We start from the raw sequence: 92,624 nt of genomic DNA, 5'->3' as shown, positions 1-92,624 counted from the left end.
TTTTCAAAAAGCTGGAAAAAGAATAAAACTAGTGGAAGTGCGAAACTAAGAATAAAGATTGGATCTATGCTGAAATCACTATCAGAAGAAATTGGTTTTACTGAATGATGATAGATAGGTTCATCAAAATTCTTCCAAGTATGTGCTTCCGTATCATGATCAGTAGAATTTTTGAGTGAATCATTTGAATGCTGCAAAGACCAATGACTAGATGCATCATCCTCAACAACAATACTCAACTCATGTTGGTGTTCAATATTCTCAAGTAAGACAGGTGCCCACGCATGAACTCCCGTAATTGTTATCGTAAACAAAAACAGGATAAATGCGAGTATATGCTTAGACAACCTACTTGAACGCATAGCGATGGAAATACTACTGATTTGCTAACAAAATACTAAAAAGTTTTATTAAAGTAAATCTCTCTCCTCAACATTTGAGAATGAATATGTTCGAAACTATTACCAATATCAGCAAAAGGAGTATGAATAAGCTCAAATCCGATCTATCTAATACTTACCCATTTTTTAGGGCAACTATTAAGCTAAATTTGAGCTAAGTTTTCTACATTCGTCAAATCATCCGCTACTGCTAGATAAGTATGTAATTATTAAATTCGGCATTAAGCAAAAAATAAGGGAAAAACTATTCCCTTATTTTTAGATAAAATAAATTTTAGGCAACATCCTCTTTAAAGTACTGATGCTTTCTTTTGGAATTATGCTTCCAGCTTTTAGCTACATTATAGACTGAAGATGGAAGATCATCCCATTCTTCTGGCAAACCAGAACCTCGTGCAACACGAAGTTTTAAAGGATAGTCCTTATATTCGATCAAATGAAAAAAATAGAAACTACGTTCTGGATATGTACTGAACTTTTTAAAATAAGCATTCCTCATATAGGGATATCGTTTTCGGATACCATCTTTAGGATCGATTTTTACAGGGCGCTGGTACTGAAATTTCAGCTTTTGCATATTACCTCCTAGTTTAAATTATCTAGAAGGGATCCTCAGCGTAGTAATTCATGTTTTAAAAACCTCTGGTCAATTATCGTTTTAGCTTTATATATTTAGCCTACCTTAGATCAAGCTATTTAAAATAATAGCCTAGCGTATCGTCTTTTGAATCTCCCCACCCCGTCCATATCTGGGTCAATTTTACATAACGCTGATTAACGCTTTGAACTCTATATAAATAGCTACGTGGTGGAGAAATATTATTCGTTCGTACTTTCTCAATTAAAATAAAAGTCTTGTCATCTAGCCATTTTACTCGAAGTGGTAAAGGATCTTGGCATTGCCCCATTTCGGCATACATTGCTGCATCCTTACTATTTTTGGCAAAAGACAATCCTGCGCATTCAGTATCTGGCAAATCTAAGACCAGACGCTTTCCTACTAGGCTTTCTTTTGCACCAGCACAAGCTAGTGTTGAAAGACTTAAACATAATCCTGCGAATATTAATTTTTTCATTTGATTGGACTCTTTATTTATTTGGAGGTTAAAACACATTGTCAATAAAACCACACTGTAAAATGTGCTGTGAAGAATTGACTGGGTTGTCATAAAGACTGATAAAAGCAATCATGTCATTCAGATAAGAAGTGTCACGTTTATAGGGCTGGCTATAAATATAAATCTGTTTGGGTGTATAGATCTTTTGATTTTGGAAAACTTCTCCATTGAATACTTTTAAATGTGGGTATTTCTGAAAGACCTGTGTGGTCTTGATTCTCTTTCCGTTATCCTTATCCTGATCTAAGGCCTTATCCCACTGCTGTTTAAAGTTTTTAAATTGCTGCCCTGTATAGCGACTGAATTTAATATTTAATCTGTTCTCAATTTTTTGTTGAGTTGTCTTAATGTCATCTGCACGATAGATCGATGTACTTACTCCTGCAACACTGACATGCATTGAGGTCTCAATCCGTTGAATTGGATTGCTTTTGTTTCTAGGCAAATAGACAGTTGTTTCTGGGCAGTCTTCACAGAAACCTTCATCATCTGAATCATCGATAATAGTGGTCTTTTGCTTGCTATATTGCTGTTGAAATTGTTTCTGAAGTTTAATAATAGCTGGCGTTGATATATCTGTCCTTTCACCCAACGCCAGTTGGTTACTAAAAGATTGTTCTTTTTCAGCCCAATCCAGACAGGATAATCCCTGCTCTAAAGTTAAAGATGAAGCAGAAATAGGTTGAGCCGTCGCGGTATGTATCATGAGCAGCGAGATACTCGTAACGAGAATTTTTTGAATCATACATGTCATTTTGTTGTTGTCCTTATTTTCGATTACCGATCATTCACGTTAAACCAGTAGGAATATTCTTTAGGCTGACCATTCACCAGAACATTGCTGAGTTTGACGTCGTAGATCTCGTTCAGTTTTAAATCGTCAAAGTTAAACTGGATATGGTTGGGAACACCATTATTTTCATAGCGGATATTACTGATCTTCTGTTTAGCTCCACTACTTCGTTCTGTGACGACAACAGTGGCTTTGGCGTAGTCCACATTGCGATTGGCAAAGAAGTTTTTTTGATCAGTTAAAACTGAAATCGAGAGAATTGAACCCGCCCTATAATATTTGGCTGGATAGTTGTGGTAGGGATAGGCAATCACACCGAGTGGTGCAGTCGTTGCATCATTAAAGGGATAAACCACTTTGTAAGACGTCCCGACCACATAAGGGAATCGGGTATCCTTAAACGAGGGTGCATTGACTGAACCATATGCTGATTTTTGTAGGAATGGATTGAGCATCCAGAGTCGATGCCCTACATCTCCTGCAAACAGGTTTAATTTGTCATGCACCATATTGGTAATGCTTTCGGCAGGTGAATAGTCATATTTATTCTGCCTTACCCCCATTTCCAGACTACTGGTTTTTGCACCCACCGCACCAATATCTGAATAGCAGTTGGTGTTCGCTTCGGGATAATGGGTAAAGATGTTGTTTGCCGCAAGAATCAGTGCGGTCTGCATCATCTCATCTTCATGGGCATAATCGTATGTAATACTTGGCAGCCCATGCAAGGCACGAACTGTATTGAATTCATTTAAGAATTCATTTCTAAACTTTGCACTGAGCTTACCCGCATAACAGTTGTTGAGATCAGGTGCCTCGCTCATAGGTGAAGCCTTAAACACATCAAAGCTGATGGTTTTACTCTCTGCTGCCAGTGTTTTGGTATCACCATCTTGGGTGAGTTTAAGGGTACATAACCCTGCACCAATCCCCTTGAGTTCACCCTGACTATACGTACAGGTTGCAGTAGACAGGCTGCTGATCGTGACAGGCAATTTGGTACTGGATTCAGCTTCTAGTGAATAAATACTCTCCGTCAGGATGTATTTAATTTTGAGTGGGGTAATGGTTTGTTTGGCCTTAGTTACACAAACATTATTTTCTAGATATTGATCGGCAGCACACGTCACATTGACGGTCATGCTGCTATTCAATGCTAGAACTTTTGCCGTGCCTGCCTGTGTCAGTGCCAGAGTACACTGTCCAACCTTTAGGGCTTTAAGTTCACTATCATTTACACTACAGATGTTGGGGGTATTACTGCTAAAAGTCACTGCCAGACCTTGATCTGTTTGCAGCGATAATGGATAGCTTTGACCTTGAATCAGCGTACTGAATGGTAGTGACTGGATATTCTGCACTGCCTTATTTTTACATGCACCGTCTTCCAGATATTGGCTTTCAGCACAGGTCACGGGCTTGGGATTGCCATTATCTAGATTACCCGTTCCGCCGCCATTGGAAGAACTAGAATCTCCACTTGAACCGCCTCCACATCCGACCATGACTGTGCTGATTGACAACATCAGCACAGATGGCATAAACGATCTTGAAATCATCATGATTGACTGCCTTAAATTTTTATATTGTTGTTATTGATAGTGATCAGCCGAAAGGAGTTGACGGATTTCACTGGCCATCTGAGGGCTACGCCAAGGAAACAGCACTTTAAGACTATAATTCGGTTTAAATTGATCCCGTGTTCCAATATTGACTTGGAACTCACGTTTCATTGGTGTTCGATGTACTTGTTGGTTAACATGGGTTCCCATCATTGGGTTACTGATCACGGTAGTCGTGGTTCTAAAGCGATCTTCAACCAGATTGTAATGTCCAACAGAAGTTATATAGTCAAAAGGATATTTGACTAAGCGTTGGTCAGGCTGATCAAACAGGATGATGGTTTTGTCTTGACTGTTAATCCAGACTCCACGATTTTGATAATTAAAAGTTTCACCTTGGCGTTTCAGTTGTTCGGTCATCCCATCAAAGTAAGTATTTCCGTATTGATAAAGGTAGTAAATGATTACAAACCAGAATAGGTCAAAGCCAAAGAAAAAGTAGCCAAACCATCCAAAGGAAAAGATTTTGCCAATGATCAGAAAGATCACAATCGGTGCCACTACACATTTTAAAAATAGCTTGGATTTTTGTGGACGGTTTTCGATTGGAATGATTTTAGGTTTGGTTAATTCAGTCATGGTTGTTCCCCGCATGTTCAATGCAATTCACAATCACCAGCAGATATAAATATAAAAAGATCTATTTTTTATAGGCGTGTTTTTGCCATCCACCGTTGGATTGTTCTTGTAAAATGTTTTTTTAATACAGACGAATAATAAAAATTAGCCGTCTAGTCCCCGCTGCAAAGCACAACAAGGTTGAACAGGTGGTGAGGCACAAATGAGAAAAGATAGATACAGCATGAGAAGCTCCTAGATGTTTATAGAAGTTCTACCAATTACTGCTAAATAATGGTGGCAGAACGAAAAGGGGTTAGCAGACTGATCATCTAGGAATCAGCACACCCGAAGGTGTCCCCCTTCCGTCCTACCATAGAAAAAAAGGGGGACGAGAGGATTCCCACACTCAATTTATATCCAAAAATATAAATGTCATGTGCTAGATGAATACGGTCTGCTAAAACCGACTGGCAATGTAGGCCAGCGAGCCCATATTAATTTTATCCAGCGCTTTAGTCAATTTTAGCAATACTAAAAACTGGACGATCAGTTTGGACTCAACGAATTTAATCTAAGTGATTGATTTTTCCCATTAGACCAAATTAAACCAATCGATTGGCTTATTTTGATCTCATGGATGAGTCTAAAATGAACTGTTCTTCTTTATTAAAATAAAACAATAAAATGAATCAATAAATCTCCCAACCATACCTTTAAATATTTGGACTAATGAAATGGGATTAGTCATATCAGCTAAGATTCCGATTGGACTTATCCTTGTATGATCTTATTCAATACAGCTATGGGTGATATCCTAATTCAACCTATTCATATTAGAGAAAGCTTAGTGAAAGTCTTCAATATTATTGAGTCCGTGATGAATGGATCATGAATTCAGCTCATGATTACCAACAGTCACTCTAAATTTTATGGATTAAAAATATCTAATACCTATTCCAATGATTCCTTAAAGCACCAAAAAGAATAAACATTGAACAATGACCATCATCCATAAACACTACTAACAAACAGCTTCCTAGCCGTCAGCAATCAAAAATATCTTCAGGTTAATCAATACATTATTTAATGTTAAGATATGTAAAAACATCAAATTGAATTGTTGACAGGTTAAGGTATACCCAGCTAAGCTAATCCTACACAGCAAAATCTGTGTTCAGGCGTAGGAAACCTGATACTATTCACAAGGTGCAAAATACAGTCGCACTAGCGGCTATTTTTTTGCCTACTGTTTTAGCAGTCGTTATGGCGGCTTGACAGGACAGCCTTTTGGCTGGCCGTACCTTGTGAGCGGTATTTCCTACTCCTGTCGAGCTGCCACCATCACCGTAGGAAAGTGATGCTGGTAAGCCTTAAAAACTTACTCACAAGGAAACGACTATGAACGCAATTCTTCATGGTGCAAGCACTTGCACACCTAAAAAACAAGCCTCTCAACTGATTGTTGAACTCGGTAAATCTATTTCAAATCCTCAGCGTCAGACACTCGCTAACCTCTATATCGCTGTTGATACCGCAAATTCCTTACTCAACGAACTTGAACAAGCACATCAGATCATTCGTGAATGTATGAATGAAATGAATGATGAACAAATTCTCAAAGTCGCAAAGCTCAATCAAAATAACAACCTCTCCTCTCTATGGGCATTCCGTACGCATCAACGTCACAAGTTGATTGAACGCGCACAACGTGTGCTGTTTGGAGCTGGTCATGTCCCAGGCTAAGAAGAATAACAATCTCCTGATTTCGGGAGACTATCCTTTAATTGCTTCGCCTACGCTTGCAAAAGCGTATGGCGTTGCGGCCGCCAATTTTCTACAGAAATTGCATTATTGCTTAGAAAATAACGAAGGGAAAATTTTTAATGGAAAAAAGTATTGGTTCCATAGCTACGAGCAATGGCAGATAACACTTGGCGTTTATAGCGTATCAACAATCAAACGAATTGTGGCAAAGTTAAAGCAAGCTGGAATTCTTGTGATTGAAAAGTTGGCACAGAACAAATGGCTACAAACCAATTTCTATACGATTAACTATAAGAAATTAAAACAACTCATCACGCTGAATAATGGACAAAACAATCTGCCTAACGAGATAGTCCCAACTCCTGATCCAGTCATAATCACACCCTCTCTGGAGAAGTCTGCCCAAGCAGTCCAGTCATCCATGTTAATGAATTCAATTCAACAGGCATTTCAAGCCATCAAAGTTAAATCAAATACAGTTGAACCCTCATTAAAAGTGGCAAAAGAATCCCGTCTGCGCCCCAACTTTGTCACGTGTGAATCTTATTCAGTAAAAGGATTGAGCCACCCCCTCCACCCTACTGCATCAAAAGAAACGTTAAAAAATATGGATATGAATTACCGCTGCTTTTATCAAGCACTCAGGCAGCAACGTGTAGATATTGATTATGATGATCAACGTATTCAACAACTCTTAAAGTATCAGAAGCGGATTCTTCAACATATTGCATTTATCAAACAGAATTTTGCAGGACATGAGCGCTATCAGTGGCATCAACTTGAGCAATTGCAAATGGAAAATTATTTAAAGAAGTAGGTCAAATTGTACTAAGACCAATTTCAAATGATCCATCTATTAAAGTGCATAGATGGATCATTTGATTAAATCAAAGGTTGAACAAAGACTGATTAAATCCATTGAACTGGCTCATCAGAGATAACAAACTTTGGTTTTTTCATCTATATATTAAAACTCAAAATCTAGATTTTTCGATTGATCACGCTGATGTGTATTCGCATTTTCCTGTTCATATTTTTTAGCCAACGCTAACTCATACTCTTTTTTATAGAGTTCACACAGGTTATTTTGACGAATTTCCCGAATCTCCTTTCTATAATTTGCCACCTTGTCTTGATCTTCAGGATCGGTGCTATACAGTAACTGTCTAGGAATTTGAGGCACATCCTTTAATTTAGTTCCATATTTTTTATTATAATCTTCATTTGATAAACACGATACTGCACTACTCACTTCTAATTGAACACCATGAATTTCTACAATCTTGGTTGGCGCATATTTTTCTAAAAATTCATTAATTATTTTTTCAGTTTTTGTTCGATAGTGAAATAATATATTACGACCAAACCCAAGCACATCAGCCGTGATTTTTAATGCACCACCTTTATCAGGATTTTTTTGACGATATTGCTTAAAGAACTGCTCAGGGGAACGTTGAATATTATCCAGCATACTTTTTTCTGAAAATAATAAATGTAAATGTGGTTGTTCTGACTGTCCATCCAGTGCTGCAACATGATTATGAATTGCGATTGTACATGGCATTTTATATTGACCACAAAACTCATGCATTAACCTTTCAGACAATTCAATACGGCGATTTTTATCCAATTCTTTTGGCAAAGCAATTGTAATATGCGATGAGGTTCGTCGGGTCAAACTTGTATATTGATCTGCCGCATGCCAAAATTTTTCTGGATGATTATCTACCCATTGAGGCATATGATAAGAAGCACAATATTCAAGCTCTTCAATGTCACTTTTATGCTTAGAAAAATATAAGGTGCGAGTAATATAGTGATAGGCACTTTTTGATAGTCGATACTTTGAATGACCGTCACTCAATTTTATTTGACTATCACCTTTAACGTTGTGACTTAAATGAAAATAATACATTTTTACTTCCGATATTAATTTAATTGGAATATCGGATCCTACAAAATTTTAAAATTTCATGATTCGTTTCGTGAAGAAAAATGAAAAAAACTTGAATTTCGATAAAAAAAACACATTCAATAAAACTACATGAGTAACAAAACCCAAAAATAAGAGTAACAGACTAAAAAATTTAAAAAAACATGAACTTTTATCAATAAAAACAGATATATAAGCTATTCATAAAAAACGTGTAACAGCTTAGCTAAATAAGAGTAACACCTACTAAAAATATGAGTAACGCCGATAGCACATAAGAGTAACACCATATAATCTTTAAAAATCATAAACTTAAAAATTAACAGGGCTGCGCAGCACGAGGGGAAGTGTCTTTTAAATGAGAGCGAAGCGAAATTTAAAAAGACACGGATACGAGCTATAAAAAATCTTTTTTGCATTCGCAAAAAAGATTTTTTATCTGTCCCACTATTAACAGCCATAAATTAACAGCTCAAATTAACAGAAGAGTAGTATTTTTTGAAAACATCAACTTATGACAATTTTTTTTAAGACTCTGTGATATACCAAAATTTTCTCAAATAAAGATGGTTTAAAAATGACTAGAGTAAAATTAACAGTGAATGAGATAATTTTAAGAGTCGAAAAACACTTAAAACAGATAGCTAAACGTACTCATTCAGATGAGTTAATACTACAATTAATTCAATCGAAAACTGCAAATCAATTTACAGAAGAAGACATTAAAAATTTGAGAAACAAATATCATAAAGTTTTAGAATTAAATAGATTAGAAGAAGTAATGGACGCTATCTGCTCAATCAAAAAGAGTGATCGCTCTGATATTGAAAATGATATCGTTGATATGAGTGGATATGAAGATCCTTCTTTTCAAACTGATGAAATAAGAAAAATCGCATTAAAAATGCTAAGAAACTACAATCGAAGAGTTCCTGATTCAATAAAACAAAAAGCACACAATGAAATTAAAAAATCTTTGAATAATTCGTATAAGCAAAGAGATCAGAAGATAAAAGATCGAAAGCAAGAGAATCATGAGAAATTTTTTCTTGGCAGTGTGCTTATATCATTTTTAAAATCTAAAGATGTTGAAATGAATTATCTGGATATTACACTTAAGATGATAGAGCTTTATCAGACTAAAAATTATTTTAGCAGAGAAGTATTTTCAGAATATGAAATAAATGAATTTAAATTCTCAGAAATTGGTAGAAAATTTAACAATAAAAAAAATGCTATTTTATCCGACCCCCAAAATCTTTTTAAAAATAAATCATAAATTAAACGATAATGTAGTATACGTTTAGCTCATTTATTTTAAATGAGCTAAGCTATCAACATTGTTATTACCCACAACTAACAAAAGATTATTTACTGATATAATAAAAAATAAGTCTTTTTTTGATTTTTTAAAAATTTCTCATCTTTTTTTTGGTTTTTTCCATATATCTCATCTTTTTTTTTTATATTTTGATAGCCTTTATTTTAAGAGGTTTTCTCTTAAAACTTTATTGAAGGAGATATTTAATGGCTGTATCTATAGACCTAACTAATACCGAACGTCGAGTATCTACTGCCGAATTCGCTTTGCGCATGAATATTTCAGAAAAGGAGCTATATGATCGAATTAAAACTGGTCGCGTGACAAGACCAATCAAAGATGGACGTAAAAATTACTGGCTTAATAGCTATGTCCTTTCCTGTATTATTCATGAGGAAAACTCCACTCTTACGTTAGAATGAAATAGCTGTTGTTCTAAGTCAAAAACGCCTGATTTTTCTCAGGCGTATTTTTTCAATATTTTCATTCATCCAATAGTTAAATTTTTATCTAATATGATGACTTTAGTTTTTAAGAGATCTAGTAGATCTATAAAATTTAAAAGGTCACAAATAAAATTTGTGACCTTTTTTGTAACAAACTTGAATGTGAGTAACATTATGAGTAAGTTCAACAAATATAGTTTAAATATTATTAAATTACAATAATTTAAACTAAATATGCGCGGCTTACATCATTCCGCCCATACCACCCATACCGCCCATATCTGGAGCAGCTGGTTTGTCTTCAGGGATATCAGTAATCATACATTCAGTTGTCAACATCAAACCTGCAACAGAAGCTGCATGTTCAAGAGCAGAACGCGTTACTTTAGCAGGGTCAAGAATACCCATCTCTAACATATCGCCATATTCGCCAGTTGCAGCGTTATAACCGAAGTTACCTTCACCCGCTTTAACTGCATTGATCACAACTGAAGGCTCATCACCTGCGTTTGAAACGATTTGACGAAGCGGCGCTTCAATCGCACGACGTAAAATGTTGATACCTGCAGTTTGATCTTCGTTCGCACCTTTTAAGCCATCCAATACGTTTACAGCACGTACCAGTGCAACACCACCACCTGCAACAACACCTTCTTCTACTGCTGCACGAGTTGCGTGAAGAGCATCGTCGACACGATCTTTTTTCTCTTTCATTTCAACTTCAGTTGCCGCACCAATTTTGATGACTGCAACACCGCCAGCTAATTTAGCAACGCGTTCTTGAAGTTTTTCTTTGTCGTATTCAGAAGTAGATTCTTCGATTTGCGCACGGATCTGTTGAACACGTTCAGCGATTTGTGCAGCATTACCAGCACCATCAACAATCACAGTGTTTTCTTTAGAAACAGTGATTTTGTGTGCAGTACCTAGATCTTGAAGAGAAGCTTGCTCTAAAGACATGCCGACTTCTTCAGAAATCACAGTCGCGCCAGTCAAGATCGCGATGTCTTGAAGCATTGCTTTACGACGATCACCAAAACCTGGTGCTTTAACCGCACATACTTTGATAATACCGCGCATGTTGTTCACAACAAGTGTTGCAAGCGCTTCACCTTCAACATCTTCAGCAATGATAAGAAGTGGTTTACCAGTTTTAGCAACAGCTTCTAATACAGCGATCAATTCACGGATATTGCCGATTTTTTTATCAACAAGAAGAATGAATGGATTTTCAAGTTCAGCAGTTAAGGTATCTTGCTTGTTCGCGAAGTATGGAGAGATATAACCACGGTCGAACTGCATACCTTCTACAACGTCTAAAGCGTCTTCGAAGCCAGAACCTTCTTCTACAGTGATAACACCTTCTTTACCAACTTTTTCCATCGCTTGAGCGATAAGTTTACCAACAGTCGTATCAGAGTTCGCAGAGATTGAACCTACTTGTTCAATTGCTTTGAAATCATCAGCAGGCTTTGCATTGGTACGGATATTTTCAACTACAGTTTTCACTGCGATGTCGATACCACGTTTTAAATCCATTGGGTTCATACCTGCAGTTACAGATTTGATCCCTTCATTTAAAATTGCTTGAGCAAGTACAGTTGCAGTTGTTGTACCGTCACCCGCGATGTCATTTGTTTTAGAAGAAACTTCGCGAACAAGTTGAGCACCCATGTTTTCAAACTTGTCTTTTAAAGAAATTTCTTTCGCAACGGTTACACCATCTTTTGTGATGTGTGGTGCACCAAAAGAACGGTCGATGACAACGTTACGGCCTTTAGGGCCTAAAGTAACTTTTACTGCATCTGCAAGTGTGTTTACGCCTGCGATCATTTTTGAGCGAGCTGAATCACCAAATTTTACGTCTTTAGCTGACATGTGAAACTCCGAATCTTTTTAAATACTGTATCTGATTAATTTGTGAGTTATGTATCGATTAGCCTTCAAGTACAGCTAAGATATCTGACTCTTTCATGATCAAGAGCTCTTCACCGCTTACTTTTACTGTTGTACCTGCATAAGTACCGAACAATACTTTATCGCCAACTTTAACGTCTAAAGCACGAATGCCATTGTCAGTGATTTGACCATTACCTACTGCAATTACTTCACCTTGAGATGGTTTTTCAGCAGCAGAACCTGGAAGTAAAATACCACCAGCCGTTTTAGTTTCTTCTTCTACGCGACGAATCACAACACGATCATGTAATGGACGAATGTTGCTCATAGTTAACTCCATCAGACTTAGTCTTTTTGATTAATTCGTATCGCCAATTCATGGCAATACATAAAATTTTGATATGCCACTTTTGTGGGGTTAAAAAAAATAGCTTCAAGGGGCGAATTAAAAAAAACTCGACTTTTTTAGTATTTTTTCTTCAAACTGATTTTGATTGAACAAATTGTCTACAGCCAAGAAAAAGAGCTGTCATTGACAGCTCTTAGATTTTCATAAAAAGATGTTTAAATAATAATTTGGTGATTACCCAATAATTCACTCAATGTTGTGTTGACATTGTTAAGCACTACTAATTGAACACCGTTCTCAACAGAGGCTTCACCATCTCGATCTATACTCACGATGGTATTCTCGCCCTCTTGCTTGACATGAATGAATTTTTCCAGAGATGCAGTCGAACCATCCCCAGTGTAATCCGTCAATAATTGACTGAGATCGATCTTATCTGCTTGTAAATCTGCCCAAACGTTACCAACATGAAAATCTTGCCAGCGATCAACAAGTCCATCACTATAGTTCAATATGTTATAAATCACAGTATCCGAACCAGCACCTCCAATATAGGTATCGTGACCACCACGACCATCCAAAATATTGTTCCCAGCGTTCCCTGTAATCACATTATCCAATCCATTACCTGTGGCATTGATATTTGCACTACCAACTAGCTCAAGATCTTCAATATAACGCCCACTTTCTAAATGTCTTTCTATACTTTCTGGGTCATTTACCCAGTCATAATTCCCCATCAGACTATAACTTACAGAACTCAAAACTTTATCATGCCCACCAAAGTCTACATCTCGGTAACCAGATTCGATCAGTTGATTTTCCCAATAACCACTTTCAACCCACGAATACTCCTCATGTCTTTCAATCCAAACATTTTCATAATGACCTTCAACCCACTGATCTTTGTAAGAATCACCAAACCAAATCTGCTCAGAATACAGATTACTGACCCACTCTTGCTCAATCTCAGGTCCATTAAGGGCATAACCGTCCTGCCATAATCCTAATTCGGAGTCAAAATACTGATTTACATAAGCATCATATGAACCATCATCAGTATAGTAACGCTTACCGTCCTGATCACTATAGTAATCACGGTAGCGCCATTCCCCATTGTCAAACCAAATTTCCTCATAATGGCCTTCTATTAAAACTGGTTCATAATGGCCTTCTATCCATTGCTTTTCATAATATCCATCAAACCACTGAGATACATAATGGCTATCATCTACCCACACTTCTTTATAATTTTCATAATGCTCAATACGATATTCTTGGATAAAATCAGAACCATGATCTACTTGATAAATATTATCAGTCTGATCTCCTCTAAATTGATCTACCTTAATCTGGGGAATCTCTGTTGGTTTAATTATTACCGTAGCACTTTGGTTTCCCGCACTATCAATTACAGTCACAGCCAATGAGGTTGCTTTATTATTCATATAGACTTCAAATATTCCCTCCTTTTTCACAATAACTGTATTGGTATAAGACGGCTGACCGTCAAAATTATAAGTTATTTCAACTAAGGCCTTAGGTTCTGCATGACCGATGAGATAACCAGATTGATTGACTGCAAATTGCGTTGCCGCAGCTGGTGCGACAGTATCGACTGGCGTAATAACTTCGGTATAGTTACTTTGATAGCCATTTTGTTCTACAACAACCCGTAGTACCTCACCCGTCGCTTGAGAACGATTTAATTCAATATTAAAATGTCCCCATTTATCGACAACGATATCACCAACAAGAAAACCTTGAGCATTTACAACTTTTAAGTAGCTATCGGGTACAGCATCTCCTGATATAAAGAAACCATTGTCAGACATAACGATATTTTCAGCTGGGCTGGGCGCATTACTATCGGCATTAAAAATAATGTGAACTGGCGTGCTGACATTTTTTGCTAAATCCGTTGCAGTAATAAATAACTGCTCACCGCGTAAAACTGGTGGATAAATACTTAAATTGAAATGCCCCGTTTCATCTGTGTTGAACTCTGCACGAACATCACCATCAGCATCAATGACTTTGATTGTAGCTTTTGGTTCAGATTGTCCACTAATTCCATCACCATTTTCAGTAATAACCACCTCACTGAGCAGTGGCTCAATATTATCCAAAGGTGCAATAACTTCAGTGATTGGACCATATAGACTGTTCGTTGGGTCTAAGGCTCGGACATATAATGTCTGTCCCTGTAAATAGTAGTTATTAAGCTGTATATTAAACGTACCATCTTCATTAACAACTAAATTCCACCAATTACTATCAACACGCTCCCCTATTGCATTACTGACAATAATCTGCAAACCAGCAACTGCCTGACCAGATAAATTATGTCCTTCTGTATCAAGCAATAAATCTGTCACAGCTTGCGGGGTATTGAGTAATACAGGCAAAACTTTTTGTACAACATCACTGCGATTTCCTGCAGGATCTCTCACCACAAAACTTAAGGTTTGTGTTTGATATTGACTATAGTTGATCGAGTGAGAAAAAGAGCCATTGTAGGCCACAGTCGTTGTGATCAAATTTCCATATTGATCAATAATATCAACTCTTGCATTTGATTCAGCCAGACCAGAAATCCATCCTGCTTCATTTATGCTGATATTTTCAGCAGCGAGAGGTGCAACTTCATCTAATGGCGCAACAATCGTTACTTTTTCACTCACATTGCCTGCACGATCAGTGACTGTGACCGTTAACGTCTGCGCGTTTAAATAAAATTGATTCAAATAAACAGTAAATGTGCCATCACTATATGCCGTACTGCTCCATCTACTGACTAGATTATTATTCTGATCATAAACTTGAATGATGCTATTAGGTTCAGCGATACCCGTTAAAATCGAGCTATCGCTGCCCTCCGTTAATTTAAGACTCTTAGCCGCATCTGGTGGAGTTGAGTCGTTTATGGCTTCAAGTGAAAGAGTTTCACTTTGATTTCCAGCTCGATCAAAAACAATAAAACTTAATTGTTGTCCTTTTAAATAGACATTATCAAACCAACCTGAAACCTTACCATCACTCCCCGCAGAACCGCGTCCAACTTCATTGTGGTTTGCATCATAAATTTTAATTGTACTATTGGCTTCTGCTATTGCTGTAAAACGACGTCCATCTTGATCAAACTTAACTGATTGAATGGGGTTAGGATTAATATCATCTATAGGCGCAACAATGCTGGTTTTTTCACTGACATTTCCTGCACGGTCAATCACAGTTACAGTTAATATTTGGCCTTTTAAATAATATTGATTTAGATAGACAGCAAATGTTCCATCCGCATTAACCGTATTATTCCATGAATAAACTAACTGACTATTTTCATCATAGATCAAGATCGTGGCATTTGCTTCTGCCATACCCGTTAGAATCGATCCATTATGACTTTCAGCCAGAAGAAGATTTGTCGCTGCCTCTGGTGGTGTATTATCATTTAGTGCATAAGCAGTAACGGCTTCACTCTGGTTGTCTGCCCGATCAAAAACAATAAAACTTAATTGTTGCCCCTTTAAATAAACATAATTTAATTGACCTGAAACTTTACCTTCACTATCGGCATAACCACGCCCAATTTCGTTATGATTTACATCATAGATTCTAACTATGCTATTGGCTTCTGCTATTGCAGTAAAACGACGACCGTCCTCATTGAACTCAATCGATTGAATGGGTTCAGGCTTAATGTTATCTAAAGGTGCAACAATGGCTACCTTTTCACACACATTTCCCGCGCGGTCAGTTACTGTTACCGTTAAAGTCTGCTCTTTTAAATAATATTGACTAAAATCTATAGCAAATGTGCCATCAGAATTAACTGTCGTGTCCCATGGATAAACCAAACTATTATTTTGATCATACACTTGGATTGTGGCATCAGGTTCTGCGGTGCCTGTTAAGATTGAACCAGATCCTCCCTCTACAAGCTTAAGCTTGGTCGCAACTTCTGGAGCTACTGTATCCACGACAACTTTTTCAATTGCAGTTTCTACAATATTCCCCGCAATGTCTGTTCCAACAACCTTAAATAAATAAGTACCATCAGCTAAATTAACTTGTTTAACAGTCGTTTCTGCCCAGGTTTTCCCACCATCTTTAGAAACTTCATAGCGATTATTAAGCGTGGCTTCTTTATTAATTACAATTGGATTTAATGCCTGTAAATCAAAGCTATTATCTTGGGTAATTCGATCAAAAGGTGAACTCCCAGTGTCATTTAAATTAACTATTTTTAAAGTACCTGCAGCTGGTGCGATCGTATCTATTGTGACGATAGGAGACAATACTTCACTGCTATTCCCCGCTTGATCCGTCACAATGGCTTTAAATTGATAAACTCCATCTGACAAATCTTTTTGTGCGACAACGGTCTCAGTCCACTCACCGCCATTTTTAGACATTTGGTAGGTAACTACTGTTCCCTGTTCCTGTCCGTTAAGATTCAAATTAAAGGTCTGATCGTTGGTGATGTAATCCGTCGCTGAAACACCTGTATCGGTAAAATCTATAAATGATAAAACACCAGTCTGCGGTGGCGTTTTATCAACAGTCACAAGCGGAGACAACACTTCACTGCTATTCCCCGCCGGATCCGTCACAATGGCTTTAAATTGATAAACTCCATCTGACAAATCTTTTTGTGCGACAACGGTCTCAGTCCACTCACCGCCATTTTTAGACACTTGATAGCTAACTACTGTTCCTTGTTCCTGCCCTTTAAGGCTCAAATTAAAGGTCTGATCATTGGTGATGTAATCCGTCGCTGAAACACCTGTATCGGTAAAATCGGTAAAGGATAAAATACCTGCCTGCGGTGGCGTTTTATCAACAGTCACACGCTGAGACAACACTTCACTGCTATTCCCTGCCTGATCCTTCACAATGGCTTTAAATTGATAAACCCCATCTGACAAATCTTTTTGTGTGACAACGGTCTCAGTCCACTCACTACCATTTTTAGACACTTGGTATTTAACTACTGTTCCTTGCTCTTGTCCTATTAAGCGCAGATCAAACGTATTATTTTGTGTAATATAGTCCGTATCCGAATAACCACTATCAACAAAATGTGTAAAAGCCAGATGCCCTGCAACAGGTGCGGTTGTATCAGGGGCTGTGATCAGAGTAGCTGTACTTTCATTGCCAACTTGATCTTTAGCAGTTACATAAAGCTGTTCGCCATTGGTCAAAGCATGAACTAAAGTCAGACTAAATTTACCATCAGCTCCCACTATCGTTTCCGCTAACGCTTTACCAGTTACATCTTTCACAATAACCATACTGCCAATTTCAGCTTGGCCAGTTATGGTTTTTCCATCCTGTTGCTCAGTGAAACTACCTTGAGGTGAAACAGGTGCGGTTGTATCAGGTGCCGTGATCCGAGTAGCCGTACTTTCATTGCCAGCTTGATCTTTAGCAGTCATATCAAGCTGTTCACCATTGGTCAAAGCATGAACCAAAGTCAGACTAAATTTACCATCAGCTCCCACTATCGTTTCCGCCAACACTTTACCAGTTACATCTTTCACAATAACCATACTGCCAATTTCAGCTTGACCTATTATGGTTTTTCCATCCTGTTGTGCAGTAAAACTACCTTGAGGTGATACAGGCGCTGTGGTATCAGGGGCTGGATCATTTTTTTTACTGCCATTACCGCCACCACTGGCAGCAGCGATTGCACCGACACCTGCCACACTTCCAGTAATCCATGCCCAAGTCGGGATGCTCCCTACTGTGCTAGAAGCTGTCGTTGCAATTGCATGGCTAGTCTCAACTGAACGATCAGTTGCAATCGCATTCGGGATCTCAGATATGGAACGAACAACCGAGCTATCAGAGGCTAAAACATCTGGTGACACGCCATCCAAGACCAAATAATCGTAAATCGGTTGCTCTTCAACTTTAGTGTCGACAATTGCAGCCCATAAACTTTCTCCATCCTGTAACGGAAGCTGCAAAATATCCTGTACAAAGAACCCTTCTAGAATAACTTTTGTACCATCAACTAGATGCACAATTGCATCATTACCAATACGTGTAATTGAAGCGATTTGATCAACTTTAACCCCAGATTTTGCAAGCAAAGCTTGATTTAAAAGGATTGGTTTTGTTTGTCCTGCTATTCCGATCTCAGATGTGGCGGCTGTTTTATGATTATTTTTATTCAGTAAAAATACACGTTTCATTTTGACCCCTAACTGCCTACTGAAATCGCAAAAATGTTCAATATTTTATTTGCGATTTGCATATATTATTAAAAAGCAAATCTTAGCAAAACTTAGGCAGTTACAACATATTACAAACTAAAATTTAGAAAGAAAAACTCAGCAGTTTTCAAAGTAATTTATATTTTTTAAGAAAGAATAAGCTCAATTATAAAATGTGTTTTTTATTTTAAAATCCAAACTAACTCATTGATGGATAAAATATTAATCAAAATTTTAGTCGTTAAACACATTTCAATTACCGCCGAACAAAACAAGTAAGGCTAAATTTATATAACCTATAACCATCATCTACTTAAGCACACAAGAATCTTTATAACTGGTTTATTTCAATGTGTGAAAGTTACCCAAGCTCTCATCAAACCAATAATGTTCAATCTTGCCATCATCCGAAATTACATTAAAACTATTGGTTAATCCAAAGCGTAATCGATTTGAAGTCGCTGTTCCGGCATGAATATCAAAGATTGGATGATCAAATCCCAATTGAAAAATTTGATTTAAATCATGCACAGCAACTTTATGCAGATGTCCGTGCAATAAACCAAATAACCCTGTCTCTCCCCAGCGTTCTAAAGCAATTTTTCCAAGCACAGGACAATCTTTATCACCATGCTCATTTGGGAAGGTATAAAAAGGCTGATGGAAAACCACCAGTTTTATTTTATTCGCTGGCGCATGATGTAACTTTTCATAGGTTTCATGAATTTGATCCAGTGAAATATGTCCCCGCGTATGATATCGCCGCCGAATACTGTTCATCCCGACAATATAAAAATGCTCTGTTTCTAAGGTTGTTTCTAAGCGGCCAAAAAAAGCCTGATAACGAACAAAGGGAGAAAAGAAGCGATTCCAAACATGATACAGCGGGATATCATGATTACCTGGAACAACAATATAAGGAAGGTTGAGAGAATCTAGAAATTGGCGACATGCATAAAACTGCTTAAAACGCGCACGCTGTGTGAGATCGCCACTGACTACAATGGCTTCAGGACGATGTTGTTGGCAAAATTGCTTAATTGCTTGAATGCAACCGTCACGTTCCGTTCCAAAATGTAGATCAGACAGGTGTAATAACATTCGGAACCATCACTTTTAACGCGGATTTTTTCACTGAAAATTTTAATGGGGTGTCCATCACCATAAGTTCTCCATCTATTGCCACCGTTAATTTTGGCTTTTTACAATTGACTAGTATATGTTCGGCACAAAATGAATACACATCAGAAGCTTGATCAATTTTACCCTGAACCAATTTCCATAACATTTTCATTAAGCTGAAACGATCACTTTTGGCAACAACAACCCCTGCTAACTTTCCATTAGCAGCACATTCTGCAATTCTTAATTTCATATCACTCAGTTGCAGTTGATTATTACCAAAAAAAACTAAAGGAGTTGCAACGGGATAGCGCTGTTCATCAATGGTCACCGCAAGTTTTAAGGATTTATGTTCACGCAGTAATACATCCAAACCCGATGTATAGGCATTTAGCGGAAAACGTCCAAGTCGCTGATTGTATAATTCACGCTTTTTTATAAATAAAGGATACAACCCTAAACTCGCATTGTTGAGATAAATCTGATCATTAATTGCAGCAACATGGACTTCTTGTATCGCCCCAGTCGCAATCACTTCTGCCGCTTGCGCAACATCAATCGGGATATTCAACGCCCGTGCAACATAATTAAACGTACCCAGCGGTATGATCCCCATCGGAATATCTGTATGGATTAACTGTTTTGCAACCGCATTTAAAGTTCCATCTCCCCCAGCCGCAACCACAACGCCACGTAATTCAGTCTGTTGATGCCTAGCCAAAACAGTTCTCATCATGTCATCAAAATTAACCTGCTGATTTAATTCAAAAACCTGAATTTCAAACCCATATTGTGTCCAATATGTCATAAGACGCTCATATTCATCATCTTGCTGCGCAGCATGGAAACCTGATTTTTGATTATAAATAATAGATAAAGGCTGTAAATTTCGACTCATTCGCATCAACCTTGGGGCTTTTGATAAGCCTATTTTTGTTTACAAAATCAACAAATAAAAGCAAGTTTATGTAAATTTTGAATGAACATTATTCATATAATCAATAACAATTCTCAAAAAATTAAAAATAAATTAAAATACTGATTAAAAAAGAAATTTATAAAAAAAATATTACATATAAAAAAACAAAATAATAAAACATAGAATAATAAAATTATTAAAAAACAATATTATAATCACAAACCAACATTTCCCACCTTACACACCTACCTATTCTTTAGTCTTATATTTTTTATGATTTTATGCTTTAATACAGCCACTTTTTTTACTTCATCTGTCTCACTGCCATCCAGTGGATAGAATTTGTACGTCGTACACACTTTAAAAAGGCATCACCATGACCCAAGTGAACGCACCAGAATTCGTTCGTCACCCTAAGCTGATTGCATGGGTGGAAGAAATTGCAAAATTGACCAAACCAGCAAAAATCGAATGGTGTGACGGTAGCGAAGAAGAATATCAACGTCTCATGGACTTGATGATCGCTAACGGCACCATGCAAAAACTTAACCAAGAAAAACATCCTGGTTCTTATCTTGCAAATTCTGATCCTTCTGACGTTGCTCGTGTTGAAGACCGTACTTATATCTGCTCGCAAAATGAAGAAGATGCTGGCGCAACAAACAACTGGGTTGCTCCTGCAGAAATGCGCGAAAAATTAAATGGATTATTTGACGGTGCAATGGAAGGCCGTACCATGTATGTGGTTCCCTTCTCGATGGGTCCTTTAGGAAGCCACATTGCTCACATTGGTATCGAGTTAACAGATTCACCTTACGTTGCAGTCAGCATGACTAAAATGGCACGTATGGGTAAAGCAGTTTATGACGTGTTAGGTACAGATGGTGAGTTTATCCCATGCGTACACACTGTTGCTGCACCATTAAAAGATGGTCAAAAAGATGTTGCTTGGCCATGTAACAACGAAAAATATATCGTTCACTATCCAGAAACTCGTGAAATCTGGTCTTACGGTTCTGGCTACGGCGGTAATGCATTGCTTGGTAAAAAATGCCTAGCATTACGTATTGCTTCTGCAATGGGTCGTGAGCAAGGCTGGTTAGCTGAACACATGCTGATTTTAGGTGTGACTAACCCACAAGGTGAAAAACACTACATCGCAGCAGCATTCCCTTCTGCATGTGGTAAAACAAACTTTGCGATGTTAATTCCACCAGCAGGTTACGAAGGCTGGAAGATTGAAACTGTAGGTGACGATATTGCTTGGATCAAACCAGGTGAAGATGGTCGCTTATATGCAATCAATCCAGAAGCTGGTTTCTTCGGTGTTGCACCTGGTACAAATACCAAAACTAACCCGAACTGCATTGCAACGATGCATAAAGATGTGATTTACACTAACGTTGCCGTAACTAAAGATGGCGAAGTATGGTGGGAAGGTCTAACTAAAGAAGTTCCAGCTGATCTTATCACTTGGAAAGGTCAACCATACGTTGAAGGCGAAAAAGCAGCACATCCAAACTCACGTTTTACTGTTTCTGCGGGTCAATGCCCTTCGATTGACGCTGACTGGGAAAATCCAGCAGGCGTACCAATCTCTGCATTCATCTTCGGTGGTCGTCGTGCAGACACAGTGCCTTTAGTTTCTGAAGCATTTGACTGGGTTGATGGCGTTTATAAAGCAGCAACGATGGGCTCTGAAACAACTGCGGCAGCGGTTGGTCAACAAGGTATCGTTCGTCGTGACCCATTCGCAATGCTTCCATTTGCGGGTTATAACATGGCTGATTACTTCGGTCACTGGTTACAACTTGGTCAAGAAGTTGGTGCAAAAGCTGAAGCTGCTGGTAATAAACTACCAAAAATCTTCAACGTAAACTGGTTCCGTCGTGATGCTGAAGGCAACTTCGTATGGCCTGGTTTCGGTCAAAACATGCGTGTTCTTGAATGGATCATTGATCGTTGTGAAGGCCGTGCTGAAGCGACTGAAACACCAATCGGTTATGTTCCAACTTACGAACAGTTAAACTGGAATGGTATTGATTTCTCTAAAGAGCAATTCAACACTGTTACAGCTCAAGACAAAGATCAATGGATCAAAGAACTTGAAAGCCACACTGAGTTATTCACTAAACTTGGTGCTCGCTTACCTCAAGCACTTAAAGATCGTCAAAATGAATTATTAGCAGCTGTTAAATCTGCTTAATCATAATTGACATAAAAAGGTCGCTACGGCGGCCTTTTTTGGCATCTTACATTGCAAAACTATAATAAACTAACAGCCTCAAAAGTAATTTCCATCCATCAAAGATGAACAAATCAAAACTTTAATGTGCCAGCAAAAGTCAGTTAAAAAATATAAAGAGATCCATATTTTATCGATTTAAACAGGAAAAGTTATGCAACAAGACATTACAATTGCACAAGATTTTTTAAAATTACTCCCAGACTCAGACACTGTTTTTGCAGCCAAAGACTCTTTTCTCGCAAAGCATTTACTCCCCCTCATTTCGATTGACCTTACCCAGATCAATCCTAAATGGCAAGGTTGGATTCATTTAGTCAATCCAATTGAGCCTTATGAATGCTACATCGGCTCAGAAACTGCTGAGTTTTATAACGAATTTGCGCATGAAAATTGGTTTATTTTACAGTTGGATGAGCAGTCTCAATATCATTGGCTGGCTGATCAACACTATTTTATTTTAGAAAATAAAAGCCATCCTTCATACACTGAGGTTTTGACTCACAGTCAAGAAATGCATGAAGACTTTAAACAGGTTAAACAACGCTTCTTAGAACAAAAAAGAGTGATTAGCACATCTGATGTCAATTATCAAAATGACAAGCCCACCATTTTACTCAATCAACTGGGTGGTGATGCTGAATATGGCAACTGGTGCTACCCGATTGAAGAACAACTTAAATTGGAAAATATGGAACAAGATGACCATTGTTTTGTACACATCTTTGACCAACAGCAACGACGTTATTATTTTATTGCCTCCGCATCTGGTTGGGAGTATTGCAATCATGGTGCCGACAATATCTTGATGTTTTACCAACCCGAAACTCGACGTGTCCTATTTACATTTGACTGGACGTAACCAATCACAGGTCGCTACAGCGGCCTTTTTTAATGCCCGATTTTCGAAAATTCCTATCAATCCTCCACCCCACGCTAGGTATTCCCATTAAGCTTTGGACGAAATAAATTGCAAAGTTAACGAATATTAACAATAATTGTAATAATAATATTTCTCATTTACATGGTTGTAGACATGAGTTCTTCCTTGCTGTTCAAACGCACTCCCCTTTTTTTAGCAATCTCCACATTAGTCAGTATCAGCTCATATAGCCATGCACTTGAGGAAGGATCACAACAACTCCCAACTATCAAAGTTCAAGCCTCGCAAGATAGCAATGCCAGTGAACAAACCAAAGCATATACCATTAAAAATAGTTCAAGCGCCACTAAACTCAATATTGAAGCCAAAGAAATCCCTCAGACAATCAATGTGGTAACACGACAACAAATCGAAGACTTTGGTCTTACCAGCTCTAGAGATGTGTTAAATAACACACCTGGTGTGACCGTAAATTCGCTGGAAACTGAGCGTTCTGTGTATATGGCACGTGGTTTTGAAATTTCAAACATTCTGGTTGATGGAATTGGTTTTCCGTCAAGTGAATGGAATTATAACGATACCAATCCAGACAGCTACTTTTATGATCGCATTGAAGTCATTAAAGGTGCAGATGCACTGACCAATGCTTTTGGTGATCCAAGCGCAACCATTAACTATATCCGTAAACGCCCCACCAAAGAGTTTCAAGCCAATGCTGGCTTAAGTTATGGCTCATGGGATACACAACGTTATGAGGCAGATGCCTCGGGTAGCCTATTACCAAACGGTACTGTTCGCGGCCGTGTTTCTGGTTTTCAACAAACAGGCGATTCAAACTTAGACCGCTATAGTTCTGAGAAAAATGGCATTGCAGGAGTTTTAGAAGCTGATCTTGGAGACAATACATTACTAACTATTGGTGCCAGCCAAGAAAAAAATAAGCCCAATGCCAATAACTGGGGGGCTTTACCACTGATGGATTCTACAGGTAAACAAATCAGCTATGATCGTTCGTATAATCCTAATCCAGATTGGACCTATTGGGACAATACTTCACGTAATGCGTTTTTTGAGTTAAAACAAAAATTATCAGAAACTTGGTCTGCCAACCTAAGCTACAACTACAATGAGAAGGATCGTAAAAGCCAACTGCTCTACTACTATGGCTATCCAAATGCTGATGGCTCAGGTATTTCCCTAACACCAAGCGGCTTTTTAGAAAATAATAAACTACATACAGCCGATTTAAATCTACAAGGCAAATTTGACCTGTTTAATCGTGAGCATGAAGCAATCATCGGCTATACCTTCTCAAATAGCCACCAAAATGACCATGCAAAAAATGGCACTTTGCACGACAGTAACATCAACTATGTGGATAATGTCCCTTATACAACAGATTGGTCAAGTTGGACCCCAAACAATATTACTTGGTCTGATTTTTCTGAAACAGCCGACTATACACAGCGCAATCAATCCATTTATGCTGCGACACGCCTTCATTTAAATGAAGACCTAAAACTCACTTTAGGCGCAAACTACGTCAAAGCCAAAAGTGAAGGTACAAGTTACAATGCACCAATGGTTTACGATGAAAGTAAAGTTTCCCCTTATGCAGGTATCACCTATAACTTCACACCTGAATATACCGGTTATATGAGCTATACCTCAATTTTCCGCCCACAAACTGCAGTCGATGAGAAAACAGGAAAAGTTGCGGATCCAGTTGAGGGTAAAAGCTATGAAGTTGGGTTTAAAAGCTCATGGCTAGATAACAAACTGACTGGAACACTGGCTGTGTTTAGAACCGAAGAAAGTAATTACCCGCTACGCCCAACAGATAGCCATCCACTTAACCGTACTTCAGCTATCAGTGATTTACGCTCACAAGGTGTAGAAGTGGGTTTGGCAGGCCAATTAACAGATCAGGTCAATGTTTCTCTCGGCTATACCCAGTTTAGCCTGCAAGACCTAAAAAATGGCGGTGCTGCAAGAACCTATAATCCAACACAAAGCTTTAATCTATTGACGACTTATTCCCCCGCTCAGCTACCAAAACTGAAAGTTGGTGCAGGTCTAAAATGGCAAAGTAAAATCACACGTTTTGACCCAAGCTATAGCACTTACCTTAAACAAAGTGATTATGCGCTGCTCAATTTGATGGCAAGTTATGACATTAGTCCAAATCTCAGTATTCAGGCCAATGCCAATAACGTAACGGATAAAAAATATTTAAACAGCTTTACCGATGGACAAGCCTTCTACGGAGCACCTGCAAATTACACCATTGCATTCCGCTTCAAATACTAATGAAGACCAATAAAAAAGCCCCTTATTCAAAGGGGCTTTTTTATTGAGAACTTTTAAGCAGCAACCGTGCTATTTGGTTTATTTGCTAAATATACATCTAAGTTTTCGATTTCACTTGGTGCAAAATTGAGACCAAGCTTTGAACGTCTCCACAGAATATCTTGGCTGGTCGTTACCCACTCAAAGCGGCATAAATAATCCACTTCTTTCGCATACAAACCTTGACCAAAATGTTGACCTAACTGCTCAATCGAAGTTGCTTCACCCAAGATATTCCAAATACGTGAACCATAAGCAGATGCCCAACGTTTTGCCAAAGACTCAGATGCATCAGTGATTTGTGCACGAATCTCTTTCGCCAACTGTTCAGCTGATGCCATATTTTCACCACCCGGCAAAGCCTCAGTTGCTGTCCAACTGCCTTTCATTTCTGGGAAAAATGCTTTGAGCTGCTGCATTGCAGATTCTGCTAACTTACGATACGTGGTTAACTTACCACCAAAGACCGAAAGTACAGGTGCCTGATCTTCTGCTTCTTGCGATAAAGCCAAAGTATAATCACGGGTAATTGCAGATGGATTGTCCGATTCATCGTCACACAATGGACGTACACCAGCAAAAGTCGAAATAATATCGGCTTGGGTTAACTGATTTTTGAAATGTGCATTACTGACTTCAATCAAGTAATCAATTTCTTCTTGGGTGATTTTTACTTGTGCAGGATCACCTTGATATTCACGATCCGTGGTTCCAATCATGGTGTATTGGTCTAAGTACGGGATTGCGAACACAATACGACGGTCATCATTCTGCATGATAAAGGCTTTATCGCCTTCATACAGCTTCGGCACAATGATATGACTGCCTTGAATCAAACGAATACCATACGGCGATTTAAGCTGCAAATCTTGCTTAATAAATTGTGCCACCCAAGGGCCAGCCGCATTCACTAAAGCCTTTGCCTTAATCTGGAATTGACCTTTTTCATTTTCCAAATCAACAATCCAGTATTGCCCTTCACGTTGTGCTGATAAACAACGTGTACGTGTGACAATGTCCGCACCTTTTTCTCGGGCATGCATGGCATTCAACACCACCAAACGAGAATCATCAACTGCACAGTCTGAATATTCAAAACCACGAGTAATTGCAGCATTTAAAGGGCTGTCTTCTTTAAAATAAACGTTATTCGAACCCAATAACTTTTCACGTTTACCCAAGTGATCGTAAAAGAATAAACCTGTACGAATCAACCACGCTGGGCGTAAGTGTGGACGATGCGGCATGATAAAACGCATTGGACGGATAATGTGTGGTGCTTTTGCCAACAATACTTCACGTTCAGCCAGCGCTTCACGAACTAAGCGAAACTCTTTGTGTTCAAGGTAACGTAAACCACCATGGATCAACTTACTACTTGCTGAAGAGGTATGGCTGGCCAAATCATCTTTTTCACAGAGGAATACTGATAAGCCACGACCTGAAGCATCTGCCGCAATACCAACACCGTTGATACCACCACCAATGACAGCAAGGTCATAAATTTTGTCATTTGACTGAGGAGAAGTTTGCATAAGTCACCGCAAATTTTCATTATTGTTCAATAACGAACATTTAAACATGTAAAATGAAAACAAACAATAAAAAAACGTCAAAAAAATGCCAATTTATAGGCATTTTTAGATAAATGGTCAAAATTGAAAATATACAGGTGAAAAAGAGGATATTCGGGCAATACAAAGACTGCTCATGGTTACAGCATTATTCTTATTTAAATATTCTTGAGTCAAATAATCTCAACTCAAGAAAAGTAATAATTTTTCGAAAATGAAGATTTACTGGGCAACGATCAAGCCAACATCTAAATCTCGAATGGTTTTCATAAACTCATCATTCGGCTGTTGATCGGTAAAAATACAATCCACTTGCTTAAGTGAACCTAAACGGATCATGGCATTACGACCAAACTTACTACTATCCGCAGCAAGAAACACTTGTCGGGCACTAGATACAATTTCCTGAGAGACACACACTTCTTGGAAATCAAAATCCAGCAGGGTACCATCTTCTTCGATACCACTGATGCCTACCAGTGCATAGTCTGCCTTAAACTGCTTAAAGAAATCCGCAGTCGCCTGACCAATCACGCCACCATCTGGACGCACACGCCCACTGGCAATCAACACCTCAAAGTCTTCTTTGGTACTCAGAATTTTGGCAACATTGAGGTTATTGGTAATAATCCGCAAACCCGTATGGTTCAATAACGCATGCGCGATTGCTTCAGTTGTGGTCCCAATATTAATAAATAAAGAGGCATAATCAGGAACAGCAGCAGCCACAGCGGCTGCAATCGTTCTTTTTTGTTCCAACATATGACCAACACGCATCGTATATTCAGTGTTTTCCACACTTGAATCATGCGCTGCACCACCGTGATAACGTCTCAACAAGCCCTCATCCGCCAGTTGATTAATATCACGACGGATGGTTTGCGGGGTGACATCAAAATGTTGAGCAAGTTCTTCAATACTGATATAGCCACGCTCTCTCACTAGTTCGAGGGTTTTTTGTTGGCGTAGTATCAAGCTCATGCTCATCCATCCTATGTTGTTTTAAGTCATACTAAACGGTCTATTTTAGCTTAATCTTCCGCCCAATCACGAGTGCGTCCGACAGCTTTTAACCAACCTTTATAGAGTTTCTCAGTCACATCCTGACTGCACTCTGGCACAAAGGTATTTTCGATGGTCATTCTACTCTTCAATTCGTTTAAATCCGACCAGAAACCGACAGCCAAACCAGCCAAGAATGCTGCACCCATACCCGTTGTTTCTTTCATCGCAGGACGTTCTACTGAAGTCCCCATGATATCGGCTTGGAATTGCATCAAGAAATTATTGGCAGTTACACCACCATCGACACGCAAGGTACGCAATTTCTCACCTGAATCTTGCTGCATGGCATCCAATACATCACGGGTTTGGTAGGCAATCGATTCCAATGTGGCACGAATAATATGTTCGATGCTTACACCGCGAGTGATACCCAAGATTGCACCTCGTGCTGTTGGATCCCAATATGGCGCACCTAAACCTGTAAATGCAGGCACCACATAGACACCGTTACTGTCTTTTACCTTGGTTGCATAGTATTCGGAATCATGCGAATCATTGATCGCCTTAAGTTCGTCACGCAACCATTGCACACATGAACCACCATTGAACACCGCACCTTCCAGTGCATAGTTCACTTCACCACGCGGTCCACATGCAATTGTCGTTAATAAACCATGATTAGATTGTACAATGCGTTTGCCCGTATTCATGAGCAAGAAGCAACCTGTACCATAAGTATTTTTTGCCTGACCCGCTTCAACACACATTTGTCCAAATAGCGCAGCCTGCTGATCACCAGCAATACCTGCAATTGGAATTCCAATCTCTTGCCCACTAATGGTATGTGTATAACCGTAGACTTCAGAAGAACCACGAACTTCGGGCAACATCGCTTTAGGAATATTTAACGCTTCAAGCAGTTTATCGTCCCATTCAAGCGTTTCGATGTTGAATAACATGGTGCGAGATGCATTGGTATAGTCAGTCACATGCACTTGGCCATTGGTCAATTTCCAAAGCAACCATGTATCGATGGTACCAAATAAAAGCTCGCCACGTTCTGCACGTTCACGACTGCCTTCAACACGATCAAGAATCCACTTAATTTTAGTCGCAGAGAAATACGGATCAAGGACCAAACCAGTCACTTTATGAACGTAATCCTGCCAACCATCTTGACGCAGTTGATTACAAATTTCATTGCTTTGACGGCTTTGCCATACAATTGCATTGTAAATAGGTTTGCCGGTCTGCTTATCCCAAATGACAGTGGTTTCACGCTGATTGGTGATCCCAATCGCTGCAATTTGCTCGCTAGAAATACTTGCTTGCGCTAAAGCTTCAACCCATACCGCACTTTGCGTTGCCCAGATTTCCATTGGATCATGCTCAACCCAACCTGGTTGTGGGTAAATTTGCGTAAATTCACGCTGAGCAATACTGATGACATTCGCATCGTGATCCAATACGATCGCACGTGAACTGGTTGTACCTTGGTCAAATGCAACCACGTATTTCTTTTGACTATCTGTAGAGATCATGACATACCTATCCAGACTTGCTTATGTATAGTGCAATAAATTAAATGCCCGTTAAAAAACGGGCTCAAATACTACAAAAAAGCAATGACTTCTGTATTAAATAAAAAACTTGGCAGATTATATGCAAAATTGTTCGAAAACGAAAATTCTTTCTTTATATTTGAAGCTAAAAAACGATGAATAGCCTGTGTTTTAAAGATTCCTCACAATAAAAAACTTATTTTATGCGATACTAAAACCAGAAATAACAGGATCATTGATATGAAAAAAACCAATTTATTGTTAATTATGAGCGGTGCTCTTGTTCTTGCAGCCTGTCAAAGTAGTCCACATCAATACAATGGCACAACGGGTTATCAAATTGAAAATAAAACTGCCACTTCCGCGACTGTTGCCTATACCCTCGCGGCACGTAGCAATAGCGATCTAGATGAGAAAAAATTACAACATGCCTGCAAGCAAATTTTAGGTGCAGATAAAACCTATAAACTTGCAGTATTGAGTGTCAATGAAATCGTCAATCCAACCCAACAAGAGCAATATGGCGTAAAAATTGGTAATAGCCGCGCAACATTTGGCTTATCTAATTCGCCAGATTTGAATAATAGCGAAGGCTATGCAACCCGTCAGGCACTTGAAACACGTCCAAGCACACTCAAAGTGGTTCGCTATACCTGTTCTTAATTTTATGACTTGATCAATAAAAATGGATGTATTCCATCATTGAGAATACATCCAACTCAACCTATCCTTTCAATACGTCATGAATCGAAAGATCTTTATCAAACACCGATTTTGCAAATGGGCATAAAGGAATGACTTTCACCTGACGTTCACGTACAAAGGCGATCAACTCCTTTAACAACTTATGTCCTACACCCTGCCCACGAAATTGATCACTTACATCGGTATGGTCAATAATGAGCATGCTATCTCCTGCCCAAGTGTATGCCATCTCACCCGCAAGCACCTCACCTTCGAACAGCTTAAATGCACCATGTTTCCCATCATCAATCTGCTGAATACTCATACACGTTCCTTTTTTAAACATTCTGCTATATAACAGCCCAAAGGCCATCTGTTTATTTCATTTCAATGTTTTAGCATGCGTGGTGAGGCGATTGTGTTGAGATTTGATAACCTCAACACTATTGTTCTTTTTTAACAAGGAATATTTATTTGGTACGATAAAAACTGACGTTTCTAAACTCTTTGGCTTCATCCAAATCTGGCCAAGTACTTGCACTACGTTCGTCAATTTTTAGATATTGAGGATGACTAAAGTTTTTGACTCGACTATCGGCAACCCAGACTTCAGGTGCGAACTTTAAGAACTCATCCAAAAAGAAACGATTGGATTGGTCGTATAGCACATCTGCTGCCAGTAGCACATCGACTTGCTCTGACTGATACAAATCGTCCAGATACTCAAGCTCAACATCATTCAGCAACGCATTTTCACGACATGATGCCAGACTCACGGGATCAATATCACAACAAATCACACGTTTAGCACCAGCCATTTTTGCCGCAATCGCAACCACACCTGAACCTGCACCAAAGTCCAGTACCACCTTATCTTTAACATGATGTGGCTCTGCCAACAGCCATTGTGCCATTGCCAGACCAGAGGCCCAACAAAAAATCCAGTACGGCGTTTCATTCCAAATCCGTCGAATCACTTCATCATCTAAACGGTCGGTCGGAAATACCGGAGGAATTAACCAGAGTGAAATCGGTGTTTCAGGTAATTGTTGTGCCAATAAATCAGTATTGGGAATCACCTGATGCAAAGCCAGCAACAAATGTTCAGGCGCTTTGGCAAATTGAAAAGTACAACTCATATTTGTTTAATTCTAAAAAAACCCCTCTTCGCGAGGGGTTATTAATCTTTAGGCTAATGCTTTTTCAGCAGCTTCTACAGTTTGACGAATCAACGTGGTAATCGTCATCGGACCCACACCACCCGGTACTGGGGTATAAGCTGAAGCAATCTCTTCAATACCGACCAATTGGATATCGCCTACACCACCACCATCACGTGGATGGAAACCTGCATCAACCACAACAGCACCTTGCTTGATCCAGTCTTTTTGAATCAATTCAGCTTTACCGACTGCACCAACAATAATATCCGCTTGTTTTACCAATTCTGGCAAGTTTTGAGTACGAGAATGGCAAATGGTGACCGTTGCATTGGCTTGTAATAGCATCATCGCCATTGGTTTACCCAAAATAGCAGAACGGCCCACAACAACCGCATGTTTACCTGCGATTTCAATTTTGTTTTCTTGCAAAATGGTCATGATGCCAGCTGGAGTTGCTGAACCATATGCAGCCTCACCCATTGCCATACGACCAAAACCTAAACACGTCACGCCATCCACATCTTTTGCCAATGAAATCGCATCGAAACATGCTCTTTCATCAATTTGTTCAGGCACTGGATGTTGCAACAAGATGCCATGTACATCTGGATTGGCATTTAATTTTTCAATTTCAGCCAATAATTGTTCAGTTGTGGTTTCTTTTGGAAGCTCAACTTTCAATGAGTCCATGCCAACACGACGGCAAGCATTCCCTTTCATACGCACATACGTTGCAGATGCACCATCATCACCAACCAAAATAGTTGCCAAGATTGGGGTACGCCCCGATTTTGCTTTTAATGCTTCTACACGTACCAACAAATCCGTTTCAATTTGTTTTGCTAATGCACGACCGTCTAAAACCAATGCCACAGCGCATCTCCAAAGTGGGTATGAATCAATTGCGTAAATAATACATGATAATTTGAGCAATATTCTTTTAGATGTTGTTTTTATGTGCATATTCGCAATAAACACTATTGTTTTTTTTTTAAAGATTGCTAATATGTGCATCACCAAGAGATGGCGGGGTGGCAGAGTGGTCATGCAGCGGACTGCAACTCCGTGTACGCCGGTTCGATTCCGACCTCCGCCTCCATTGGTAAAGCCCGAGTGGTGAAATCGGTAGACACAGGGGATTTAAAATCCCCCGCCCACAAAGCGTGCCAGTTCGAGTCTGGCCTCGGGCACCATCTTTCAGCTAATGAAATATGGTGCAAATAAAAATCCAGCGTAAGCTGGTTTTTTTATGTCTGAAATTTAAGGACAGATCATAAAAAAGCCAAGTTCATTGACTTGGCTTCCCCCACGTTTGAAACTTAAGCCACTTGCTGTCCTGTTTTTACTGGCAATAGGTTTTTATCCAAGCTCAATTGATAACCACGGGTTTTATCAATCACATATTCAGGCTTTTTGATCGAATCGACATAAATCCACTGCGATTGAACCTGCGCAGCATCAAATTGCACGATCAAATACCCTCTCTGATTTAAATTGCAGTAATTCAACTCATCAATCAAGGTTGTGAATGCAAATTCAAACTGTTGCAATTGTGCCAATGGAATATTTAAATATTTTTCTAAGCCCGGTGAAGATACAGAACTGGTTGCTAACTCCACCCCAACGAATGCACCATCTTTACTGTATAAGTTTGACGACCAAGCGTTATGCGTATCCCCTGCCAGTACCACGACTTTTTTCTTTAATTGCGCCAAGGCAGCATACACAATCTCACGCTCAGCAAAATAACCATCCCATGCATCTAAGTTATAAGGTGCAACCGTCAGAACACGAGCTTTTTCTTGTGCTGTTAAATTCGGATCACCTTTCTGCAAGCGAATTTTTAAAGTCACTAACTCGGTAATTTGTGCATTCATCTTATTTAAAGTCTCTGCGCTCGGATTCCCTGCGGTAATTTCAGCTAAAGCAAGCAGTAACTCAGCAGGAACCAACATCTTGGTCATTAGAATTTGCTGACCAAGCACATTCCAGTTTGCTGTCGACTGTTGCAATTTTCCAATCAGCCAATCACGTTGGGTATAACCCATTAGAGTACGTGCTGGATTGGTCAAATCTGCTTGGAATTTTGCAATATCCAAACCATTCGCTGTCATATAGTTGGCATAATCCAACTGTTCATCACGCGCAATAATTCGCGTATCCAACATCGTTAATTGAACTAAATTACCAAAATCGAACTGGCGATAAATCTTGGTGTGTTGATCATCGACAGGGCGAATTGGCATCCACTCAAAATAGGCCTGCAAAGCGGCTAGTTTACGGTCAAGGAATGGCCCTTCATTCGGCTGGTGATTTTCAGCCCCTTCTCGCCATGCATCATTGGCTAACTCATGGTCGTCCCAAATCACAATAAATGGATGACGATGGTGCAAGGCCTGCAAGTCTTTATCTTTACGATACAACGCATAACGCTTGCGATAATCATCCAATTTAATAATTTCTTTATTATTGTCTGCAGCAAGCGTACGACCTAATTTAGCTGCATCTTCTGCTGCATAACCATCCGCGCCATATTCATAAATATAGTCACCTAAATGGATCACCACATCGACATTTTGCTTGGCCATTTCACGATATACATAGAAATAACCCGCTGGGTAGTTTGAACATGAACACACTGCAAAACTGACTTTTGTCGCACTGCTTGGCAAAGTCTTGGTTTGACCCACAGGTGAAACTTTATCCCCGAAGATAAAACGGTAGAAATAGCTTTGATCTGGTTTTAAACCTGTTGCATCTACCTTCACCGTAAAATCTTGTGAAGCTGTTGTGGTGACTTTATCGGTTTTAATGATTTGTTTGAATTGCTGATCTAAAGCAATTTCCCATGTCACTTGCAGACGTGCACTATTCTCGCTTGGTGTCAAACGTGTCCACAAGATCACGCGATCCTGTAAAGGATCACCACTGGCAACCCCATGTTCAAAATTCACTTGTAATGTTGCCGTCTCTTGATCTGAATTGTCGTTACACCCCGTAAAACCCGCAGATAAAGACAACGCCCCGAAACCGAATAGACTTTTTTGAATAAGTTCCCGTCGTGAAATTTTTGCTGTCATTTGGATAGCTACCTTAACTTTTATCACTATAAGTAAATGATTGAAATTAATCGGCTTAGATGAAGCTTTGATCTCAGTTTGATGAAAGAATCATGAAAGTTATATGACAGTGCTTAATTTTCATCAGATAAGCACATGAATTGATTGAAAAGAAAGCAAATAGCAAGTTTTGCTCTTGCCAAGTTTTAAAGTGTCCTCTATTATTGCGCACATGCCCGAGTGGTGAAATCGGTAGACACAGGGGATTTAAAATCCCCCGCCCACAAAGCGTGCCAGTTCGAGTCTGGCCTCGGGCACCATCTTCCAACTAGTGAAAGATGGTGCAAATAAAAATCCAGCATAAGCTGGTTTTTTTATGTCTGAAATTTATGATCTGATCATAAAAAATGCCTTAATTTTTTAATTAAGGCATTTTTTATTCTTAATTTAGAACAATAAGTCTTATTCTACGCGAACAATCTTACCATTCTCATCATGATGGACGATACACACCTTCTGCTGACGTCCAATCTGAATTTCTTGCTCAGCTAATTCGAAATATCGCGCATAATCAGGGAGTGTCTTTTCAACTGCATGCTTTTTATGCACACGTTTTGCAGGTAACAAACTCCAAAGCAATAATGCAACCGCACACATAAACAATGCCGTTACACCATGCTCAATGCCATCACCAAATGCGGACATTAAACGCTGTGCGATATGGGTCTTTTGTAATTCAACCAACACCCATACCAAAATAAATGGACGCCATAACAATAACCACCCTGCCCACATCATTGCGGTGGTAGTGGTCGAGAAGTAGCGTTTATGCCATGGGAGTTGGCGACGTACATCAATAATCAAGCTGTCTGCTTTCATTGCTTTTTACTCAGCAAAATGAATCTTTAGGATTCAACGAATTCCACGATCTGGGCTAATCCAACGGGCACGCTTCTCATCATTACGCAACAGTACCTTTGGAAAGGCGACGATTGTAGCAGTAATTGTGATCAACCAAAACACAAACGGGTACCAAATCATCCAATAATAATTTTTCCCAAGGTTTGGTTCATAACGACTATCCATCCATTTGCTTAAAGCAAACTGAATTAAACAGGTCGCCCCCAATAAAATTCCACTACCGTAAGGTAAAAATGGCGAGCTCACCACCGCCAGTGCTGGAATTGCAAAGATAAAATGCAATAACCAGATGATCGCCATAATAAGCATCAAATATGACCAAACAAGTGTCAAACACAGTTCAAACATCAAAGGCCATAAAAAATTAAGTTTAGGCTTTAAAAACACATCAATATTTTTAACCAAGACCTGTGCGCCACCCATCGCCCAACGTAGACGCTGCTTCCATAAACCATTTAAGGTTTCTGGCATCAAGATCCACACCAAGGCATTTGGCTCAAAGCGCACATCCCAACCTGCACGTTGTAATTTCCAAGTGATGTCGATATCTTCAGTCAACATGTTCGGTGACCAATAATCAACTTGATGTACGGCGCTTTTACGAAAAGCGGTAATCACGCCCGATACGGTAAATAAACGACCAAAGGTTCGTTGTGCACGCTTGATCATACCGACAATCGAAGAGAACTCACCCACTTGAATGCGCCCAAGCAAGGTCGAACGTGTCCGAATACGCGGATTACCAGTTACCGCTGCCACGGTTGGATCTTCCAAGAAATGACGCATCATCCATTTAGCAGCATGGGGATCAAGCAGAGCATCACCATCAATCCCGATCAGGAATTCTGCATCGGTCATCAAGCTACCCGCTTGTAACCCCATTGCCTTACCTTGGTTCTGTGCCAAATGCACTACACGTAATTTTTCATACTGTGTCGCCAATCGATCGAGCACTTCACCGGTATTGTCAGAACTACCATCATTAATCGCAATCACTTCAAAGTTAGGGTAATCCAGCTTAAGTGCATGGCTAATGGTTTCTTCAGCATTGCCCCCTTCATTAAAGCACGGCACTAAGACCGCAACTTTAGGATATTCAGCTAAAGCTGCAGGTTGCTGATAAGGAGGATCTTGACGCTCTCTCCAATAGAAAATGAGTGCCCCCACCATCCATAAATACGACATAAATAATGGATAGTAAAAAACAAACTTAATGGCATATGACCACAATAAAGCAATCCAACTCATCTACATTACTCGACTATGGTACTAATTGAGATGATTTTAGACCAAAAGCCTTACGCATTGTTTCAACATCTGGATGTCCTTTGATCGGATCATCTGGATAATAGGCCACATGCATTGCACCTTGTTCATATAAGGACTTAATCGTCGCAGCCATTTCTTCAGACGGCACTTTTTGGTCATTGCGCCAGTTTACCGCCTGTAACTCCATCACGGTCTTTTTAATACCGTTTGGATACTGCTTCACGCGATTCATGATATCTGAATAGAACTTAGTTGGATTGTCCGATTGCTCCATATAAGGCATTGCCATAATCGCCGTAAAATCATAACGATTCAGTGATTGCTCTAAAGATTGTGCATACCAGTTTTCTGCATAAGCATTTAAAGCCACCTGCGCATAAAGATTACGAGCAGTCACTAGGAATGGTTGATACTGACGAACCTCTCCTGCCAACTCCATTGCAAAATCATCTAAATAATTGGTTTTATAAGCCGTCCATTTTTGCAAATCGGCATCGTTATCACGAATTTTAGCAAGGTCAGTTGGTAAGCCTTGTTTGGCATACGCCGCCAACGCATCAGGACTGGCATCTTCATAATCTGACAAAGTCACGTCATCATGGAACAACAAGCCATCGAACGGCGTTGATTTAGCCAAATCCTGATAAATTTCTTTAATGGTTTGGCGCGCTTGTGGTGAAAATGGACTGAGACGAATATAGCCCATATTCAAATGTTCGCCTGCTTTGGCTTGTTGGGTTTCCACTAAATCTTTCGACACTGGATCAGTCTTAGGCAGTTCCCACGCCAAGAGTGGCATCCAGGCATATAAACGCTGTACAGGCGTACGGGTTTGGATTTGCCAAGCCACACGATTGAACAAATCTGCACGCATTGGAATATGACGATTTGGGAAATACACCATATCGGCAGAACCGTTGGCATCTGGATCAGAAAAGGCCTGTAAATACACCGTATTTACGCCCATGCCATTAATACGGTCAATCAGATGATCGAGATTACGTTCTTGCTGCTTGGTATCTGGGTCATAAATGTAATCTAAATCGACATGCATAATTTTTTGCGGTCGATTGTTATCATTCAAATTCAATTCACGGTTCTTAATCTCTTGTGCCAAAGCACTGGTCGACATATTGCCCTGAATCAAAATACGACTCATATTTTGAAGTGATTGCTTGGCATGATCTGCCCCATCATCCAAGGTAATGGTAATCGGCATCCCCAACTGTTTAGAGGTTTGTACCAACTGCATATTATAGCGACCATACGGCCAGACCATTACACGCGGTGAACGTAAACCATGTGATTTTAATAGCTCATTGTTCTTTTTTAAATCTTGATAAACACGGGCTTGATAAGCTGCATCACTTTCATAGCTCTTGGTTTTAGGGTCATAAATACGCGTAATCGCAGCAGGTTCCAGATTACCCTGCGGATTGCCATTAATGCCTTGATGTAAATGGTAACTGTGGCTGGCGATTTCAACCAAACCACTGTTCTGCATTTCCTTCAACTCATCCCAACTCAAGATTTTATTGCGCTCAATCAGCTCACCACCAAAATCAACTTTCTGGTCTGCTTTAGGTTCTAACCAAGATCCGACGACAGCCAACACCACTGGAATTTTTTTTGCGCGAATAATCGGATAGGCATTTTGATAAAACGACTGATAGCCATCATCCACCGTCAGCAAAATAGGTTTCGTTGGTAATTTATACTTACCTTGATGTGCTTTGATCAGTTGGTCGACATTAATAAAGTGATAGCCATTCTTTTTTAGCCAATCAATATGTTCACCAAATTGTTTGGCTGTCACAGCATAACTTGGAATCAAGGCATCTTTACGTTCTGTGATTTCATGATACCCAATGACCGTCAATGTGGTTGCATCAATTTTTGGATTTGCCGCAAAAGTTGTGGTGCAGGCAACCACCCCAAACACAAGACCTAAAACAGTTTTTAAAGTTGGGGACACTAAACGTGTTGTCATAGAGATATCGTCTCAAGATTAGAAATTCGCTGATCGCAGATCATGCCTGCATCATCTTACAATTTTATGGACAAATAAGATGTTTTGATGATCAGCTGGAAGTACGGATTGTATTTATAATTTTAAAAGCTGAAAATAAACTTAAATGTATTTTTTATGAAATCAATCACATTTTAATTGAATATTTTTTGGTAAGCACACCAACCCCTATTTCAAGATTTGAATTAGGGGCATTTAAGCATCCTTATACGAGATTAATATTGTATTAATTGAAAGTTAGGATGATCTGCAAGTTGCTGTAAATAGTGGCGCTCTTTTTGATAAAAATATTTATTCAGACGGTTCACCCATTCACCACGGCGGAAAGTCTGAATTTTTTTATGCACCCCATCATAGTCCAATAACACCACATTGCTATCATTTTCGCCGGCTGCCAAACGCGTGATTTTATAGTCATGCGGCGCATACTGATGCGAAGGCTGTAAAGATCTGAGGATTTCAACCTTATAATCCCCATCCATCCAATAGTGTTTGTCCGTCAGCGCTTTTTCATTCACCCAAAAACCAGTCTGGGCGCCATCATGGGTATCAATCAGAAAAAAATGATCTAACTCTCTTAATAGTTCTGATGCAGTGATATCCAAATAATCATTCATATCGACCTCTACTCACTCAAATTCTTATCATTACTTTTGCGACATTTTTTATCATCGATGAACTATAGCTGACTTACCCCCATCAACTTAGAGTCACCTGAAGCACAACATTTCACACCCTGAAAATACAGATTGATGCTTTAACAATAAGGGCCATAGAAAAATTGCTCTTTTAACTCAAAGATATACAGGACTGTATACAGAATCAATATATTTTTCTTGGGCTGTAATAAAATTCAGATGAAAGAAATGTTTTTAAAATCAAAATCTTATTATACAATTATCAATATTATTTTATCTTTATGATTTTAAAGCGATTTAGTCTAAAAATAAACCAAACCGCTTCGATTTACTCAATCAAAACTGGTTATTCGTCGCGTGTTTTTACGTCGAACAGTTCAATTTCAAAAGTCAGATTGGCATTGGCTGGAATGATCTTGCCCATTTTACGTGAGCCATAGGCCAAATGTGCAGGCACAATCAGCTTACGCTTTCCACCCACACGCATGCCCATAATGCCCTGATCCCAACCTTTAATCACACGACCGGTACCAATCACGGTTTCAAAGTAGTTGCCACGATCTAAAGACGAGTCAAACTTGGTTCCATCTTCCAACCAACCAGTATAATGAGTCGTGATTAAAGCACCACGAACCGCTTCTTTGCCTTCACCTACTTTCAAGTCAATGATTTCTAATTCTGCGCTCATTGCTATCTCTCCACATCACTCAAACTATAATTATTGCAATTGTTGCCACTGAATGTCGACTTGACCTTTGTCACTTAACAATGTCCATTCGCCATCCATAATATTCAACTGCAATTGCATGGTACGTTCGCATAAGCCCTCAAGTGCCTGCGTAGTTTGTGGGGCCAATTGCCACACTTGCACATTGCTCAAAGTTTTAATCTTGGTGTTTTTCTGCCACCAATCGTCTGACTGAGAACCATAAGTCACAACTGCAACATTCTTACAACGTGCACTGGCCTTTTTCACTTTATCTTCAGATGGACAGCCCACTTCGATCCATTGCTCTAGCAGTCCAGTCAGGTCTTTTTGCCATAATGCTGGCTCATCTGTTTCAAATAAGTCTTTGGTGAACTCTAAACGTTCATCGGCAAACCGTGCATAAGCCAGAATACGAACCATTAAACGTTCAATGGTTTCAGAAGGATGCTGAGCAAGTGTGAGCTGATAATCGGCATAGATATGCTCATCCATATTGGCAATATTGAGGTCTGCCTTATATATCGTTGCTTTTAACGCCATAAACTAAACTCTTAAATACAGTGTTCTCAAATTTGGCGCTAAGCATACTCTATTTTACCGAGAAGCATGTGCGATTTGATCAAGTTGATCATCAATCGGATCGATACGGCACTGCAATAATTCTGTTTCAAAAGCCAACCAGTCACGTGTTGACTGACAAATCACCTCAATTCGATTATCAATACTCTCCTCGGCCGACTTATAGTTAAACTGCTGCGGATTAAAATTAAAACTTTTCCAACCTAGATCGGTATTAAAAATTCCTTTAATTCGTACCCAGTCTTGTTGCGCACACAACACATCTAATAAATCATGAAAATTAAATTGCCAGCGTTTCGGCAATTTCCAACCTGCGACCGTATAACCCTGAGCCGTTTCAACATAATGATAAGGGAGTTGCTTTATTTCTGGCGTCTGTTCAATAGCTTGTGTTTGCTGCAATCTTAATAAGGGTTGGATCTTACGTTGTACAGGTTGCTGCTGAATATCCAATTGTTGCATATCCACCTGCCCATTTTCGGCTTCAACCCAATATTGGACATAGGTTTCATATTCTTGTTTTAAAGCCGCATAGGCTTGATGATCTGCGGCTGTCATACAGTCGATATGCGACAACACCACAATTTGAGCCGCTTTTAATTGATCGCTATATAAATTCTGTTTGACCCAATCCTGATCATGTAGACGACTCCCATCTACAACTATCACCAAAGCTCGCATTGCCAAGCTCGTTTGCCAATGCGGTTCAGTCAATTGCTCCAATAATTGTGCTGGATGCCCTAAGCCCGTTGGTTCAATAAATAATCGATCAGGTTTGCTTTCACTGAGTAAGCGAGAAAGTGCAATCTGCATCGGTAATTGACTACTACAACACAGGCAGCCCCCCAACAACTCTTTCACCGCATAGCCTTGTTGCTGGGTTATCAGTTGTTGGTCAACCCCAATTTGCCCAAACTCATTCATCAGAATCGCCCAAACTTCATGCTCAGGCTTTTGAGTGAGTAAATGCTGCAATAATGTGGTCTTACCTGCCCCTAAAAAGCCAGAAATAATATGAGTGGGAACTGTTTTGGGAGCAATAACCTTCACGATCGACTCGCATTGAAAATTTATTTCATTTTAAAGCGAAAAATTGATGAAATAAAATAAAGAATGATCCCCCTCTATAATTAGACTTAAAAGACATTAAATAAAAATAAAGAGATATTTATCACATATTAAATCTAAAAATCTTATTTAAAAATAAGATATAAATGGTTTATTCAATTAATAAATTTTTAGAAAATGAAGACTAGTGTTTAAAACACGTAAAACAATAGATTATTTTTTAACCATAAAAACATATTTACATACATTTTAATCCTTAATTTCTTCATGATGTTTTACACAGCAACAACATAAAGCGATTCAATATTTCATATTGTTAAGATAGACGTAATAGATTGTTAAGAACATTGCCGCAAATACGTTTGGCACATAGCATGGACCTCATGCCGAAATTGAGAGATTGGGATTAACCGAATCCTCCTATTGCGGTTGTTATTTTAAATGAAATAAGGATGCCAAACATGAAATTTATCAAAACTGTTCTTGCGACTACACTTACTCTTGCTGCAGCTTCTACATTTGCAGCACCAGTAGAACAACAAACTGAAGAAAAAGTTGTTGTTTCAACTCAAGAGCAACCTGAAACTCAAGGTCAAGCTGCAACTGATGCAACAGCAACTGAAGCACCTGCATCTACACCGGCACCAACAAACTAATCAGATCTTAAGGTTCCTCCAGACCCTTTAGACCCACATTTATAATGATTTAAAATTTATTTCATTACAAATGTAAAAAAAGATCGAACCATGCTGCGGTTCGATCTTTTATTTTTTGAATAAGCTCTGCATTAAAAAATTAGCATTGAGTGGTTTTCTTAAACATGCTGCATGAAGGCTGATGAACTTCTTGTAAACGTGTCGCCTTACGCTGCTCTGCGGCTTCAAAGCGACAACGCTTCCATTCCGTATCTAGATTTAATTGTGGTACTTCTTTTGGCTTACGCTGTTCATCCACTGCAACCATAGTGAAATAACAAGTATTGGTATGGCGGATGGTACGCTTCTGAATATTTTGCGCTTCAACACGAATACCAATTTCCATCGAAGTGCGCCCAACATGATTCACGCTGGCCAAAAAGGTCACTAGCTCACCAACATAAATTGGTTCTTTGAAATTAACGCGATCAACAGATAAAGTCACAACATAGCTGCCTGAGTATCGGCTTGCACAAGCATAAGCAACTTGATCAAGTAGCTTTAAAATCGTTCCACCATGAACATTACCTGAAAAGTTGGCCATATCAGGTGTCATCAAAACGGTCATTGTCAGCTCTGACTGGTCGTCAGGTGCTTGGTTTGCTTGATCTAATTGATACATGGGAAGAGCTCATAGAGAATACAACATGATTATTATCGTTTATTCATGGGTATAAACATATGCGCAAAACGATAAAACATCATCAATTCTTTTTATGATCTTGTTATTGTTTAATTCAAAATAATGACATCCCAAGTATTTTTGATTCAATGCATCCTCAAAAGAAAGAGAATGTTTGAAAAATACCTGAGATGTAGGAATCTGGGTTTAATACAATTCAACTCAGATTAGCTGAACGAATCAGCCCAATGATACCGTTTACAATCATATCAATTGCGATCGTACCGATCAGTAAAGCAGATAAACGTCCGACAATATCAAAATAGCGATCGATATATTTTGCATGTTTATAGCGTAAATGGTCATGACCAAACTTCATCAGGATCAAAATACTACAGGTTAGAATCAAGGTAATTGCAATAACAGCTATTGCCCCAGTAAAAGGTACACTTACCCCTGTCACTACCGCCGCACTAATTGTGCCTGGACCGATCATAAATGGCATCGCGATGGTACCCGCCAAATGCTCAGGCGCCCCCCGCATCTCACCAATGGTTTCAGCCCCTTGGAAAACATAGCGATAACCGATCACCAAGAAAATTAGACCACCAAAAATTTGAAAAGATTCGAAACGAACATTTAAATAGCGACTAAAAATATTCTCACCGCCCCAGGCAAATAGAATAAATACCCCGAAGGCGATCAAACTGCCCTGTATCAAGGCTTTACTAAATACCTTTGCATCGGTATTACGGATCATCCCGACCATGTAAACACTCATCAGGAAGGGATTGAGCAATGAGAAAAATAATGCAAACGCATGAATATAAGGAGAAAACATAACGGTCTCTTTAATCTGCGGAAAATTTTAACTGCCTGCAATCACAGGCAAGGTTTAGAATCGCAATACAAAATTAATTTAGGGCTTGCTTACACCCCACAGTGGCATTCTTTAACGCATCATCTTTATTCAGATCAAAATTAACCCCTAATCCCAATAGACTCATGTGAATGTTGGCCTTGCTGTTATTCAACGCTTTGACTTTAAACTTAACCCCTTTATCACTGTATAGGGTGTTATCAACCAACTTTACCCGATAAGACATGACTTCCTTACGGTCATCCATACACAGCATCCCAATGCCTTGACGGTTCAGACTTAACGCGACTGATGCAGCACCCGCTTCACCGGTCCAACTTCCTGAAAATGGGGTCTGTGTTGTACTGAGTTGGTTAAATTGAGCAGGAGACATCGTTGTGATCGAAGTACAACCAACCAAACCCAATACCAAAATCGCGGGTAGTAAAATATTCATCACAACCATCACCTAAAACGATCAAAATCAAATAATTGTTACCATTTTCCCATATTAAGGCCTTTTTTGATTTGTACCGCATGTATATGACTAGTATTGGAAATGTAAAAAACATTAAATAAATCTGTGATATCACAGTTATATTCAAGTTTTATTCAGAGAGCAAACCAAAACCTCTAATAAAGTATTTAATTCTTTAAAGCAAAATAACCTAAATCAATGCATAAATAATTCCTCATCAAAAATAATAAATTTTTCTTGATTTTTAGTTCAATCATCTGTAGATTTTCTTTTTGAGCGAGTAATTCAAATGAATTTCCAATCTATATTTGAAACGTTTCAAACTCTTCCAAATGGAACGGATGCCTACCAACAATTAAAACATCAATGTGAACAAGCTATTGTTGCTGCTGAACACCCGCTTGAACACAACGCCTTATTTCTTATTTATGGTTTTGCAAAAAACTATGTCCTACTCTATGAAGATCAAGCTGTCACGCCAGTTTTCGCAGACAAAGTAAAAGCACAAATTGTCGCTTATATGCATGAACTCAATGAGGCATTAAGCACGAAAGATGCCAGCAGTATATTAACCGCCTTAAATCATGTTTCTAAACAATATATTGGAAGCTCTAGAATTTTCTAATCATTGTCATCCAATATAATATTCAGACTTGTTTTAGTTTTGACATTACTTCTAAACATTTATTAGGTTTCATTTCGCCAATTAAACGTTTTAGAAGTAATGTTAGCCCATGCATTTAAAATCTTGTTCTATACACGATATAATAATTTTTTATTGTTATTCTCTCATCTTAGGCCAAAATTAATCGAGCGTGATTTACAATATGCTCAGTCAAAAGCTGTAATGGCTTTGATTGTTGATCCCAATGATGCCAATACAGTGGGATATCAATTCGAATATCAGGCAATAACCCGACCAATACTTCTGCTTTATTTTCAATATTCAGTTGCAGTTCGGGCACCATGCCATAACCCAACCCTAATTTAATGGCGGTCACAAAAGACTCTGATGATGGAATTAAGTGACAAGGATAAGTACCTTTCATCAATCCATAGTGTTTTTCCAGAACATCAAAATGCATACGGTCTTTTTCATTAAAAATAATCGCAGGTGCAGCACGTAAAGTTTCTCGATGAATGCCTTCTGCAAACCATTTCCGTCTAAATTGCGCTGTCGCCATCATTTGATAACGCATCAAACCTAAATATTGCGCACGGCAACCACGCATGGGTTGATCTTCAATCGAAATACAGGCACTCACCGTCCCCTTTTCTAATAATGAATAGGTATGAGACTGGTCATCTGTTCTCAGCTCAATCACAATCTTTTCTTTGAGTAACACATCCTTTAATGCAGGAAGTAACCATGTTGCTAAAGAGTCTTCATTTGAACCAATCACAGTCTTAAAAAAATGTGATTCTCCTCCACCAGTCAAACCATGAAGTAAGTTTTGTTCTAAACGCCGGATGTGCTGTATGTGTTCGAAGATTTGCTGACCTGCTTGTGTTAAGACACAAGGACGACCACGAATCAGTAGTAGTTGGCCTAATTCCTTTTCAAGTGCTTGCACCCTCAATGTCACTGCTGATGCAGTAATACAGAGCTTGGCGCCAGCTTGTTCGAAGCTTCCATGTTCAGCAACTGCAAAGAAGGCTTCACATTGTTTATTATCCAGCATAAAAACCTTAAAAAAATTTAGGAAAATCTAAACAACTTTAATCTTACTAAATTTTAAAAATAAAAAAAGATGATCATAACCAGCACAAAATAGCTTTGTCCTAATTGATATAGATCAAATCAGTCTTTTTCTTAAATAGATAATACTGAGTAAGGCAAATGCCAAACCAATAAAGGACGGCGCGTAACCAAAAGGTGTTGCCAACAGCCCAACGATGACCGCACCCGCTACTGCGCCGCCATAATTAAAAATATTAACACGAGCAATAATTTCATCTCGTCGGCTTTCATCCAAACGACCTACAGCAGAATATGTAAGTGGAACCAAAGCACCTACAGCAACACCAGCCAATGCAAAACCCAAAATAACGGTCACTAATGAATGGCTAATTCCAGACAATACACATCCGAATGCCCCGATCAGGAGCGTGACTAAAGCAATCCATGTCGCTGTTTTAAATTGCAGTAAATAGTCAAGACTTAAGCGTGTGAGTAGAATTCCAATTTGATAGGCTGCATAACCCAAAGGAGCAATCGTTGCCGAGCTTGCCAAAACATCTTTGAGATAAATTGAACTCCATGTACTGATTGCAGAATCGACAGTGAACACAATTAAAATAATCAGCCCAAAGATGAGAAGCTGTTGATATGGAATCGCTGGCTTATCTTGCAGATGTATGTCTGAGGATTGTTTTTGCTGAAATAAACAGTGTCTAGAGAGTTGCGAGGTGATAAAGGCAATCGCTACTGCAATGCATAATGCTGTCGTTGCTCCAAGTGCTGTTGAAACCGTGGCTGACATAATCAATGCCCCTAAAAATGCAGCCGCGGTATAACATGCAAAGAAACCACCAAATACACTTTTACCAAGCCGTTGTTCCATGATAACTGCTTGCATATTCAGTGCTGCATCTAAACAGCCTAATCCAAGTCCATAAAGCAAAAAACTCGCAATCATGAGGATCAAATTTGGACTAAATGCAGCAATTGCTATTCCTAGTGCTTCAAAAATAAAGCCAGTCACAACAGCAAGTCGTGAGCCAAGCTTGACTGTGATACGATCAGCTAAAATTGAACCGAGCGCTGCTGCAATGCATACCCCTAGAATTATTAGCGATAACTGATCATCTGAAAGTCTGAATCGGCCTTTTATTGTGGGGAGTGCCGTCATTACGGTCGCGTAGCCAAGGCCTTGTGTGGCAAAACCAAGTGCAATCACTTTTCGTGTTTTGCTGAGCATCAGATTGTTTTCATTATGAATATTATGATTGAGGTCCATGCCTGACTCACTGCATTATTTTTAAATATTTATCTGGATATTTCCTCGAGCACTTCCTGTGTCGATTGTTTTTAATTTTGATCTAAAACGATTCTGAAAATAAGGGCAATATTTGAAAAATAAGGGGGGTAATTCGGACAACGAGATTAAGCAGCTTTGTTACATAGCTCGACCAGCAAACCTTAAAAAAATTTAGCTAAACCAAAACAATCTTAATTTTACTGACTTTTATAAATAAAAAAAGATAATAGCAAACAGTAAATTTTTAATGGAAAAAAGCATCTAACACTTGATCTAAGCGTTAGACGAACGGCCTTTGCCTAAGCATATGCACGTTGTTTTCCAGCCAAAACCAGCACAGACCACCCTATATGATCGAGGAACCAAAATATGACTGCATTTTTCTATGGGCTTGGTATTGGCTTTTCTTTAATTTTAGCCATTGGCGCGCAAAATGCTTTTGTTCTAAAACAAGGCTTAAAGCAACAGCATGTTTTTTGGGTCTGTTTGATCTGTGCACTTTCGGATTCTATCTTGATTTATTTAGGGGTCATGGGCTTTTCAAAAATCGTGATTGACTTCCCTTTGATCGTTACCATTGCCAAATACTTTGGTGCTGCTTTTTTATTTTTATATGGACTTCGAAATTTTTACTCAGCCATCAACAATAGCTCATCACTCAACCCCAATGAAATTGAAAAAGACTCATTGCTTAAAATCATTGGAATGTGCTTGGCCTTCACCTGGCTGAATCCACATGTCTATCTAGACACCGTGATTCTGGTTGGTTCGATTTCAGTTCAGTTTCCAGATCATCTATATTTGTTTGCAGCAGGAACCATACTTTCTTCATGGATCTTCTTTTTCGCTCTAGGTTATGGCGCAAGAGTCTTATTGCCTTGGTTTAAAAAGGCCAGTTCGTGGAGAATTCTAGATGTTGTTGTTGGACTGATGATGTGGGCAATTGCAACTAAGTTGTTAATCTAAAATACAGAGAAATAAAAAAGCCCTTATTTTCATAAGGGCTTTTTCGTATTTGGCGGAAGCGGTGAGATTCGAACTCACGGAGGACTCACACCCTCGTCGGTTTTCAAGACCGGTGCATTAAACCGCTCTGCCACGCTTCCAATGGCGGCTATCATATAAATAAAAGTTCAACTTGGCAAATCTTTTATTCAAAATAATGCATCAACCGCTCAAAATAAAATCAACACCCTGTAATTTTAAGCATTTTCAGGTTTTTCATAGCGAATTGAGTTGATATACCACAGTTTTTTTCCCAACGGCGTATGCACTTCAACCTCATCATCCACTTGTTTCCCCAGTAAAGCACGCGCCATAGGTGACTCAATCGAAATATGTTGCGGATGATGATCGTAGATTTCGTCGATGCCCACGAGACGCAATTTTTTTTGCTCCCCTGCATCATTTTCAATTTCCACCCAAGCACCAAAGTAGACCTTTCCCTCCTGCTCAGGCACATAATCGACAATTTTTAATTCTTCTAAACGTTTTCCTAAATAGCGAACTCGACGATCTATCTTCCTAAGTATTTGTTTATTGTATTGATAGTCAGCATTTTCCGAACGATCCCCAAGGCTTGCCGCCCAGTTTACTTTTTTAGTTATTTCAGGACGTTCGTCATGCCAAAGCTTTTTTAGCTCAGCAACCAAAAGGTCATGCCCTGTACGCGTAATTAAATTCGATTTCATAAGCCCAAATACGTTAATACAACAGTCCATTTACAAGTTTTTGCATTGTATGCCTTATTTCGCCACGACTAAAGTGTATAAATTTTATTCTTTTCCAAATCATAGGTTTGTGATGTAACTCTCAATTTTTTATTGTGCAAAATTTGACATTCTTGGTTTTGCCGCTTAATATGCGCCCCTAAGTTTGTTTTTGTTTATTTTTTATACACTTTGTAAATGTTGTGAAACATTTGTACCATCTTTCCCTTTAACTCAATGTCATTACTGAATGACGTTCATGACTTGCCCACCCTTATTGAATTTATCAACTTTTAAAAGTTAAGGCAGTGTTTTGCTGAACTTTTTGGGCATAAATTACCTGTAGCGGAGACAACATGCACAGTAATTCAAGTTCTGGGTCGAGGCCTAGCCTTAACTCTTTATCTTCCAAACGACCTTTTCAAGCTTTAGCGTTAGGAGCTGCAATTCTTCCTTTCAATAGCTTGAATGCTGAAAAATCACATCAATACAATACGGTTGTGAATACCAATGTTTTAACTGTCGTTGCAGTTGAAAGTCCAACCACGGTCTTTAAAGACGGTCAATTCCAACATGGTTTTGGTTATGACTTAGTGCGTAATTACGCACAAAGCTTAAATGTAAAGCTTGATTTCAAAACCGTTCCTGACAATGCCACGGCATTGAAATGGGTTGCTCAAGGTAAAGCGAATATCGCGATGACCACAGCCAATCTGGCTGCGATTGAAAATAAACAATTGGTTTCATTTTCAGCAAGTTGTGGCGATCAAGCAAGCTTAAGTAAAAATGGTTTAAATCCTCAGTTAAACTGGGTGTTTAAGCAAGCTGATGATCCCCTCACCCTCACGGCGAGTGGTTTTATCTGTCAAAGTAAGCAATCGGGTACAACCCAGCAATTGGCCTCATTCTATAACCGCAATGTGGTTAAACCAGAGTCTTGGTCTACGATTCAAAGAGATTTGAAACAACGCTTACCGATTTATAAGGCAAGCTTTAAACAAAGCGCATCTAAATACAATTTAGATTGGCACTTACTCGCAGCAATTGGCTATCAAGAGTCTTATCTTAAACCCAGCTCAGTATCTCCCACTGGTGTACGTGGTTTAATGATGTTGACCAACAGTACAGCCAAAGCGATGGGCGTAAGCAATCGTTCAGATCCACTGCAAAGTATTCAAGGTGGTGCAAAGTACTTTGATCTGATGTTAGATCAATTTGGCAATGTACCTTATCCAGACCGTAACTGGTATGCTTTGGTTGCATACAATATGGGTCCTGGTGCAGTCAGCCAGATTCAGAAACGTATTCGTGCCCAAGGCAAAGATCCGAATCAGTGGGTCAATTTATATGACTATTTACAGCGTAATCAAGCACGAAATGGTCGCTATAAACAAGCCGTACAATATGTGACACGTATTCGTACCTATTTAGAACATCTCAAGACCAATAGCCGTATTGATGTATAACTGAATAGATATAAAAAAAGCTTACCTCTGGGTAAGCTTTTTTTATTCAGGAAGACTTAAGCAGTAAGCTCAAGTACTTTCTTGAATAAATCTTTTTGCTCTTGGCTTGGCTTCGCTGTTTGTAAAGCCATAAGTTGAGACATATCGCCTTGAACTTTGATTTTACCAGTCATGAATGCTTGCATCGCAGCAGCCATATCAAATTCCAAGAATACTTTACGTAAAGTTTCAGCATCCATGTTCAAAGTTGTTTTAGCATTTGAAGATAAACCCTTTTGGATTTTACCCGCATCTAAAGCCAACTCTGTATTACCAGCTGCATCTGTTACAACCAAGTTAATCGCTAAATTCGCAAGCGCTGGTGGCAAGTTTAAATCACCTGCTTCAGCAGTAAGTTTTTCAACAGTTGCAAACCAATCATCAGTTAAAAATGCAGCCATGATTATTCCTCAAATGTATTTGTTCAATTTCTTGTGCCATCTATCCAGACGACATCTCATGAAGCAATTTGCTCGTGCCCTGTTATAGCATGTAATTTTTATTTTAGGCTATGATTTTTTGTACGCGTGATTCAATTTTTAAAATTTTGATAAAAAAAAGGTACTTAACAAGTACCTTTTCAAAAATTTTTACACTTTACTCAGCTGCAAAACTGAGATTGACCACATCTAAGCGATTTTTCAACTCTTCTGGGTCTTTCATATCAAACTCTCGTTGAGCATCCAACGCTTCAAAATCGAATAGCTCACGGTCGGCCAATTGTGATGGAGACACATTCTGTAAGGCACCAAAAATACTGTGTAAACGTTTTGGATGCTGTTTATCCCATTCACGCAACATGTCATTGATAATGGCGCGTTGTAAGTTCTCTTGTGAGCCACACAAGTTACACGGAATAATCGGGAACTGGCGTAAATCCGCATATTTGATAATGTCTTTCTCTTCGACATAAGCCAAAGGACGAATCAGAATATTCTTTTTATCCGATGAAAGTAATTTTGGCGGCATCGCCTTCAAACTACCACCATGGAACAAGTTCAAGAAGAATGTTGCCATGATGTCATCACGGTGATGACCTAATGCAACCTTGGTTGCACCAATTTCTTGAGCGAAACCATACAGCGAACCACGGCGTAAACGAGAGCATACTGCACAGTAGGTCTTGCCTTCAGGTGTTAAGCGCTTGGTAATGGTATAAGTATCTTTTTCAAGAATGTAATATGGAATATTGTTCTCTTCCATATAGCGCGGCAAGATATCTTCTGGGAAGCCCGGTTGCTTTTGATCCAGATTCACAGCCACAACATCAAAATTGATGGGTGCAATCCGTTTAAACTGCAGCAAGATATCCAATAAGGTATAGCTGTCTTTACCGCCAGACACACAAACCATGACCTTATCACCGTCTTCGATCATGTTGTAATCACGAATTGCATGCCCAACCTGACGACGAAGCTTTTTCAACAGGCGATAATACGCTGAACTTGTCGGAAGTTCTGGCTTGAAATTAAATCCTTGGTTGGATTCCACTGGCGCGTACATAGACGTGATTTACTCATAAACAAAAATACCCGCAAGATTTTATCTCATTCCGAAAAAATGCGCATCTAAAGAATTTTTCAATTTCTTCCAATCGTCATATTTGAGTTTCATACTGGTAAAATTCTGATCAAAAAAATTCAGATTCGCCTGGATTGCTTATATTTCAAACTTTTCCACAGTTTTCCACAAAAGCTGTGGATAAATTTGTGGATTTCTTCGCTATTGACAAACTCTTTTTATCTTAAAATAAGGCTTCTGATTAGATTGATCATTTTTTAACCAATGATTTTATAAAAATAAAATCAATGACTTAGATAAGTCAAGACTTAGTTTTTAAAAAATTTTTTTTAATTTTTTTTGCTGAACATTCGAACAAAATGACTTGATTTTTGTCTAACAGTCGAAAATAAAAAAATTGTAGCGAAAGTTCTTTTTTTACTTTTTTTTGTTACACTGCTGTGAAGAACTTATGCTCATCCTTTCGTGAATATTATAATGATGAACAAAACAACATATTTTTTTACCCTTTGCTTGGGGACAATCGGTTTTTTTAATGGCGTAGCTCCAAGCTATGCTGGGCAGACGATTTATCAATTTAAAGACAACAATGGTACAACACTGCTGACCAATAAGAAGAAAGCAGAATATAGCCATTTAAAAGTGGTGAAAGCAACCTACTATCCAGACAGTAATATCCATAGTTATAGTAACTGGGGTGCGAGTGAGGCTTCAGTGCTTCCGAGCTATAGCCGTAATAAAAATGCATTTGATCCATTGATTCGCCAAGCGGCACAGCAACATGGTGTCTCTGAGGGATTAATTAAAGCGGTCATGCATACGGAATCTGGCTTTAATATCAATGCCCGCTCTCCAGTAGGAGCGCAAGGTTTAATGCAACTGATGCCAGCGACTGCACGCCGCTTTAATGTGAATAATGCCTATGACCCACAACAAAACATTTTTGCTGGTGCAAAATATTTAAGTTGGTTACTTAAACGGTTTAATGGCAATACGCAACTTGCAATCGCCGCATATAACGCAGGTGAAGGCAATGTCGATAAATATGGTGGCATTCCTCCATTTCGTGAAACCCAAGACTATGTGCGTCGTGTCACTAGCCGTTATCAAAATCTATATGCATCAAGTATCGGCTCATCTTCATCGAGCGCCGCGACACAAGTGATTGCACAATCTGCCAATTACACCACGCCATCCACCGAAGCTGTAGAAGTTGCACCAGCACCAAAACAATATAATCGCCAAATTATTACTCTTGCCGATGGTACCTTTACCGATGCACCATCAGGTACCTATACCACCACCAATGCCACTGCTTCTGCCAGAATACGCCTCAGTGATTGACAATTCAGGCCAACGATTCTCACAGAATGATTTTACCTGATATTTTTTAGACAAAATTTCATTTAAGTCACTGTTTCATAGCCAATTCATCGTTTTATAGGCTAAATGTATCTGCGCCCACTTTTTGCTTGAATTTTTACAATTCGCCCTGCATATTAGCGTTATGATTTATAATTTATAAATCAGATCACTTTTTCTTTATAAGAGGGTTTTCTCAATGATGCGGATTGGTTTGTTCTTGCTAACCAACCTCGCGGTACTGGTTGTAGCTGGCATTATCTTGTCACTCTTCGGTGTCGGTAGTTACCATGGCGCAGGGGGCTTGAATCTAGGCAACCTTTTAGTCATCTGTTTTGTCTTTGGTATGGTGGGTTCTATTATTTCCCTGTTCATGTCGAAGTGGATGGCTAAAAAAACCACTGGGACAGAATTAATTGACCCAAATGCACCCCGTAGTCAAGCAGAAGCTTGGTTATTACAAGAAGTGGCGCAATTATCTCAACGTGCAGGTATTAACATGCCTGAAGTGGGTATTTTCCCTTCTTACCAATCCAATGCATTTGCGACAGGTTGGAATAAAAATGACGCATTAGTAGCTGTTTCAACTGGCTTACTTGAGCGTATGAACAAAGATGAACTTCGTGCAGTACTCGCGCACGAAATCGGTCACGTTGCAAACGGTGACATGGTAACCCTTGCGCTGATTCAAGGTGTAGTGAACGCCTTTGTCATGTTCTTTGCACGTATTGCAGGTGACTTCATCGACCGTAATGTATTTGGTCGTGAAGAAGGTGAAGCACCAGGCCTTGCTTATTTTGCCATTACCATCGTACTCGACATCGTATTCGGTATTATGGCCTCTGCCATCGTGATGTGGTTCTCTCGTCAACGTGAATATCGCGCAGATGAAGCCGGCGCACGTTTAGCAGGTAAACAAGCAATGATCTCTGCTCTACTTCGTTTACAAGCAGAATCAGAAATGCCAGATCAAATGCCAAAAGAAATGAAAGCATTTGCTATTGCGGAAGGTAAGGAACAAGGCTTTAGCTTAGCTGCTTTATTCCAAACTCACCCTACCATTGAACAACGTGTTGCTGCATTACAGCAATTAAATGTTCAATAATCAGTATCAGATACATAATAAAGCCTCCATCACGGAGGCTTTATTTTTACTTAAAAATCTAGTGCGCTTGGAAAGATTGATAAAACTGCCACAGATAACTGAAACCGGCCCAGACCGCGACAACCAATAAGATAAGGACTGCAATTCCCAACAAATCTGGGATACGTAACCAAATCCAGCTGACAACTGGATTACGCCAGAAAGCTGAAGTCTTCTGCTTTTGTTCCAGTGATTCATGTAAGAATGGGTGTACCACATGAATATCACTGTGCACCTGATACTCCTCACGAATATGCGCATGTACGATTTCCAAAGTTCTTCGACTTGGACGAATAAAGACATCGAATACCGTGCCGACAATGGGGATAAATCCGACCAGCATATCCATAATTGCCAGTTTGACCACTCCCTTGAGTTTATGTTGTGGTACGCCCACCTCTCTGGCTTTTTTAAAGGCGTATAGCGTCAACACAAAACCCGCGATATCGCCCGCAAAAGGAATGGTACTCAATGCAGCATCGGCCCCGACCCCCTGTTTGGTAAACGGAATCCGAACCAAACTATCCATGGTGTTGGCAAACTTTGCTAAATCACGTTCGACAGCAATCGCTTGCTGCTGAGTTAATTTTTTTTGTTGTGTTGGAGCCGTCATTCACTCAACCTAAAAACCATGTTTATGCTTGAGAATAAAGTAGTTTTTAACTTTTGTCGGTACAATTATTATTACGACTCAGAATAAAATCATCGAGGCGATAAATAAATACACCAATACCCCTGTCGCATCACAAATTGAGGTGACCAACGGCGCGGAAGCACTGGCAGGATCAAGTCCAGCTTTGTTTAAGATAAACGGCAAGCTCATTCCGATCAAACAGCCCATCAATACAATGCCCATCATGCTCAGCGCCAGTACCAAAGCCACCATTTCATCACCACGGAAATAACCCAGTAATGACACTGCAACCGCCATGGTGCCACCTAAGCACAGTGCAACTAAACTTTCACGTCCGAGTAAATAAAACCAGTCTTTGAATTGCACATCACCCGTTGCTAAGGCTCGGACCATCAATGTTGAAGACTGAGAACCTGCATTGCCTCCACTTCCCACCAATAACGGCAAAAAGAAAACCAATACCAGATTTTTCGCAATAACATCTTCATAGTGGGCAATACCAATCCCTGACAACAAGCTACCAAACACCAAGAAAACCAACCAAAAAACACGCTTCTGATAAAGTTGCAAAATGGGTGCCGACTTAATACTGAGTTTAGATGATGCATTGACCGCACCGACTTTTAAGAAGTCTTCTGTTGCTTCTTCGCTGGCTACATCCATTGCATCGTCATAGGTCACAATCCCGACCATCATCTGTTGATGATCGATAATCGGCAGTGCTAATAAATCATAACGGGCAATGGTTTTTGCGACTTCATCTTGGTCGGTATCCACATAAGCAGTGAGGACATTGGTCTCCATCAACTCATTAATATTTTGCTCTTCAGGCGCAAGTATCAATTGCTTTAAAGATACAACCCCTAAAATTTTACGTGCTTCATCCAACACATAAGCGAAATAAATCATTTCGGTATCAGGCGCTTCGAGACGTAGCATTTTAATTGCATCATTAACCATCATATTCGGTTTTAAAGTCGCATATTCGGAGCTCATGATTGCCCCTGCCGTGCCCTCTAAATAGGATGACAGTTGACGGATATCTTCTCTCTCCGCCTGTGCTAGGGCTGGTAATAGCGCATTTTGTTGTTCTTCATCCAAACATTTGAATACGTCAGCGCGTTTATCCGATGACATTTCCCCAATAATCTCTGCCAGAATATTTCTGGGCATGGCTTGGGCCAGTTTGACTTGTTCATTGGGTGGAAGATAGGAAAATACATAAGCACGATCAGGTAAATGCGTCAGCAGCAATTGACTTTGTTCAGCCGAGAGCTGTGTCAATACATCTGCAATATCGACTGCTTGAAATGTTTCAACTGATGCAAGTGCAAGTTCAATATGATTATTTTTAAGTGCGTCGCTTAATAAATATAAAAAGTTGTTGTAGCTCATATTCGCCTCTTCACTACAAAGTATCTGCAATGAAGGACTAAACGCAGCGTATTATTTTACGATCGAATAGAAAACTTCATTCAGATTTTGATTAATATAAAAATGTGTAATTTGAAATAAACTACAACTCTGCGTGTCCATTTAGGGAATCAAACCTCATTAGGCCGCTTATACGGCACGGCAATACTACAAATATTTTTTTATATTCTCAACTTAGACAACAAAAATGAACAATTCGAACCTTTATTAGAGGAACGAATTATTCATGTCTGCCACTAATTTATAGTGCTCTTATTTAGCCAACTCAACCTTATCTTTAGGTTTAAACAAAGTTCTGACCAGTACATACATAAATGGAATAAAGATCAGCACCAAAATCGTACCAAATACAACTCCACCAAATACACTATAGCCAATCGCTTGTCGGCTCAATGCGCCCGCACCACTGGAGAACATCAATGGAATCACGCCTGCACCAAAGGCAATTGAAGTCATTAAAATTGGTCTGAGGCGAAGACCCGCAGCCTGTAATGCAGCCTCCAGTGCAGTCCGGCCTTGCTGCTGTAAACTTGCTGCGAACTCAACCATCAAAATCGCATTCTTACAAGACAGGCCAATGGTGGTCAGCAGCGCAATCTGGAAGTAGATATCATTGGCGAAACCAAACCAATAACTAAATAGAATGGTTCCTCCAATCCCAAGTGGAATCGCGGCCATGACCACTGAAGGAATCGACCAGCTTTCATACAGCGCTGCAAGACAGAGGAAAATAAAGGCTACAGACACCAGATATAACCAGATTGCCTGATTACTGGATTCCTGTTCTTGATAAGACAATCCACTCCATTCCAAACCGACATCAGGCATTTGATCCACCAGACCACGAATGGCCTTCATCCCCTGCCCGCTACTAAAGCCATTGGCTGCATCTGCTTCCAAACTGATCGCAGGATAGCCCATAAAACGTTCTAACATCGGTGGTGCGCCTTGCCACGTAATCTGACTAAATTGCGAGAAGGGTACCATCTGCCCATTGGCATTTTTAACATACCAGTAATTCAGGTCTTCCGGCTTAGAACGATACGGTGCATCACCCTGTAAATAGACCCGTTTAATACGCCCACGATCAATAAAGTCATTGATATAGCTACCACTCCACGCTGTCGAGAGTGTGCGGTTAATTTCACTGACATTGAGACCATGAATCATCGCAGCTTTATGATCAATCTTGATATTCAATACGGCCTGATCATCATTGCCTTTTTTATCAAGGTTTTCGACCGAAGGCAGTGCATTCCCTTGTTGCTGCAAACTTCGGAAAGAGTTCAATAAACTTTCTCGACCCAAGCCTTTGGTGTCCTGTAGCCAAAACTCCATTTTGTCAGAGTTCCCAAGCCCACGAATCACCGAAGGCATCAGTACCATAATGCGGGCTTGATTATTTTGGGAGAAATACTTCATTGCACGCGCACGAATTTGCTGTGCGCTATTTTCTGCACCTTTGCGATCATTCCAATGTTTAAGCGATACAAAGGCCTGACCCAAATTTTGTCCTGTTCCTGAAAAGTTACGCCCATGAATCACCATGACCCCATTCAGATTGGCCTTTTCATGTTCAAGGAAATAATCTGAAATTTGTTTCCCAACCTCTTCGGTCTTGCTCATCGGTGTTCCTTCCGGTAAACGGAATTGAACCCCTAACAAGCCTTGATCTTCTTGAGGTAAGAAGCTGGTTGGCAGATCACGATAAACCCAAATAAAACTACCAATCAGCAGTACAATACCCAATAGAGAAATGGTTTTTAAGTTGATGACCTTTTGTGAAACATTGAGATAACGCGTTTTAATATAGTCCAAACCCTGATTGAACTTGATCGCCCAACGCGCCTGTTTCTGCTGAGGCTTTAATAAAATCGCACATAAGGCTGGGGTTAGGATCAAAGCCACCAGCAATGAAAGTCCCATCGCGACCACAAGCGTAATCGAGAACTGACGGTAAATAATCCCTGTTGCACCACTAAAGAAAGACATTGGAATAAATACGGCGGTCAGTACCAAAGTAATCCCGACCAAGGCACCACTGATCTCATGCATGGACTGAATTGAGGCTTGCTTGGCACTGAGTTGCTGTTCATGCATCAGTCGCTCAACGTTTTCCACCACCACAATCGCGTCATCGACCAACAAACCAATCGCCAACACCATCGCAAACAAAGTCAGGGTATTGATGCTCATCCCTAAAACCGCTAAAACGGCGAAAGTTCCGAGAATTACCACTGGCACGGTAACCGCTGGAATTAAAGTAGCCCGCCAGTTTTGCAGGAAGATAAACATCACCAAGACCACCAGCCCAATTGCTTCGATCAGGGTTGATACCACTTGCGACATGGATTCTTTTACGAAAGGCGTATCATCGCGTGGATAGACCACAAAATAGCCTTCAGGAAGCGCTTTTTCTAAGCGTGCCACTTCCTTATACACTGCATCAGCAACTTGCATCACATTGGCCCCGACCGTCAAGGACAGTGAAAGCCCCGATGCAGGATAACCATTTAGACGGTTAAACACCTGATAGTTTTCAGCACCGACTTCGACACGAGCGACATCTTTTAAGTAAACAAAGCTACCATCTGTATTGGCTTTGACAATGATATTTTCAAACTGTTCTGGTGTTCGTAATAAAGAACCCGATGTGACTTTGGCATTTAAATATTGATCTTGAGCGGCAGGTAAATCCCCAATCGCACCTGCTGCTACCTGTGCATTCTGGTTTTCCAAGGCAGTGCGCACTTCACTGACTTGTAATTGATAACGTTCTAAGCGTTGTGGATCGAGCCAAATACGCATGGCATATTGCGATCCGAATACACTGACCTCGCCAATCCCTTCGATTCGACTGAGATTTAACTCAAAGTTATTGGTTAAATAATCTGAAATATCTAAATTGGTTGAACGCCCTGATTTATCTCCCAGACCGATCACCATAAATGAATCACTCAGCGACTTGCGAACATTAACGCCTTGTCGTTGTACATCTTCGGGTAGGCGGTTAATCGCGCCATTAATCGCATTTTGTACCTGAACTTGTGCTTGATCTGGATCTGTACCTTGATCAAAGAACAGACTGATTCGGCTATTACCACTGGCATCACTGCTGGAGTTGAAATACAGCAGATGATCAATGCCTTTAATTTGTTGTTCTAAGACCTGGGTAACACTGTCTTCAACCGCTTGTGCATCTGCACCACTATAATTTGCCGCAACAGTAATTCGTGGTGGCGCAATATCGGGATAACGCTCCACCGGTAACTTTAGAATTGAAAAGAGACCCACAGCCATGACGATGATTGCCAGTACACCAGCAAAGATCGGGCGATGAATAAAAAACTTAGATAACATGGCTGTTTATTCCATTCTAGAAACAGTCAATTTTTCAAAAAGATAGAGAGAATACGAGTACGTTCAAACTATGATCATTACCGAGCTTTCAGGCAAACACCATCCCTATTAACATATCATTTCAAAAAGCAGAAATTGAGGAGAAATAATGGATTTTAGATACTTCTACATAACTTCATGCACGATCTTTGCACCAATTTAACAGTTTAGCTGTGCTAATTAATTTAATTTACTGTGCAATCAAATACTTCTTAATTTAGAATTGACACACTCCCCCGTTAAACCGATATTAGCCGCTTAACTTTTCTCCCTCACAGTACTAGGCATATATGAAGGCCAGCTTAAAAAACTTGAATATTCTGCTGCTGATTTTGCTGCCTGCATTCATTACAGGTGGCTTGCTCATTGTCGCAGGTAATTTATCTGATGGTTTAAGGCTTGGCTTTTTATCTCTACCTGGTGTTTTGTTTATTTATTTGGCAATTACGCGCCAAAAAACATATTGGTATATCCTGACCATTGCTTGGTGGTTTATTGCTTGGTTAGACGCCTTGCTACGTTCAAGTACCTGGTTTTTATTTAATAGTGATAATGAAGCCTATTTTGTTATTGAAGCGATAGCCAATACCAATCATCAAGAAATTTGGGGATTCTTACAACTGCATCTGGTCACGATTGCTGCAGTAATTTTTGCTTTACTCAGTGTGTTGGCTATCTATAGTTTTTCTGTATTTAAACTGGTTAAGCCTGCCCATTTTAGTCAACTCTGGCACAGTCGCATTTATCGCAGTTGTATTATTTTATTGATGTTACTGACCGTGACCAGCTATTTGATGAAACCTTCACGAAAAGTCCACCCCATTATTTTTTGGACTGAGTTTGAGACTAAAATTGAAGATTTCCAAAATAGAATTAAGCAACATAAAGATGTCCATCAGCAATGGGATGTCAGTGCTAAACAAAATCTCGCACTGACCCAACAAGCAGTAGGCAAACAAACCCATGTACTGGTACTTTCTGAAAGCCTAACCAGTTTGAATCTAGGGGTGTGTGGTTATGCACGCGATACCACACCTGAATTAGCCAAACGACTGGCTGACATCAAAGTATTCTGTAATGCCTTCTCACCCTCACCATCGACCATTAATGCATTACGGGTCTTGTTGACCGAAAGTCCGGCTTCTGAACATGATAAATATTCGCCTGAGAGTGTGCTGGCTTACGCACGTGCTGCAGGATATAAAATTTATTGGCTCAGTAACCAAGATGATACTTATCTGTCTTCTTTATTTGGTTCCTATGCCGATAAAGCGGTTTATAAAAACACCCGCTCTGGACGGAGTAGTACCTCTTTAGATGAAAGCTTATTGCCTGATTATCAGCAAGCACTTGCAGATCCTGATCCCAAGAAGTTAATTATTCTTCATCTGATTGGTGCACACCCGAATTATAAAGAGCGCTATTCTGCCGCCTTCAATAAATTTACCAGCACCAGTAATGATCAAGTCGAAGTCGAACTTAAAGGTCGGGATATTGACCCTTGGATTCGTTCCTTACGTAATGATTATGATAATGCCGTGTTATATGAAGATTCTCTGCTAGCACAATTTTTGGATACGCTGAGAGCCGATGCCGTACCAGACTTTAGATCATTCACAGTTGTATCGGATCACGGCAATGAAGTGGGACACGAGATTGACTACGCTGGACATAGTCCCAATACCAAAGCAGGCTATCAAGTTCCTGTGATTATGTGGTCGGATAAAATGCTCGCCACTGGTGTCAACAAAGACAGAACCATCAATACTGCCGAACTTGATAACAATTTAATGCACATTATGGGACTGAAAGATAAATCATCGCTTGAACAGTCTTATTGGCAAGATAAAGACTATCAGTTTATCCCTGAGATCAATTGGCCGTATTGGAAGCATAAATCCTAACATCATGATTAGACATCCAGTTGCGAACTATCGTGCAACTGGATGTTTGCTATACATTACACAGACATTTTAAAATTCTTGATAATTTCATAAAAGCATCATGCAACTGTCATTGATTTGATAACTTTCGCTTGCAAACTAGCCGCTTAAATAAAAACTGATGAGTTTATTCATGTTTAAAAAAGCTGCGCTTTGTCTCTGCCTGATCAGTCTTGCTGGCTGTAATGATGACAATAATAATCAAAGTAAGACCACTCAACCTGAATATCAACTACCAAAAATTTTAGTGATCGGACATCGTGGTGCCAGTGCACTTCGACCAGAACATACTCTCGCCTCTTATCAAAAAGCCATAGATGACGGCGCTGATTTTATTGAACCCGACTTGGTTTCAACCAAAGATGGTGTCTTGGTCGCTCGCCATGAAAATGAAATTGGTGGGACTACCAATGTGTCCACCCTACCGCAATTTGCAGACCGTAAAAAAACCAAAGTCATTGATGGGGTCACTTTAGAAGGTTGGTTTACTGAAGACTTCACTTTAAAAGAGTTACAGCAACTCAAAGCCCGTGAACGTATTCCGCAATTCCGACCAGACAATCAGAAATATAATGATCTCTATGCTATTCCAACCTTAGAACAAATCATTGAACTGGCAGAAGCACATTATAAAAAAACTGGAAAAATCATCGGTCTGTATATTGAAACCAAACATCCAACCTACTTTCAGCAACAGAATTTGGCGATGGAAGATGCTTTACTGAAAACCTTATCCAAGTATCAATACAGCCGAGATATTGCACCTATTTATTTACAGTCTTTTGAAGTTGGAAATTTAAAATATTTAAAAAGCCAACTCGACTTACACAAGAGTGTGAAGCATGCACAATTGATTCAGCTCTATGATGCGCCAGAAGCAAGACCAGCAGATTATGTTGTGCAAAATAATCCTAAAACCTATGCGGATCTGGCAACGGCACAGGGCCTCAAAGATGTTTCAAGCTATGCCAATGGTGTCGGTCCATGGAAAGTCTATGTCTTTAAAGATGCAGCAATGACACAGACCACTTCGTTTATTGCGGATGCGCATAAAGTCAATTTAAAAGTACACCCTTATACCTTCCGTCCAGAAAACAACTTCCTACCCGATACGCTGAAATGCAGTGCTGATGTCGCTAAAGCAGCTGAGCGTTGCAGCACAGGGTCCATCAAAGAAATGCAGCTTTATTTTAAAGCGGGGGTCGATGGTGTATTTACCGATGATCCAGCCTTAGGCCGTCAAGCCGTACAGACCTATCAGGCAACGACGAAATAATCTTTATCCACAATAACAAGGGCAGCTCAGCTGCCCTTGTTATTTATAGCTGAAACTTTTGTTTTTGTTTGACCTGTTGCCATTGCCACCAACCATAGGCTGCCAATCCAACAAAAGCCGCATAGAGTCCCGCGGTCAGGAAAACCTCTTTGTAAATAAACATACCGACATAGATAATGTTGACAAAAATCCAGAGAATCCAAGTGGCAATATGCTTACGACTGGTCCAGTAGGTAGCAAGTAAACTAAATGCCACCAATTGTGAATCTAACATCGGTACAGCAGCATCGGTAAAGTGTTTAAGAATCAAGCCAAACAACAGACCAAAAATCAGCGCCAAGCACATTTGCGCCAATACAGTGGTCTTGGCAATCGGTTCAATCCGAATATCATGGTCTTGACGTTTGCCTTTAAGCCAGTAATAGAATCCATAAAGATTCATCGCAATAAAGAAAAATTGCAGGATCGTTTCACCATATAACTTGATGGTAAAGAAAAAATAGGCATACAAACTACACGCCAAAAAGTTAAACCACCAGCACCACATATTGCGTCGAATGGTCAAGGTCACACCAATCAGACTAATCACTACCGCAAAAATTTCAAAGGCAGACAAGAGCAAACATCTTTCAGAATTTGATGGCAACATTATGGAAAAATCTGCAATTTTAGCAATGCCCAATTGTTTATTTACTTTGCTTATATTTTTATCTTTATTTGAGAAAACGACTATTTTTCACCCAAAGCCTATGCTATAAAAATCTAAAGCTAATTTAAGAATGTTGATATGTTCAGCAACAAAGTGTCTTTCGCACCCGTCATCCTGATTTCGCATGCTATTTCTGCCCATGCAGCATGGCGACGTGTCTGCATTTTTATGCGAGGAGACTTTGTACAACTTCATCCGATGCCCCATTAAAAAAGCATCATTTGAATCCCAAGGTCGCCTCAACAGCGACCTTTTTTGTTGCCTAAATTTTTTAACCCCATCTACCGTTGTTATAACAGGAACCTCAACATGAGCCAGTTACCCGAAAAGAATTTTATATCCAGCACACAGATACAACCGGCTGTGGCCCTCGTTTCCCCTCGCCTTGCTACAGTCGGTCAATTTATTGCAGTCGTGCTGATCTGGTCATTCACGCCTTTGGCCGCGGTTTTGACTGTGCACGAAATTCATTGGGCTTGGGGACTGTTTTTCCGATTTAGTATCGCCATTCCATTGGCATTAATTTGCCTGTTTTATTTCCGACAAAAACTTATTCTGACCCCTCAGGCCTTGATCAGTTATGGCGCAGGTGCAGTTGGTTTATTTGGTTCTATGACTTTTTGTTATATGGGTGCAACCCGTGTTTCATCGGGTATGATTTCGATTATTTATGGTACGGCGCCACTCTGGTCAGGTTTGATTGCTGTCTTTATTCTAAAGCGCGAACGTTTTTTAAAACGTCAATGGTACGGACTCACACTAGCAATTTTTGGCTTGTCTCTGACACTCGGTATAGGTGCTGATCATATTCAGCTGGATTCAGTTGGGGTGTTATATGAAATCATTGCGGTTCTACTCTATGTACTTTCAATGTTTAGCGTTGCCAAAGTTGGCGCAGAAATTCATCCAATCATTCAAACCACAGGCTCAACTCTGGTTTCATGGTTTGGCTATCTGTGTTTATTACCTTTTTTTCTCGCTGAGGCACCAACCCAGTTCCCGAGTCTGCAAACCAGTTTGGCCCTGCTGTATAGCGCCTTATTTTCTTCTGTGCTGGCCATGATTTTTTACTTTCATTTAATTCAAAAACTCAACCCAACTACAGTGATGCTGATCACCATTCTGACGCCTGTGTTTGCCACCTGTTGGGGCTTTTTGTTCAATCATGAGCCTCTCAGTTTACATCTGATCATAGGTTTAATGTTGCTGTGTTTCGGTCTGTTTCTTTATGCCTATCGAAACCGACCACGCCCACAATAAATATGCAAACGGATCGGTCAGGTAACACCTCCGATCCGTGATAGTATCTATTGATCGGCTCAAGTACACTATCCTAACGCTCTGCGTGACATCTCAAAGATTTGTTCAAGGATGAAATAATCGATGCGTTCTTACGTTTTATGGCTTTGCTGTAGTCTGGTATTGGTGTTACAGGGTTGTGTACATGCGACGACACAGCCCAATTCAATAACGCTTAAAACCACAGAACTCAAGCAGCGCTATTATCAAGCCAAAACCACTGCAGCTGATGGCACGGTACTCGCGTTTACCGTGTATCAACCTCATTTAGCATCCAGTCAAACAGCTCCATTACTTTTACATACGCATGGCTTTGGTCTGTCTCGAATGAAACGACCTGAACTCAGTTTATATGGCTTTCTTTTGCCAACAGGGCAAGTGGCAAAAACCGCTTGGCAGAATGGTTATTGGGTGATTAGCTATGACCAGCGTGGACATGGAGGCAGTCAGGGTAAAATTCGCCTGACTGATCCAGAAAAAGAAGCACAAGATGTCATCACGCTGATGAACTGGGCAGAAAAGAACCTGCCACAACTAACCAAAAATCAAAACGGCGTCCGTACCGGTATGATTGGTGAATCTTATGCGGGCGGGGTGCAGTATCTAGCTTCAGCTTTAGATCCACGCTTACAGGCGATTGTACCGATTACCACGTGGTATGACATTGTGCATAGCCTCGCCCCCAATGGCGTGCCTAAAAGTAACTGGATTGCTTTCCTCAATCTAATAGGCGACTGGTGGAATTGGAATAAATTTGATCCTGAATTGAAACAGGCCTATCTGGATACGCAGCAAGGTCAATTAAAGCAATCGACTTATGATTTTCTCAACACCCATCAAGCCAGCTGGTTTTGCAGTCACAATCAAGCCCCTCAGGCAGATGCCTTAATTATTCAAGGCTTCAGAGATGTGCTCTTCCCTTTTAATGAAGGAATTAAAGCAGCTCAATGTATCCAACAGGCACAACATGAAGTGCATTTGATTGGGGTACAAGGCGGCCATTTACAGCCCTTTACTCAGCACTCTCCCTTAGGCAGTACCCCTTTTTGGTATATTGGCAAATCGGTTCGCTGTAGCAATCAACAGCAGTACAATCTACAAAAAACCATTTTGACTTGGTTTAACCAGAAGCTAAAAGATCAACCACCAGCCGAATCATTACCTGAATTATGTGTCGATCAAAGCCCTGTCAATCATTTTGCCGATCTTAAACCTGTAACCAGCTACGATCTGAAAAAAACATGGATCGCACCGACTGCGACCCAAGCCGTTTTTATCCCGATCCATACTGCTCTGCAACCCACCTCAATCACAGGTTCAGCGCTACTGAGTTTAAATATGGAAACCACCCATGAATATGCAGATGCGACCTTGTTTATCTCAATGGCAATTAAATCAAAGATCACAGGAAAATATACCGTTTTAAATGATCAAACGGCCCCATTTAATCCAGCCAAGAAAGCAAGCTATGATCAGATTCGATTGGGTTTAACGGCTCAGAACAGCAAAACACCAAGCATCGAATTACCGAGTGTGTATGGACAGCTCAATGAGGGAGATACGCTAGGCTTATTGATCAATAGCGAAAGTCTGTATTATCAAAAAATACAACAGCCCAAAATTGAAGCATGGATTTCAGGGCAAATTGTGTTACCAAAACTTTGGCATGGAGCAGCTGCGAATTAATTGTTGTTATTATAAAAACCAACGAGAGTGAAATTTACCACTCTCGATTGGCAATCAATTCTTCCATTTCAACATCTAGGTAGCCGACATCTTGCACCACCATCATCATCGCTTCAGCAATATAATCTGCGGCGGTGTCATCCAAGCTTGATTCCAAATCTTCAAACTGCGGCTTCATTTCGTTAATTTCAATCATGGTCTGATGTGCATAACGATAGATTTCCGTTTCAGACAGATCGGTACGACTGACCTTTTTTGAAAACTGCTGGATATGCTGTTTCACTTCGGCAACGAGAATATCAGGATAATATTCATCGTCAAACATGGGGAGGAGTAAATTTTCAAACATAAAAAATAATATGCCAATAAAACGCCATGCTTATAACATAATTTAGCCAAAATCACGATATTAAGTCATAAAAAAAGCGGTTTTTTCTAACCGCTTTTTAAAACAATGTTTAATCTTTTTTCGCGCTCAAGCTTTTGGCAATCTTCGCAAGTTCGACAAACTCCTCACGCATTTGATAGGGATCAGGCTTGGCAGATTGTTGTGCCAACTGAATAATTTGATCCCAGCCCATGGCTCCGTTATATTGCCCACCTTTTAGTTGCTGCGCATAGGAAGCCACTGCGATCGCAAAACGGGTATCGTTATTGGCCTGTGCAAGAGTTTTACTTTCAGCTTTCACCGCTTGATTGAGCAAAATACTTTTTTCTTGGTTTGGTAATTTATAGCGCAAGTTTACAAAAGCATATTCAGACTTTTTTGCTGTATCTGTTTTCGAAGATTCCTGATAACGTGAATCATTGAGCCAACCTTGCTGACCAACTGGAATGATTTCATAAATTGCTGTGACATTATGGCCTGCCCCAATATCGCCGGCATCAACTTTATCATTATTGAAATCTTCTTGCTTGAGCATCCGATTTTCATAACCGACTAGGCGATATTCTTTCACCGTTGCAGGGTTAAATTCCACCTGAATTTTGACATCCTGAGCAACGGTTGCTAATGTCGAGGAAAGCTGACGCTGTACTACTTTTTTCGCTTCATTTTTATTATCAATATAGCTATAGTTTCCATCCCCAGCATCTGCCAATTGCTCCATCAGTTGCTCATTATAGTTACCTGTACCAAAACCTAAAGTCGTTAACGAGATCCCGCTTTTTCGTTTCTCAGCAACCATGCCTTTTAAGGTATTGAAGTCGGTGATGCCTACATTAAAGTCACCATCTGTCGCCAATAGAATTCGGTTAATGCCATTTTTTACCAAAGCTTTTTCAGCTTGTTTATAAGCCAGTTGAATCGCTTGTTCACCTGCGGTTGCCCCACTTGCCTGCAAAGCGTTAATCACGGCTAAAATCTTGTCTTTTTCATTTCCAGAAGTAGGCTCTAAAACCAGTTTTTCACCGCTGGCATAAGTAATAATAGTGACTTTGTCTTGAGGACGTAATTGCTCGGTGAGTAAACGCAGGGTTTGTTTGACTAAAGGTAACTTATCAGGCGCATCCATACTCCCTGAGACATCCACCAAAAATACCAGATTGGCTGGAGGTAATTGTTTAGTAGTGAGATCTTTAGCTTGAATACCAATTTTAATCAGCTTGGCATTTTCCTTCCAAGGCGAATCTACTATTTCAGTACTAACTGAAAATGGATGAATGCTATTCGGCTGTGGATATTGATAATCAAAGTAATTGATCATCTCCTCAGCACGAACCGCATCAACAGGTGGCAAACGACCATCATTCAAAAAACGGCGGGTATTGGTATAACTGCCCGTGTCCACATCAATACTAAAAGTTGAAACAGCTTGATCCGCCACGCGATGAACCGGATTGACCTCATTTTTTTGGTATTTTTCAGTATTTTGTTCTAAATGTGGTCTCTCCATCGTTGGCATCACTGCAATATAAGATGCAGGTGCAATCATTTTACGCGTCTGAGCCAAGCCTTGATTTGACTGGGTAATCGGTGACGGCGATACAGGCATCGTTGTTTCAATCATCACTTGGTCATTGTGTTTGACAGGACTACTACAAGCCATGATCATGCAACTGAGCAAACTCAGTGTTAATATTTTTGTGGATTGGTGCATGCTTAAATTCCTAAATTCTATTTTGTCTTTTCAAATGAAGGTGATATTCAAAGATTGTATGCAAAAAAAGAAAGATACATGGTATTTGTATGTATCTTTCCTTCGATCTATTTAATTTAAAGGAGCTTGGTTTAATTCAAGACTGAAACGTTATTCAATCGCATAATTGATGGTGACCACCACGCGGGCAATTTTATTAATGGTGGCTTTGTCATAAGCGCCCCCATAATCACTGTCATCGTCAGAACCACTTTCAGGCAGGATATAAAATGCACCTTGGCTGGCTGAACGCATCATCCCGACCTTTACCCCACCAACTTTGGCAAACTCATTGGCTCGGCTATAGGCATTTTTGGTGGCATTGGCAATCAAGGACATTTTGATTTCTTCTAAATTCGACACCAGATATTCAGGTTTTTGTTCAATCGAAATGCCTTTTTCATCCAGTAAATAAGCATCTTTTGCCGCCTGTTCTATTTTCTTGATATCTCGACTGCTGATCACCAAAGACTGCAAGGCAATATAGCCTTTAAACTCCCGCTTGGTACGCCCTTCACCTGTATCGACTTCCTCATAATAAGAATCAGAACGTTTATTTCCGAGTTGCATATCTGCGGCTTTAAAACCATGTTCAACAAAGAAGGCCTGTAATGCTTTCATTTGTTGATCAAGTAATTGATAGGCTTCTGGAATCGTGTCAGAAGTGTGGTTGGTTTGTAAGTTGATTTCCCAACGTGCAGAATCGGCTTGAATCGGCTTTTCAGCTAAGCCTTTGACTGTAATTGAATTTTTAGTGCTATTAAACTGTTTAAGCGCATAACCCATCACACCGGCAGAAACAATGAAACCAAGACTCAGAATCAGGGCAAACACCCATAAACTTTTATATGTGATTGTTTTATTTTCCATTTTTAATATTACTCATCTTCATTATACATTTGTTATATTTAATCTGATTCAGCAAGTCAATAGAGCCCTTGGGCCCTACTGACGCATACAAGCTTAATGATTTTGCATCCTGTTCCAGACTTTAATCGCATCGCTGGTGGCTTTAACATCATGCGCCCGAACAATACTTGCTCCCTGCTGAATACTCAATAGATGCCCCATTACGCTCCCTACAGCACGTTCCTGTGCAGGCACACCATCTAAGGCTTCACCAATAAAACGTTTACGTGATAGGCCCGATAAGATCGGATAACCCATGCGATTGAGTTTCCAGAACTCATTCAGTAATTGGAAATTTTGCTGTGCATTTTTAGCGAAGCCAAAACCAGGGTCGATAATAATATTTTCTTTTCTCACCCCAACTGCAATCGCTTGATCTAAGCGTTGTTGTAGCTCGTAAATTACCTCTTCGGTCACATCCTGATATTGATCCAACTGGTTCATATTGGTGGGTTCACCGCGCATATGCATCAACACCACTGGGATATTTAATTCAGCAGCCGTTTCTAAGGCCTGAGGCCGAGTTAATGCACGCACATCATTCCAGATATGCGCTCCTGCTTGAACGGCTGCACGCATCACTTCTGGCTGACTGGTATCAATCGAGATGATCACATCGTATTTAGATAATGCTTCAACCACAGGAATCACACGACGAATTTCTTCTTCCAATGCAACTACTGAAGCATTCGGACGAGTCGACTCGCCACCGATATCAATAATGCTGGCACCATCTTGCATCATCTGCAATGCATGTTGAATAGCTTGGTCTTTTTGATGATGTTGCCCACCATCACTAAATGAATCAGGCGTGACATTTAAAATCCCCATCACTTGGGGTTGGGAGAGGTCTAAGCTAAAACGGCCACACTGTAACTGACATTGTGATAAGGGCATCAACTGCATGATCAAGACTCTTCCTACTTTGACAGGCTTATTTTAACAAGACTGCCTCTAGAACGTTGATGATTTATTTTCAGTTTAGGCCAAAATTGAGACAAAAAAAGAGCGACCGAAGTCGCTCTTTTTATTTTATCTTTGATTAGCCCATTGCTGGTAATGGTGGTGGAGTAGATGGACCATCTTTAGGTGGTTCAAATGCAGCCACTGGATTTTCAGCAACATAAACTTTAGGTGGTTGCGGCTCACGACCTTCCATGATGTCACGGATTTGATCACGGTCGATTGTTTCCCAATCCATCAACGCTTTCACCATTGCATGAGCGATATCTTTATTATTTTCCAAGATGTCACGTGCAACTTTATACTGTTCATCCAAGATACGGCGTACTTCTTCATCAACTTTTTGTTGAGTTGCTTCAGAAATCGTACGGCTACCCACATTACCGAAGAAACCATTTTGGTTTTCATCTTCATACACCATGACACCAAGGCGATCCGACATACCATACTTGGTTACCATTGCACGTGCCATTTTGGTTGCACGTTCAAAGTCATTCGATGCACCTGTCGACATTTGGTTAATGAACACTTCTTCTGCAATACGACCACCAAACAAGATTGAAAGTTCATTCAACATCTTATCTTTATAGTGGCTGGTCTGGTCTTGCTCAGGCAACTGCCAAGTCACACCCAATGCCCAACCACGTGGCATGATCGTTACTTTATGCACTGGGTCTGTACCTGGCAAAATTTCAGCAACAATCGCATGACCAGCTTCATGGTAAGCCGTCGCACGACGTTCTTCTTCACGAATCACCATCGATTTACGTTCAGGACCCATGTAGATCTTGTCTTTCGCATCTTCAAAGTCATGCATATCTACCGTATTTTTATTACGGCGAGCAGCAAACAATGCAGCTTCATTGACTAAGTTGGCAAGTTGCGCACCTGAGAATCCTGGCGTACCACGTGCAAGAACTTTAAGATCTACACCTGTAACAGAAGGAAGTTTCTTCAAGTGAACATTCAAGATTTGTTCACGACCACGAATGTCTGGTAAACCCACCATTACTTGACGGTCAAAACGGCCTGGACGAAGCAATGCTTTATCCAATACATCAACACGGTTGGTTGCAGCAATAACGATAACGCCTTCATTGCCTTCAAAACCGTCCATTTCAACAAGCATCTGGTTCAGGGTCTGTTCACGCTCATCATGACCACCACCTGTACCCGAACCACGATGACGACCGACAGCATCAATCTCATCAATAAAGATGATACATGGTGCATGGCGTTTTGCTTGCTCGAACATGTCACGGACACGAGATGCACCGACACCAACAAACATTTCAACGAAGTCAGAACCAGAGATACTAAAGAATGGAACCTTAGCTTCGCCAGCAATGGCTTTCGCCAATAATGTTTTACCAGTACCTGGAGGACCAACCATCAGTACACCACGTGGAATGGTTGCACCAAGGCGTTTGAATTTAGCAGGGTCTTTTAAGAAATCAACGATTTCAACCACTTCTTGTTTTGCTTCGTCACAGCCTGCAACATCACTAAATGTTAACTTGATTTGATCTTCAGATAACATTTTTGCTTTTGACTTACCAAAACTCATAGGACCGTTTTTGCCACCTGCACCACCGCCCATATTACGCATGAAGAACATGAATAATAAGATGATGAGCAATACAGGGAAACTCGCAATGAGAAGTTGCATCAAAATGCCTTGACGTTGTGGCGCTGTGCCTTCAACAACTACATTTTGTTTATTCAAGCTTGGTAGCAACTCAGTGTCTTCTACTTGAGGACGAACCGTCTCAAAGGCAGAGCCATTGGTTTTTTCACCATTAATATTTAAACCGTCAATTGTGACTTGTTTAATTTGCCCAGCATTCACCGCTGCAACGAAATCAGAATATTTCATCGCTGCAGGCTTATTGCGGTCACTGACGTTGCTAAAAATCAAAATCAGAACACCGAGTATGATGAGCCACAATACGGCATTCTTGAAGTAATCGCTCAAGGCTTTATTCCCATATCAATCTAATTTGATCATACCTAATCTTGGCTGACCTTCACAAAAACAGCAATGAATTTGCGTTGCAAAAAACTTAAAAGGTACAAAATGCACAATTTTTAACAACTTGGCAAGTACACTTTTATTGCAATGCCTTTTTACGACCTTGACCAATCAAAAAAACTTCTTTTGATCGAGCACGTGAAGCCGCAGGTTTGGCTGTTTTTAATACATCAAAACCATCGACCACTTGTTTTCTGAACTCATCAAATCCTGAACCTTGGAACACTTTAACAAGAAACTGTCCGTTGGGTCCGAGTACTTTCTGAGCAAAATCCAAAGCCAATTCACATAAGTAAATTTGACGCGGTTGATCAACAGCCCTATTACCTGATGTATTGGGGGCCATATCTGAAATTACAACGTCTACTTGACGCCCATTTAAAATATTTAACAATTTTTCGAAAACTTCTTCCTCGCGGAAGTCACCTTGCAAGAAGGTCACATCTGGAAGAGCATCCATTGCCAGAATATCTGAAGCAATCACTAGACCTTTTGAGCCGACCAATTTACCTGCAATTTGCGACCAACTACCTGGTGCCGCGCCTAAGTCGACAACCGTCATCCCAGGTTTGATCATTTTATATTTTTCTTGGATTTCAAGTAACTTATATGCCGCGCGTGCGCGATAACCTTCCTTTTGTGCTTTCTTCACAAAATGGTCATCTAAGTGCTCTCGCATCCACACACGACTGCTTTTAGACAATTTTTGATTGGTAATGCGTGTCGCCATAACTCACTAAATTTCAAAAAACTTCTGATGAGTCATTGTACGTGAAAATTACTCTCATTACAGTACGGATGTACTTCATTCAGAAACTTTTACAGATTTTTTTCGATCATCATCATTGGATATTTCAGCAATTTTCACATATTTGTTTCAAGTGCCTGCCTTCTGAATCTATCTTAGAATCGGGATGCAAGTTATACTAGGTCGTTTTTCCAATCAGGTATTTTTAATGGCGGCTTTATCTATCCATGAACGTAAACGTTTACGTCAAATTGGTCATGCACTTAATCCAGTAGTAATGGTTGGTGGCCAAGGTCTTACAGAAAACGTCATTGAAGAAACAAATCGTGCGCTGAATGATCATGAACTCATCAAAGTCAAAATTGCAGGTGAAGATCGTGACGCACGTGCAGCAGTGATTGACGCGATTGTTGAAGCAACTGGTGCAGAATCTGTACAGAAAATTGGTAAAATTGTTTTGCTCTATAAAAAAGCAGCGAAACAAAACCAACACCTGTCTAACTTGGTTCGTTTTGCTCATTTAAATAATAAGTAATTACGATGGCAAGTTATGAACTGTCTGCCTTTGATCGCTTTAGTGCCATTACGGTCGTTGGAGCAATTGAACAACAAACACCAGCAACCTTAAATGTTGGTTTTTGGGTTCGTGACCCAAATCAATTTCTGATTTACCCAAATCAAGTCACAGCACATCCACGTCAAGACTTTTTATGGGAACACACTTGCTTTGAAATTTTTGTCGGCGTGAAAGATCAAGATTTCTATCGGGAAATTAATCTATCACCTTCTCAGGCTTGGCAAGTTTATCAATTTGAAGAATATCGTTTTCCTGAAAATATGCCGCCGATTGCAGCATATGACATTGAATTGAATCATTTACAGCGCACTCATTATGGCTTAAATGTCAGTTTAGATTTGTCACAATTTATGCGCGAGCATGAATTAAAATGGGCTGACATATACCTTGGTTTGACTGCTGTTCTGGAAACTACGCAAGGTATGCAGTATTTTGCGATGCAACACAGTAGTCCTCAAGCTGACTTTCATAACAAACGTGATTGGTTACATCAGTTTTAAATTTAAAAATAAAAAAAGCGAGAAAAATTCTCGCTTTTTTTATGCCTGCAATTAATTAGCTAGCACGTACTTTATTCCAAGCTTCAACCGCTTGTTCTTTAGTGCGTTTAAAGCTACCCACCAACGTATCTTTGTGCTTCACTGAAATCTGGCTAATGTCATCTTTCAGTTCTTTGCTTACCTTGGTCAGGTCTTCAATCAATGCATTTAATTCAATTTTCAATGCATTTTTAAGTTCAAGTAAGTTACCTTGCGATGAATTAAGTTGAGTCTTAATCACTTCAATACGCTCTAGAAGATCTTGCTTGATTTGAGTCAGCTGGTTTTGAATGTTTTGATTCAATTCTTTCGCTTCAGCCTCAATTTTTTCTTGAGTTTCAGCTAACGCTTCTTTCACTTGGTCTTGGGTCTCAGCAATAACTTCTTTCGCTTGCTCTTGAGTTTCCGCAATCACTTCTTTTGCCTTCGCTGTTTTTTCTGCAACGACTTCTTTCGCTTTTGCAGTTTTTTCAGCAACCACTTCTTTGACTTCAGCAGTCTTTTCAGCAACAGCTTCTTTCGCTTTCGTGGTTTTTTCAACTACAGCAGTTTTTACTTCTTCAGCAGTTGCAGGTGTCGTTTGATTCTCAGCCATTTTGATTACCCTCTTTATTGATTGTTGATTTTTTGGCTAGATATAAGATAAAACGGCCACATCCCAAACACAAAAAAAATTGTCTGACAATTTGCATAATATCTCATGATATCGATAGAAGGATGATTGATTTTGCAATAGACACTGCCCAGCGAATGCTTATAAAAGAAATTGGGAAATTCTGACTTTAATAAATAAAACACATAGACTTTTCACGGACTCATGCGTATAATGCGCTGTTAAGTTACAAGCGAGCAGACTGGAAGGAGGGGCATGTTTTTTTAAAGACGGCCTGCCTTTTTTTATGTCTTCTCGCTTTTTTACAGCCCTATTTTTGTGGTCTTAGTTCAGGAGCTTTGGTTTGAGCACCCCCGCCATTTTAGCCCTCGCAGATGGAACGATCTTTAAAGGAACGTCTATCGGTGCATCGGGTAGTACGACTGGTGAAGTCGTTTTTAACACTGCCATGACTGGTTATCAAGAAATTTTGACCGACCCAAGCTACGCACAACAAATTGTGACGTTGACTTATCCTCATATTGGAAATACTGGCTGTAATAGTGAAGACGTTGAATCAGGTCGCATCCATAAAGTATGGGCGAATGGTTTAATTATTCGTGATCTGCCTTTATTACATAGTAATTTCCGTGCTGAACAATCACTGAGTGAATATTTAGAACAACATAATGTTGTTGCGATTGCTGATATTGATACGCGTAAATTGACTCGTATTCTACGTGACAAAGGTGCACAAAATGGTTGCATCCTTGCTGGCGAAAATATTACAGAAGAAGAAGCAATTGCAAAAGCACGTGCATTTGGTGGTTTAAACGGTCTAGATCTTGCGAAAGAATGCTGTGATCCGACAGGTTTTGAATGGACTGAAGGTTCTTGGACTTTGGGCGAGGGTTTCTCTCAACCAGAATTAAAATTTCATGTTGTTGCATACGATTATGGTGTCAAAACCAACATCTTACGTATGCTTGCAGACCGTGGTTGTAAATTGACTGTTGTTCCTGCACAAACACCTGCTGAAAAAGTGCTCGCACTCAATCCAGATGGCGTATTCTTATCAAATGGTCCTGGTGATCCAGCAGCATGTGATTATGCAATTGAAGCTGTGAAAACCATTGTTGATACAACGAACTTACCTGTATTCGGTATTTGCTTGGGTCACCAAATTTTGGCTCTCGCTTCTGGCGCGAAAACCATGAAAATGAATCATGGTCACCACGGCGCTAACCATCCTGTACAAAACCTTGAGGAAGGTACAGTGATGATTACTTCTCAAAACCACGGCTTTGCTGTTGACGAGAGTACTTTACCTGCAAACTTAAAAGTGACACATCGCTCACTGTTTGATGGTACAAACCAAGGTATTCATCGCACTGACAAACCAGCATTCAGTTTTCAGGGTCACCCTGAAGCCAGCCCTGGTCCACATGACTGTGCCCCATTGTTCGATCATTTCATCGAACTTATCGAAGCAGCTAAGAAGTAATTACGGAGCGAATAATGCCTAAACGTACGGATATTAAAAGCATCTTAATTATTGGTGCTGGTCCTATTGTCATTGGTCAAGCCTGCGAATTTGACTATTCTGGTGCGCAAGCATGTAAAGCGCTTCGTGAAGAAGGTTATCGCGTTATTTTGGTGAACTCTAACCCAGCGACCATTATGACTGACCCTGCAATGGCGGATGCGACCTATATTGAGCCAATCACATGGCAGACAGTTGCACAAATCATTGAAAAAGAACGTCCAGATGCAGTCCTTCCAACCATGGGTGGTCAAACTGCATTGAACTGTGCCCTTGCGTTAGATGAGCACGGCGTCCTTGAAAAATATAATGTTGAACTAATTGGCGCATCAAAAGACGCGATTGAAAAAGCAGAAGATCGTAAACTGTTTGATATCGCAATGCGTAAAATTGGTTTGGAATGTCCAAAAGCAGCCATTGCAGAAACAATGGAAGAGGCTTTGGCAATCCAAGCAGGTTTTGGCTTCCCAGTCATCATCCGTCCATCATTCACAATGGGTGGCTCAGGTGGTGGTATTGCCTATAACCGCGAAGAATTCCTAGAAATCTGTGAACGTGGTTTCGATCTTTCTCCAACCAAACAATTATTGATTGATGAATCATTGATTGGTTGGAAAGAATACGAGATGGAAGTTGTTCGTGACAAAAACGACAACTGTATCATCGTCTGTGCAATCGAAAACTTCGACCCAATGGGCGTTCACACAGGTGACTCAATCACGGTTGCACCTGCTCAAACATTGACTGACAAAGAATATCAATTGATGCGTAATGCCTCTGTTGCAGTTCTTCGTGAAATCGGTGTAGAGACTGGTGGTTCGAACGTTCAATTCGGTATTAACCCGAAAGACGGTCGTATGGTTGTGATCGAGATGAACCCACGTGTTTCTCGCTCATCTGCACTTGCGTCTAAAGCAACAGGTTTCCCGATCGCGAAAATCGCAGCGAAACTTGCGGTCGGTTATACCCTTGATGAATTGAAAAATGACATCACTGGCGGTATTACACCAGCATCTTTCGAACCATCGATTGACTATGTTGTCACTAAGATTCCACGTTTTAACTTCGAAAAATTCCCACAAGCTGAGCCAGTACTAACGACTCAGATGAAATCTGTGGGCGAAGTGATGGCAATTGGTCGTAACTTCCAAGAATCAGTACAAAAAGCACTTCGTGGTTTAGAAGTAGGCGTTAGTGGCTTTGATGAAAAAGTTGAAGCTGGTACAGCCAATGCCAAAGACATCATCCTAAAAGAGCTTAAAGTTCCTGGTCCAGAGCGTATCTGGTACGTTGCAGATGCATTCCGTCATGGTTTCTCATTAGACGACGTATTCGAAGCAACCAAGATCGACCGTTGGTTCTTGATCCAAATCGAAGACATCATTAAAACTGAAGCACAAGTGAAGACTTTAGGCTTTGGTGACTTAAACGCTGACAATATCCGTTCATTCAAGCGCAAAGGTTTATCTGACCTTCGTATTGCTGGCTTGATGGGTATTTCACAAAAACAATTCCGTAAGCAACGTTGGAACTTGGGTGTCTATCCAGTTTACAAACGTGTTGATACCTGTGCAGCCGAGTTTGAATCGGGTACTGCTTACATGTATTCAACTTACGATGAAGAATGTGAAGCGAATCCATCAAACCGTGACAAGATCATGGTGATTGGTGGTGGTCCTAACCGTATTGGTCAAGGGATCGAGTTTGACTACTGCTGTGTACACGCTGCGCTTGCAATGCGTGAAGACGGTTATGAAACGATCATGGTGAACTGTAACCCTGAAACGGTTTCAACCGACTATGACACATCTGACCGTTTATACTTCGAGCCTGTAACACTTGAAGATGTACTTGAAATCGTACGTACCGAGAAGCCTAAAGGCGTGATCGTACAGTACGGTGGTCAAACACCTTTGAAATTGGCACGTGCTTTGGAAGAAGCAGGTACACCAATCATTGGTACATCTCCTGATGCAATTGACCGTGCAGAAGACCGTGAACGTTTCCAGCAAATGATTCAACGTCTTCAACTTCGTCAACCAAACAACAGCATTGTAAAATCTGCTGAAGAAGGTATTTCAGAAGCAGCTAAAGTGGGTTATCCACTGGTTGTTCGTCCATCTTATGTATTGGGTGGTCGTGCAATGGAAATCGTCTATAACGAAGAAGAGCTTAAACGTTACCTTCGTGAAGCAGTACAAGCGTCGAATGAAGCCCCTGTCCTGCTTGACCGTTTCCTTGACGATGCAACTGAAGTTGACGTGGACTGCGTATCTGACGGTAAAGACGTTGTGATCGGCGGTATCATGCAGCACATTGAACAAGCTGGTATTCACTCAGGTGACTCAGCATGTTCGATTCCTCCGTACTCGCTTTCTCAAGAAGTACAGGATGAAATGCGTCGTCAAACTGTTGCGATGGCAAAAGAACTTGGCGTTATCGGTTTGATGAACGTTCAGTTTGCTGTTAAAGGCAACGACATTTATGTACTTGAAGTGAACCCACGTGCATCACGTACCGTTCCTTTCGTATCGAAGTGTATTGGTGACTCTTTAGCAAAAGTTGCTGCTCGCTGTATGGCGGGTCAATCGTTGGAATCACAAGGTTTCACCAAAGAAATCATTCCAACGCATTTTGCAGTTAAAGAAGCAGTATTCCCATTCGCTAAATTCCCTGGCGTAGATCCAATGCTTGGGCCTGAGATGAAATCTACAGGTGAAGTGATGGGCGTTGGTAAAACATTTGGTGAAGCATTCTATAAAGCAGTGCTTGGTTCGAATGAACGTTTACCTGGCTTACCAACTGAAGGCGAAGTGAAACATGCATTCTTATCTGTTCGTGAATCAGATAAGAAATACATTGCTGACATTGCAAAACAGTTAATCGCTTATGGCTTTAAGCTTGTTGCAACCAATGGTACACATCGCGTTCTGAAAGAAGCAGGAATTGAATGTGAAGCAGTCAATAAAGTGACCGAAGGTCGCCCACATATTGTTGACCGCTTGAAAAATGGTGAAATTCATCTTATTGTCAACACAACTGAAGGCAAACAAGCTCAGTATGACTCTGCCATGATTCGTCGTGCTGCCCTACAAGGCAAGGTGTATTACACCACGACAATTAACGGTGCAGAAGCAGTTTGCCAAGCATTTGCTGTGAAATTGCCAATGGATGTATACCGCTTGCAAGATTTACAAACTGTAGGTTAATTCTCTACCGATAAAGTCCCGTCACCTTATCGGTGGCGGGCTTTTTCTTTTTTTAATCCTGTATTTTCCCAACCAATTTAGAGGGGACCAGAATGCAACGTTATCCTATGACTCCCGAAGGCAAGGTTGCCTTAGAGAAAGAATTACAACAGCTCAAGACAGTGGATCGCCCACGTATTATCCAAGCGATTGCTGAAGCTCGTGAACACGGTGATTTAAAGGAAAATGCTGAATATCATGCTGCGCGTGAACAGCAAGGTTTCTGCGAAGGTCGTATTCAGGATATCGAAGGTAAACTGGGCGCAGTACAAGAAATTGATGTCAAAACACTTGAGCAAAATGGCCGTGTTGTCTTTGGCGTGACTGTAACGATTGAAAATCTTGATACCGAAGAACGTAAGACTTATAAAATCGTCGGTGATGATGAAGCAGATTTTAAAATCAATAAAATCTCAGTGAACTCACCGATTGCACGTGGTCTTCTAGGTAAAAACGAAGGCGACGAAGCAAAAATTCAAACACCTCAAGGTGAAGTTGAATACGAAATTGTGAGTGTGGAATATATCTAATTCATCCACCTGATTAAGTGATTAAAGAACTCTTCATTATTTGAAGAGTTCTTTTGTTTCAGGCATTCTATTTCTAAATACAATAACAATGAGATAAAGAATGCAAGATCGACTCATAAGTGCATTTATGTATGCAATTGCAGGAATTATTCTGGGTATTGGGATTGCCATCACATGGGGGTTTCATGTGAATTCTACGACCAGCTCTGCGCTCATTATTTTGAATACAGCTCTACTTTGTGCAGTTCTAGGCTTTGTATTTCCCAATCAAATTCAACGTTTGTTTACTTGGCTTTGGAAATTTTTCTCCTACTAGCACTCTCTCCTTATATAAGAGCTATAATGCTACGGCTTTCTTTTAATATTTTGTCTAGATATGGATCCATTAATCAACTCTCCTGTTAAACACTGGTGCGAGTTCGAATTTATTGCTAAAACAGTAAACAATCCAAATATCCATATCAAAGGCAATTACTCCTATTATTCAGCTTACTGGGATCAGGGTTTCGAACGCTGTGTGGTGCGTTATCTGCATGACAAAGCGGCTACACCTGAAAAGCCAATTGATCAGCTGCATATCGGTAACTTTGTCTGCTTTGGCGCGGAATGCGTGATTATGATGGGTGGCAACCAACTGCACCGCCCTGACTGGATTTCAACCTTTCCTTTTGATACACGTAGCTTTCAACCTGCGGGTGATACAGTCATAGCCGATGGTTGCTGGATTGGCAGCCGTGCCATGATCATGCAAGGGGTGAAACTCGGTGAAGGTGCTGTGATAGCAACAGGTGCTGTGGTCACCCAAGATGTGCCCCCTTATGCCATTGTCGGGGGTGTCCCAGCCAAAGTCATCAAATACCGCTTTCCTGAACAAGACATTGAAAAACTGCTTTCCCTTAAACTTTATGATTTAGATGAAAAGCAGATTTTAAAAATGCGTGAACAATTACAGACGGATGATGTGGATGCGCTGATTCAATTCTTTGAGTGCAATTAAGCCAGCTTTTATAGATAAATCATGATGATACATGCTTTTATTTTTATGGAAATTTCATCTATTCTTAAACTCTTTCAAGCTTAACCATAATGCTATAAATAATAACTATCCCTATAAAAATGCTAGGTTTTATTTTTTTAACAACAGGTTTAATATAGAAATATAGTCTGTATTTTAAACAATTTTTAATCCCGAAATTCAATTCAAAATCATAAATATAAGGAGTATCCCTCATGGCTTATCAAAAAATCTTAGTGGCGATCGATGACTCTGAAATTGCAGCAAATGTCATTCGAGAAGCAGCACAACTGGCCAAAGCCTTAAACAGTGAACTGACGGTTGTCGAAGTGATGACCTTAGATCCTTATCTTGCAGATGCCTATATTCGTATGGGACAAAGCAATGATTTGATTGAACGTGTCAGAGGTTATGTTCAAGAGAATTTAACGAAAGCTGAGCAAAAATTTGAAGAACACGGTCTGACCGTTGCAACCCAAATTCTGGAAGGTTTTTCAGTCCATCAGGAAATTATTGGTGCAGCGCAAAACCTAGGTGCAGATTTGATTATTATGGGTTCTCATGGCCGCACAGGTTTTAAACAATTTGTACTCGGTAGTGTGGCACAGAAAGTTTTAGCAGAAAGCCACATTCCAGTATTAATTGTGCGTTGATAATTCATATTAATCATTTAGATATATTAAAAAGCATGATAAATATTTATCATGCTTTTTAATTGTTTTATTACTAAGCTTTTTATTGAATTGGTTTTGCTTTTTCTAAAACTTCTTCAGAAAGCACATTTGTAGAAACGATTGTTAATGATTGAGCATTGGCTTGAAGATTTTCTTTCTTTAAGTCATTTAGAACAACATTGGTATCTTTTGTATTTAAACTATACATCGCCCCTGTCGCAGGATCGACAATTAACAAGCCAATTACCCCACCAAATAAAATATTCCCGATGTACCAACCATTCATGCTCGAAGTAACTTTGATTTCTTTCTTTTCATAACCTTCTTTTTCAAAGATAACTGTATATCTTTCAGGAACAAAGAAACCGGCTCCACGATTCAGGCTCACGGTTACAGGTGCTTTTCCAACATGGATTTTCTTGCCATCACGATTTAAAATCGTAATATCACTAAGTTCTGGCGTACTTTGGAAAGTCATGGTTTGGGTTTTACCCGAGATAATACTTGCACATCCAGATAAACTCAGTGCGACAACCCCGAAAATAACAGACAGTTTTTTCATTTAAATACCAAAATTATTTCAATGTAACTTTATGTATCCAGATTGTAAATAAACCGTAAATTAATTTCAATATTAATTCTGATCTGTCCAAAACGATTTAAGGCTGCCAAGCAAATATTTTTAAACTGACCTTGCCATTTAATAAATACACCCCTTCTGCTTCTAATAAACATTGCTGAACATTTTCACCTTTCTCATTGATTCGGGTCACACTGATTTTTCCTTGTGAGTTAATCACACGATACCAAGGAATTTCACTGTCTTTATCTAAATGCTTGAGTACATAACCCACTAAACGTGGATGTTTGGGTAAACCAGCCAATTTGGCAATTTGTCCATAACTTGCCACTTTTCCATAAGGAATCAAGGCAATCACTTCTAAAATTTGCCGATGTAGTTCATTGGTATCTTGCACCATACAAGCTCCAAAAATCTGCTAAGATAATCAAAATCATGCGAAAAGCTAGCTTTACAATAATTAAAACGCGACCATTTGAGAGAACAAAAAATGCGGTTAAAAATCACTGCCCTGACGCTATTATGTCTGATCTTTAGTGCATCTTGTACCACTCAAAAAGCCCCGATAAAAAAATTACCGTATCAGTATCCGCTAGATGCAGACCATTTACCTGTGGTCAATGTCAGTTTTATTGTGACCAGCAATCGTCCAGAAGTAAAAGCCCTAGATCGTAAAGCACAAATGTATAAAGAACTGGCGATCTTGAACCAATACTTTGTCGATGAAAATAATCAAAAAATCTTTAAGTTTAAAATTCATCGTTATTATTCCTATCAAGATTTTAGTAAACGCAAATGTGATCTCGCCAACCAATTAAGCCAAGCGAAAGCAATTGTTCCAGACAATCTGCCAAGTGCGGTCAGAACTTGCTTCCCTCGCCGAAAGAGCAAAGAAGTGCTGTTTATTATTTATGATTCTTATGGTGAAAAATTAAAAGATGCTGATATCACCAGTTGGGGATTCCGCAATCAAGGACAACCATTTATTTTGATTGATTGGCAACGTCTGAATTACCAAACCCAAGCTGCCAGTATCCATGAAATGGGACACGCCTTCGGTCTCAGCCATGTTTGTTCACCTAAAGCCACCAAAACCACGCCAACCAATATTATGAGCAGTTATGATTGTCGCTTAGGCAGTGGAGGCTTACGTAATCTGGGATTTAACAAAGAACAGCTGAATATCATGCTCAACAATTACAACCAATATCCTTAAAAGGTGAACTGTAGATAATGGCCTAAATCATCCTGCCCCACACTGTAATTTTCTGGATCTAATTGATGGGTCAATAAGGTTTTCGCTTGTTCAAATTGTAGTTCATCAACACTATGCGGTTGCCAAAAGGTTTTCTGATTATGGGTATAAATCGGATAGAGTTTTAATCGGGATTCTTTTAAATTGATGCGTACCACAGCCCCGTAGGGTAAGGCCTGATATTTTTCAAAATGACCATTGCTATTAAATACCCCATTGCCAATGCCAAAGATGACTGGCTTTTGATAAATGGATTGAATTGGTTGCAGGGTATGAGCGCCATGGCCAATCACCACATCAGCCCCAATCTGAGTCAGGACCTTGGCCAGTTTTTCTTGCTCAGGATGGATCGATTTAAAATCCACACCCCAATGACAAATCACTATAATTTTATGGGTTGGATGTGCCAAACGATATTGCATCAGCTGTTCGAATAAAATCGCATTGAGACAGGCTACCCCAGCACTGTTACCGAGAGCATAAAAATCATACTCCTGATAGGCTGGTCTTCTATGCCAATAGCCATTAAAAATAGCCAGACATTGCTCCTGATCATTTTTAATTTCTAGACATTGATGTGCCTGTTGTTGGTTCTCACCTGCCCCAATAACATCAATCTTGGCATGCGCTAACTGAGTTAAAGTATGTTTTAGACTGGCTTCACCATAGTCTTTTAAATGATTATTGGCCAAACACAAAGTATTGAGATGAATACGATTAAATTCAGCTAAAGTTTCCTGAGCTTTTGCCCCCAAAATATAGGCTTTTCTGCCTGCTAAAATTGAATTCTCTTCAAGATTGAAAACCGCTTCTAAATTGGCAATATTAATATCATCTGGGCCAAAAAATTGTTTAATTGCTTCAAAAGAATGGCGATAACCATAACGTTGCAAAGCATCCTCTATGCCTTTGTTTTTTCTTTTTTCGGTATAGAACTCACCCAAATAAGTATCGCCAAGAATATTGATCCATTCAGTTTTGGCTTGCAGCTGTTTAGTTGGCAATAGCCCTTGTTGAAAATAATGATAATACGGGGCTAAATGATCAATTCGATGTAGCTGATCTAATAGTAGAAAAATACCTAAGCTCTGATTTTCATGACGATAAGAAAAAAAGTTATCTCGACGTTGATCTGTCAAATAAATCACTGCATCCAGTTGTGTACAGCTAGATAATGAATGGATCGGAGCAATCTCCTGCCCATTGATCTTGAGTACTTTTACAAAAATCTGCTTCAGCAATTCGATCGGCAGATTAAAGATGGATTCAGCCAAACCATAGAGTTTTTGCAGGGTATTTTTGGTCGCAACAGATTGATACTGAATGTTCAATCCAAACTGCTCTGCCTTACTGGCGATTTCAATTTCTGCCTGTTGCCAATTTTCAAACAGGTGGCAACCCAGCAGCTGTTGTGCAGCATTGTTTGGGCTAAAACTGAGATACTGCAATAACTGTAAAACGGAATTGCTTGAATTCCAGATCAAATCAGGCTGATCACTTTGCTTCGCTTGGAAATTCGCATCAATAATTATCCCATCTTCAAGTAATAACCGACCTTCAACCACCGCCTCTAAAGCTAAATACAATAAAATCCAAGCAGAGCAATCCCCTACAATTTCTGTCTGCCAAACAGGAGATTGAAAGTCTTGATTGCCTATCTGGCTGATGATTTTGATTTCTTGAGGTGTACTCATCAATTTCACCCTCAAACTTCCGTTTCAAAGTGCTGAACATAAGCAACATAACCTGAAAGATTATGTTCTTGGTCATCAATCCGTACACGGAAACGATCATGCCGTACATAGAAGGCATTCAAGATTTTATCTGGTCGTGCCATATACATGGCCACTTCTGGATAGAAAAATCCTGTGCGCTGAAACTCAGCCCGAAACTCAATCAACTTTTTTAAATCTTCAAATTGTGCCTTTTCGAACAAATGTCCTAAACCCAGTGCTCGAATTCGGAGAACCATTTGGTAAGCTGCCATCATCATTTCCAACAAAGTGGCATAGGCCGTTTTACGGTTACGGATAAATACCAGATGCCTTAAATAATTATTCAGACCAAACTGAAAATATTTTTCTTCGGGGCAAATTTTGGTCAACTCATTGCTACAGTAGCTGAGCCAGTGATCATGATAACGATCATATTTTTTTTCAATGAATCGTTCAAACATGCATTTGACGGTTTGCAGTAATTTTTGCTCTGCATGAAGTTGATAAAGACGTAATAAGGCCAAGGCTGCTTCGCCATCATAATAAATGATGCGGAATTTCTCTTTAATCTCATAGCTTGGGTAATGCAGTACATGTGTGGTTTCACCTGCATCATTGACCAGCGATAAAACTCCATTGGCTAAGGCCTGTGCGTGCTCCAAATAGCACTGATCCCCTGTGATTTCCTCATACTTTGTGAGCATTAAAATTGCGGCGGCATTGGCACCTAACTTGATTTCATCTAGACCAGTGGCTTCATTGCCATCCAGCATATAGGCCAAGTTCGCCTGTTTCTCGATATAGAAATGCTGCAAAGCATAATCAATCGCCAACTGAATTTTTTCGATAAAAACGTGATGTGATTGAATTGCTAAAGTTTCGAGCAAGGCATACACCGAGGTACAATGCCGAACTGTGTTATAGCTTCGGATTTCACGATCATAGGCGGGGAAAAAACCATAAGCGAATCGCCCATCCTGCTGGATTTGCTGATAGAGAAATTGCGCATTCCCTGCAATCATTTTTTTAAAATGCTGCTTTTTCGGTTCCAGTAGATAACGCACACCATTTTCAGTGAACTGACTGTGCAAAGGAATCAACTGCCCTGCCTCATAAATCACAGCATAAGTATCAAACGTCCACAGCTGTTGAAGTTCCTTAATTTTGATGTTGTGTTGCTGATTCGGATATTTTCTTAAAAGGCTATTATTTAAGTTTTTTTCATCAAGAAAATTAGGGCTGTTATAGCTCAGCGCACGAATAATCGCTCTGCCATATAACTCTTGCTCTAAGAAACAACAGTTAAAATCCGCATCGAAACTGATTCCTTTCCGATAATGATTATTATGGAATTGGTTTTTTAAAGTCTGTTCAAGATTTTGCCAATTTTCTTGTTGGATATGAAAGGCAATATCAAATTTTAGAAATGTAGGCAGCTTTTCAGTTACAGCGATGTGTTGCTCAAGAAAATTTAATAATTGCATTTGAATATCAGCAAAATCTGAGCAGGCTGAATTCCAGACTTGGCAACGTTGCGTGTGTTCTCCATAGGAACAGAAAATCACCGCTTTAGACACATCAATATGCGGCTGTACCTGCTTAAAAAAGTGTTCACTCAGCAAATGTGTCAATTGTTCAAGTGCTGAAATCGTTGTAATGCTCATATCTTTGGTTTTTAGAATTTTTAAGTGTTTTACACACCATATCACATATTTTTATGATCTTCTCAAAATGAAAAAGAGAACCCGAAGGTTCTCTTTTTTAAAGTGAAGGATTTGAATTAGTAAATGATTTGTCCATTATTCAGTAAATCATTCAGTGTCAATGTTGCTGTCGGGTGATCTAAATGAATCGTCAACAACTGAGTACTTGAATAAGTAAGACCTAAACCATCACGATCTACACTAATAGTCGCACTTTGAGTCGAAGCATCATAGTTAACCGATACATACGAACCAATCGTTAAGCTATTTGGCGTACCGAGTAATAAGTTACTAATATCAATCTTGTCTGCTTGACTATCAGTTGCCACATTACCTAAATGGAAGTCTGTCCAAGTATCCACACCACCACCTGTGGTATTACCACCTGTTGCATTTACCACATTCGCTGCAGTGAGCGTATTGTAAATCAAGGTATCCGAGCCATTACCAAGTGTGAAGGTATCATTTGCAGAAGTACTGACTGCAAGGCTATTCAACTCTTGACTCAAATGAATCGTTAACGTGCTGGTAGACTCAGCACCAGTCACAGAGACCAGTTTGTAGTTAATCGAATCAAAGGTTGCATTCGCTGCACTATCAAATGCTTTGTAGTAATACGAACCATCATTGTAAAGATACAATGTACCTTCACCTGTATTGATTGCTTGACCTGCTGCAATTTGGTAATTGCCCGGTGATACTTCCACATACAATTGCGAAGCATCTTTGATATCTGCCACTCCACCTGTTGTATCGCCTAACAAGATATTGCCATGAATCCAATCTGTTAAGCTGTCTGGTGTATATTGATTTAGATGTGTCACAGCAGTAGATACTTGCGTATCAATAGTGACCGAACCGACAGCAATTGTTGTCAGTGTATATGACACTCTATACAGACCTGCTTCTAGATGAGAAACTTCTTCATTTAGAATCGTACCGCCTAAACCTAAAGAAGCCAACGCAGTTTTTGAACCTGAATACACTGTATTCACCCACGTTACACCATTATCATTAGATTTTTGAATCACATAACTTACAGTAGGTCCAACTCCTAGACCTGATTGGAGGAAGGCCTTAATTGCAACATCATTGACTGTATTCGCTGCTACAGTAAATGAATCAGAGTTCACGGTACGACTACCAATCAAAGTTACTGATGGATTTGGAACTGATACATCCACAGCCGCATCAGTGACTTGTTTCATGCTAATCGTTGCATCATTGCTATCCGCATTCGCGACTGGTGCAGGGATAACAGCATCTGCGCCAGGGTTAGCAATATTCCAATTAATATCCACATCTGGCGAACCAATTTGGATATGTAAGTTTGCAGTATCAGTTCGACCTGTGACAGGATCGACCACGGTATAAGTAAAGCTATCTACTTTACCAATATTCAGAGTATTCGCAGTCGCTTGATAACTATAGCTACCATCTGAGTTAATGGTTAAGCTACCGTATGCACCGACAATAACAGTCGCTAAGCCTGTGCTTACACCCGCTGTATTACCATTTTCAGCTGTCACCGAAGTCACAACCGTTGTGGTCGTAATATAGTCTGGGGTATAGCCAGGGCCATACACACCTGAATTATTATCTGCGAGCACATTGCCTGTGATTGGATCTACCACCAATGTCGGTACTTGAGTAATGTCACCATGATTCAAGGTGATATCAGCAGTGACGTTACCAAGCGCTGTAAGAAGTGTATTACTCTCCATAAACAATTCATAAGTACCCGCACCAAGGTTATCCACTTTGAATTTCACTTCAGAACCAAAGATACCGAGTAAATCAAGGATGCCCGCATTAGAACTATCCGCAATCACGGTACGCGTACCATCTGGATTAACTCGAGTTAACACCACATGTAAACCATCGACAACTGTGGCAACTGAACCAAAGTTCACAGCGAAGATTGCTTCTGTGACATGCCCAGGGGCAACCGTGAACTGTGCTGTACCCTCTTTAGCCCCAATCACAAGACCACCAACACCGAGTAACCAGCTGTAGCTGATTGCATTATCAAAGAACTGAGTGGTCGTTGGATAAACCAGATCAATCTCAGCTGACGCAACGTTATCCATTGCATCTACAGGTACTGGACCAGTAATCACAGCAGGTTGAGATGGATCTGCTGGATTCCAAGTCATATCGACACTACTACTATCCAAGTGAACATATAGAATAGCTTGTGAAGTATTACCTGTCGCTGGATCTTTTAAGGTATAGGTAAATTCATCAACTTTACCAAGATTTAATCCATTGGCATTTGGTGTGTAGGTATAGTTACCATGTTGATCAATGACCAAAGTACCATAAGTACCTACAACGGTCGTTGTACCTGTTGCACTTACTGGATCACTATTCACCATTGAGATAATGGCATTGTGACTTGCTGCATCAACAGCACCATTTAGACCAACATCTTTAATGACGTTACCAGAGATAGGATCAACTGAATATCCAGCGATCACATATGGATTATAAACATCCATTGTACCTGTTAATGTTCCACCTAAGCCAACACCCAACAAGCCTTCATAACCGACAAAGGCACGATATTGACCTGCTTCCAGACCTTCAATCACTGCAGTTGCCACCCCACCAATGAGGGATAGATCAACCAATGTCGCCTGTGGATTAGTGCCTCCGATAGAGACCCATTGTCCTGTCGTTGCATCGTATTTTTGAACAACTAATGAATAATCACTCAAGACATTTGCAGTCAGTAATCCACTGAATGTAAATGTTGCAGTTCCTTCACGATCTGCATCGACATTAAATGCAATTGTGGCATTACCTAACAGTTGTAAATTCAATCCAGCCAGAGAAACTGCGGCTAGATAACTTGCACTACCTAGTGCAACATCATCGGCAACCAACAAGGCTTCTGGATTAATTTCTGCAACAGCAAGGTTATCTGCTGCTTTCACAGAGCTTAATTGGATGTTCAATGTCGCTTGAGCTAGATCACCCGTTGCTGAATCTCTTAAGACATAGGTAAAGTGATCGACTTGGCCAATCCCTGCCGCAGCTGAGTTCGGTGTATAGACATATGAACCATCAAGATTAATGACCAAAGTACCATAGGTACCAGTAATCACAGTACCATCTGCTAATACAGCTTGATTATTGACTGTATGAATAACAGTTGTTGGTGTGACCACATCGACCTGACCACTATCATTAATATCTGAAATCACATTACCAGTGGCAGTTTCTGTATAGAATCCACCAATTTGAGTGGTATCGTAGATATCCATTGTCGCAGTTAAGGTACCAAGTAAGCCGATACCTGCAAGGCCTGTATAGGTCATGAATGCACGATATTGACCTTCCTCAAGACCATCTAGAGCTACACCAGGCGTAGAACCTAATAAAGTCAGTTTGATGATATCGGCTTGACCACCACCATACACCGAAGTCCACTGACCAGTCACTGGATCCAATTTCTGAACCACAAGTGAGTAATCAGCCAGTGCATTCACACCAATCAGCGCGCTATAGGTAAATGTTGCATTACCTTCATTATTTGCTGCAACGCTAAAACCAATGGCTTCCGAACCTATCTGTAAATCAAGTCCAGCGAGTGAAACAAGTGCTAAATATGTTTTACTACCGAGCGCCGCATCGTCCTGTACCAATAATGGTTGAGGAGCAAGAACTGCTGTATCAAAGTTGTCATAGGCAATAATCGAGCTGCTTGCAAGCGTATAAGTTTGCGTACCTTGAAGATTGCTACTATTACCAACCGCATCGGTAAAGGTTGCTGTTGCTTGGATGGTTAGATCAGCATCTAGCGCAAGTTGACCACCTGGTACTCCAATACTCCATGTATTGGTAAGCAAATCAACATTTGCAGTGTAATCTATACCATTTACAGTCACTTGAACTGTAGTCGTTACCGCATCAGTTGGAATCGTCAATGTACCTGTAATCGTTACCTGACCAGATGCTTCAATTGCATCGAGAACATTGTCTCCAGTAATTAAATCAATCGCAATCGCAGCAGTGTTGATATCTGGAGGTGTAGTATCAATATTGATTGATGAATTAGCGCTATCAATATTGCCCTGTGCATCGACTGCTTCTGCATGAATCGCTAATGAGCCATCAGCCAAGACTGCAACTGCTGCTGTGATATAGCCATTCACTAGATCCGCTGCAGTCACCGTGAAGGTATTACCGTTCACAGTCACCACCGTACCAATCACTGCATCTGGTCCCAATGCCACGCGTGCATCGAAGCTACCATCTGTACCTAACTCAGTCGCATTCAAGATGCCATCACCGTTTAAGTCGTCTGGTACTGTGATTGCACCAATCAAGTTAGCTGGTGATGTATCCACCGTAATGGTCACATCCGCATTCGCTGTATCGATGTTGCCTTGC

General features: G+C 39.9%; 77 protein-coding genes and 4 tRNA genes. 30 read left to right on the top strand and 51 right to left on the bottom strand.

What is annotated here, in order from left to right:
* The 6 genes from F885_RS00600 to F885_RS00625 form a co-directional block, all read right to left on the bottom strand.
* Positions 1-362 (bottom strand): hypothetical protein (locus tag F885_RS00600; RefSeq protein ID WP_005322908.1); only part of this gene is annotated, 362 nt, incomplete at its 3' end.
* A 313-nt stretch (positions 363-675) separates the two neighbouring features.
* Entirely contained in the window at positions 676-978 is a 303-nt protein-coding gene (locus F885_RS00605) for a hypothetical protein (protein WP_005322906.1), read from the bottom strand.
* 115 nt (positions 979-1,093) lie between these two features.
* Positions 1,094-1,477 carry a hypothetical protein gene (locus F885_RS00610; RefSeq protein ID WP_005322904.1) on the bottom strand — a complete coding sequence of 128 codons (384 nt, stop codon included), beginning with the start codon at positions 1,475-1,477 and terminating at the stop codon, positions 1,094-1,096.
* A gap of 28 nt (positions 1,478-1,505) precedes the next feature.
* Complete coding sequence (locus F885_RS00615) at positions 1,506-2,273, bottom strand: hypothetical protein (RefSeq protein WP_005322902.1); 768 nt, start codon at positions 2,271-2,273, stop codon at positions 1,506-1,508.
* A gap of 23 nt (positions 2,274-2,296) precedes the next feature.
* Positions 2,297-3,874, bottom strand: a complete 1,578-nt coding sequence (locus tag F885_RS00620) for a CAP domain-containing protein (RefSeq protein WP_005322900.1) — start codon at positions 3,872-3,874, stop codon at positions 2,297-2,299.
* A 30-nt stretch (positions 3,875-3,904) separates the two neighbouring features.
* Entirely contained in the window at positions 3,905-4,513 is a 609-nt protein-coding gene (locus F885_RS00625; RefSeq protein WP_005322898.1) for a sortase family protein, read from the bottom strand.
* Between the two features lie 1,380 nt (positions 4,514-5,893).
* Here F885_RS00625 and F885_RS00630 point away from each other — a divergent pair.
* Positions 5,894-6,238 carry a hypothetical protein gene (locus tag F885_RS00630; RefSeq protein ID WP_005322896.1) on the top strand — a complete coding sequence of 115 codons (345 nt, stop codon included), beginning with the start codon at positions 5,894-5,896 and terminating at the stop codon, positions 6,236-6,238.
* Positions 6,225-7,076, top strand: a complete 852-nt coding sequence (locus tag F885_RS00635; RefSeq protein ID WP_005322894.1) for a hypothetical protein — start codon at positions 6,225-6,227, stop codon at positions 7,074-7,076. The genes F885_RS00630 and F885_RS00635 overlap by 14 nt, the downstream gene beginning before the upstream one ends.
* 150 nt (positions 7,077-7,226) lie before the next feature.
* On the opposite strand, the gene F885_RS00640 is transcribed toward F885_RS00635, so the two are convergent.
* Positions 7,227-8,174, bottom strand: a complete 948-nt coding sequence (locus F885_RS00640) for a MobA/MobL family protein (RefSeq protein WP_005322892.1) — start codon at positions 8,172-8,174, stop codon at positions 7,227-7,229.
* Positions 8,175-8,769: 595 nt separating this feature from the next.
* Between F885_RS00640 and F885_RS00645 the strand changes: the two genes are divergently transcribed.
* A complete protein-coding gene (locus F885_RS00645) occupies positions 8,770-9,471 on the top strand; it encodes a hypothetical protein (protein WP_005322887.1) in 702 nt (233 codons plus the stop codon).
* Positions 9,472-9,719: 248 nt separating this feature from the next.
* A complete protein-coding gene (locus tag F885_RS00650) occupies positions 9,720-9,935 on the top strand; it encodes a hypothetical protein (RefSeq protein WP_005322885.1) in 216 nt (71 codons plus the stop codon).
* A 267-nt stretch (positions 9,936-10,202) separates the two neighbouring features.
* Here F885_RS00650 and groL read toward each other — a convergent pair whose 3' ends face one another.
* From groL to F885_RS00675, 5 genes are all read right to left on the bottom strand, one after another.
* The gene (groL, locus tag F885_RS00655) at positions 10,203-11,837 is read right to left on the bottom strand and encodes a chaperonin GroEL (RefSeq protein ID WP_005322884.1); all 1,635 of its coding nucleotides are present in this window, start codon (positions 11,835-11,837) and stop codon (positions 10,203-10,205) included.
* Positions 11,838-11,895: 58 nt separating this feature from the next.
* Positions 11,896-12,186, bottom strand: coding sequence for a co-chaperone GroES (locus tag F885_RS00660; protein WP_004801462.1), 291 nt, complete (start codon positions 12,184-12,186; stop codon positions 11,896-11,898).
* A gap of 236 nt (positions 12,187-12,422) precedes the next feature.
* The gene (locus F885_RS00665; RefSeq protein WP_005322883.1) at positions 12,423-18,410 is read right to left on the bottom strand and encodes an Ig-like domain-containing protein; all 5,988 of its coding nucleotides are present in this window, start codon (positions 18,408-18,410) and stop codon (positions 12,423-12,425) included.
* Between the two features lie 363 nt (positions 18,411-18,773).
* On the bottom strand, positions 18,774-19,532 hold the full coding sequence (locus tag F885_RS00670) for a metallophosphoesterase family protein (protein ID WP_005322881.1): 759 nt from the start codon (positions 19,530-19,532) through the stop codon (positions 18,774-18,776).
* Positions 19,513-20,451 carry a diacylglycerol/lipid kinase family protein gene (locus tag F885_RS00675; protein WP_005322880.1) on the bottom strand — a complete coding sequence of 313 codons (939 nt, stop codon included), beginning with the start codon at positions 20,449-20,451 and terminating at the stop codon, positions 19,513-19,515. Before F885_RS00675 ends, F885_RS00670 begins: the two co-directional genes overlap by 20 nt.
* Positions 20,452-20,848: 397 nt before the next feature.
* Between F885_RS00675 and F885_RS00680 the strand changes: the two genes are divergently transcribed.
* From F885_RS00680 to F885_RS00690, 3 genes are all read left to right on the top strand, one after another.
* Positions 20,849-22,678 (top strand): phosphoenolpyruvate carboxykinase (GTP), encoded by a 1,830-nt coding sequence (locus F885_RS00680; RefSeq protein WP_004801473.1) that lies wholly within the window; start codon positions 20,849-20,851, stop codon positions 22,676-22,678.
* Positions 22,679-22,871: 193 nt separating this feature from the next.
* Complete coding sequence (locus tag F885_RS00685; protein ID WP_005322870.1) at positions 22,872-23,579, top strand: hypothetical protein; 708 nt, start codon at positions 22,872-22,874, stop codon at positions 23,577-23,579.
* Between the two features lie 162 nt (positions 23,580-23,741).
* Complete coding sequence (locus tag F885_RS00690) at positions 23,742-25,910, top strand: TonB-dependent siderophore receptor (protein WP_005322854.1); 2,169 nt, start codon at positions 23,742-23,744, stop codon at positions 25,908-25,910.
* Positions 25,911-25,963: 53 nt separating this feature from the next.
* Here F885_RS00690 and glpD read toward each other — a convergent pair whose 3' ends face one another.
* The 3 genes from glpD to glpK all read right to left on the bottom strand — a co-directional run bounded on the left by glpD (position 25,964) and on the right by glpK (position 30,069).
* Positions 25,964-27,484 (bottom strand): glycerol-3-phosphate dehydrogenase, encoded by a 1,521-nt coding sequence (glpD, locus tag F885_RS00695; protein ID WP_005322839.1) that lies wholly within the window; start codon positions 27,482-27,484, stop codon positions 25,964-25,966.
* Between the two features lie 261 nt (positions 27,485-27,745).
* Positions 27,746-28,504, bottom strand: coding sequence for a DeoR family transcriptional regulator (locus F885_RS00700; RefSeq protein ID WP_004652022.1), 759 nt, complete (start codon positions 28,502-28,504; stop codon positions 27,746-27,748).
* 50 nt (positions 28,505-28,554) lie between these two features.
* Positions 28,555-30,069 (bottom strand): glycerol kinase GlpK, encoded by a 1,515-nt coding sequence (glpK, locus tag F885_RS00705; RefSeq protein WP_005202079.1) that lies wholly within the window; start codon positions 30,067-30,069, stop codon positions 28,555-28,557.
* A 261-nt stretch (positions 30,070-30,330) separates the two neighbouring features.
* On the opposite strand from glpK, the gene F885_RS00710 reads away from it, so the two are divergent.
* On the top strand, positions 30,331-30,753 hold the full coding sequence (locus tag F885_RS00710) for a hypothetical protein (protein ID WP_004801483.1): 423 nt from the start codon (positions 30,331-30,333) through the stop codon (positions 30,751-30,753).
* 61 nt (positions 30,754-30,814) lie between these two features.
* On the opposite strand, the gene F885_RS00715 is transcribed toward F885_RS00710, so the two are convergent.
* The 3 genes from F885_RS00715 to folD form a co-directional block, all read right to left on the bottom strand.
* On the bottom strand, positions 30,815-31,099 hold the full coding sequence (locus tag F885_RS00715; RefSeq protein WP_005322836.1) for a GNAT family N-acetyltransferase: 285 nt from the start codon (positions 31,097-31,099) through the stop codon (positions 30,815-30,817).
* 145 nt (positions 31,100-31,244) lie between these two features.
* A complete protein-coding gene (locus tag F885_RS00720; RefSeq protein ID WP_005202071.1) occupies positions 31,245-31,913 on the bottom strand; it encodes a class I SAM-dependent methyltransferase in 669 nt (222 codons plus the stop codon).
* A gap of 48 nt (positions 31,914-31,961) precedes the next feature.
* Positions 31,962-32,810: a bifunctional methylenetetrahydrofolate dehydrogenase/methenyltetrahydrofolate cyclohydrolase FolD gene (gene folD, locus F885_RS00725; protein ID WP_004652016.1), complete on the bottom strand. Its 849-nt coding sequence runs from the start codon at positions 32,808-32,810 to the stop codon at positions 31,962-31,964.
* A gap of 152 nt (positions 32,811-32,962) precedes the next feature.
* Between folD and F885_RS00730 the strand changes: the two genes are divergently transcribed.
* Both F885_RS00730 and F885_RS00735 read left to right on the top strand, forming a co-directional pair.
* Positions 32,963-33,036: transfer RNA gene (locus F885_RS00730), tRNA-Cys, on the top strand.
* Between the two features lie 8 nt (positions 33,037-33,044).
* Positions 33,045-33,130 (top strand) — tRNA-Leu (locus F885_RS00735).
* A gap of 126 nt (positions 33,131-33,256) precedes the next feature.
* Here the strand turns inward: F885_RS00735 and F885_RS00740 are convergent.
* On the bottom strand, positions 33,257-35,017 hold the full coding sequence (locus F885_RS00740) for an alkaline phosphatase D family protein (protein WP_005322835.1): 1,761 nt from the start codon (positions 35,015-35,017) through the stop codon (positions 33,257-33,259).
* Positions 35,018-35,230: 213 nt separating this feature from the next.
* On the opposite strand from F885_RS00740, the gene F885_RS00745 reads away from it, so the two are divergent.
* A tRNA-Leu gene (locus F885_RS00745) sits at positions 35,231-35,316 on the top strand.
* 142 nt (positions 35,317-35,458) lie between these two features.
* On the opposite strand, the gene pgaD is transcribed toward F885_RS00745, so the two are convergent.
* The 7 genes from pgaD to F885_RS00780 form a co-directional block, all read right to left on the bottom strand.
* On the bottom strand, positions 35,459-35,875 hold the full coding sequence (gene pgaD / locus F885_RS00750; RefSeq protein ID WP_005322834.1) for a poly-beta-1,6-N-acetyl-D-glucosamine biosynthesis protein PgaD: 417 nt from the start codon (positions 35,873-35,875) through the stop codon (positions 35,459-35,461).
* A gap of 33 nt (positions 35,876-35,908) precedes the next feature.
* Entirely contained in the window at positions 35,909-37,165 is a 1,257-nt protein-coding gene (gene pgaC / locus F885_RS00755; RefSeq protein ID WP_005322833.1) for a poly-beta-1,6-N-acetyl-D-glucosamine synthase, read from the bottom strand.
* A 13-nt stretch (positions 37,166-37,178) separates the two neighbouring features.
* A complete protein-coding gene (pgaB, locus tag F885_RS00760; protein ID WP_005202062.1) occupies positions 37,179-39,176 on the bottom strand; it encodes a poly-beta-1,6-N-acetyl-D-glucosamine N-deacetylase PgaB in 1,998 nt (665 codons plus the stop codon).
* Positions 39,177-39,430: 254 nt separating this feature from the next.
* Complete coding sequence (locus F885_RS00765) at positions 39,431-39,832, bottom strand: hypothetical protein (protein ID WP_005322832.1); 402 nt, start codon at positions 39,830-39,832, stop codon at positions 39,431-39,433.
* 367 nt (positions 39,833-40,199) lie between these two features.
* Positions 40,200-40,541: an FKBP-type peptidyl-prolyl cis-trans isomerase gene (locus F885_RS00770; protein ID WP_004652009.1), complete on the bottom strand. Its 342-nt coding sequence runs from the start codon at positions 40,539-40,541 to the stop codon at positions 40,200-40,202.
* A gap of 30 nt (positions 40,542-40,571) precedes the next feature.
* Complete coding sequence (locus tag F885_RS00775) at positions 40,572-41,102, bottom strand: YaeQ family protein (protein ID WP_004801500.1); 531 nt, start codon at positions 41,100-41,102, stop codon at positions 40,572-40,574.
* Between the two features lie 54 nt (positions 41,103-41,156).
* The gene (locus F885_RS00780; RefSeq protein ID WP_005322830.1) at positions 41,157-42,191 is read right to left on the bottom strand and encodes a CobW family GTP-binding protein; all 1,035 of its coding nucleotides are present in this window, start codon (positions 42,189-42,191) and stop codon (positions 41,157-41,159) included.
* Between the two features lie 479 nt (positions 42,192-42,670).
* Here F885_RS00780 and F885_RS00785 point away from each other — a divergent pair, with 479 nt between their 5' ends.
* Positions 42,671-42,865, top strand: coding sequence for a hypothetical protein (locus tag F885_RS00785; RefSeq protein WP_004801506.1), 195 nt, complete (start codon positions 42,671-42,673; stop codon positions 42,863-42,865).
* Between the two features lie 139 nt (positions 42,866-43,004).
* Here the strand turns inward: F885_RS00785 and F885_RS00790 are convergent, their stop codons facing one another.
* From F885_RS00790 to F885_RS00800, 3 genes are all read right to left on the bottom strand, one after another.
* The gene (locus tag F885_RS00790; RefSeq protein WP_004801507.1) at positions 43,005-43,526 is read right to left on the bottom strand and encodes an acyl-CoA thioesterase; all 522 of its coding nucleotides are present in this window, start codon (positions 43,524-43,526) and stop codon (positions 43,005-43,007) included.
* 217 nt (positions 43,527-43,743) lie between these two features.
* Positions 43,744-44,367 carry a MarC family protein gene (locus tag F885_RS00795; RefSeq protein WP_004801510.1) on the bottom strand — a complete coding sequence of 208 codons (624 nt, stop codon included), beginning with the start codon at positions 44,365-44,367 and terminating at the stop codon, positions 43,744-43,746.
* Positions 44,368-44,440: 73 nt separating this feature from the next.
* On the bottom strand, positions 44,441-44,851 hold the full coding sequence (locus F885_RS00800; protein ID WP_032859837.1) for a J517_1871 family lipoprotein: 411 nt from the start codon (positions 44,849-44,851) through the stop codon (positions 44,441-44,443).
* 301 nt (positions 44,852-45,152) lie between these two features.
* On the opposite strand from F885_RS00800, the gene F885_RS00805 reads away from it, so the two are divergent.
* Positions 45,153-45,488: a hypothetical protein gene (locus F885_RS00805; protein WP_005202054.1), complete on the top strand. Its 336-nt coding sequence runs from the start codon at positions 45,153-45,155 to the stop codon at positions 45,486-45,488.
* Between the two features lie 169 nt (positions 45,489-45,657).
* On the opposite strand, the gene F885_RS00810 is transcribed toward F885_RS00805, so the two are convergent.
* The gene (locus tag F885_RS00810) at positions 45,658-46,545 is read right to left on the bottom strand and encodes an ArgP/LysG family DNA-binding transcriptional regulator (RefSeq protein WP_005322826.1); all 888 of its coding nucleotides are present in this window, start codon (positions 46,543-46,545) and stop codon (positions 45,658-45,660) included.
* Between the two features lie 114 nt (positions 46,546-46,659).
* Positions 46,660-47,823 carry an MFS transporter gene (locus tag F885_RS00815; protein ID WP_005322823.1) on the bottom strand — a complete coding sequence of 388 codons (1,164 nt, stop codon included), beginning with the start codon at positions 47,821-47,823 and terminating at the stop codon, positions 46,660-46,662.
* A 390-nt stretch (positions 47,824-48,213) separates the two neighbouring features.
* On the opposite strand from F885_RS00815, the gene F885_RS00820 reads away from it, so the two are divergent.
* Positions 48,214-48,810, top strand: a complete 597-nt coding sequence (locus F885_RS00820) for a LysE/ArgO family amino acid transporter (protein ID WP_005322821.1) — start codon at positions 48,214-48,216, stop codon at positions 48,808-48,810.
* A 50-nt stretch (positions 48,811-48,860) separates the two neighbouring features.
* Here the strand turns inward: F885_RS00820 and F885_RS00825 are convergent.
* Both F885_RS00825 and greB read right to left on the bottom strand, forming a co-directional pair.
* Positions 48,861-48,950 (bottom strand) — tRNA-Ser (locus F885_RS00825).
* 96 nt (positions 48,951-49,046) lie between these two features.
* Positions 49,047-49,535: a transcription elongation factor GreB gene (gene greB, locus F885_RS00830; protein WP_005322820.1), complete on the bottom strand. Its 489-nt coding sequence runs from the start codon at positions 49,533-49,535 to the stop codon at positions 49,047-49,049.
* Between the two features lie 374 nt (positions 49,536-49,909).
* Here greB and F885_RS00835 point away from each other — a divergent pair, with 374 nt between their 5' ends.
* Positions 49,910-51,019: an MltF family protein gene (locus F885_RS00835; protein WP_005202024.1), complete on the top strand. Its 1,110-nt coding sequence runs from the start codon at positions 49,910-49,912 to the stop codon at positions 51,017-51,019.
* Between the two features lie 56 nt (positions 51,020-51,075).
* Here the strand turns inward: F885_RS00835 and F885_RS00840 are convergent, their stop codons facing one another.
* The gene (locus F885_RS00840) at positions 51,076-51,459 is read right to left on the bottom strand and encodes an SCP2 sterol-binding domain-containing protein (RefSeq protein WP_004801562.1); all 384 of its coding nucleotides are present in this window, start codon (positions 51,457-51,459) and stop codon (positions 51,076-51,078) included.
* Between the two features lie 196 nt (positions 51,460-51,655).
* Complete coding sequence (ttcA, locus tag F885_RS00845) at positions 51,656-52,561, bottom strand: tRNA 2-thiocytidine(32) synthetase TtcA (RefSeq protein ID WP_004801563.1); 906 nt, start codon at positions 52,559-52,561, stop codon at positions 51,656-51,658.
* Positions 52,562-53,059: 498 nt separating this feature from the next.
* On the opposite strand from ttcA, the gene F885_RS00850 reads away from it, so the two are divergent.
* Positions 53,060-53,923, top strand: coding sequence for a lytic transglycosylase domain-containing protein (locus F885_RS00850; protein ID WP_171061104.1), 864 nt, complete (start codon positions 53,060-53,062; stop codon positions 53,921-53,923).
* Between the two features lie 217 nt (positions 53,924-54,140).
* Entirely contained in the window at positions 54,141-55,046 is a 906-nt protein-coding gene (gene htpX, locus F885_RS00855) for a protease HtpX (protein WP_004801567.1), read from the top strand.
* A gap of 58 nt (positions 55,047-55,104) precedes the next feature.
* Here the strand turns inward: htpX and F885_RS00860 are convergent, their stop codons facing one another.
* The 3 genes from F885_RS00860 to F885_RS00870 all read right to left on the bottom strand — a co-directional run bounded on the left by F885_RS00860 (position 55,105) and on the right by F885_RS00870 (position 60,513).
* On the bottom strand, positions 55,105-55,698 hold the full coding sequence (locus F885_RS00860) for a DUF4112 domain-containing protein (RefSeq protein ID WP_005322817.1): 594 nt from the start codon (positions 55,696-55,698) through the stop codon (positions 55,105-55,107).
* 78 nt (positions 55,699-55,776) lie between these two features.
* The gene (mgtE, locus tag F885_RS00865; protein ID WP_005322815.1) at positions 55,777-57,114 is read right to left on the bottom strand and encodes a magnesium transporter; all 1,338 of its coding nucleotides are present in this window, start codon (positions 57,112-57,114) and stop codon (positions 55,777-55,779) included.
* A gap of 291 nt (positions 57,115-57,405) precedes the next feature.
* The gene (locus F885_RS00870) at positions 57,406-60,513 is read right to left on the bottom strand and encodes an efflux RND transporter permease subunit (RefSeq protein ID WP_005322813.1); all 3,108 of its coding nucleotides are present in this window, start codon (positions 60,511-60,513) and stop codon (positions 57,406-57,408) included.
* A gap of 329 nt (positions 60,514-60,842) precedes the next feature.
* Between F885_RS00870 and F885_RS00875 the strand changes: the two genes are divergently transcribed.
* Positions 60,843-62,456, top strand: coding sequence for a phosphoethanolamine transferase (locus tag F885_RS00875; protein ID WP_005322811.1), 1,614 nt, complete (start codon positions 60,843-60,845; stop codon positions 62,454-62,456).
* Between the two features lie 172 nt (positions 62,457-62,628).
* Positions 62,629-63,771 (top strand): glycerophosphodiester phosphodiesterase, encoded by a 1,143-nt coding sequence (locus F885_RS00880; protein WP_005322809.1) that lies wholly within the window; start codon positions 62,629-62,631, stop codon positions 63,769-63,771.
* A 43-nt stretch (positions 63,772-63,814) separates the two neighbouring features.
* On the opposite strand, the gene pnuC is transcribed toward F885_RS00880, so the two are convergent.
* The gene (pnuC, locus tag F885_RS00885) at positions 63,815-64,387 is read right to left on the bottom strand and encodes a nicotinamide riboside transporter PnuC (RefSeq protein WP_171068238.1); all 573 of its coding nucleotides are present in this window, start codon (positions 64,385-64,387) and stop codon (positions 63,815-63,817) included.
* A gap of 402 nt (positions 64,388-64,789) precedes the next feature.
* On the opposite strand from pnuC, the gene F885_RS00890 reads away from it, so the two are divergent.
* Complete coding sequence (locus F885_RS00890; protein ID WP_005322805.1) at positions 64,790-65,740, top strand: DMT family transporter; 951 nt, start codon at positions 64,790-64,792, stop codon at positions 65,738-65,740.
* 123 nt (positions 65,741-65,863) lie between these two features.
* On the top strand, positions 65,864-67,465 hold the full coding sequence (locus F885_RS00895; protein WP_005322803.1) for a CocE/NonD family hydrolase: 1,602 nt from the start codon (positions 65,864-65,866) through the stop codon (positions 67,463-67,465).
* A 34-nt stretch (positions 67,466-67,499) separates the two neighbouring features.
* On the opposite strand, the gene F885_RS00900 is transcribed toward F885_RS00895, so the two are convergent.
* The 6 genes from F885_RS00900 to rlmE form a co-directional block, all read right to left on the bottom strand.
* The gene (locus tag F885_RS00900; RefSeq protein WP_004801585.1) at positions 67,500-67,814 is read right to left on the bottom strand and encodes a DUF5713 family protein; all 315 of its coding nucleotides are present in this window, start codon (positions 67,812-67,814) and stop codon (positions 67,500-67,502) included.
* 109 nt (positions 67,815-67,923) lie between these two features.
* Positions 67,924-69,564: a vWA domain-containing protein gene (locus tag F885_RS00905; protein WP_005322801.1), complete on the bottom strand. Its 1,641-nt coding sequence runs from the start codon at positions 69,562-69,564 to the stop codon at positions 67,924-67,926.
* A 150-nt stretch (positions 69,565-69,714) separates the two neighbouring features.
* Positions 69,715-70,473 (bottom strand): SIMPL domain-containing protein, encoded by a 759-nt coding sequence (locus F885_RS00910; protein ID WP_004801588.1) that lies wholly within the window; start codon positions 70,471-70,473, stop codon positions 69,715-69,717.
* Between the two features lie 93 nt (positions 70,474-70,566).
* Positions 70,567-71,418, bottom strand: coding sequence for a dihydropteroate synthase (folP, locus tag F885_RS00915; protein WP_005322797.1), 852 nt, complete (start codon positions 71,416-71,418; stop codon positions 70,567-70,569).
* Between the two features lie 136 nt (positions 71,419-71,554).
* The gene (gene ftsH, locus F885_RS00920; RefSeq protein ID WP_004801591.1) at positions 71,555-73,450 is read right to left on the bottom strand and encodes an ATP-dependent zinc metalloprotease FtsH; all 1,896 of its coding nucleotides are present in this window, start codon (positions 73,448-73,450) and stop codon (positions 71,555-71,557) included.
* A 136-nt stretch (positions 73,451-73,586) separates the two neighbouring features.
* On the bottom strand, positions 73,587-74,237 hold the full coding sequence (gene rlmE, locus F885_RS00925) for a 23S rRNA (uridine(2552)-2'-O)-methyltransferase RlmE (protein WP_005202002.1): 651 nt from the start codon (positions 74,235-74,237) through the stop codon (positions 73,587-73,589).
* Positions 74,238-74,463: 226 nt separating this feature from the next.
* On the opposite strand from rlmE, the gene yhbY reads away from it, so the two are divergent.
* Entirely contained in the window at positions 74,464-74,790 is a 327-nt protein-coding gene (yhbY, locus tag F885_RS00930; RefSeq protein ID WP_004651934.1) for a ribosome assembly RNA-binding protein YhbY, read from the top strand.
* A 5-nt stretch (positions 74,791-74,795) separates the two neighbouring features.
* Complete coding sequence (locus F885_RS00935; RefSeq protein WP_005202000.1) at positions 74,796-75,332, top strand: DOMON-like domain-containing protein; 537 nt, start codon at positions 74,796-74,798, stop codon at positions 75,330-75,332.
* Positions 75,333-75,387: 55 nt separating this feature from the next.
* Here the strand turns inward: F885_RS00935 and F885_RS00940 are convergent, their stop codons facing one another.
* Positions 75,388-75,966 (bottom strand): hypothetical protein, encoded by a 579-nt coding sequence (locus F885_RS00940; RefSeq protein ID WP_005322796.1) that lies wholly within the window; start codon positions 75,964-75,966, stop codon positions 75,388-75,390.
* A gap of 361 nt (positions 75,967-76,327) precedes the next feature.
* Between F885_RS00940 and carA the strand changes: the two genes are divergently transcribed.
* The 6 genes from carA to F885_RS00970 all read left to right on the top strand — a co-directional run bounded on the left by carA (position 76,328) and on the right by F885_RS00970 (position 82,952).
* Positions 76,328-77,467 (top strand): glutamine-hydrolyzing carbamoyl-phosphate synthase small subunit, encoded by a 1,140-nt coding sequence (gene carA, locus F885_RS00945; RefSeq protein WP_005322795.1) that lies wholly within the window; start codon positions 76,328-76,330, stop codon positions 77,465-77,467.
* A gap of 14 nt (positions 77,468-77,481) precedes the next feature.
* Positions 77,482-80,715, top strand: coding sequence for a carbamoyl-phosphate synthase large subunit (gene carB, locus F885_RS00950; RefSeq protein ID WP_004801603.1), 3,234 nt, complete (start codon positions 77,482-77,484; stop codon positions 80,713-80,715).
* A 92-nt stretch (positions 80,716-80,807) separates the two neighbouring features.
* Positions 80,808-81,284: a transcription elongation factor GreA gene (gene greA / locus F885_RS00955; protein ID WP_004651928.1), complete on the top strand. Its 477-nt coding sequence runs from the start codon at positions 80,808-80,810 to the stop codon at positions 81,282-81,284.
* Positions 81,285-81,384: 100 nt separating this feature from the next.
* A complete protein-coding gene (locus F885_RS00960; protein ID WP_005322794.1) occupies positions 81,385-81,600 on the top strand; it encodes a hypothetical protein in 216 nt (71 codons plus the stop codon).
* A gap of 60 nt (positions 81,601-81,660) precedes the next feature.
* Entirely contained in the window at positions 81,661-82,281 is a 621-nt protein-coding gene (locus F885_RS00965; RefSeq protein ID WP_005322793.1) for a CatB-related O-acetyltransferase, read from the top strand.
* Between the two features lie 233 nt (positions 82,282-82,514).
* Positions 82,515-82,952, top strand: a complete 438-nt coding sequence (locus tag F885_RS00970) for a universal stress protein (protein WP_005322791.1) — start codon at positions 82,515-82,517, stop codon at positions 82,950-82,952.
* Between the two features lie 82 nt (positions 82,953-83,034).
* Here F885_RS00970 and F885_RS00975 read toward each other — a convergent pair whose 3' ends face one another.
* Positions 83,035-83,535 (bottom strand): hypothetical protein, encoded by a 501-nt coding sequence (locus tag F885_RS00975; protein ID WP_005322790.1) that lies wholly within the window; start codon positions 83,533-83,535, stop codon positions 83,035-83,037.
* Positions 83,536-83,632: 97 nt separating this feature from the next.
* Positions 83,633-83,953, bottom strand: coding sequence for an MGMT family protein (locus F885_RS00980; RefSeq protein ID WP_005322789.1), 321 nt, complete (start codon positions 83,951-83,953; stop codon positions 83,633-83,635).
* Between the two features lie 90 nt (positions 83,954-84,043).
* Here F885_RS00980 and F885_RS00985 point away from each other — a divergent pair, with 90 nt between their 5' ends.
* Complete coding sequence (locus F885_RS00985; RefSeq protein WP_004801614.1) at positions 84,044-84,769, top strand: zinc metalloprotease; 726 nt, start codon at positions 84,044-84,046, stop codon at positions 84,767-84,769.
* On the opposite strand, the gene F885_RS00990 is transcribed toward F885_RS00985, so the two are convergent.
* From F885_RS00990 to F885_RS01000, 3 genes are all read right to left on the bottom strand, one after another.
* Positions 84,766-86,502 (bottom strand): CapA family protein, encoded by a 1,737-nt coding sequence (locus F885_RS00990; protein ID WP_005322787.1) that lies wholly within the window; start codon positions 86,500-86,502, stop codon positions 84,766-84,768. The genes F885_RS00985 and F885_RS00990 overlap by 4 nt on opposite strands.
* A gap of 11 nt (positions 86,503-86,513) precedes the next feature.
* Positions 86,514-88,187 (bottom strand): hypothetical protein, encoded by a 1,674-nt coding sequence (locus tag F885_RS00995; RefSeq protein WP_005322786.1) that lies wholly within the window; start codon positions 88,185-88,187, stop codon positions 86,514-86,516.
* A gap of 116 nt (positions 88,188-88,303) precedes the next feature.
* On the bottom strand, positions 88,304-92,624 hold a 4,321-nt coding region (locus F885_RS01000), incomplete at its 5' end, for a beta strand repeat-containing protein (protein ID WP_005322785.1).

Origin of the sequence: Acinetobacter higginsii, assembly GCF_000369845.1 — a bacterium.
Lineage (GTDB): Bacteria > Pseudomonadota > Gammaproteobacteria > Pseudomonadales > Moraxellaceae > Acinetobacter > Acinetobacter higginsii.
The sequence above is the reverse complement of the archived record's forward strand: the minus strand, read 5'-3'. Positions and strand labels throughout refer to the sequence as shown.

Bases quoted from the DNA above. Each gene is read 5' to 3' on its own strand.
- F885_RS00630 (WP_005322896.1), top strand. From the start codon at position 5,894: ATGAACGCAATTCTTCATGGTGCAAGCACTTGCACACCTAAAAAACAA.
- F885_RS00675 (WP_005322880.1), bottom strand. From the start codon at position 20,451: ATGAGTCGAAATTTACAGCCTTTATCTATTATTTATAATCAAAAATCA.
- F885_RS00850 (WP_171061104.1), top strand. From the start codon at position 53,060: ATGAACAAAACAACATATTTTTTTACCCTTTGCTTGGGGACAATCGGT.
- F885_RS00720 (WP_005202071.1), bottom strand. From the start codon at position 31,913: ATGAGTTGTACTTTTCAATTTGCCAAAGCGCCTGAACATTTGTTGCTG.
- F885_RS00905 (WP_005322801.1), bottom strand. From the start codon at position 69,564: ATGCACCAATCCACAAAAATATTAACACTGAGTTTGCTCAGTTGCATG.
- F885_RS00790 (WP_004801507.1), bottom strand. From the start codon at position 43,526: ATGTATCAATTAGATCAAGCAAACCAAGCACCTGACGACCAGTCAGAG.
- F885_RS00980 (WP_005322789.1), bottom strand. From the start codon at position 83,953: ATGGTGCAAGATACCAATGAACTACATCGGCAAATTTTAGAAGTGATT.
- F885_RS00890 (WP_005322805.1), top strand. From the start codon at position 64,790: ATGAGCCAGTTACCCGAAAAGAATTTTATATCCAGCACACAGATACAA.
- pgaB (WP_005202062.1), bottom strand. From the start codon at position 39,176: ATGACAACACGTTTAGTGTCCCCAACTTTAAAAACTGTTTTAGGTCTT.
- F885_RS00990 (WP_005322787.1), bottom strand. From the start codon at position 86,502: ATGAGTACACCTCAAGAAATCAAAATCATCAGCCAGATAGGCAATCAA.
- ttcA (WP_004801563.1), bottom strand. From the start codon at position 52,561: ATGTACGCGCCAGTGGAATCCAACCAAGGATTTAATTTCAAGCCAGAA.
- F885_RS00625 (WP_005322898.1), bottom strand. From the start codon at position 4,513: ATGACTGAATTAACCAAACCTAAAATCATTCCAATCGAAAACCGTCCA.
- F885_RS00700 (WP_004652022.1), bottom strand. From the start codon at position 28,504: ATGAGCTTGATACTACGCCAACAAAAAACCCTCGAACTAGTGAGAGAG.
- F885_RS00880 (WP_005322809.1), top strand. From the start codon at position 62,629: ATGTTTAAAAAAGCTGCGCTTTGTCTCTGCCTGATCAGTCTTGCTGGC.
- mgtE (WP_005322815.1), bottom strand. From the start codon at position 57,114: ATGAGCTACAACAACTTTTTATATTTATTAAGCGACGCACTTAAAAAT.
- F885_RS00965 (WP_005322793.1), top strand. From the start codon at position 81,661: ATGGATCCATTAATCAACTCTCCTGTTAAACACTGGTGCGAGTTCGAA.
- F885_RS00770 (WP_004652009.1), bottom strand. From the start codon at position 40,541: ATGAGCGCAGAATTAGAAATCATTGACTTGAAAGTAGGTGAAGGCAAA.
- F885_RS00815 (WP_005322823.1), bottom strand. From the start codon at position 47,823: ATGGACCTCAATCATAATATTCATAATGAAAACAATCTGATGCTCAGC.
- rlmE (WP_005202002.1), bottom strand. From the start codon at position 74,237: ATGGCGACACGCATTACCAATCAAAAATTGTCTAAAAGCAGTCGTGTG.
- carB (WP_004801603.1), top strand. From the start codon at position 77,482: ATGCCTAAACGTACGGATATTAAAAGCATCTTAATTATTGGTGCTGGT.
- F885_RS00935 (WP_005202000.1), top strand. From the start codon at position 74,796: ATGGCAAGTTATGAACTGTCTGCCTTTGATCGCTTTAGTGCCATTACG.
- F885_RS00895 (WP_005322803.1), top strand. From the start codon at position 65,864: ATGCGTTCTTACGTTTTATGGCTTTGCTGTAGTCTGGTATTGGTGTTA.
- F885_RS00900 (WP_004801585.1), bottom strand. From the start codon at position 67,814: ATGTTTGAAAATTTACTCCTCCCCATGTTTGACGATGAATATTATCCT.
- F885_RS00860 (WP_005322817.1), bottom strand. From the start codon at position 55,698: ATGACGGCTCCAACACAACAAAAAAAATTAACTCAGCAGCAAGCGATT.
- F885_RS00635 (WP_005322894.1), top strand. From the start codon at position 6,225: ATGTCCCAGGCTAAGAAGAATAACAATCTCCTGATTTCGGGAGACTAT.
- F885_RS00810 (WP_005322826.1), bottom strand. From the start codon at position 46,545: ATGCTGGATAATAAACAATGTGAAGCCTTCTTTGCAGTTGCTGAACAT.
- F885_RS00685 (WP_005322870.1), top strand. From the start codon at position 22,872: ATGCAACAAGACATTACAATTGCACAAGATTTTTTAAAATTACTCCCA.
- F885_RS00640 (WP_005322892.1), bottom strand. From the start codon at position 8,174: ATGTATTATTTTCATTTAAGTCACAACGTTAAAGGTGATAGTCAAATA.
- F885_RS00870 (WP_005322813.1), bottom strand. From the start codon at position 60,513: ATGTTATCTAAGTTTTTTATTCATCGCCCGATCTTTGCTGGTGTACTG.
- F885_RS00680 (WP_004801473.1), top strand. From the start codon at position 20,849: ATGACCCAAGTGAACGCACCAGAATTCGTTCGTCACCCTAAGCTGATT.
- F885_RS00670 (WP_005322881.1), bottom strand. From the start codon at position 19,532: ATGTTATTACACCTGTCTGATCTACATTTTGGAACGGAACGTGACGGT.
- groL (WP_005322884.1), bottom strand. From the start codon at position 11,837: ATGTCAGCTAAAGACGTAAAATTTGGTGATTCAGCTCGCTCAAAAATG.
- folP (WP_005322797.1), bottom strand. From the start codon at position 71,418: ATGCAGTTGATGCCCTTATCACAATGTCAGTTACAGTGTGGCCGTTTT.
- F885_RS00690 (WP_005322854.1), top strand. From the start codon at position 23,742: ATGGTTGTAGACATGAGTTCTTCCTTGCTGTTCAAACGCACTCCCCTT.
- greA (WP_004651928.1), top strand. From the start codon at position 80,808: ATGCAACGTTATCCTATGACTCCCGAAGGCAAGGTTGCCTTAGAGAAA.
- F885_RS00715 (WP_005322836.1), bottom strand. From the start codon at position 31,099: ATGAGTATTCAGCAGATTGATGATGGGAAACATGGTGCATTTAAGCTG.
- F885_RS00940 (WP_005322796.1), bottom strand. From the start codon at position 75,966: ATGGCTGAGAATCAAACGACACCTGCAACTGCTGAAGAAGTAAAAACT.
- F885_RS00650 (WP_005322885.1), top strand. From the start codon at position 9,720: ATGGCTGTATCTATAGACCTAACTAATACCGAACGTCGAGTATCTACT.
- F885_RS00795 (WP_004801510.1), bottom strand. From the start codon at position 44,367: ATGTTTTCTCCTTATATTCATGCGTTTGCATTATTTTTCTCATTGCTC.
- F885_RS00985 (WP_004801614.1), top strand. From the start codon at position 84,044: ATGCGGTTAAAAATCACTGCCCTGACGCTATTATGTCTGATCTTTAGT.
- F885_RS00975 (WP_005322790.1), bottom strand. From the start codon at position 83,535: ATGAAAAAACTGTCTGTTATTTTCGGGGTTGTCGCACTGAGTTTATCT.
- yhbY (WP_004651934.1), top strand. From the start codon at position 74,464: ATGGCGGCTTTATCTATCCATGAACGTAAACGTTTACGTCAAATTGGT.
- F885_RS00820 (WP_005322821.1), top strand. From the start codon at position 48,214: ATGACTGCATTTTTCTATGGGCTTGGTATTGGCTTTTCTTTAATTTTA.
- F885_RS00840 (WP_004801562.1), bottom strand. From the start codon at position 51,459: ATGGCTGCATTTTTAACTGATGATTGGTTTGCAACTGTTGAAAAACTT.
- F885_RS00605 (WP_005322906.1), bottom strand. From the start codon at position 978: ATGCAAAAGCTGAAATTTCAGTACCAGCGCCCTGTAAAAATCGATCCT.
- pgaC (WP_005322833.1), bottom strand. From the start codon at position 37,165: ATGAGTTGGATTGCTTTATTGTGGTCATATGCCATTAAGTTTGTTTTT.
- F885_RS00620 (WP_005322900.1), bottom strand. From the start codon at position 3,874: ATGATGATTTCAAGATCGTTTATGCCATCTGTGCTGATGTTGTCAATC.
- F885_RS00775 (WP_004801500.1), bottom strand. From the start codon at position 41,102: ATGGCGTTAAAAGCAACGATATATAAGGCAGACCTCAATATTGCCAAT.
- F885_RS00910 (WP_004801588.1), bottom strand. From the start codon at position 70,473: ATGGAAAATAAAACAATCACATATAAAAGTTTATGGGTGTTTGCCCTG.
- F885_RS00875 (WP_005322811.1), top strand. From the start codon at position 60,843: ATGAAGGCCAGCTTAAAAAACTTGAATATTCTGCTGCTGATTTTGCTG.
- F885_RS00610 (WP_005322904.1), bottom strand. From the start codon at position 1,477: ATGAAAAAATTAATATTCGCAGGATTATGTTTAAGTCTTTCAACACTA.
- pgaD (WP_005322834.1), bottom strand. From the start codon at position 35,875: ATGAAAGCAGACAGCTTGATTATTGATGTACGTCGCCAACTCCCATGG.
- F885_RS00740 (WP_005322835.1), bottom strand. From the start codon at position 35,017: ATGACAGCAAAAATTTCACGACGGGAACTTATTCAAAAAAGTCTATTC.
- F885_RS00800 (WP_032859837.1), bottom strand. From the start codon at position 44,851: ATGGTTGTGATGAATATTTTACTACCCGCGATTTTGGTATTGGGTTTG.
- glpD (WP_005322839.1), bottom strand. From the start codon at position 27,484: ATGCAAACTTCTCCTCAGTCAAATGACAAAATTTATGACCTTGCTGTC.
- F885_RS00645 (WP_005322887.1), top strand. From the start codon at position 8,770: ATGACTAGAGTAAAATTAACAGTGAATGAGATAATTTTAAGAGTCGAA.
- F885_RS00970 (WP_005322791.1), top strand. From the start codon at position 82,515: ATGGCTTATCAAAAAATCTTAGTGGCGATCGATGACTCTGAAATTGCA.
- glpK (WP_005202079.1), bottom strand. From the start codon at position 30,069: ATGATCTCTACAGATAGTCAAAAGAAATACGTGGTTGCATTTGACCAA.
- F885_RS00660 (WP_004801462.1), bottom strand. From the start codon at position 12,186: ATGAGCAACATTCGTCCATTACATGATCGTGTTGTGATTCGTCGCGTA.
- F885_RS00995 (WP_005322786.1), bottom strand. From the start codon at position 88,187: ATGAGCATTACAACGATTTCAGCACTTGAACAATTGACACATTTGCTG.
- F885_RS00835 (WP_005202024.1), top strand. From the start codon at position 49,910: ATGCACAGTAATTCAAGTTCTGGGTCGAGGCCTAGCCTTAACTCTTTA.
- htpX (WP_004801567.1), top strand. From the start codon at position 54,141: ATGATGCGGATTGGTTTGTTCTTGCTAACCAACCTCGCGGTACTGGTT.
- F885_RS00710 (WP_004801483.1), top strand. From the start codon at position 30,331: ATGAAAAAAACCAATTTATTGTTAATTATGAGCGGTGCTCTTGTTCTT.
- F885_RS00765 (WP_005322832.1), bottom strand. From the start codon at position 39,832: ATGAATGATTATTTGGATATCACTGCATCAGAACTATTAAGAGAGTTA.
- F885_RS00665 (WP_005322883.1), bottom strand. From the start codon at position 18,410: ATGAAACGTGTATTTTTACTGAATAAAAATAATCATAAAACAGCCGCC.
- greB (WP_005322820.1), bottom strand. From the start codon at position 49,535: ATGAAATCGAATTTAATTACGCGTACAGGGCATGACCTTTTGGTTGCT.
- F885_RS00805 (WP_005202054.1), top strand. From the start codon at position 45,153: ATGAATTTCCAATCTATATTTGAAACGTTTCAAACTCTTCCAAATGGA.
- F885_RS00785 (WP_004801506.1), top strand. From the start codon at position 42,671: ATGAAATTTATCAAAACTGTTCTTGCGACTACACTTACTCTTGCTGCA.
- F885_RS00960 (WP_005322794.1), top strand. From the start codon at position 81,385: ATGCAAGATCGACTCATAAGTGCATTTATGTATGCAATTGCAGGAATT.
- F885_RS00615 (WP_005322902.1), bottom strand. From the start codon at position 2,273: ATGACATGTATGATTCAAAAAATTCTCGTTACGAGTATCTCGCTGCTC.